96 protein-coding genes, 1 tRNA gene and 3 pseudogenes (1 of these 100 running past the window's edge) are annotated in these 115,343 nt (G+C 38.1%); 37 read left to right on the forward strand and 63 right to left on the reverse strand.

What is annotated here, in order from left to right:
* Positions 1 to 310 precede the first annotated feature (310 nt).
* The 6 genes and pseudogenes from ACFIKR_RS00005 (at position 311) to ACFIKR_RS00030 (ending at position 6,124) form a co-directional block, all read left to right on the forward strand.
* The gene (locus ACFIKR_RS00005; RefSeq protein ID WP_375658340.1) at positions 311 to 454 is read left to right on the forward strand and encodes a TrwH protein; all 144 of its coding nucleotides are present in this window, start codon (positions 311 to 313) and stop codon (positions 452 to 454) included.
* Entirely contained in the window at positions 451 to 1,152 is a 702-nt protein-coding gene (locus ACFIKR_RS00010; protein WP_375658341.1) for a virB8 family protein, read from the forward strand. Before ACFIKR_RS00005 ends, ACFIKR_RS00010 begins: the two co-directional genes overlap by 4 nt.
* A gap of 13 nt (positions 1,153 to 1,165) precedes the next feature.
* Positions 1,166 to 1,972 (forward strand): P-type conjugative transfer protein VirB9, encoded by an 807-nt coding sequence (virB9, locus tag ACFIKR_RS00015; protein ID WP_375658342.1) that lies wholly within the window; start codon positions 1,166 to 1,168, stop codon positions 1,970 to 1,972.
* Positions 1,972 to 3,129: a type IV secretion system protein VirB10 gene (virB10, locus tag ACFIKR_RS00020; RefSeq protein ID WP_375658503.1), complete on the forward strand. Its 1,158-nt coding sequence runs from the start codon at positions 1,972 to 1,974 to the stop codon at positions 3,127 to 3,129. The genes virB9 and virB10 overlap by 1 nt, the downstream gene beginning before the upstream one ends.
* On the forward strand, positions 3,104 to 4,165 hold the full coding sequence (gene virB11 / locus ACFIKR_RS00025) for a P-type DNA transfer ATPase VirB11 (protein ID WP_375652517.1): 1,062 nt from the start codon (positions 3,104 to 3,106) through the stop codon (positions 4,163 to 4,165). Before virB10 ends, virB11 begins: the two co-directional genes overlap by 26 nt.
* 1,034 nt (positions 4,166 to 5,199) lie before the next feature.
* Positions 5,200 to 6,124: pseudogene (locus ACFIKR_RS00030) on the forward strand (integrase).
* Between the two features lie 1,350 nt (positions 6,125 to 7,474).
* Here ACFIKR_RS00030 and ACFIKR_RS00035 read toward each other — a convergent pair.
* The 7 genes from ACFIKR_RS00035 to rimM all read right to left on the reverse strand — a co-directional run bounded on the left by ACFIKR_RS00035 (position 7,475) and on the right by rimM (position 13,590).
* The gene (locus tag ACFIKR_RS00035) at positions 7,475 to 8,254 is read right to left on the reverse strand and encodes a succinate dehydrogenase iron-sulfur subunit (RefSeq protein WP_375658343.1); all 780 of its coding nucleotides are present in this window, start codon (positions 8,252 to 8,254) and stop codon (positions 7,475 to 7,477) included.
* Between the two features lie 15 nt (positions 8,255 to 8,269).
* Positions 8,270 to 10,114, reverse strand: a complete 1,845-nt coding sequence (gene sdhA, locus ACFIKR_RS00040; protein ID WP_375658344.1) for a succinate dehydrogenase flavoprotein subunit — start codon at positions 10,112 to 10,114, stop codon at positions 8,270 to 8,272.
* Between the two features lie 6 nt (positions 10,115 to 10,120).
* Positions 10,121 to 10,507, reverse strand: coding sequence for a succinate dehydrogenase, hydrophobic membrane anchor protein (sdhD, locus tag ACFIKR_RS00045; protein WP_375658345.1), 387 nt, complete (start codon positions 10,505 to 10,507; stop codon positions 10,121 to 10,123).
* Between the two features lie 18 nt (positions 10,508 to 10,525).
* Positions 10,526 to 10,927: a succinate dehydrogenase, cytochrome b556 subunit gene (sdhC, locus tag ACFIKR_RS00050; protein WP_375658346.1), complete on the reverse strand. Its 402-nt coding sequence runs from the start codon at positions 10,925 to 10,927 to the stop codon at positions 10,526 to 10,528.
* 472 nt (positions 10,928 to 11,399) lie between these two features.
* Positions 11,400 to 11,840, reverse strand: coding sequence for a 50S ribosomal protein L19 (gene rplS, locus ACFIKR_RS00055; RefSeq protein ID WP_375658347.1), 441 nt, complete (start codon positions 11,838 to 11,840; stop codon positions 11,400 to 11,402).
* A 209-nt stretch (positions 11,841 to 12,049) separates the two neighbouring features.
* Positions 12,050 to 12,748, reverse strand: coding sequence for a tRNA (guanosine(37)-N1)-methyltransferase TrmD (trmD, locus tag ACFIKR_RS00060; protein WP_015857039.1), 699 nt, complete (start codon positions 12,746 to 12,748; stop codon positions 12,050 to 12,052).
* A 284-nt stretch (positions 12,749 to 13,032) separates the two neighbouring features.
* A complete protein-coding gene (rimM, locus tag ACFIKR_RS00065; RefSeq protein WP_375658348.1) occupies positions 13,033 to 13,590 on the reverse strand; it encodes a ribosome maturation factor RimM in 558 nt (185 codons plus the stop codon).
* A gap of 132 nt (positions 13,591 to 13,722) precedes the next feature.
* Between rimM and ACFIKR_RS00070 the strand changes: the two genes are divergently transcribed.
* Both ACFIKR_RS00070 and ACFIKR_RS00075 read left to right on the forward strand, forming a co-directional pair.
* Positions 13,723 to 14,544: a SapC family protein gene (locus ACFIKR_RS00070; protein ID WP_375658349.1), complete on the forward strand. Its 822-nt coding sequence runs from the start codon at positions 13,723 to 13,725 to the stop codon at positions 14,542 to 14,544.
* A gap of 3 nt (positions 14,545 to 14,547) precedes the next feature.
* Complete coding sequence (locus ACFIKR_RS00075) at positions 14,548 to 15,516, forward strand: tyrosine recombinase XerC (protein ID WP_375658350.1); 969 nt, start codon at positions 14,548 to 14,550, stop codon at positions 15,514 to 15,516.
* A 19-nt stretch (positions 15,517 to 15,535) separates the two neighbouring features.
* Here ACFIKR_RS00075 and ACFIKR_RS00080 read toward each other — a convergent pair whose 3' ends face one another.
* Positions 15,536 to 15,808: a BolA family protein gene (locus ACFIKR_RS00080; RefSeq protein WP_375658351.1), complete on the reverse strand. Its 273-nt coding sequence runs from the start codon at positions 15,806 to 15,808 to the stop codon at positions 15,536 to 15,538.
* A 124-nt stretch (positions 15,809 to 15,932) separates the two neighbouring features.
* Between ACFIKR_RS00080 and ACFIKR_RS00085 the strand changes: the two genes are divergently transcribed.
* From ACFIKR_RS00085 to cobT, 3 genes are all read left to right on the forward strand, one after another.
* A complete protein-coding gene (locus ACFIKR_RS00085) occupies positions 15,933 to 16,553 on the forward strand; it encodes a J domain-containing protein (RefSeq protein ID WP_375658352.1) in 621 nt (206 codons plus the stop codon).
* Between the two features lie 181 nt (positions 16,554 to 16,734).
* Complete coding sequence (gene cobS, locus ACFIKR_RS00090) at positions 16,735 to 17,715, forward strand: cobaltochelatase subunit CobS (protein WP_375658353.1); 981 nt, start codon at positions 16,735 to 16,737, stop codon at positions 17,713 to 17,715.
* 14 nt (positions 17,716 to 17,729) lie between these two features.
* On the forward strand, positions 17,730 to 19,625 hold the full coding sequence (gene cobT, locus ACFIKR_RS00095) for a cobaltochelatase subunit CobT (protein ID WP_375658354.1): 1,896 nt from the start codon (positions 17,730 to 17,732) through the stop codon (positions 19,623 to 19,625).
* Between the two features lie 50 nt (positions 19,626 to 19,675).
* On the opposite strand, the gene ACFIKR_RS00100 is transcribed toward cobT, so the two are convergent.
* The 6 genes and pseudogenes from ACFIKR_RS00100 to rpmB all read right to left on the reverse strand — a co-directional run bounded on the left by ACFIKR_RS00100 (position 19,676) and on the right by rpmB (position 23,109).
* Positions 19,676 to 20,212, reverse strand: a complete 537-nt coding sequence (locus ACFIKR_RS00100; protein ID WP_375628116.1) for a HaeIII family restriction endonuclease — start codon at positions 20,210 to 20,212, stop codon at positions 19,676 to 19,678.
* Positions 20,181 to 20,528: a HaeIII family restriction endonuclease gene (locus ACFIKR_RS00105; protein WP_375658355.1), complete on the reverse strand. Its 348-nt coding sequence runs from the start codon at positions 20,526 to 20,528 to the stop codon at positions 20,181 to 20,183. The genes ACFIKR_RS00100 and ACFIKR_RS00105 overlap by 32 nt, the downstream gene beginning before the upstream one ends.
* A 53-nt stretch (positions 20,529 to 20,581) precedes the next feature.
* A pseudogene (locus ACFIKR_RS00110) lies at positions 20,582 to 21,282 on the reverse strand (DNA adenine methylase).
* A gap of 190 nt (positions 21,283 to 21,472) precedes the next feature.
* Positions 21,473 to 21,652, reverse strand: a complete 180-nt coding sequence (locus ACFIKR_RS00115; RefSeq protein ID WP_375658504.1) for a transposase — start codon at positions 21,650 to 21,652, stop codon at positions 21,473 to 21,475.
* A 337-nt stretch (positions 21,653 to 21,989) separates the two neighbouring features.
* Positions 21,990 to 22,673 carry a VUT family protein gene (locus ACFIKR_RS00120; RefSeq protein WP_375658356.1) on the reverse strand — a complete coding sequence of 228 codons (684 nt, stop codon included), beginning with the start codon at positions 22,671 to 22,673 and terminating at the stop codon, positions 21,990 to 21,992.
* A 118-nt stretch (positions 22,674 to 22,791) separates the two neighbouring features.
* Complete coding sequence (gene rpmB, locus ACFIKR_RS00125) at positions 22,792 to 23,109, reverse strand: 50S ribosomal protein L28 (protein WP_015857048.1); 318 nt, start codon at positions 23,107 to 23,109, stop codon at positions 22,792 to 22,794.
* A gap of 297 nt (positions 23,110 to 23,406) precedes the next feature.
* On the opposite strand from rpmB, the gene ACFIKR_RS00130 reads away from it, so the two are divergent.
* From ACFIKR_RS00130 to ACFIKR_RS00140, 3 genes are all read left to right on the forward strand, one after another.
* A complete protein-coding gene (locus ACFIKR_RS00130; protein ID WP_375658357.1) occupies positions 23,407 to 24,189 on the forward strand; it encodes an SURF1 family protein in 783 nt (260 codons plus the stop codon).
* A 731-nt stretch (positions 24,190 to 24,920) separates the two neighbouring features.
* Positions 24,921 to 26,540: a bifunctional phosphoribosylaminoimidazolecarboxamide formyltransferase/IMP cyclohydrolase gene (gene purH, locus ACFIKR_RS00135; protein ID WP_375658358.1), complete on the forward strand. Its 1,620-nt coding sequence runs from the start codon at positions 24,921 to 24,923 to the stop codon at positions 26,538 to 26,540.
* A gap of 349 nt (positions 26,541 to 26,889) precedes the next feature.
* Positions 26,890 to 27,042 carry a DUF1127 domain-containing protein gene (locus tag ACFIKR_RS00140; protein WP_375635308.1) on the forward strand — a complete coding sequence of 51 codons (153 nt, stop codon included), beginning with the start codon at positions 26,890 to 26,892 and terminating at the stop codon, positions 27,040 to 27,042.
* A gap of 911 nt (positions 27,043 to 27,953) precedes the next feature.
* On the opposite strand, the gene ACFIKR_RS00145 is transcribed toward ACFIKR_RS00140, so the two are convergent.
* The 3 genes from ACFIKR_RS00145 to htpX all read right to left on the reverse strand — a co-directional run bounded on the left by ACFIKR_RS00145 (position 27,954) and on the right by htpX (position 32,222).
* Positions 27,954 to 29,699 carry a heparinase II/III family protein gene (locus ACFIKR_RS00145; RefSeq protein WP_375658359.1) on the reverse strand — a complete coding sequence of 582 codons (1,746 nt, stop codon included), beginning with the start codon at positions 29,697 to 29,699 and terminating at the stop codon, positions 27,954 to 27,956.
* Positions 29,700 to 29,763: 64 nt separating this feature from the next.
* Positions 29,764 to 31,128: an RsmB/NOP family class I SAM-dependent RNA methyltransferase gene (locus ACFIKR_RS00150; RefSeq protein WP_375658360.1), complete on the reverse strand. Its 1,365-nt coding sequence runs from the start codon at positions 31,126 to 31,128 to the stop codon at positions 29,764 to 29,766.
* A 47-nt stretch (positions 31,129 to 31,175) separates the two neighbouring features.
* Complete coding sequence (htpX, locus tag ACFIKR_RS00155; RefSeq protein ID WP_375658361.1) at positions 31,176 to 32,222, reverse strand: zinc metalloprotease HtpX; 1,047 nt, start codon at positions 32,220 to 32,222, stop codon at positions 31,176 to 31,178.
* An 83-nt stretch (positions 32,223 to 32,305) separates the two neighbouring features.
* Between htpX and ACFIKR_RS00160 the strand changes: the two genes are divergently transcribed.
* Positions 32,306 to 32,521, forward strand: a complete 216-nt coding sequence (locus ACFIKR_RS00160; protein WP_375658362.1) for a DUF1674 domain-containing protein — start codon at positions 32,306 to 32,308, stop codon at positions 32,519 to 32,521.
* Between the two features lie 137 nt (positions 32,522 to 32,658).
* Here the strand turns inward: ACFIKR_RS00160 and rpsP are convergent, their stop codons facing one another.
* The 4 genes and pseudogenes from rpsP to ACFIKR_RS00180 all read right to left on the reverse strand — a co-directional run bounded on the left by rpsP (position 32,659) and on the right by ACFIKR_RS00180 (position 35,857).
* A complete protein-coding gene (rpsP, locus tag ACFIKR_RS00165) occupies positions 32,659 to 33,033 on the reverse strand; it encodes a 30S ribosomal protein S16 (protein WP_273787601.1) in 375 nt (124 codons plus the stop codon).
* Positions 33,034 to 33,049: 16 nt separating this feature from the next.
* A pseudogene (locus ACFIKR_RS00170) lies at positions 33,050 to 33,378 on the reverse strand (chorismate mutase).
* A 23-nt stretch (positions 33,379 to 33,401) separates the two neighbouring features.
* The gene (gene ffh / locus ACFIKR_RS00175; RefSeq protein WP_375658505.1) at positions 33,402 to 34,970 is read right to left on the reverse strand and encodes a signal recognition particle protein; all 1,569 of its coding nucleotides are present in this window, start codon (positions 34,968 to 34,970) and stop codon (positions 33,402 to 33,404) included.
* Positions 34,971 to 35,200: 230 nt separating this feature from the next.
* A complete protein-coding gene (locus ACFIKR_RS00180; protein WP_375658363.1) occupies positions 35,201 to 35,857 on the reverse strand; it encodes a carbonic anhydrase in 657 nt (218 codons plus the stop codon).
* 272 nt (positions 35,858 to 36,129) lie between these two features.
* Between ACFIKR_RS00180 and ACFIKR_RS00185 the strand changes: the two genes are divergently transcribed.
* Positions 36,130 to 40,839, forward strand: a complete 4,710-nt coding sequence (locus ACFIKR_RS00185; RefSeq protein ID WP_375658364.1) for an NAD-glutamate dehydrogenase — start codon at positions 36,130 to 36,132, stop codon at positions 40,837 to 40,839.
* A 976-nt stretch (positions 40,840 to 41,815) separates the two neighbouring features.
* Here ACFIKR_RS00185 and ACFIKR_RS00190 read toward each other — a convergent pair.
* The 4 genes from ACFIKR_RS00190 to ACFIKR_RS00205 form a co-directional block, all read right to left on the reverse strand.
* Positions 41,816 to 42,871, reverse strand: coding sequence for a DUF2125 domain-containing protein (locus tag ACFIKR_RS00190; protein ID WP_375658506.1), 1,056 nt, complete (start codon positions 42,869 to 42,871; stop codon positions 41,816 to 41,818).
* Positions 42,872 to 43,294: 423 nt separating this feature from the next.
* A complete protein-coding gene (locus ACFIKR_RS00195; RefSeq protein WP_375658365.1) occupies positions 43,295 to 44,041 on the reverse strand; it encodes a glutamine amidotransferase in 747 nt (248 codons plus the stop codon).
* A gap of 145 nt (positions 44,042 to 44,186) precedes the next feature.
* The gene (locus ACFIKR_RS00200) at positions 44,187 to 45,746 is read right to left on the reverse strand and encodes a heme biosynthesis protein HemY (RefSeq protein ID WP_375658366.1); all 1,560 of its coding nucleotides are present in this window, start codon (positions 45,744 to 45,746) and stop codon (positions 44,187 to 44,189) included.
* A gap of 11 nt (positions 45,747 to 45,757) precedes the next feature.
* Complete coding sequence (locus tag ACFIKR_RS00205) at positions 45,758 to 46,942, reverse strand: mitofilin family membrane protein (protein ID WP_375635313.1); 1,185 nt, start codon at positions 46,940 to 46,942, stop codon at positions 45,758 to 45,760.
* 385 nt (positions 46,943 to 47,327) lie between these two features.
* Here ACFIKR_RS00205 and tsaD point away from each other — a divergent pair, with 385 nt between their 5' ends.
* From tsaD to ACFIKR_RS00220, 3 genes are all read left to right on the forward strand, one after another.
* A complete protein-coding gene (gene tsaD, locus ACFIKR_RS00210; RefSeq protein ID WP_375646903.1) occupies positions 47,328 to 48,422 on the forward strand; it encodes a tRNA (adenosine(37)-N6)-threonylcarbamoyltransferase complex transferase subunit TsaD in 1,095 nt (364 codons plus the stop codon).
* 609 nt (positions 48,423 to 49,031) lie between these two features.
* Positions 49,032 to 49,466: an EVE domain-containing protein gene (locus ACFIKR_RS00215; RefSeq protein WP_375635314.1), complete on the forward strand. Its 435-nt coding sequence runs from the start codon at positions 49,032 to 49,034 to the stop codon at positions 49,464 to 49,466.
* A 784-nt stretch (positions 49,467 to 50,250) separates the two neighbouring features.
* Entirely contained in the window at positions 50,251 to 50,931 is a 681-nt protein-coding gene (locus ACFIKR_RS00220) for a response regulator transcription factor (protein WP_375644326.1), read from the forward strand.
* A gap of 144 nt (positions 50,932 to 51,075) precedes the next feature.
* Here ACFIKR_RS00220 and ACFIKR_RS00225 read toward each other — a convergent pair whose 3' ends face one another.
* The 5 genes from ACFIKR_RS00225 to argH all read right to left on the reverse strand — a co-directional run bounded on the left by ACFIKR_RS00225 (position 51,076) and on the right by argH (position 57,530).
* Positions 51,076 to 51,846, reverse strand: coding sequence for a class I SAM-dependent methyltransferase (locus ACFIKR_RS00225; protein ID WP_375658367.1), 771 nt, complete (start codon positions 51,844 to 51,846; stop codon positions 51,076 to 51,078).
* A 222-nt stretch (positions 51,847 to 52,068) separates the two neighbouring features.
* Positions 52,069 to 54,498, reverse strand: a complete 2,430-nt coding sequence (locus tag ACFIKR_RS00230; RefSeq protein ID WP_375658368.1) for a TIGR02302 family protein — start codon at positions 54,496 to 54,498, stop codon at positions 52,069 to 52,071.
* A gap of 116 nt (positions 54,499 to 54,614) precedes the next feature.
* On the reverse strand, positions 54,615 to 55,889 hold the full coding sequence (lysA, locus tag ACFIKR_RS00235) for a diaminopimelate decarboxylase (protein WP_375658369.1): 1,275 nt from the start codon (positions 55,887 to 55,889) through the stop codon (positions 54,615 to 54,617).
* Between the two features lie 9 nt (positions 55,890 to 55,898).
* Complete coding sequence (locus ACFIKR_RS00240) at positions 55,899 to 56,078, reverse strand: LPS translocon maturation chaperone LptM (protein WP_375658370.1); 180 nt, start codon at positions 56,076 to 56,078, stop codon at positions 55,899 to 55,901.
* 51 nt (positions 56,079 to 56,129) lie between these two features.
* Positions 56,130 to 57,530 carry an argininosuccinate lyase gene (gene argH, locus ACFIKR_RS00245; protein WP_375658371.1) on the reverse strand — a complete coding sequence of 467 codons (1,401 nt, stop codon included), beginning with the start codon at positions 57,528 to 57,530 and terminating at the stop codon, positions 56,130 to 56,132.
* A 32-nt stretch (positions 57,531 to 57,562) separates the two neighbouring features.
* Between argH and ACFIKR_RS00250 the strand changes: the two genes are divergently transcribed.
* Positions 57,563 to 58,258, forward strand: coding sequence for a TlpA disulfide reductase family protein (locus ACFIKR_RS00250; RefSeq protein ID WP_375658372.1), 696 nt, complete (start codon positions 57,563 to 57,565; stop codon positions 58,256 to 58,258).
* 1 nt (position 58,259) lies between these two features.
* Here the strand turns inward: ACFIKR_RS00250 and ACFIKR_RS00255 are convergent, their stop codons facing one another.
* The 7 genes from ACFIKR_RS00255 to ACFIKR_RS00285 all read right to left on the reverse strand — a co-directional run bounded on the left by ACFIKR_RS00255 (position 58,260) and on the right by ACFIKR_RS00285 (position 66,276).
* The gene (locus tag ACFIKR_RS00255; RefSeq protein ID WP_375658507.1) at positions 58,260 to 58,736 is read right to left on the reverse strand and encodes a YaiI/YqxD family protein; all 477 of its coding nucleotides are present in this window, start codon (positions 58,734 to 58,736) and stop codon (positions 58,260 to 58,262) included.
* 31 nt (positions 58,737 to 58,767) lie between these two features.
* Positions 58,768 to 59,622 (reverse strand): YihY/virulence factor BrkB family protein, encoded by an 855-nt coding sequence (locus ACFIKR_RS00260; protein WP_375658373.1) that lies wholly within the window; start codon positions 59,620 to 59,622, stop codon positions 58,768 to 58,770.
* 410 nt (positions 59,623 to 60,032) lie between these two features.
* Positions 60,033 to 60,962: a prephenate/arogenate dehydrogenase family protein gene (locus ACFIKR_RS00265; protein ID WP_375658374.1), complete on the reverse strand. Its 930-nt coding sequence runs from the start codon at positions 60,960 to 60,962 to the stop codon at positions 60,033 to 60,035.
* Between the two features lie 1,545 nt (positions 60,963 to 62,507).
* Positions 62,508 to 63,548 carry a DNA polymerase III subunit delta gene (gene holA / locus ACFIKR_RS00270; RefSeq protein ID WP_375658375.1) on the reverse strand — a complete coding sequence of 347 codons (1,041 nt, stop codon included), beginning with the start codon at positions 63,546 to 63,548 and terminating at the stop codon, positions 62,508 to 62,510.
* A gap of 4 nt (positions 63,549 to 63,552) precedes the next feature.
* Positions 63,553 to 64,347: an ABC transporter ATP-binding protein gene (locus ACFIKR_RS00275; protein WP_375658376.1), complete on the reverse strand. Its 795-nt coding sequence runs from the start codon at positions 64,345 to 64,347 to the stop codon at positions 63,553 to 63,555.
* A complete protein-coding gene (locus tag ACFIKR_RS00280; protein WP_375653472.1) occupies positions 64,340 to 65,236 on the reverse strand; it encodes an ABC transporter permease in 897 nt (298 codons plus the stop codon). Before ACFIKR_RS00280 ends, ACFIKR_RS00275 begins: the two co-directional genes overlap by 8 nt.
* Positions 65,237 to 65,298: 62 nt before the next feature.
* Entirely contained in the window at positions 65,299 to 66,276 is a 978-nt protein-coding gene (locus tag ACFIKR_RS00285) for an ABC transporter substrate-binding protein (protein WP_375658377.1), read from the reverse strand.
* A 185-nt stretch (positions 66,277 to 66,461) separates the two neighbouring features.
* Here ACFIKR_RS00285 and ACFIKR_RS00290 point away from each other — a divergent pair.
* Both ACFIKR_RS00290 and ACFIKR_RS00295 read left to right on the forward strand, forming a co-directional pair.
* Positions 66,462 to 66,536, forward strand: a tRNA-Gly gene (locus tag ACFIKR_RS00290).
* A 565-nt stretch (positions 66,537 to 67,101) separates the two neighbouring features.
* Positions 67,102 to 67,815, forward strand: coding sequence for a GNAT family N-acetyltransferase (locus ACFIKR_RS00295; RefSeq protein WP_375658378.1), 714 nt, complete (start codon positions 67,102 to 67,104; stop codon positions 67,813 to 67,815).
* Between the two features lie 808 nt (positions 67,816 to 68,623).
* Here ACFIKR_RS00295 and ACFIKR_RS00300 read toward each other — a convergent pair.
* Both ACFIKR_RS00300 and thiD read right to left on the reverse strand, forming a co-directional pair.
* Positions 68,624 to 68,821: a hypothetical protein gene (locus tag ACFIKR_RS00300; protein WP_375644333.1), complete on the reverse strand. Its 198-nt coding sequence runs from the start codon at positions 68,819 to 68,821 to the stop codon at positions 68,624 to 68,626.
* A 394-nt stretch (positions 68,822 to 69,215) separates the two neighbouring features.
* A complete protein-coding gene (gene thiD / locus ACFIKR_RS00305) occupies positions 69,216 to 70,070 on the reverse strand; it encodes a bifunctional hydroxymethylpyrimidine kinase/phosphomethylpyrimidine kinase (RefSeq protein ID WP_375635329.1) in 855 nt (284 codons plus the stop codon).
* Between the two features lie 129 nt (positions 70,071 to 70,199).
* Here thiD and ACFIKR_RS00310 point away from each other — a divergent pair, with 129 nt between their 5' ends.
* From ACFIKR_RS00310 to ACFIKR_RS00320, 3 genes are all read left to right on the forward strand, one after another.
* Positions 70,200 to 70,997 (forward strand): 1-acyl-sn-glycerol-3-phosphate acyltransferase, encoded by a 798-nt coding sequence (locus ACFIKR_RS00310; RefSeq protein ID WP_015857082.1) that lies wholly within the window; start codon positions 70,200 to 70,202, stop codon positions 70,995 to 70,997.
* A gap of 708 nt (positions 70,998 to 71,705) precedes the next feature.
* Positions 71,706 to 72,797: a D-alanyl-D-alanine carboxypeptidase family protein gene (locus ACFIKR_RS00315; RefSeq protein WP_375658379.1), complete on the forward strand. Its 1,092-nt coding sequence runs from the start codon at positions 71,706 to 71,708 to the stop codon at positions 72,795 to 72,797.
* Positions 72,798 to 73,213: 416 nt separating this feature from the next.
* On the forward strand, positions 73,214 to 74,275 hold the full coding sequence (locus tag ACFIKR_RS00320; RefSeq protein WP_375658380.1) for a CobW family GTP-binding protein: 1,062 nt from the start codon (positions 73,214 to 73,216) through the stop codon (positions 74,273 to 74,275).
* Positions 74,276 to 75,717: 1,442 nt separating this feature from the next.
* On the opposite strand, the gene ACFIKR_RS00325 is transcribed toward ACFIKR_RS00320, so the two are convergent.
* The 3 genes from ACFIKR_RS00325 to ACFIKR_RS00335 form a co-directional block, all read right to left on the reverse strand.
* Entirely contained in the window at positions 75,718 to 76,467 is a 750-nt protein-coding gene (locus ACFIKR_RS00325) for a L,D-transpeptidase family protein (RefSeq protein ID WP_375658381.1), read from the reverse strand.
* 40 nt (positions 76,468 to 76,507) lie between these two features.
* Positions 76,508 to 77,464, reverse strand: coding sequence for an acetyl-CoA carboxylase carboxyltransferase subunit alpha (locus tag ACFIKR_RS00330; protein WP_375658382.1), 957 nt, complete (start codon positions 77,462 to 77,464; stop codon positions 76,508 to 76,510).
* 78 nt (positions 77,465 to 77,542) lie between these two features.
* On the reverse strand, positions 77,543 to 78,481 hold the full coding sequence (locus ACFIKR_RS00335) for a site-specific tyrosine recombinase XerD (RefSeq protein ID WP_375658383.1): 939 nt from the start codon (positions 78,479 to 78,481) through the stop codon (positions 77,543 to 77,545).
* Between the two features lie 259 nt (positions 78,482 to 78,740).
* Between ACFIKR_RS00335 and ACFIKR_RS00340 the strand changes: the two genes are divergently transcribed.
* The 4 genes from ACFIKR_RS00340 to ACFIKR_RS00355 all read left to right on the forward strand — a co-directional run bounded on the left by ACFIKR_RS00340 (position 78,741) and on the right by ACFIKR_RS00355 (position 81,708).
* The gene (locus tag ACFIKR_RS00340) at positions 78,741 to 79,373 is read left to right on the forward strand and encodes a shikimate kinase (protein WP_375658508.1); all 633 of its coding nucleotides are present in this window, start codon (positions 78,741 to 78,743) and stop codon (positions 79,371 to 79,373) included.
* A complete protein-coding gene (aroB, locus tag ACFIKR_RS00345) occupies positions 79,348 to 80,481 on the forward strand; it encodes a 3-dehydroquinate synthase (RefSeq protein WP_375658384.1) in 1,134 nt (377 codons plus the stop codon). The genes ACFIKR_RS00340 and aroB overlap by 26 nt, the downstream gene beginning before the upstream one ends.
* Before the next feature lie 424 nt (positions 80,482 to 80,905).
* A complete protein-coding gene (locus ACFIKR_RS00350) occupies positions 80,906 to 81,301 on the forward strand; it encodes an MliC family protein (RefSeq protein WP_375658385.1) in 396 nt (131 codons plus the stop codon).
* 17 nt (positions 81,302 to 81,318) lie between these two features.
* Positions 81,319 to 81,708 (forward strand): MliC family protein, encoded by a 390-nt coding sequence (locus tag ACFIKR_RS00355; RefSeq protein ID WP_015857091.1) that lies wholly within the window; start codon positions 81,319 to 81,321, stop codon positions 81,706 to 81,708.
* Between the two features lie 16 nt (positions 81,709 to 81,724).
* Here ACFIKR_RS00355 and mnhG read toward each other — a convergent pair whose 3' ends face one another.
* The 7 genes from mnhG to ACFIKR_RS00390 all read right to left on the reverse strand — a co-directional run bounded on the left by mnhG (position 81,725) and on the right by ACFIKR_RS00390 (position 88,506).
* Positions 81,725 to 82,135 (reverse strand): monovalent cation/H(+) antiporter subunit G, encoded by a 411-nt coding sequence (mnhG, locus tag ACFIKR_RS00360; protein ID WP_015857092.1) that lies wholly within the window; start codon positions 82,133 to 82,135, stop codon positions 81,725 to 81,727.
* Positions 82,132 to 82,413, reverse strand: coding sequence for a K+/H+ antiporter subunit F (locus ACFIKR_RS00365; protein WP_375635337.1), 282 nt, complete (start codon positions 82,411 to 82,413; stop codon positions 82,132 to 82,134). The genes mnhG and ACFIKR_RS00365 overlap by 4 nt, the downstream gene beginning before the upstream one ends.
* On the reverse strand, positions 82,410 to 82,895 hold the full coding sequence (locus tag ACFIKR_RS00370) for a Na+/H+ antiporter subunit E (RefSeq protein ID WP_375658386.1): 486 nt from the start codon (positions 82,893 to 82,895) through the stop codon (positions 82,410 to 82,412). The genes ACFIKR_RS00365 and ACFIKR_RS00370 overlap by 4 nt, the downstream gene beginning before the upstream one ends.
* Complete coding sequence (locus tag ACFIKR_RS00375) at positions 82,892 to 84,514, reverse strand: monovalent cation/H+ antiporter subunit D (protein ID WP_375658387.1); 1,623 nt, start codon at positions 84,512 to 84,514, stop codon at positions 82,892 to 82,894. Before ACFIKR_RS00375 ends, ACFIKR_RS00370 begins: the two co-directional genes overlap by 4 nt.
* A complete protein-coding gene (locus tag ACFIKR_RS00380) occupies positions 84,514 to 84,855 on the reverse strand; it encodes a Na+/H+ antiporter subunit C (RefSeq protein WP_015857096.1) in 342 nt (113 codons plus the stop codon). The genes ACFIKR_RS00375 and ACFIKR_RS00380 overlap by 1 nt, the downstream gene beginning before the upstream one ends.
* Positions 84,855 to 87,776: a monovalent cation/H+ antiporter subunit A gene (locus tag ACFIKR_RS00385; RefSeq protein WP_375658388.1), complete on the reverse strand. Its 2,922-nt coding sequence runs from the start codon at positions 87,774 to 87,776 to the stop codon at positions 84,855 to 84,857. Before ACFIKR_RS00385 ends, ACFIKR_RS00380 begins: the two co-directional genes overlap by 1 nt.
* A 232-nt stretch (positions 87,777 to 88,008) precedes the next feature.
* The gene (locus ACFIKR_RS00390) at positions 88,009 to 88,506 is read right to left on the reverse strand and encodes a BA14K family protein (RefSeq protein WP_375658389.1); all 498 of its coding nucleotides are present in this window, start codon (positions 88,504 to 88,506) and stop codon (positions 88,009 to 88,011) included.
* A 167-nt stretch (positions 88,507 to 88,673) separates the two neighbouring features.
* Between ACFIKR_RS00390 and ACFIKR_RS00395 the strand changes: the two genes are divergently transcribed.
* Together ACFIKR_RS00395 and ACFIKR_RS00400 are read left to right on the forward strand one after the other, a co-directional pair.
* Positions 88,674 to 89,771, forward strand: a complete 1,098-nt coding sequence (locus ACFIKR_RS00395) for a carboxynorspermidine decarboxylase (RefSeq protein ID WP_375658509.1) — start codon at positions 88,674 to 88,676, stop codon at positions 89,769 to 89,771.
* A gap of 53 nt (positions 89,772 to 89,824) precedes the next feature.
* Positions 89,825 to 91,063 carry a saccharopine dehydrogenase NADP-binding domain-containing protein gene (locus ACFIKR_RS00400; protein ID WP_375658390.1) on the forward strand — a complete coding sequence of 413 codons (1,239 nt, stop codon included), beginning with the start codon at positions 89,825 to 89,827 and terminating at the stop codon, positions 91,061 to 91,063.
* Positions 91,064 to 92,180: 1,117 nt separating this feature from the next.
* Here ACFIKR_RS00400 and lpdA read toward each other — a convergent pair.
* From lpdA to ACFIKR_RS00440, 8 genes are all read right to left on the reverse strand, one after another.
* The gene (lpdA, locus tag ACFIKR_RS00405; RefSeq protein ID WP_015857101.1) at positions 92,181 to 93,587 is read right to left on the reverse strand and encodes a dihydrolipoyl dehydrogenase; all 1,407 of its coding nucleotides are present in this window, start codon (positions 93,585 to 93,587) and stop codon (positions 92,181 to 92,183) included.
* A 31-nt stretch (positions 93,588 to 93,618) separates the two neighbouring features.
* Positions 93,619 to 94,830 (reverse strand): 2-oxoglutarate dehydrogenase complex dihydrolipoyllysine-residue succinyltransferase, encoded by a 1,212-nt coding sequence (odhB, locus tag ACFIKR_RS00410; RefSeq protein ID WP_375658391.1) that lies wholly within the window; start codon positions 94,828 to 94,830, stop codon positions 93,619 to 93,621.
* A gap of 32 nt (positions 94,831 to 94,862) precedes the next feature.
* A complete protein-coding gene (locus ACFIKR_RS00415) occupies positions 94,863 to 97,862 on the reverse strand; it encodes a 2-oxoglutarate dehydrogenase E1 component (RefSeq protein ID WP_375658392.1) in 3,000 nt (999 codons plus the stop codon).
* Between the two features lie 164 nt (positions 97,863 to 98,026).
* Positions 98,027 to 98,929, reverse strand: coding sequence for a succinate--CoA ligase subunit alpha (gene sucD / locus ACFIKR_RS00420; RefSeq protein ID WP_375658393.1), 903 nt, complete (start codon positions 98,927 to 98,929; stop codon positions 98,027 to 98,029).
* Between the two features lie 3 nt (positions 98,930 to 98,932).
* Positions 98,933 to 100,129 (reverse strand): ADP-forming succinate--CoA ligase subunit beta, encoded by a 1,197-nt coding sequence (sucC, locus tag ACFIKR_RS00425; protein ID WP_375635346.1) that lies wholly within the window; start codon positions 100,127 to 100,129, stop codon positions 98,933 to 98,935.
* 90 nt (positions 100,130 to 100,219) lie between these two features.
* On the reverse strand, positions 100,220 to 101,182 hold the full coding sequence (gene mdh / locus ACFIKR_RS00430; RefSeq protein ID WP_375635347.1) for a malate dehydrogenase: 963 nt from the start codon (positions 101,180 to 101,182) through the stop codon (positions 100,220 to 100,222).
* A gap of 288 nt (positions 101,183 to 101,470) precedes the next feature.
* Positions 101,471 to 102,670, reverse strand: a complete 1,200-nt coding sequence (gene zapE / locus ACFIKR_RS00435) for a cell division protein ZapE (RefSeq protein WP_375658394.1) — start codon at positions 102,668 to 102,670, stop codon at positions 101,471 to 101,473.
* A 96-nt stretch (positions 102,671 to 102,766) separates the two neighbouring features.
* Positions 102,767 to 103,312 carry an AprI/Inh family metalloprotease inhibitor gene (locus ACFIKR_RS00440; protein WP_273787556.1) on the reverse strand — a complete coding sequence of 182 codons (546 nt, stop codon included), beginning with the start codon at positions 103,310 to 103,312 and terminating at the stop codon, positions 102,767 to 102,769.
* A gap of 226 nt (positions 103,313 to 103,538) precedes the next feature.
* On the opposite strand from ACFIKR_RS00440, the gene dapF reads away from it, so the two are divergent.
* The 6 genes from dapF (at position 103,539) to ACFIKR_RS00470 (ending at position 108,724) form a co-directional block, all read left to right on the forward strand.
* Positions 103,539 to 104,393: a diaminopimelate epimerase gene (gene dapF / locus ACFIKR_RS00445; protein ID WP_375658395.1), complete on the forward strand. Its 855-nt coding sequence runs from the start codon at positions 103,539 to 103,541 to the stop codon at positions 104,391 to 104,393.
* Positions 104,393 to 105,676, forward strand: a complete 1,284-nt coding sequence (gene mtaB, locus ACFIKR_RS00450; RefSeq protein WP_375658396.1) for a tRNA (N(6)-L-threonylcarbamoyladenosine(37)-C(2))-methylthiotransferase MtaB — start codon at positions 104,393 to 104,395, stop codon at positions 105,674 to 105,676. Before dapF ends, mtaB begins: the two co-directional genes overlap by 1 nt.
* A gap of 14 nt (positions 105,677 to 105,690) precedes the next feature.
* Positions 105,691 to 106,944 (forward strand): signal recognition particle-docking protein FtsY, encoded by a 1,254-nt coding sequence (ftsY, locus tag ACFIKR_RS00455; protein WP_375658397.1) that lies wholly within the window; start codon positions 105,691 to 105,693, stop codon positions 106,942 to 106,944.
* Positions 106,941 to 107,627 (forward strand): septation protein A, encoded by a 687-nt coding sequence (locus ACFIKR_RS00460; protein ID WP_375635351.1) that lies wholly within the window; start codon positions 106,941 to 106,943, stop codon positions 107,625 to 107,627. The genes ftsY and ACFIKR_RS00460 overlap by 4 nt, the downstream gene beginning before the upstream one ends.
* A 62-nt stretch (positions 107,628 to 107,689) precedes the next feature.
* On the forward strand, positions 107,690 to 108,451 hold the full coding sequence (gloB, locus tag ACFIKR_RS00465; protein ID WP_375658398.1) for a hydroxyacylglutathione hydrolase: 762 nt from the start codon (positions 107,690 to 107,692) through the stop codon (positions 108,449 to 108,451).
* A gap of 63 nt (positions 108,452 to 108,514) precedes the next feature.
* Positions 108,515 to 108,724 carry a hypothetical protein gene (locus ACFIKR_RS00470; RefSeq protein ID WP_375658399.1) on the forward strand — a complete coding sequence of 70 codons (210 nt, stop codon included), beginning with the start codon at positions 108,515 to 108,517 and terminating at the stop codon, positions 108,722 to 108,724.
* Positions 108,725 to 109,464: 740 nt separating this feature from the next.
* On the opposite strand, the gene ACFIKR_RS00475 is transcribed toward ACFIKR_RS00470, so the two are convergent.
* From ACFIKR_RS00475 to rho, 6 genes are all read right to left on the reverse strand, one after another.
* Positions 109,465 to 110,370, reverse strand: a complete 906-nt coding sequence (locus ACFIKR_RS00475; RefSeq protein WP_375658400.1) for a ParB/RepB/Spo0J family partition protein — start codon at positions 110,368 to 110,370, stop codon at positions 109,465 to 109,467.
* Positions 110,371 to 110,402: 32 nt separating this feature from the next.
* Entirely contained in the window at positions 110,403 to 111,200 is a 798-nt protein-coding gene (locus ACFIKR_RS00480) for a ParA family protein (RefSeq protein WP_375619185.1), read from the reverse strand.
* Between the two features lie 6 nt (positions 111,201 to 111,206).
* A complete protein-coding gene (rsmG, locus tag ACFIKR_RS00485) occupies positions 111,207 to 111,854 on the reverse strand; it encodes a 16S rRNA (guanine(527)-N(7))-methyltransferase RsmG (protein WP_375658401.1) in 648 nt (215 codons plus the stop codon).
* Positions 111,854 to 113,722, reverse strand: a complete 1,869-nt coding sequence (gene mnmG, locus ACFIKR_RS00490) for a tRNA uridine-5-carboxymethylaminomethyl(34) synthesis enzyme MnmG (protein WP_375658402.1) — start codon at positions 113,720 to 113,722, stop codon at positions 111,854 to 111,856. The genes rsmG and mnmG overlap by 1 nt, the downstream gene beginning before the upstream one ends.
* Positions 113,723 to 113,828: 106 nt before the next feature.
* On the reverse strand, positions 113,829 to 115,136 hold the full coding sequence (gene mnmE / locus ACFIKR_RS00495) for a tRNA uridine-5-carboxymethylaminomethyl(34) synthesis GTPase MnmE (protein WP_375658403.1): 1,308 nt from the start codon (positions 115,134 to 115,136) through the stop codon (positions 113,829 to 113,831).
* A 31-nt stretch (positions 115,137 to 115,167) separates the two neighbouring features.
* Positions 115,168 to 115,343, reverse strand: the 3' end of a protein-coding gene (rho, locus tag ACFIKR_RS00500) for a transcription termination factor Rho (RefSeq protein ID WP_015857121.1). The gene runs 1,090 nt beyond the window's last position; the window shows 176 of its 1,266 coding nt (coding positions 1,091-1,266); the start codon falls outside the window, past its right edge; its stop codon occupies positions 115,168 to 115,170.

Here is a 115,343-nt window from a genome sequence, read left to right on the forward strand (position 1 = left end):
ATCAAGCGTTGCCAATTCTCTCGCAAAAGGCATTACATTTGGACATCTATGGAGACATAGAAACTAGATGAGATAAAGAGCAATGCTGCTCGTAACAGATGCCCTTAATATCCATATGACAAAATAACGAGGATATCCAATCCTAAAGTAAAAAATATTCGCACTAAAATTGAGCTATTTTCATAAATTAAAAAATGAAATTAAGAAAAGATCAATTATCGCAAACTATACACTTTACTTTAGTGTCAAAATTATAATAATGACAAAAAATATTAAGATGCATATAACAGTAAAAAAGAGTCATATTAAAATGAAGTCGATCATTCTTATAATTTTGATTGTAAACCTTTTATCGGCTTGTGCATTAGCACCAAAGCTAAAACAGCCCAATGATAGGAACCGTGTGCCTATTAATAAAACAATCCCTGCCGAAATTAAGCGAGGAGACAAATGAAAACAAAACAAGTAAAACCAGTGAAAGCCGAACAACTTAGCAGTTATTATGAAGAAAGCCGTGGCTTAGAACGTGATCTTATTAATGAATTTATAAGATCGCGCAGAACGGCATGGCGTGTAGCGAGTACTGTTGGTCTTTTCGGCTTATTCGGTATGATATGTGGAGTCGTTGGGTTTTCTCAACCAGCTCCAACTCCCTTAGTATTGCGCGTTGATAACACGACGGGTGCAGTTGATGTTATCTCAGTCATGCATGAACACGAAGAAAGCTATGGTGAAGTTGTAGATAGATATTGGCTAAACCAATATGTGCTTAACCGCGAAAATTACGACTACGATACCATTCAACTGAACTATGACACAACAGCACTTTTAAGTGCAGCATCTGTTCAACAAGAATATTATAAAATCTATGATGGAGAAAATGCACGGGACAAAGTGCTTTCCAATAAAGCACGTATCACAGTCAAAGTACGATCAATCCAGCTTAATGGACTCGGTCAAGCAACTGTACGTTTTACGACTCAGCAACTTGACAGCAGCGGTGCTACTACCGGACCAAAACAGCACCAGATTGCAACAATTGGTTACACCTATGTCGGTGCACCCATGAAATCATCTGATCGATTGCTTAACCCCCTTGGTTTTCAAATAACAAGTTACCGTTCTGACCCAGAAATACTGTTAAATGATTAAGGAATTGATTGTTATGAAAAAACTTGCGTTCGTTGTTCTATTGTCTTCGTTTTCTTCTCTTTATACGGTACCTGTGCAGGCGCTCAAAAGTCCATCAAATTCACAATATGATCACCGCATTCGCTATATAACATATAACGAAGCCGATGTGGTTCAAATTGAAACAGTTCTTGGTGTGGCAACGCATATTATTCTTGAAGAAGGTGAACAGTATATCACTCATGCCTTTGGCGATTCAGAAGCCTATGCCTTTGCTCATAAAGGGCGGCATATTTTTATTAAACCAAAAGCAGAACTTGCCAATACCAATCTCATCGTTGTAACTGACAAACGGAGTTACAAATTCCGACTACAATTTCGAAATGATCGTGCGGGATCAACATATGAATTAGCTTTCCATTATCCCGATTCAAATGATGAAAAGTCAGAAGAAAACAGCCGACGCCTTGCGATTGAACATGGTTTTCACCAAAGTGTCAAAGGCTATAATCTCAGTTATACCATGAGCGGTCACCAAGATATTGCTCCGATAAATGCTTGGGACAATGGGCGTATTACTTACTTCAAATTTCCCGCTAACATGGATATGCCATCGATTTATGTCGTAGATGCTGAAGGAAATGAAAGCTTAATACCACGCACCGTTATCGGCAGTTCTAATGATATTATCGCCGTCCATAAGGTCAACCCTAAATGGCTCATACGGCTTGGTAAACGCGCTCTAGCTGTTTTTAATGAAGCCTATGACCCCAATGGCGTACCAAACACAACAGGGACAGTATCTTCGGTGGTTTATCGTATCAATAAAGGAGGAAAATGATGTTTGACAATAAGGAAGGAGAGGGAAAAGGTACAAAACTGGACAACGTCGAGCAAAAACATATTGAAGGTACTTATGGAGGGTCGGAACTAGGTTCTGAACGTCGTCCGACAATTCCAGGTACCCGTGCATTGTTAGTGGTAGGACTTATTGTCATAGTAACGATACCGATTGCCTTGACTTGGAAAGCTTTTAAAATGCGTAATACCGTGGAAGTTGAGGAAGAAAAACCACAACAAATAGTACAGCAAATTATACCAAACTATGTCCCTCGGATTATAGAAGAGCCGAAGATTGTAGAAGAAGCAGAAAAATCAGCACAAACAGAAGATTCAAACCTAGATATTCCACCGGCTTTGAGTAAGCTTCTTCAAACAGCCATTCCTCCACATATGCTCCAAGATTCTGAAGAATTAGCACGCAAACGTATGCTCAGTTCTAGCCTTAACAGCGGTGGTAGCGAAGGATCTACAGATGCAAATAATAAAGCATCGAATAATGATAGAGGTGGTGGCGTATTATTTGATAACCTTCAGCCCGTGCGTTTAGGTCAATCACATGCGGTGCAACTTCGTAACCGTGACTTTTTGATTACGCAAGGAACACAAATAGATTGCACGTTAGAAACAAAGATCATTACATCACAACCCGGAATGACGACCTGTCATTTAACACGCGATATTTATTCCACAAGTGGTCGTGTTGTTTTGCTTGACCGTGGTTCTAAAGTGGTTGGTTTTTACCAAAGTGGCGTACAACAAGGACAAACACGTGTGTTTGTGCAATGGTTACGCATCGAAACGCCTTCTGGTGTTGTTGTCAATCTTGACTCACCTGGCACAGGTCCTTTGGGTGAAGCGGGTATTGGTGGCTGGGTTGACAGACACTTTTGGGAGAGATTTGGTGGTGCAATTATGGTAAGCATTATTGGTGATTTAGGAGAATGGGTAAAAGGAAAAGTTAGCAAAATCAGCAAAGAAAATAAAGAGAACTCACAAAATAAAGGTGCTCAGAATGCTGAATCTATAGCAATCGATGTTCTTCAAAATTCCATCAATATCACACCAACACTTTACAAAAACCAAGGCGAACGAGTAAATATTTTTGTTGCTCGTGATCTGGATTTCAGCGATGTCTACAGTCTTGTCACACGTTAACCCGATACAGAAAGATCAAGCAGTTTTTCAGCTTCTACAACCGCTTGATTGTTTCTTAGAAGATCCCTCGATCACTGAATTATCGATTTGCCGCCCCTGTGAAGTATGGACGAAAAGCTTTAAGGGTTGGCAAGTACATAGCGTACCAGAGCTAACAACCACTTTTTTGCAAACGCTCATTACAGCTATTATCGTTTATAACGGTATGGCTCCCAAAAGTATTAATTATGTGCTATTGCCTGGTGGACAACGTGGTACAATTATACAAACACCAGCTGTCGTTGATGGTGCTCTTTCCTTTGTAATTCGTAAACATTCTCTTATAGTTAAGACGTTAGAAGAACTCAAAGAAGAAGGTGCATTTGATGATTTCTCCGACGTAAGTTTTAACAAACCTTCGCAAAAAGAAGCAAATAACTTGTTATCGAAGCAGGACTTCACACGGTTGGAGCCATTTGAAGTTCAACTTTTGCAACATAAACGTGATGGAAAAATTCTTGAATTTTTACAAGAATGCGTCTTTCACAAACGCAACATTATTATTGCAGGTAAGACAGGATCTGGTAAAACAACATTTGCTCGCTCTTTAATTGAAAAGGTCCCTGTAGAGGAGCGTATTATCACAATTGAAGATGTTCATGAGCTTTTTCTACCCAATCATCCCAATCATGTACATATGATTTATGGTAACAATGTAGGCCGTGTTTCAGCTGAAGAATGCCTAGATGCGTGTATGCGTCAGTCGCCCGACCGAATTTTTCTCGCTGAATTGCGAGGTAATGAAGCATGGGAATATCTCAATTCACTCAACACTGGTCATCCCGGATCAATTACAACAACGCATGCCAACAGCGCTTTGCAGACATTTGAACGATGTGCCACCTTGATTAAAAGATCAGAAGTTGGCCGGCAACTCGAGTTAGAAATGATAAAAATCGTTCTCTATACAACAGTTGACGTAGTGTTGTTCTTTAGAGATAGAAAACTCTCTGAAGTCTTTTACGACCCGATTTTTGCTAAATCAAAAATTGCTTAAGGAGAGCTTCCTCTCTCGGTAATATGATGCAAACAAAAAATAGCCGTAACTAATTGTTACGGCTATTTTTTAACTTTTCCTATTCTCTTTGCTTCTCCAATGCATTTTCTACGCTCTTCATGAATAAAAGAAGAAAAAAGTTAATAGACAACAACTTTATGAGAAAACCAAATTATACATAAGGCTCTCTCTATTTTCTTACCTTTGATCATTTTTTCCATTTATCTTTTGAAAAGATATGTTTGATGCAAAAAGAAATAGCTATTTCAACAAAAGAAAAGAATAAATTTTGATTCACCTATCAATAAAAGCTTCATAAAATGGGTACTTTCGATCATCACAAATAATTATCGTCATCAAGACCAAAACTTATCGTTTAAAATTCTAAGTGCTATTTTCAAGTGATTAATAAATATGTTTTTTAATCAAATAATCTCCAGATACGGAAAACCTCATACGAAATAAACTATCATTTCGATTTAGCATCTATAAACCACATTCTATTTGGTAATAAAAAGTATAGTGGCATATCAACGTCTTCTTCGGACGAAGAAAGATTCTTAACCTCCGGCTGTTCGTAAACAACCAAATTTCTCTTAAGCAAGCTTTGCTAACCATATCACGTGTCTTATGTCCCCATCCTAAAGACGATATCCATAGATTATACAGGTAAGCTCTACTCTAAATATTCCTACTCTCTTCTCTGCGCCTCAAAAAACGAAAATTCCTAAAAGCACAGATCTAAAATCCCACTTCTTAAGATGCATCACATTGATTTATAAAGAGTGTTCATTATTTTGCATGTTGGATAAAAGATCTTAGTACCGTAGAATTCTCTCATTTCAAAGCTGTTTATTAACCAAAACCATGTCTCTTGCACATTACAAGCGAATAAAGCCGTGTAGAATGAAACTGTATAAAAAAGCACTAAAGATACCTCTTATAAACCGTCCCAAATGCCAAAAACTGTCGCAACATTGGGAGTTGGAAAAGTGTCTAATGGCACCCAGCTTGCTCTTTTATGAAGTGTAAAGATGGAGATGCTCTATAAATTTTATATTATTCATCGGGACTTTACCATTATACCATACCATTATACCATCCACGAGCACTGTCGCGAAATGAGCTTGGGAAGCTTAAAGAAAGGTTTCTTTAAAACAAGCGCGTAAATTGACAAGCCAAGTGTATTTGGTTTGAGGCGTTCTGTTTTGCATAAGGGCTGTGATCTTATTAAAGAACGAGAGAAACAAAAGCGTGAGGCAATGCGTAATCTTTATTATTTAAAAGACATTACTCTAGACGCTTTTGAAAATCATAAAACTGAACTAAAAATGACGACAAAAATGGAAACTGGTTTGCACCTTTACAGCTTCATATTCCCCCCAAATTAGCAGGCTGTATACCGGTTTCAGAGATTACGCCAACACAGAGATACGTAATACTCTTAACTCTCATCTGGTAGGTAAAAGCTGCAACAGCAAAAGCTCTTTTAGAAAAACAACGCCATAAAGTCATTAATAAACCGGCAATGAATTGGAAAATATTCCAGATTTTTATCAAACACTCTGCAAAGCAACAATAATGATACAACTGGCTTTGCGTCTGCTTATTCTTACAGATGTTCGTACCCATCTCTTGCATCAATTCGTGAAGATCAGATTGAAGGAGATATATGGACAATTCTTGGCTCGAGAATATGAAAGGTCTGCGTGATACTACAGGAGATTTTCGCGTGCTCTTATGATCAGAAGCTTTAAAAATTTTAAAACAAGCACGCTTGTTTTTTCGTAATGATTTCTTTTTTCTACAACCGGTCGTGGTCCTTATTAATGTGAATTTCCTATCACAATATATAAAAGAGAGATTAAACTAAAAACCTGTCCACGTAGATTTCACTCTAGTTTACGTAATTGGCTAACAGACTCTACCTATCACACCTCAAAGGACGAAGCTTCTTAACACGCAACTAATCTGCAAACAACCCGCCCCCCTCGCCTAGCAGATTTCACCTTCTAACCACTTTAATTACCACATACTAAACACGATAGTGTTTTACGGCACAACAGAATAAATACCAAAACAATGACTGATTATACCGTTAATACTTGGAAACCTCTCTTTCATGTTAAGAAATATCTTTTATGCTGAAAAATAAAAAACACTTTTACTGCTTAAACAATTTTCTTAAGCATACATACAAGAAAAAACGAAATACCCTAACATAATAAATAAGACCTAAACCTAGAAATCTCTATTTTTATAGATAAAAACATATAAAATCAAAACCTACAAAACTCATCAAAATACAACATGTTTTCTTTGATGATTGAATTCATTCAACTCAAACGAACCTATAAACATCGCTTATTCCACATTCGCAACATGTATTCTTAGAATTCTTACTACCGTTTTCTAAATTTTTAGAGAAAGCTATAAATTTGCTATTTTTTCAAACGTCTTATCTGCTCTTTAATGAATTTAAATCTATGACGTTACAATAATTTTAAATTACTTCCCCCTTAACTGTATGATCTATCTCTACAAGAGATAGGGATTTTACGTTCTCCATTTTTTGAGAACTATAAATTTTGTTTTTTAATGCGATTAACAATCCAATCTTTAAAATAAAAAATATAACCTTTAAATATATATAATGATATTATCAAAAATTCCTAATCCCTGAATATTAGCAATGTTTTCGATATTATAATAAACGTATCGTAAAATGACGAGCTGTCATAATGATCACTCCTTTGTATTTCATATGAATAATTTATATGCGTTATAATATTTGTATCAGCATTTATTTTTTGTGCTATGTTTATGCAGAGTTATCTTTTTTATAAAAAATAATTAATTGAATCTGTATTAAAGTGCAAATTCTGATACGAATTTAAAAAATAAAAACACATGGCATATTGATTTTATTGTTTTTACATAGAACACTATTTAAAGTATAATTTACCCAGACAACTAATGCCTTTTTAAAGGCAAGAATGACTATGGTAACCGCCTCATAGAAGCCAATAATTTTTTAGAGATTAAACCTCAATAGGCGCAAAAAACACGTACAATTTTCTGTTTTTCTTTTTACTATTCGTTAATCTGTCAATTTTCAAAGTAATATTCAACTATGAGTTTTCTGCTCAGCCATTGCAAGGATTGCTTAATTTTTAGGGATTACTTCGCTTTTAGAATGATTATAGCTACTACGTCTTCATAAGCAGCCGCCCCTCTTTTGGAGATTTAATTGCTAAAAGGAGATACAATTTTCTACCTTGCTCTTTATTTTCATCAATCAGTAAATTTTCAAATGCGGCGTTCAACCATGAGTTTTTTAATTTCAGCAATCGCTTTCGCTGGATTTAATCCCTTTGGACAAGTTTGCGCACAATTCATAATCGTATGGCAACGATAAAGGCGGAAAGGATCTTCTAAATTATCAAGACGTTCACCACACATCTCATCACGTGAATCCGCAATCCAGCGATAAGCTTGAAGCAAAACAGCGGGGCCCAAATAACGATCACCGTTCCACCAATAACTTGGACATGAAGTCTGACAACACGCACACAAAATACACTCATAAAGGCCATCGATTTTTTGGCGATCGGAGTGACTTTGTAACCATTCTTTCGCAGGTTCAGGAGAAACTGTTTGCAACCAAGGCTCAATGACTCGATGTTGCGCATAAAAGCGCTTCAAGTCAGGAACCAAATCTTTAACAACCGGCATGGAAGGCAAAGGATAGACTTTAATGGGGTGTTTTACATCATCCATCCCTTTGGTACAAGCCAATGTATTGGTTCCATCAATATTCATCGCACATGAACCACAGATGCCTTCACGACAAGATCGACGAAGTGTCAAAGTTGGATCAATATGGTTTTTAATAAACAAAAGCCCATCAAGAATCATTGGACCACAAGCAGAACGATCTACGTAATAAGTATCCAGACGAGGATTATTCTCATCATCAGGCGACCAACGGTAAACATGAAATTCTGTCAGCTTTGTCGCACCTTCAGGTTTAGGCCAGACCTTCCCCGGTTTTACTTGAGAGTTTTTGGGAAGCTTAATTTGTACCATAATTCGTGTCTCCCCTTAATAAACCCGTTTTTTAGGTGCAATGCGCTTTAAATCGATCCCACCATCAGCTTCAGATGTTAACGGGTCCACATGGACAGGTCGATATGATAACGTCACCTTACCCTCTTTTGACAAATGTGAAAGCGTATGTTTACGCCAGTTTTTATCATCACGCTCTGGATAATCTTCACGAGCATGAGCGCCACGGCTTTCTAAACGAGCTTGTGCAGAATGAACAGTCATGATTGCATTCGCCATGAGATTTTCAAGCTCTAATGTTTCAACCAAATCAGAATTCCATATCAGAGAACGATCTGTGACTTTGAGGTCAGATAATTCCCCCCAGATTTTATTCATCCGCTGACATCCTTGTTGCAAAGAATCTTCTGTACGGAATACAGCCGCGTCTTCTTGCATTGTGCGTTGCATTTTTTCACGCAATAAAGCTGTTGGTATCGCCCCTTGTGCAAAACGTAAACGATCAAAACGCGCTATAATTTCGTCAACAGCTTCTTCATTGATGGGTGGAATTTCTGCATTCCGATCAATAACTTCGCCCGCGCGAATGGCAGCAGCACGACCAAACACCACAAGATCAATTAATGAATTTGACCCCAAGCGATTAGCCCCATGAACAGAAGCACATCCTGCTTCTCCTACCGCCATCAGCCCTGGTTGAATACGATCAGGCGAATCAGCCGTCGGATTGAGAACTTCTCCGTAATAATTGGTAGGAATCCCACCCATATTATAATGAACCGTTGGCAAGATGGGGATAGGCTCTTTTGTTACATCCACACCTGCAAAAATCCGTGCTGATTCCGAAATTCCCGGTAAACGCTCGTGCAAAATTGCAGGATCGATATGGTTGAGAACCAAATGAATATGGTCCTTCTTAGGTCCAACGCCACGTCCTTCACGAATTTCAAGTGTGATACAACGCGAAACCAAATCACGTGAAGCCAAATCCTTAAAGGAAGGTGCATAGCGCTCCATAAAGCGTTCACCTTCAGAATTGATTAAATAGCCTCCTTCACCACGAGCTCCTTCTGTAATTAAGCAGCCAGAACCGTAAATCCCTGTAGGATGGAATTGCACAAATTCCATATCCTGAAGTGGCAATCCAGCGCGTGCGACCATTCCACCACCATCACCCGTACAGGTATGCGCCGATGTCGCGGAAAAATAAGCTCGTCCATAACCACCGGTTGCAAGAACAACCATTTTGGCAGAAAAACGATGTATTGTACCATCATCGAGATCCCATGCCACAACCCCCGTACAAACCCCATCCGTCATGATAAGATCGAGAGCAAAATATTCAATAAAAAATTGCGCATCATGCTTTAAGCTTTGTCCATAAAGCGTATGCAAAATGGCATGGCCTGTACGATCAGCTGCTGCACAAGTACGCTGAACAGGTGGACCTTCACCAAATTGTGTCGTATGTCCACCAAAAGGACGTTGATAAATTTTGCCTTCTTGCGTCCGCGAAAAAGGAACGCCATAATGTTCTAATTCGTAGACAGCAGCAGGTGCATTACGCACCAAATACTCCATTGCATCGGTATCACCCAACCAATCAGAACCTTTCACGGTATCATATAAATGCCACTGCCAATTGTCAGGTCCCATATTTGAAAGCGATGCAGCAATCCCCCCTTGTGCTGCAACCGTGTGTGAGCGAGTTGGAAAAACCTTCGTAATACAAGCTGTCTTTAATCCTTGTTCCGCCATACCAAGTGTTGCACGTAATCCTGCACCACCTGCCCCAACAACAACAACATCAAATTTATGATCTACAGTGCGATAAGGGGCGTTACCTGCTCTAGCGCCCAGAGATGATCCTGTACCCGCCATACTTGTTTAACCCCCTAATGCAATTTTGAAAAGAGAAAAAATAATGACACCACCTATAAGAAAACAAAATGAAATATTTAACGTCAAAAAGAATATCCGGAAACCTTCACGTGGAATATAGTCTTCAATCACCACTTGCATACCAAGTTTCATATGATAAAGGACTGAAAAAGTCATCAATCCCATCAAAATAGCCACAACAGGATGTGCAAGCCGTGCACGCACAATACTATAATCCTTGCCTACAAGCGAAAGAATAAGAACAATAAAAAATATCAAAAGCGGCAGATTGACAAGCCCAGTCAAACGCTGTAGCCAAAAGTGCTCTGTTCCTTCATGAGCACTCCCATGCCCCCGTACTTTTCCAAGTTCCGTTCGAAAGTCTTTTTTCATATCTCTTTTCACCCCCAGCTAAACAACGCTATATCCAATAATCCAAATTACAAAAGTAACAATAAGAGAAATAAACACTGTCGCCCAAGCAGTGACTGTTGCCTTTTCTTTTGCCAAAAGGCAAGGCATCATATCCCAAACAATGTGGCGAATACCACCAACCATGTGATGAACCCCTGCCAAAGTATAAAGAAACAAGATACACAATCCAAACCAAGAACTATAAATCTCGTGAACCGTTCTGAATGCCTCCTCCCCACACGCAATAGCAATTAACCAAACAGCAAGAAAGACCATTCCAACATAAAGTGCTATACCCGTAACGCGATGCGCAATGGACATAGCCATAGTAATTGTCCAACGATAAATACTTATATGAGGGGAACGAGGGCGCTCTTTTATCCTAGTTGTTTCTGTCATAAAATATCCTGACCTGGTTTTTACTGCAACCGCAATGAACGAGAAAATCCGCATAAAACGACTAAATATATTATCTCGTTTTTACTTGTTTGGCATCTCAAGATACCAATATTACAGGTCGGTTGTCTCAAATAACGGATTAAAGGTCACGCATAAAAAAACCGATTACTCCACGGATATAATCCGCAATACTCGCCTTAATCTAATACAATTTTATCTTCACGTCAAAGGTCTAACATCTTTTCTCAAATATAAATAGGCATTTTTTCAGATTAAACTTATCTTTTTGAGTATCCACGATATATGCAATGATATCTAAATTCACCCGTTATTAAGAATAAAAAGAGGCAAAAATTGATAGATTAAACATTTTTATGTCCCCTCCAAGCCTTTTAAAAGACAAAACGAATCATAAAAGACACAAAAAGCGGCTTTTATGCCGCTTTTGCATAAAGTTTAGCCGATATAATCTTTACTCAGCAACTTGCTTTTCAACATCTGTGCTTACAGCTGCTGCTTCTACTTTCTCAACAACCTTTTCAGCTTTTTTCCGATAATCTCTCTTTTCAGCGATACGCGCAGCTTTACCTCTCAAACCACGAAGATAATAGAGTTTTGCACGGCGCACTTTACCACGGCGCACCAGCTCAACACCTTCAATCAACGGAGAATAAACAGGAAACACCCGTTCCACCCCTTCACCATAAGAAATCTTGCGTACTGTAAAGGTCTCATTCAACCCACCGCCTGAACGTGCAATACAAACACCTTCGTAAGCCTGAACACGCGTCCGCGTACCTTCCGTCACACGCACCATGACACGGACTGTATCTCCTGGCTGAAAGGCTGGAAATTGGCGCTTTTTTTCAATTTTTGCACATTGTTCAGCTTCAAGTTGTGCGATAATATTCATTTCTTTTATCCTTCATGTTCTTTATCGAACAGTCAGAGCGCTCAACTCTTACCAAAAAAGCCTTTATTAAGAATAAGGAGCTCTTTAGGCTATGCCTTACACAGGAGCGAATACACCATTCCTTCATTTAATTTTGGAACTACAGAAAACCTTTTATAAAAAAACTCTCTAAAAAGAGAGCCATGCAATACACCACCTTATCATATGAATCAAGTTTTCTGATGATTTTTATCATAACGCGCATAAAGATCAGGACGACGTTGACGTGTTAACAATTCGGCTTGACTTTGACGCCAATCTGCGATCGCTTTGTGATGACCTGAGAGCAACACAGGCGGAATACCCCGCCCTTCGAAAAGGGAAGGACGTGTATATTGCGGATGTTCCAGCAAGCCATTTTCAAAACTTTCACTCTTCGCAGAAGCTGCATTCCCCATCACTCCAGGCAAAAGCCGTATAATAGCATCTAAGATAACCAATGCAGCTGTTTCACCCCCTGAAAGAATATAATCACCTATAGAGACTTCTTCTAATTCTCGTGCTTCTATGACTCGCTCATCAACCCCTTCAAAACGTCCACAAACTAACGTTACACCCGTATCACGAGCCAAGCTATGCGCATAAGCTTGGTCAAAAGGGCGCCCACGTGGACTCATCAACAATCTTGGCGAATCCTGTGGACAAAAATCAAGAGCAGCCGCCAATACATCCGCCCGCATTACCATACCAGCCCCCCCACCAGCAGGTGTATCATCAACGCTATGGTGTTTGTCCAAAGCAAAATCCCTAATCTGTACCGTCTCCAGTGACCAAATTCCGCGCTCCAAAGCTTGCCCTGCTAAAGAATACCCTAAAAAACCAGGAAACATTTCAGGATAAAGGGTTAAAACGCGCGCCTGAAACTTCATTTTATTTCTCATCCTTATTTTCTTAAACAGACTCTTAATAGCAAAAATAGCACAAACAAGACTTTTAACGCTATAGCGTTAATCTGAATCTCCTTGATCTGCATCATATTCAATACGATCCTTCTAAATACTTGCACTAAAAAAAGACTCTAAAAACTCAGAACTATCTCAAGATAAAGTGTTTACAATATCTACTCAAAAGTGCATTTTTAATATTTTCACACTCTCCACTTTTCATTGACGAAATTCATCGGTTATTTTTACCTTCATCTTTATTTTTAGATTCAAGCTATTTCCTTTTTATCATTGTCTCCCCCATCACTTAAACCAGCTGCCATGGGATCAACAACAAGAAAACCAGAATCCATACAAATTTCTGGTACCGCCACCTTACTAAAGGGAATAAGAACTCTTTTACCCGTATTCAAACGTATTTCAAGCAAATCACCAGCCCCGAAATTAAAGAAACCACACACTTCACCCACGACTTTTCCCCCACAATCTTGAACACGCAAGCCTATTAAATCAACTTGATAAAACTCATCCTCATCCAGATCATCAATTAATTGATCACGCATCACATAAAGACGAATACCTTTTAAAGACTCAGCAACATTACGATTTTCTACCCCTTTAAAACGTACAATCGCCTTATTTTTTTGTATACGAAGAGTTACAATTTCATAAGAACGCCCCATATCATCATAAAGAGTGCTGTAGGACTTGAAACGCTGTGGCTCAGCACTTAGAATTTTAACAAAAACATCTCCTTTTATACCATGAGGCATACCAATAATGGCAAGATAGACTTTATTTTTAAGCTTTTCTTTATTATACTTCATGCAAAAATATTATCTCTCAAAAATGAACCCTTCAATCTTATAGTTTTCTATTCAATCTTGTTGCCATATGAGACAATCTTCTAAAAGAACTTTCTTGGTAACAAAAAACAAATTAATAAAGGAGAAAGTCTTATGGCAAATATTATGCTATTTTACAAAGATATCACACCAATCAACAAAGTTTCCCATAAAAATCTAAAATTTGCTCCTCCAAGTGATATGTCTTTTGCCAAGGATACTCACTGGGTTCCTTTAGCAAGTACTGAATATTTCCAAGCAGCACTAGACTATCCTATTTTATTTATGTGCGCCGAAGATGAACAAAAAAAACGGCACTACACATCCGCGGCTCTTGTCGGTCTTTCTAATGACGAAAATGACTATATCGCTTCTGATAAAAGTTGGAAAACCAATACTTATGTCCCTGCTTTTGTCCGTCGCTATCCTTTTGTTCTAGCACAAATTAGCAATGAAAAAGAACTTTCTGTTTGCTTTGATCAACAGTCAGGTATGTTTAATGAAGTTGCAGGAACAGAACTTTTTAATTCCGACGGCTCTATTTCTCCTTTTATGGAAGAACGTATTCGTTTTCTTGAAAGTTTTAAAATCGCTATGGAGAAAACCTCTGAATTTATTGATGCTCTTGTGGAAATGGATCTTCTAAGCCAGAAATCTATCAATGTGAAAAACGATAAAGGACTCTCAGCGCAATTGGAACATTTTTGGGTTGTTGATGAAGAAAAATTGAATAAATTATCAGCAAGCCAACTTGCCAAACTTCATAAAAATGGCTTTTTAGGATTAATTTTTGCGCATTTGATGTCAACGCACAATCTCTTAAAAATACTCTCTCTCAAAGGTGAAAAGCAACTTATCAATCATGAAGAGCAACCCCAAAACAAGAATGGTCATTCTAACGATGAAAAATCTAAAAAGAAAGAGACTCTCAACTAGATAATGCCTATCAAAAACGACAAGAGAAAAGATAAAAATATTCCTCTCATTCCAGCAGACCATGCAATTTTAAACGCAAGGAAAAATTGGTTAGAGTGTCTCGTCCAAACACGTCGTATGTCAGCACAAACAGTGCAAGCCTATGAACGTGATACGCGGCAATTTTTGTCTTTTCTCTGTCAACACTTAAGCCATACACCAACCCTTACAGATCTTGCTCTTTTACGCATCAGTGACTTGCGTGCTTATCTTGCTTATCGGCGTACAAACAATGTAAGTGCTCGCTCTTTAAGCCGCGGAGTGGCAGGCATACGTTCTTTTTTCAAGTACCTATCACGTGAAGGAATCGTCAATGTTCCCGCGGCTCAACTTATCCGAAGCCCCAAACACCCAAAATCACTCCCAAAACCTTTAGCGATCAAATCAGCACTTCACATAGTCAAACAAGAAAACCAGCTAGAAAATGAACCTTGGATTAACGCTCGGAATGCGGCTGTCCTCATGCTTCTCTATGGTTGTGGAATGCGAATATCAGAAGCCTTAAGCCTCACACCAGAACAATTTTCTGATCCTGAAAAAACAAGTTTATTTATAACAGGAAAAGGCGGCAAAACACGCCTTGTTCCTCTCATCAAAATTGTTTATGAAGCTGTACAAAATTATCTCAAATGTTGCCCATATCCTTTAGTGGATAACCAACCCATATTTCGCGGGGCACGAGGCGGCCCCCTACAGCCCGCCATTATTCAGAAAACTGTACGCAACTTACGAGCAAGCCTTGGTTTACCAGAAACTGCAACGCCTCACACACTGCGCCATTCTTTTGCCACCCATCTTTTATCACGGGGAGGAGATTTACGCACGATTCAAGAACTTCTTGGGCACGCTAGCCTTTCCACCACACAAATCTATACCCATGTCGATACAGACCATTTGTTAAAAATTTATCAAAAGGCCCATCCCCGTTCCTAAAAAACGTCTCATTAAAAAATTAAAAAGTTTCAACCTCAAGTGCCAAAGCATGGACACAAGTAGCTAACTCTTCTTGTAAAACTTTATAAATCGCGCGATGTATTTCTACGCGTGTCATATTGGAGAAAGAAGAAGATAAAATTTTCACTCGAAAATGTGTTTCTCCTTTACCATCAAAAGCATGTTCATTGTGAGGATGCCCCTCATGAAGATGACTTTCGTTAATCACTTCAAGCTTTTGCGGATGAAAAGCATCCTGAAGCTTTCTCTTGATTATTGTTTCTATAAACATTTTTCATTCCTCAAACAAAATGAACGTGCAAAAATACACCTTTTTCATAATAAAATAAGTGTGAAAACAAATTTTTCAAAAGTCAATTCTTGTAAAATTAATCAATTTTGCATAAACCAAGAGTATGACAATAACATCTAAATTATTCGATTCAATTCGTATAAGCTCAAATAAAAAACAAAAAGCTGAGCCAGAAGCGCAACAGTGTCAGTGGGAAGGTTGTGAAAAAACAGGGTCCCATAAAGCACCAGCAGGTCGAAATCACGAAGGACAATATCTATATTTTTGTATTGAACACGTACGCGCCTATAATAAAAATTTTAATTACTTCTCTGGTCTTAGCAATAAAGATATCGCAAAATTTCAAAAGGATGCTCTCACAGGGCATCGTCCGACATGGCCTACAGATCTGAGCAATGGTACATCGAAAAAAACAGCCGCTAATTATGCAAAGATTCGCTCTGGAACAGCTGCCTATCAAAATCGCATGCGCGATCCCTTCACGCTTTTTACTGAGCGGCATTCAAGCAATAATTTCTCACGAAAATTAAAGCCCTTAGAAGCAAAAGCTTTTGATACCCTGGGTCTACAGGCAAACGCTTCAGCAGAAGACATCAAAATGAAATATAAAGAGTTGGTAAAAAAGCACCATCCTGATTCCAATGGTGGTAATCGTGCTTCAGAAGAACGCTTTCGTGATGTTTTACATGCTTATAATTTGCTAAAAAAGTCTGGTTTGTGCTAAAAACACGCGCTTATATGAACCTATTTTTCATTTAGACTATCATTATTTACGCAAAATATTATAGAATACGTAAAAAACTTCCTTCATATCTAAGGCTCTCATTATAGAGCGTTGCATAAATACTCTAACTCTTGTATCGTTTTCTAATGAATAAATAGCGTCCCTCCCTTCCAAAAACACAATGACAAATTTTACCGTTGAAAATTTACCCGATATTACACTTTGTGCTCGCGATCTATTTCATATTGAAACAGATATGGAAATCCCTGCTTTTAGCACAAAAAGTTCCCATGTTCCTGATATCGATCCTGATTATCTTTTTGATCAGCAAACAACTTTAGCGATTCTCGCAGGTTTTACCTTTAACCGTCGTGTGATGGTTTCTGGCTATCACGGTACAGGGAAATCAACGCATATTGAACAAGTTGCTGCACGTCTCAACTGGCCTTGTCTTCGCATTAATCTCGATAGTCATGTAAGTCGTATCGATCTTGTAGGAAAAGACGCTATCGTTTTAAAAGATGGTTTACAAATCACTGAATTTAAAGAAGGCATTTTGCCATGGGCTTATCAAAATAATATTGCTCTTGTTTTCGACGAATATGACGCTGGGCGTCCCGATGTTATGTTTGTCATACAACGCGTTCTTGAAACTTCTGGGAAACTAAGCTTACTTGATCAAAGCCGTGTCATCTCTCCACATCCAGCCTTTCGTCTTTTTGCAACAGCAAACACCATTGGTCTTGGTGATACAACCGGTCTCTATCATGGTACCCAACAGATCAATCAAGCTCAAATGGACCGCTGGTCTATTGTTACGATACTCAATTATTTACCCCATGATAAAGAGGTTGATATCATTTGTTCAAAGGTCAAATCTTTTCAAACGGCTGAGGGAAAAAAGACAATTTCACAAATGGTTTATGTTGCTGATATGGTACGCCAATCTTTTATCAATGGAGATCTTTCAACTGTCATGAGTCCACGTACCGTTATTACTTGGGCAGAAAATACAACAATTTTTCAAGATGTCGGCTTTGCCTTCCGATTAACCTTTCTCAATAAATGTGATGAACTCGAACGTGCCACTGTTGCAGAATTTTATCAACGCGCCTTTGGACAAGAGCTTCCCGAATCACTCATTCATGGTGTTTCGCCTTAAGGAATTTGTCACTCATGGCTACCAATATTGGCGACAACAAAAATCCGGTAAAGGACTCTTCCAACAACACTCTTAATGCTGAAGCTTTTAAAAAAGCACTTTCCACCTGTATGCGTGCAATTGCAGGCACAAACAACCTTGAAGTTTCCTTCAGTCATAACCGACCATCTTTAAGCGAAAGTTGTGCACGTTTACCAGAATTACCTCAATACGCAACGAATAAAGACATCACCATTACTCGCGGATTAGGTGATTCCATGGCTCTACGCAAAGCATGGCATGATAACCGTATTCACATGCAATTTGCTCCACTAGAATCAGAAGCACGTGCTGTCTTTGATGCCCTCGAACAAACACGTGTTGAAGCAATTGGCACTTTAGCCATGGAGGGACTTGCAAAAAATCTTGATATCATGCTCGCCGATAAATACAAAAGAGCCCATTATCATAAAATTAGCAACCAAAGTGAAGCCCCCATCCAAGAAGCGATTGCACTTTTATTGCGTGAAAAAGTAACAAAGCGCACAGCTCCAAGAGAAGCAGGTCCTGTCTTAGAATTGTGGCGTCAAGAACTCGAACAAAAAGCAGCGGCAGAACTCAATGAGCTCCCACATCATATTTACAACCAACAAGCTTTTGCACAGATTGTTCGCCAAATGCTTGTTACACTCAAAATGACAGTGCAACAAGCTGAAGCTTCTAACAGTAAAAACAATAAAAAATTAAAAAACGAATGTGCACCTCAAGACCAAGCAGAAGAAGAGAGTAAAAACAAAAAACACGCTCAAAGTGAAGAACAAACCAGCACTGAACAAGAAAGTGATGTGCAAGACGACGGAAAAACACAAGCGACACAATCAAACAACAATGATCAAGCTGACGGCGAGCAAAAAAATGGACCTTGGCAAGAAAAGCCGAGCAGACCCAAACACCTTTTTTCTGATTCGGAACAAATGGAAAGACTTGGCAATTATAAAATCTTCACCCATCAATTTGATGAAATTTTGGAAGCAACAGATTTTTGTTCTGAAAACGAGTTAGATCACTTACGCCGTTATCTTGATAAGCAAATCAATCATCTCCAAAACATCGTTGGCCGTTTAGCAAACCGTCTCCAGCGCCGCTTGATGGCGCAACAAAATCGCAACTGGAACTTTGACCTTGAAGAAGGGTATCTTGATACAGCACGGCTTCCACGTCTAATTATTGACCCCATGCAACCCCTTTCTTTTAAAATGGAAAGCAATACCCAATTTCGGGACACGGTTGTTTCACTCCTCATTGATAATTCGGGCTCAATGCGCGGACGCCCCATTAGCGTTGCCGCAAGTTGTGCTGATATTTTGGCACAAACTCTTGAACGTTGTGGTGTCAAAGTTGAAATTTTAGGTTTTACCACTAAAACTTGGAAAGGAGGAAAATCGCGCGAACAATGGCTTACCCAAAACAAACTCCATAATCCTGGACGCCTTAATGATTTATGCCATATCATCTATAAAAGTGCTGATACCCCATGGCGTCGCGCACGACGCAATTTAGGTTTAATGATGCAAGAAGGATTATTAAAAGAAAATATCGACGGAGAAGCTTTAATTTGGGCTCATCAACGCCTTTTATCACGGCGTGAACAACGTCGCATCCTCATGGTCATTTCTGATGGTGCTCCTGTCGACGATTCAACACTATCGGTCAATGCCAGCAATTATTTAGAAAAACACTTACGCGCAGTGATTCAAGAAATTCAAACACATTCCCCCATCGAACTCATTGCCATTGGAATTGGTCATGATGTCACACGTTATTATCAGCGTGCTGTAACAATTATGAATGCTGAAGAACTCGCCGACGCCATAACAAAACAATTAGAAATACTTTTTAGTGATAAAATGCCTCATATTCATAAGAAATAAACCTGCCTTGAAACAGCCAACAATTACATTTTAAAAAATTATCTCTATCATTAAACCATCGGAATTTGATGACTAACAACCTGAGAAGATAATCCCACAAATTGAATATCGAACTTTAAGGAAGCTTCTACTTTACTGGATGCATTATGAATCCTAAAAGAAATGCTCCAACCATCTTCAAAAATTATAATGAGTTTGTTTTTACTTTCTGGTTTTATTGCAACTGATAAAATTTTGCTTGGAATTTTCCATTTACGACCATATCCCAGAGTGCCATTCAAATTAAAAGACTGAATAATAACCCGTTTTTGTTTAGATCTTGTATCTATCATAATCTTATAAAAATCATAAGAACCTATAACATACTGAAACAATAGCTTCACAAATTTATCTTGATAATCTAAACAAAGCCTTTGAAGTTCTTTAGAAAAAGCTTCTAAGATTGGAAGATAAACTCTGCTGTCTTTATCCTCTATATCTCTAAAGAACATTTTCTTGTCTCTGAGCTCTGCTAAATAATCAAAAATAGGTCTAACTTCATTGAAATAAAGGCTGCTACAGGGGGTAACCTGTCCATTCTTTACCAAAATCTATTTTACCAGAAAGGCGAGGATGTTTGATAGCACTATGATTATGTTTTGCAGAAATACCAATAGGATTTTCAGGAACTTTTAAAATAATATCACGAACATCTCCTTTGATCCCAACAGAATCTTCCTGAAGAACAATAGTTTTCGTGTTTCTAATATTTTTATCATGTAACTGTAAGAAAACAGCTGCTTCAATAGAAGCAAGATTTAAAAGCCTTTTTTCAGTATCATTAAATAAATTATAAAAAGACTCCGCTATTTGAAAGGACGAATTAAACTCTATAGAAGCTTTTGTTGCTTTTTTAAACCCCATGGCCAAAGCATATTCAAAGGCTTTTCCATTTTCTACCTGATTTATACAATTTCCTAAAGATCCTTACTCAAAATTACGAGTTCATTTGATTTTTTATTGTTTCCCATACCGTAAGTCCATTCAGGATTAAGTATTGTATGTCCTTTATAAAGTTCTCTAACTTCCACACAATCATTATAAGATAAAACCCATCCTTGACGCTTTCTCAAAAGTTCAGCAAGAGCTTGATGATCAAAAGAATTATGTTTATCGCCTTTGTGACCATAAAGTTTTTGATTAATAAGATATAGAGGATCACAATAAAGAAAATCGTTAAAGTGTTTAGGAATACTTTTTGTAAAATCTCTGTATTCCACTTTGGAATTTTCAATCTTAAAATCTTTAAGCCGTTCAATAGAACAATACTTGAATCGAGGATGTCCTAGAGACATACCGCCAGAAAGTGTTGTTCCGGAAAAAGAAGAGCGATTAAGAACAAAAAAACGACAGCAATCTCTAATTGATTTTTAATATTCCCAAAAGTTTTTTGGAGATTGTAAAACATTACGGGAGTCATATCTTCATATTCTCTCACTTTTTCTGCAAGAGCTGAAGCATCTTTCAAAAGCATCTGCCAAAAAATAACAAGCGGCTTAAAAGCATCATAAGCATAAACCTTTGTTCCTCTTTTTGCTAAGGTTAATTCAATTGACCCCCCTCCTACAAAAGGAGAACATAAAGTTTTTTGCTTCCTTATATAGTTATTAATAATCATAGGAACAGCACGACTTTTCCCTCCCAGATAACGAAGAGATAATTTTACAACAGGCAACTCCCTAGTCTCTCTCTGTTTTTTCGAGGAAGTTAAGACCAAATTATCCAATAAAGCTTTGTATGATCTCTTTGATTTATCATTTTGTTCATATTATCAGCTCCAAGTATCACATTTTCTAACCTACAATTATCTAAAATAAATACTCGAAGCGTTTGCCAAATTCTACAGAGATCGCATTATAACAAATTGTAAGTTCATTAACATATCTGCACAAACATTTGTTACTAAAATAATGATAAATACCAGTATAACCAAATTTTAAAACTGTCAAAAAGGACTTGATACCATTGGTATTTATTTTTCTATTTATATACTACCCAAATGTATATCGAAATATTTTTTCCTTTATAAGAACCAAGTTTCTTATAGCTCAAATAATCATAAGTAAGACATCACAATTCTTAACAAGACATTTTTTGGCCTTCATAAGAGCTTTATTACCTGTTTTTAATACTGATAAGATGCTCTTATCTCATACTGAATCAGTCAAAACCATTTCCTTACACAGCATAAGCATAGATGATGTATGAGTAAATACAACTTGAGAAAAGAATAAAAATCCCTTTTTTGAATCCACTCAAATTCTGTTCTTAGAAGACATAACGCACAACCTTCTTTTCTTTAGCAAAACAAAAGAACAAAGATCATTATTTGTTACAAACAAAAGAAGAATCACCCTTTGAATGACTTTGGTAAAGAGGAAGTTTTACAATATTAAGAATTGTTCCATAGGGAATCAACATAAACAGGCTCATAACAATTTTTACCGAAAAATCACCAAAAGCAAGCGAGAGCCAAACTGGCATGCCTATCCCTCCCAAAATAGTACTCTCCACCAGTGAACTATCAGCATAGCCTGTTATCTTATCAAGAACAGCAAAAGAGCTAGAAAAAGCAACAGCAAAAAACAGCACTGTATCCAAAGCCGAACCAACCAACGCTGCTGCTAAAGGTGCTTTCCACCATGTTTTACGTCGCAAAGGAGTAAAAACAACAATATCAAGGAGTTGCCCAAATAAAAATGCAAAACTAGAAGCAAGTGCAAGCCGTGGTGTCGCCAATATCCAAGAAACAAAGACACCCGCAAAAAAACCAGCGTAAACCACACGCCGCGCAGCAGATGGACCATAAAAACGATTGGTCAAATCATTGATCAGAAAAGCAAATGGATAGGTAAAAGCCCCATAAGTCAACAGCTCATTTAAATCAAACCAGTAGACAGGATATTGAACAAAAATATTAGAAGCAGTAACAGCAAGGCACATTGCTAAAATAGAAAAAACAATGTACCTCTTCTTTTGCTGTTCTCGTAAAGGACTGCTTGAGGGCATTTTTTTAACCTATGATACGGAACCAATAAAATAAAACAATCAACCTGAAAAAACTTAACTTCTAGAACAGAAAACCGGAATAAAAGCGTCAATAAACCAAAAAGAATGGCGCTAACAATTACGCTGCTTGTTCAGCCTTTTGCTCACCTTCTTGCTCAGCTTTTTTCTTAATGATTTGTCGTTTTAGCAAACGCGCACGTTGCGACAACTCTTTATCATCTGCTTTGACCAAAAAAGCATCAAGGCCACCACGATGCTCAACAGAACGCAATGCACTTGCTGAAATGCGCAAGCGATAACTTTGCTGTAACACTTCTGAAATCAATGTCACATTGCAAAGATTTGGTAAAAAACGACGCCGAGTCTTATTATTCGCATGGCTAACATTATTACCATACAGAACCGTTTTCCCTGTCAATTCACATGCACGAGACATAAACTTCACCCTTAAACTCTAAGAAACTTTCAAATCCCCGTACCCAAAGGACACAATGAACGCAAAACACGCACAATGCAACCTTAAACGGGCATCATTGGGAAGTCTCTTTCTAATAGGGGGTAGACAACAAAAGGTCAAGTCTTTTATAAAACCTTTTTCATATCTTACTAGCTCATTCTTCATCTTTTTCCTCAACAAGGCGTGCAAATTCCACCAAAAAGCGTACAAAATGTTTTTTTTAAATACATACCATGTTAGAATGAAAACTTATTGTCCCGAAAGGAAGCATAAATCATGAGCAAAAAAGAGCCCCCCATGACAAAGCTTCAAGAAGATTCTTGCCGTTTTTCTTCTTTTTTGTTTGGGACTTTATGTATTTGTTTTTTTCTTCTCTTCAGTGCATTAGGTATATGGCAAGTACAACGGTTAAACTGGAAAACAAATCTCATCACCAGTGCCAATCAGCGCATTCATTTGCCCCCCATAAAAGCCCCCCCAAAAAATCAATGGTCAGATGTTACTTTTGAAAAAAATGAATATCAACCTGTTGTTACCACAGGAAAATTTTTAACAGATAAAAATATTTTAGTCACTGCTGCCGCTCAAAATACTACAGGCTATTGGGTTTTGACTCCTTTACAAACTGCTGATAATACACTGATCTTTATCAACCGTGGCTTTATCCCTATGGATGAACGTAACAATTTTCAAAACTCAGAGCAATGGCATACCAATGCCTCATCTCAGCAAAATTCTACCACGGACACAGAACAAACAACGATTATAGGTTTATTACGCATGAGTGAAAAAAATGGATTTTTCCCGCGTAAAAATAATCCTGATAAAAATTTATGGTATACGCGGGATCTCCCCGCTATGGCACAAAAACTTGGTTTGTCCACTGTTGCCCCTTATTTCATTGATGCCAGCAAAACATCTCCACAAGCAAACCTTCCTGTCGTTGGTCTTACGATTATCCATTTTCGAAATAATCATCTCGTTTATGCAATCACGTGGTTTATTTTAGCTGCTAGTGTATTAGGAGCTTTTCTTTTTCTGCTACGGCAAAAAAACTAAAAAAAGACCTCTTCCATCTCAAGTAACAAAAATTTTTAGAATCTTGAAAACTGATAAGAAGAATGAAAGCTACCAACTTGCACCTTTGTTAAATAAAGATCATAGGCATACAATGGGCTTTATACCATCCACAAAGGATTTACGCGATACTCTTCAAAAAAACCATCATAAAACGAGGGCTTTAACAGGTTAATTCATTAAAAATTGTAATGCACAAAAATGTGAAGCAATGCATTATCTCCACTCTATAAAAAAAATTCACTCTAAAACATTATCATAAACGCTTTTGAAAAACATACAGCCAAATTTAAAAATGATAGGAAAGATGAGCACTCATTTTTGCCTTTATAATTTTATATTCTTGCTTCGTTAGGTTGTTTCCCACTTCAGAGATTACTCCAATTGATATACGCAATACTTTCGCCTTCATCTAGCATAAAAGCTAATATAGCAGAGAACATACTGATGCGTTTTTTGTTTCAAAACTGCTATGAAGATGAAATATTGAGTTATAAGCAACAAAAAAACATTTAATGTCTCAATGAGACTTTATACACCCACCACCACACCCCAAATGAGAGTGTTTTTACAGGATAATAAAAAAAGGTGAGGCATCCCATATTCTAAAAAGACAGTTTATCCTTTCAGTGTATTTTGCTAAAGGCTTATGCTATAAATCTATAAGCGTGTTTTACTAGAATTTTAACTCTTTCATTTTTAAGGCTTCTGTTATGGGTGTTGTTGCCAAAAATTTTCCCATACCTGATCTTCATCGGGTTCGTCGTGTTCTCTTTTCTGTGTCTGATAAAACGGGGGTGGTTGCTTTTGCACAAGCCCTTCATGCTACTTACAATGTTGAATTGATTTCAACAGGGGGAACAGCCAAAACCCTCATAGCAGCTGGTTTACCCGTAAAAGATGTTGCTGAAGTTACCGGATTTCCTGAGATAATGGATGGGCGTGTAAAAACACTCCATCCTTTGATTCATGGTGCTTTGTTAGGGGTAAGAGAAGATCCTAGCCATAGGGAAGCTATGGAAAAGAACAGCATTCATGGAATTGATCTTTTGGTGGTGAATCTTTATCCGTTTGAAGAGACGATCTTATCGGGAGCCGATGGGCAAACGATTCTTGAAAATATTGATATTGGTGGACCTGCGATGATTCGCGCCGCGGCAAAAAATTATGCTTATACTGGTGTTGTAACAGCGATAAAAGATTATGATTCGATTCTAGCTGAATTAAAACAGCATAATGGATGTTTAAGCTTATCTATGCGTCATCAGCTAGCAATGCGCGCTTATGCACACACCGCCGCTTATGATACGGCAATAGCATCGTGGTTTGCACGGGATTTAAAAATTGAAATTCCATCGTGGCAGAGTTTTTCTGGTCATCTTGAGAATGTTATGCGCTATGGGGAAAATCCACATCAACAGGCAGCATTTTATCGCAATAATGAAAAACGTTTTGGTATTGCAACAGCAAAACTTTTACAAGGCAAAGCGCTTTCTTATAACAATCTGAATGATACAGATGCAGCCTTTGAGCTTGTGGCAGAATTTGATCCGCAAAAAACCGCTGCTGTCGCTCTTATTAAACATGCCAATCCTTGTGGTGTTGCGGAAGGAGAAAATTTGAAAGAAGCTTATTTGAAAGCTCTTATGTGTGATAATGTATCGGCATTTGGTGGAATTGTTGCTTTAAATCAAACCCTTGATGAGGAATGTGCTAAAGAGATTGTTAAAATTTTCACAGAAGTGATTATTGCTCCTGATGCCACAATGGCGGCACGTGAAATTATTGCCAAGAAAAAAAATCTTCGTTTGCTCATTACAGGTGGAGTTCCTGATCCACGCTGTGGAGGACTTCTTGCGAAAACACTTGCAGGAGGCATTTTAGTGCAATCGCGTGATAACGTAGTGGTTGATGATCTTAAATTGCAAGTAGTGACAAAGCGGGCACCAACTCAAGATGAAATGCGTGATCTTCAGTTTGCTTTTCGTGTAGCAAAACACGTTAAATCAAATGCTATTGTGTACGCGAAAAATAGCGCAACAGTTGGAATTGGAGCCGGACAAATGAGCCGCATCGATTCAGCAAAAATTGCTGCAAGTAAAGCAGCAGAAAGTGCGCAAAGAGCAGGCTTAACAGAAACTCTCACAAAAGGATCGGTTGTTGCATCAGATGCATTTTTTCCTTTTGCAGATGGTTTATTAGCAGCAGCTGAAGCAGGAGCAACAGCAGTTATTCAACCAGGAGGCTCCATGCGTGATGAAGAAGTTATCACGGCTGCTGATGCACAAGGTTTAGCGATGGTTTTCACAGGAACACGACACTTCCGCCATTAATAATTTTGCTGATTCTCTCTATTATATGAGACAAATGTTTCAAGGAATTTTTCATAATCATCGTATGACTATTGATCACTATTGAAATGGAAGCAGTTATTCAATCCAAAGAATCTAATCGTGAAGACGTTTATCACCACAGAAAATGCACATAATTTAACCATTATTTAGGGATAAGATATTGTTGTTGTTAATACTTTAATGGCTTCCCTTTCACATGAGCAAAATGTTAAAGGGATATTATCTTATATGTAGATGCATACCTGTTATGATATTATAACACAACTCTTTTTAGTAATATGCTCTATTCTTAAACCAAAGAGTGAAATGAAAAGTTTGAGTAGAAGATATGAATATTCTACGTTTTTATAGTAATTGGCGCCGTTATCGTCGAACCGTTAATGCATTAAGGTGTCTTTCAACATATGAACTCAGCGATCTTGGAATTTGTCGCGGTGATATTAATTTGATTGCACGACGTTATTCGCGTAAATCTTTATAAACGTTGTTTGAAGCATTTGAGAGAGTGCTTTGCTGTGAAAAAACGTCCATTTTGTGGCTTGTTATTATGACTTCATTTATAATAACAAAGAGCAGAAGGGTTGTTTTTCTCAGGCGTTGCTATGTTTTGTTTCTTGAATTCTCAGTGCTTCTATGATGTAAAACATTTGATTTATAATGATAATTTAGCGTTATTCATATTGAATTAGAACCCCAAATACCGTAAGATTCTCCCATTTAAAATCTATGTATGTTGAATACAAAAACCATTCGCTTGCACGTTACAAGCGGGGGATCCTGTGTGGATAAAAACTATTAAGAAAAGGCTAACAATGCCTCTTATGAATCATCTCTAGTGCCAAGAGCTGTTCAAAACATTGGGCACTAATAAATAGTGTGATGGTGCTAAATTGCTCCTTGCGTAAAGATGGGGTGCTTCATGGATTTACCGTTATACCCATCACAGACATCATCACGAAATAGGCTTGAAAGTATTAAGGGATTTTTCTTTAATATACGTCCGTGAATACGCAATAAATAGCGCTCTGTTTTTCGTGAGGGAGCGTAACCCTATTAATGCAACTCTCTCAGAGAGAAATATTGATCCCAACAGCACACTTAAGAACTTATCGAAGATAAGCAACAGCTTTATTTTCTCTCCACATCTTTAAAGAATGAAGATTCTTAACCAGTACTCATCTGTCAACAGTGGTCTGTCAAAAACTCTTTTTTCGGGAGCCAATCCCTCTTAGCATCACCTCATGAGATTCTATGAGCAAACCTTGCCTAAAAACATCCAACCTATACTCTAATAAAATGCTTCATGTATAAAATTTATATGATCTTCAAATTTTGAGAATATTACCACAATAAACGATGATGTTTTGCGACACGAAGATAAAACGCAATATACTATGGGTTGGAATAATGTTCTGATTTTTTATCAAACGCTTTACGGATAAAACGCCAACGCACTTTTTCCTGAAATGCAGGACGAAAATATAAAACAATCTGTTGTGTCCGCTGTGGACCTGTTAATTCTGCAAAATCAATCGAATCTTCAAGACAAATATCTGCGTCAGGCGATATAAAATACCATACTTGTTCGCTCTTCACGTTCTCGTTCTTTACAGCTAAACACACACGTTTGCCATCATAGTTAACTTCAACTTGTGGATGAAGATGAAACCGAACAGCAACATGATCTTGTTCATTTTGCACACTCTTGTGTTTCTTTCCCCCTTTATTTGGCATAAAAAAGCGATCAAAACCTTCGATCATATCTCCATTTGTTGCCAAAATAAGACCACGCTCATGAATAAAATTAAAGGGTCGCACATAACCATTATGACTCGCAATAAAACCCGTCTTCTCTGAATCCTCTATACGGCGCACTTGAACATCCGTTGGTCCATCAAACAAAAATGGCGCGCCATTTTTCTTTTTCTGATAAAAAGCACCCACTGAACAATCATTAAGCGTAGCTGTTGAATGTGCTGCAGTAACACGCCCTAAATGTCGATAATCTTCCCGCCCATCAGGATTAACACCGGTATTGATAATAAAACGGTGCCCTTGTGAAGACATTTCAAAAGACAAACACCCCGAACAAGCCTGCTGTGCTACAAAGCGGGGTGGAAACTTTCCTGTATCTGCAAGCACTGTTGTTTGATTGGCTTTTAAGCGCTGAAATCCTGAATAACGGGCATAACTAAAAGGATGCCCTCCTGTTTCATCAAGCTCCAAAAGGGACGATAACCGTTCCGACACAAGGGGACCAACCCCATTAAAATGAGCCAACGTTTGATCCTCATGGATAAAGAATCGTAAAGCCGGCAACATACGCTCAACAGAATCAATCAAAATACGTGGTGCTGTTTCATTGCTACGCATAAAAAGATGCCGTAACGACAATAAATCCGATAACAAATTCAGCAAAATAACAGGACTACGAGAAATATGCCCACCATCAACTAGGATTTGACGGGAAAGCTCTTTTATAAGTGTGGTTTGTACCTTTTTTTTCACTGCCGCAGAAACAGGCAAAGCAAGAGATGCGAACGTCAAAGCCGCTGCTGCTTGTAAACGTCGGTCATCATGCTCCATACTGCAAATTGTTACGCGCAAATAACGAAATTGCAAACCAAGCGCACGTAAAAAGCGTTTTTCAAACCGCTCACTTGCTCCTTCTAACAACATTTTCGAATGACAAATCCATGAAATCAAGCGCCGCGCCACAACAGGACCACTCCAAGCAAGCCCTTTTACCTTCTTGCCAGCATGGCCAAACCAATCTTCTAAAAGAGAGCGTGCGTGTGCAGAAGCCAAATCACTTCCTGCTGCCTCCATATGGCGCAACCAATGAAAATCATGTAGAGCTGCTTCCCATTCTAGCGTTGGCGGAACCAATGCAAACGGCGAAACAGCACCAGAATGAACAATGTGACCAGCAAAAGCAAAACGACCATGATAAAATTCATGCGCCATCATAGGATCAGCCACATGCAAATCCATGGGATGCGCTAAAATTTTATGAGGACGAAACCCTGAAAACCGCCAACGAAACAATGGTCCAACCCATAAACGCCGCATAACATTCTGTATCGTATCGATACAGGCTGCCACTTTTACCTGAGGAGCTTTTACCGCAACCGCCAAAATTTCATCTCCATTTATGCTGAATCAAACACAATTTCGACCATTTTTGTAAATGAAGCGTTAATTAAGCAATTTTTCGTAAGCGCGCAGCGAAAAAACCATCCATTCCTAAAAATGCGGTTTTCTCAGCATCAAAATTTTTATGACAAAAATCCGCAGGCGTTGTACGTAACATCCCCCCACAAAGCAAATGTGCCAGTGCTCCCATTTCCTCTGGATAAATAGGTTCTAAAACAATGTCATTGCGTGTCGATAAAATTTTTTCAATAAGATCTTCACCTTCTTCTCTAGCCAATGAACAATTGGAAAAAACAATCCGTCCCCCCACCTTTACCAAAGAAATTGCTGCGACAAGCAAATCATGTTGCAACGCCGCTAACTTGACGATATCATCCCTCGATTTCGTCCATAAAATATCTGGATGACGACGGATCGTTCCAGTAGAAGAACAAGGAGCATCGAGAAGAACCGCATCAAAAAGCTGTGTGGGATGGAAATTTCTCACATCGCCCTGCCAAATGTGAACTGAAAAATGAAGCCGTTCCATATTTTCTTTTAAACGCTTTACGCGGTTAGCAGAAAGCTCAATTGCTGTCACCTGCGCTCCTTGCAAAGCCAATTGTGCTGTTTTTCCCCCAGGGCTTGCACAAAGATCAGCAACTCGTTTACCCCGAAGTGTTCCTAGTAAACAAGCAGGCAACGATGCAGCAAAATCTTGAACCCACCAAGTTCCTTCACTATAGCCTGGTAAATCAGAAACAGAACACTCCAGACGATTCAATCGAACAGAACCATTGGGCAACACCAAACCGCCAAGCCTTTCAGCCCATCCAACACTATCAGATTTCACTGTCAAATCAAAAGGGGGTTCTACACTTTGAATTGCTATAATCTGATGCGCCTTTTCTGTTCCATAAGCTGACATTAAAAGCTGTCCAAACCACGCTGGCACACTTTCAATGGAAGGAATTTGTTGGCGTAAAGACACCGCCTCACGTGCAATATTGCGTAAAAGAGCATTCACCACCCCTGAAAAACGGCGCATTCGAGGGTCAAGTTTCGCCACACGCACAGCTAAATCAATAGCCGCATGATCTGGAATATCAAGATAAAGAATTTGTGCAACACTGATATGCAAAAGATGCTGGAGTGAAAGTGCTTGTGAAGGCAAAGGACGCGCCAAAAGGCGTGAGAGAGCTGCCGTAATCGGCCCTCGATGACGCAATGAAGCTGTTAAAATAGCCCGACATAACAAACGATCTCGTTGTGAAAGCTGTAAATATTGTGGATGTCCGTATTCATTATCCGTCAAACCAGACAGCGGCGTGTGCTTATCAACTACCGCCCCCAAAAGACGCACACACACCTGTCGAACAGCTAATCCTGGAACATTTTTTTCAGACACATGCCCCGCTTTTTTGTGTTTCAAAACACCACCTTTATATCACTTTTTCCTTAAAAACTCCCTCAGTAACTCTATGAACGAGATCTTTTTGAATTTTCATAACGAAGCCAAGAAGGACGTTTTGTAACACGCTGAAAAGAACTGTTTTCTTGCTCACCTAATGCACGAGCCCGACCACTATGAAAATCTCCATAGTTCATCCCGTTGCTTTTTTCATGTATAGTGTCTTCTTTACTCCATCCCACACTTTTGGCAAGAGCCCTTTTCATCTCTTCTGCTTGCTGATAAAGAGCAGCAATACGGTTTGCAGTTGCTGGATGTGTAGAAAAAAGACTATCCGCTCCCTCACCGCTCAAAGGATTAATAATAAACAGATGCGCGGTTGCTGGATTATGTTCTGCTTCTTCATTATATACCCCACGTCCCCCATCAGCAATCTTACGCAATGCCGAAGCCAACCATAAAGGATTACCACATATTTCAGCCCCTCTCCGATCCGCAGCATATTCACGTGTACGACTAATCGCCATTTGCACCAGCATTGCTGCAAAAGGTGCCACGAGCAGTGCAATAAATCCTCCAATTGCCCCAGCGCCATGAGAATCTTCTGAAGAGTTACGCGGTCCTCCCATAAAGAAAGCAAAATTACCAAGCATTGAAATTGCCCCTGCAATCGTTGCGGTTAGAGTCATTGTTAAGGTATCACGATGCTCAATGTGTGCGAGCTCATGCGCCATAACACCGGCAATTTCCTCTGAACTCAACCGCTCTAACAACCCAGTACTTGCAGCAACAGCAGCATTTTGGGGATTACGTCCCGTCGCAAAAGCATTTGGCTGTGCATTCTCAATAACATAAACCTTTGGTTGAGGAAGAGAAGCTTTTTGCGCTAAATCGCTTACAATCTTATAATAAACTGGTGCTGAATGCTGATCAACTTCACGCGCCCCGTACATGCGTAAAACAATTTTATCCGAATTCCAATAAGAAAAAAAGTTTAAACCACTTGCCATCAAAAGAGCAATGACCATGCCACCGCCCCCTCCAACAAGATAACCAACTCCCATAAAGAGAGCAGTTAAAAAAGCCAAAAGCATGGCTGTACGCATTATATTCATTACTCAAAAAACTCCATGATAAAAGTTAATTAATACTATATGATGGTGTTTTCTTTCTGCTTCTTCAATGGAATAGGTGTAAAATGAATAAAAAAGTTGAGAAAACAAGCAAAAAAAATGCAACTGTCGTTAAACAGCAATCTCTTTCTCCCGCAGCACAACGCGCCCTTAAAGAAGCTGAAGAAAGGCGAAAAAGCGCAGCACAAAAAGAACAACCTTTAGAAAACGGCGGACGCGGCGGCAAAGACCCTTCCCGCTATGGAGACTGGGAAATTAAAGGCCGCGCTATTGACTTTTAAAACCATTGATTTTTAAAAAACCAGCGCTGTTTAAACAAGAAGCTTTTTAAACAAAATCCGTTTTTATCTATCAAAAACGGATAATAATTTATTTTTCTAAAGCTTTTAAAAACACGTTGATTAAACAATCATGCTTCTCATGCTGAAGCAGATTCTGCTTCAGCCGCTGCCGCTGCTTCTTCTGCCGCTTGCTTTGCTGCTGCTATACGTTCTTGTGCTTTTTTACCCGGTTCACCTTTATGTGGATTATTACGGGTTGGACGCTTTTTCAAGCCAGCTGCATCTAAAAACCGTAAAACGCGATCTGTTGGTTGAGCCCCTTGCCCAAGCCAATATTGGATACGTTCTTCATTAAGTTTTACCCTCGGTCCATCTTTAGGCAACATTGGATCCCATGCACCAACACGTTCAAGAAACCGCCCATCGCGCGGACTACGAACATCTGCAACGACGATATGATAGTAAGGACGTTTTTTTGAACCTCCACGGGACAAACGAATTTTCAATGCCATATTTTATCTCCTATTGTCAGCTCTGACTTTCGTTTAAATTAATTTTTTTGTTTTTTGCTCTTCAGCAATAACTTCATGATGACGCACAACTTCTTTAATAATAAATTTTAAAAATCTTTCAGCAAAATCAGGATCAAGATGACTATCTATAGCCAATTGCCGCAAACGCGCTACCTGATATTGCTCACGCAGAGGATCTACTTTAGGCAAATCATAACGCGCCTTTAAGCGCCCAACAGCTTTCGTACAACGAAAACGCTCTGCTAAGATATGAATCAAAGTTGCATCAAAATTATCAATAGATGCTCGTAAATGTGCCAATTCGTTTAATACTGTTTCCTGCATCATATTCCTTTCCTCTTTACATCTTATTTTTTCTTAGGATGCTGAGAAAATTTTCCCCTATCAGCAATGTCATTGGAAAGACCAGGAAATGTAGGTCCACGCTTGGGAAGTCCGGGCAAGAGCTTCCCTCCATTACCATTTTCAATTTGCTTTTGAAGTGTTGAGAATTGCTTTGGATCCAATCCCGACAAATCAGGCATAGCTGAAGAATTCCCCCCCAAATTTCCCATACCACCAAAAGCCATTTTGGAACCAAGTCCTCCCAACACTTTTCCCATCAAACCACTTTTTCCTTTACCACCCATAGCTTTCATCATATCAGCCATTTGGCGATACATTTTCAAAAGTTTATTAATATCAGCTGCCGTTGTACCAGATCCCTTAGCAATTCGTTGTTTGCGGCTATGTTTTAAAAGCTCTGGATTTGCCCGCTCTTGCGGTGTCATAGATGAAATAATGGCCAATTGACGATCAAACAAACGATCATCAAGCCCCGCAGCCGCAATCTGCTCTTTGACCTTCCCCATTCCTGGTAACATGCCCATAATACCGCCCATTCCACCCAGTTTTTTCATTTTCTGCAACTGTTCTGCAAGATCATTCAGATCAAATTTTCCGGCTTGCATTTTTTTTGCAAAAGCAGCAGCTTTCTCCTGATCTATTGTTTCAGCAGCTTTTTCAACCAAAGAAACAATATCCCCCATTCCGAGAATACGATCAGCAATACGACTGGGATGAAACTCTTCTAAAGCATCTATTTTTTCACCAGTTCCAATTGCTTTAATTGGTTTTCCTGTAACAGCACGCATAGAAAGAGCAGCGCCACCACGCCCATCACTATCCATTCGTGTTAAAATAATCCCTGTAATCCCTACACGCTCATCAAAAGAACGAGCAAGATGAACGGCATCTTGCCCTGTCAAACTATCAGCCACCAACATAATTTCATGAGGAAGGGAACATGCTTTAATTTCAGCCAATTCGAGCATCAAAGCTTCATCAATATGATTACGTCCTGCTGTGTCAAGAAGAAGCACGTCATAACCACCCAATTTAGCAGCCTGCACGGCACGTGATGCAATATCAACGGGCAGCTGTCCCGCAATAATAGGCAAGCTTGCAAGTTTCGCCTGTTCTCCCAATTGGCGCAACTGCTCCTGTGCAGCGGGACGACGTGTATCTAATGACGCCATAAGAACTTTTTTATGGTGCTTATCAGTGAACCGTTTCGCAAGCTTTGCTGTTGTAGTTGTTTTTCCGGAACCTTGCAAACCAATCATCATGATAACAACTGGAGCTGGTGCATTTAAATCACTCAGAACGCTTTCATTTCCAAGAATATGAACCAATTCATCATGAACAATTTTAACCACCATCTGGCCTGGTTTAATTGATTTAACGATTTCGGCCCCAACGGCTTTTTCCCGAACCCTATCGGTAAAAGAGCGTACAACATCAAGAGCAACATCAGCTTCCAATAAAGCGCGACGAATTTCACGCAGCGCCTCTACAACATCCTGATCCGATAAAGCGCCACGTCCCGTCAAATGAGACAGGATAGAACCAAGTCGCTCTTGCAAGGATTCAAACATCATTTACCTCATTGTTGCATAACAAACAAACCAAAATAGCATCCGAGAACGCATCGCGCCGTCGGATGTTGACCTCTGAGATCTCTTTATACCCTTAAACTGGGGTCTCAGTCGGTGGCTCCAAGTTAATTTTGTCACTGAAAGCTTGCTCCTTCAAACAATAAAACCCCAGCTTTGTCAAGTTTTATCATAAAATGTCTTTTTATACGAAGAAATAAAAACAGCAAATACTATACTTCAAAACTTTCAACTTCAACACGCATAAAACAACCTGTTTCCTGTTCCATACTCCATAATTTCCCGCTAGAGATATCAAACCAAACCCCATGCAATGTCAAAAAACCTTGATCTTTGCGAAGCTTTATCCACGGAAACGTCTCTAAATTTCTCAACGAATGGCGAATAGAAAGCTGCTCTAATGCCGTCTGTTTTTCTGGCCAAGACAGCGACTTATTATTCAAAACGATTTCTGCTGCTGGTGCTAAGAGACTTATCCATTGACCAATAAAATCATTTGATGATAAAGCTTTACACGTCTCCTTAAGAGCAGTACGAATGCCTCCACAATGGGCATGACCAAAAACGACAATATGTTTCACCTCGAGTAATTGCACAGCATATTCAAGAGCTGCTGATGTTGCATGATATTGGTCATCAGGAGAAAAAGGAGGAACCACATTTGCCACGTTGCGCAAAGTGAAGATTTCCCCTGGCTTAGCATCAAAAATCATTTCTGGCACTGCACGCGAATCACAACAAGCAATGACCAGAACTTCAGGTTTCTGCCCTTCAATCGCCAATTGCTTATAATGTGCTATTTTATATAAAAAATGATTGTTTATAAAATTTTGGTAACCACTTAAAAGTCTTGCTGGTAAACGCGCCATTCTCTCTTTACTTCTGCTTCTTTTTTTACTTTCATTTTGTATATTTAAAAAAACAAACTATTAACATACAAAAATACTAAAAATGCCCTTTCCTTGACGCAAAATATTTCTTTAAAGTACAAACTATTACTAAAAAATAGCAAAAACAAACTCATTCTTTCCAAATAAAGAGTATTTTCTTCAGGAAGAAGGTGTTACAGTACACAAAAATATGATGGTCTGCTTTTAAAAAAAGAAGAGAAGACCCTTAAGAGCAAAAAGGGAGAGTGGATGTGTTGCAACCAAAAAAAACAGAAACAAAAAACACCCAAGATAAAATAGAACAAATCCTTTTTTCTCAAATCGATGAAGAAGACATTGTTTATTACGAAAATAAAGAGCTTCAAAAAGCCGCAGCTGTCGCAGTAAAAGCTTTTAATCTCCATCAGACGGGAAAAAATACTATCTACTTTGAACAAAATTTGACCCGTAATAACAAGCCTATAACCGCTATCACGCTTGTCAATGATAACAAACCCTTCCTTCTCGATTCCATTTTAAATGTTTTCAATCAACACAAAAACCATATCTATTTGATTGCGCACCCTATTCTTGATTGTGCTTCTGGAAAACGCATCAGTCTGATGCAAATTCACATCGAGTCATTAAACAAACAGCAAATACAAAAACTTGAAAATGAACTCACCTTAGTTCTTGAACAGGTTAATGCTGCTGTACAAGACTGGAAGCCTATGCTTGAAGAAGTTAAAAAGCATATTCATGCCTACCAAATAAGTCTTCCCCCGCACTACAAACAAGAAGGCGAAAAAGCTATTGAATTTCTTCACTGGCTAATGGACGATAATTTCATTTTCCTTGGTATGCGCACCTACAACTTCATCAAAGACCAAAAACCCCTAAAATCCTTTACAGCAAGTAATATTGAACTTGGTATACTCACGGATGCTTCTATTCATATTGTTGACGATGAAAGTATGAAAGAACCTCCCCAAGAAATTTTATCCTTTATGGAAAGCGATAACCTACTGATTGTGACGAAAGCCAATAGCCGTTCAAAAATTCACCGTCCTGTTTGGCTCGATTATATTGGTCTTAAAATCTTTGATAAAGAAGGCAAGCTGTGTGGAGAATTACGCATTGTAGGATTGTTTACTTCCTCAGCTTATACACGCTCTATCTCACAAATCCCGTTCTTAAAAGAAAAAGCCAAAACCATTATTCAACGTCTTGGATACAATCGCGCTGACTATTCTGGAAAAGCGCTCGTCAGTGTTTTAGAAACTTACCCTAGAGATGAAATGTTTCGCTCTGACATTGATACATTGACAGAAAATGCCAAACTTATTATGCAATTAGACGAACGTCCACGTCTACGGGTACTCGCCCATATTGATTCTTTTGGACGCTTTGTTTCTATCCTCGTTTATGTACCTCGTGACCAATATAGCAGTAATATTCGCGAAAAAATTGGCGAATATTTTGTCGAACTCTATCAAGGTGATTTTTTTGAATCCTATCCACTCTTCTTAGAAAGCACACTCATCCGCGTTCATTATATCATCCATCGCAAAGGGAACGAAAGCGCTCCTGTTGTTGAGCGCACAGTACTCGAACAAAATGTTCGTTCCATAGTACGAAGTTGGGAAGACAGTGTCCAAACCATAGCTCTTAACCGCAAAGCAACAGACCAACAAATGCGTTTAGCTAGCCAATTTCCCAATAGCTATCGCGACTTATTCTCGGCGAACGATGCAATTGAAGATGCAGGTCATATTCTCAGTCTTAACGATAAAAAACCTCTTTTCGTTACTTTTTATCACACACACAACAAAGAAAAACGAAGCATTTCTCTCCGGCTCTTTCATCACCATGAAGCACTAGCCCTTTCCAAGCGCGTACCACTGCTTGAAAATATGGGATTTCGGGTCATTGCTGAGCAAACTCTCGAATTACCAGATGGTAACGGACACTCTGTATATCTTCATGACATGCAACTAGAAAGCGCCTTCCAACTCTGTATTGATTTCGACAAAAATGGTCAAAAGCATGCCGAAACATTCGAAGCAATTTGGTCCCAAGATGCTGATAATGATGCCTTTAATGCTTTAACTCAAACAGCTGAACTTAATTGGCGTGAAATTGTTATTTTACGCCACTATGGACGCTATCTCCAACAAACTGGAATTCCATATTCACAAGAACGCGTTGCCCAAACTTTAAACGCCTATCCTGATATTACCCAAGATCTTTATGCTTTGTTTTATTTGAAATTCCATCAAAGCCATACAGAAAAAGAACGAGAAAAAAACCAACAGGTCATTCAAAAGCGCATTGAAGAAAAATTGCAGAAAGTATCAGGTTTAGATGATGATCTCATCTTACGGCGTTATCGTAATCTTATCAATGCGAGTTTACGAACCAATGCCTTTACGCCTCTTGACGATGGTAGTCCACGACGTATTTTAGCAACCAAGTTAGATCCACGCCAAATTGAAGGGTTACCTGAGCCGCGCCCTTATCGAGAAATTTTTGTTTATGGACCAGAAGTTGAAGGCGTTCATTTGCGCTTTGGTCCTATTGCACGTGGTGGAATCCGTTGGTCTGACCGTGCATTGGATTATCGCACTGAAGTGCTTAGCTTAGTTAAAGCCCAACAGGTTAAAAACGCGGTTATCGTCCCTGTCGGTGCAAAAGGTGGATTTTATCCTCATCGCCTTCCCCAAACCAATGACCGTGCTGTAATCATAGAAGCCGCACGACAAGCCTATATTGACTTTATCACAGCTTTACTTTCCATTACTGATAATCTGATCAACGATAAAATAAGTGCTCCGCATAACATCATCTGCCATGATGCCCCTGACCCTTATTTTGTTGTTGCCGCAGACAAAGGCACAGCAACTTTTTCTGATACTGCCAACGCCATCAGCCAAGCAAATCACTTTTGGCTCGATGATGCTTTTGCTTCTGGAGGATCAGCAGGCTATGACCATAAAGCCATTGGAATTACCGCCAAAGGTGCATGGGAAGCTGTCAAAAGACATTTTAGAGAATCTTTCAATCACGATATTCAAACAACCCCTTTCACCTGTATCGGTGTTGGTGATATGTCTGGTGATGTCTTTGGCAATGGAATGCTTCTTTCCAAACAAACAAAACTTATTGCCGCTTTTGATCACCGCGATATCTTTATTGATCCAGATCCAAGCATAGATGAAAGCTATGCAGAGCGGATGCGCCTTTTTAAACTTCCTCGCTCCAGCTGGCAAGATTACGATCAAAGCAAATTATCAAAGGGCGGTGGTATCTTCTCACGAAAAGAAAAAACCATTACTCTCTCACCTGAAGCAGCACAAGCCATTGGTTTCGAAAAACAAACAGGAACACCCTTTGAAATTATCTCTGCTCTTCTCAAAGCCCCTGTTGATCTTTTATGGTTCGGCGGCATTGGTACTTATATCCGTGCTGCAACAGAAAGTGATGCCCAAGTAGGTGATCGTGCAAATGATGCAATACGCATTACCGGAGAGCAAGTGCGTGCAAAAATTATTGGCGAAGGGGCTAATCTTGGCGTTACACAACGTGGACGGATTGAATATGTCTTAAATGGTGGTCGATGCAATACGGATGCCATTGACAATTCTGCTGGTGTGAATTGTTCTGATATTGAGGTCAATCTCAAAATTGTTCTTGCATCAGCATTACGTGCCAAAACGTTAACCCGCGAAGAACGCAATAAACTCTTGAAAACAATGACACCCCAAGTCGAGCAACTCGTCTTGCGTAATAATTATCTACAACCCCTTGCCCTTTCTTTGGCGGAAAACCAAAGCACTACTGATTTGCCCTATCAAATACGCTTTATGCACGATTTGGAACAAAAAAAGCTTCTAGATCGTAGAGTTGAAATACTCCCTGATGAGCAAATTTTACGACAAAGAACAACCCAAGGCAAAGGTCTTCTCCGTCCAGAGCTCGCCGTTATTTTTGCATATGCTAAATTAACCTTAAAAGAAGAAATTGCTAATAGCCCCATTGTTGATGATCACTATTTCAATACAACCTTGCTGAACTATTTTCCAACACAAATTCAAGAAAATTTTAAGAAGGAAGTCATTAACCATCAATTGCGTCGTAATATTATAGCAACACTGATTGCCAACGATATTGTAAATCGTGGAGGCCCTACTTTTGTTAATAGACTACACGACGCAACAGAACAAAAAGCTGAAAATATTATTCGCGTTTTCATTGCCATTCGCGATGGTTTTGAAATTCCTCAATTGTCTGAGCAAATTGATAAGCTTGATAATAAAATACCCGGTCTTGTCCAAAACAAATTCTACGCAGCAATGACCCCAATGCTCTTTGAAACAACCAATTGGGGTTTACACAACATAGATCCCTCACGTCCGTTAGAAGAAATTGTAAAAACAATAAAGCAAGCCCGTAGCGTTATTGAAAAAGAGCTTATGCATTCTCACGACAACGATATTAAGCAAAAGATTGAAGAAAAAGCAGTACAATACAGCGAAGAGGGAGCACCAAAAGCTTTAGCGGAACAATTAGCTCTCTTGGAAGCTGCTTCAACAATCTGTGATATTTCTTTAATTGCAAAAAAAAGCAACAGTGATCTTATTAAAACCGCAGAGATCTATTTTTCACTTGCGCAAATCATTCGTATAAACCGCATTAACGAAGCAAGTCGTATAATTCCTGTAGTAGATTATTATGATAGTATGGCTTTAAGCCAAGCCAAAGAAAATGTTTCTGAAAGCTTACGGCAAATCGTTATGAAAATCCTCAAAAATTATGGAAAGAAAAAAGATTCTTTTGACACTTGGAAAAAAACAGAAGAAGATCATATTCACAGCATTACAAACCGCATTAGTGCCCTTATTGAAAATGATCTTAATATTTCTCGTTTTACTTTTGCAGCAGGATTGATTTCTCAACTACAAAATACTGGCTTTAAAACCTAAAGCAAATACAAAACGACCCATTCAATCTCCCTTTCTATCTATCCATGACTAATCAGTAAGGGAAAAACGGAAGCGCTATCTCGCATTTTTAGACAAAGCACTTAAAATAAAAAATAAATTCAAATTTTACTGTCAAATATCCTTCAACATAAAAATATAATATATTGATTTACAATCATAATTTTATTATTTTTATGTTGAAGGAGAAGTTGATATTCTAAGTTTGTCTCATTTCAAATCTGTTTATATTCAATCAATTAAACGCATTTCCCCTTGCATATTGCAAATAGGAAAACCGTATAGATAAAAAACCTTAAAGAAAGAACTAAATGCCCCTCATAAACCACCTCAAGTGCCAAAAGCTGTAGAAACATTAGGAGTGGGCAAATATAAATATGATAGCGCCCCCCTTCTGGTTTCTTACTCCATAAGCGAAAAGATAGTGGTGCTTAATGGCTTTATCATTATACCATTCATAGGCAACATCATGAAATAGGAAACACTGAGAAATATTTTTTTAACAAATGCGTAAAATCAAATAAAAAATGACAGTAAAGACGGACATCTATTTTCCCCTTTACAACTTCATATTCTCATCTAACTAGGCTGTTTACCTATTTCAAAGGTTACCCTAAACAGATATATGCAATATGCTCATTCCATACATAAAGAAAAAAGTTTCTAACACAGCACCACACCACCTGTATAAAAAGGCAATTCAGCATACTTTAAAATGCCACTTTTTCCACACAAACACTGTTGCTATATGTCGTTTGACATAAGATTTTGTACTAAGTGAAAAGAGGTGGGATTAGGTAGGAGTAGGTAGTAATTTTTTATTTTTATAGCTATTTTTTACCATTAAATACGCGGTTTGTTAAAATAGATTTTGACACTCTAAAATTGCCAAAAAGTGTGAAAATCAGAAAAAATAGAAATTTGGTGGTAAAAATGAAAAAAGGCTTGGGTATAAAACCTAAAGTGGAGCGAGACGACCAAGTTTTAAAAAACCTAATTTTACCCACCCATTGTTAATGAGCAAGGGGAGAACGGGAGCGCCATCGGCATTTTTAGGCAGTGCACCCAAAATAAAAAATAACGCTTGAAGATTATTGTCCTGCGCGGGAAATAAGCGCTGCAAAGTGTTAAGAAGCTTCATGGGCTGAATATGGACAAGTTCGAATTCTGCTGTCAAATATCCTTCTTCATCAAAAGAAAAAGGTCCACTAATACGTAACCCACCGCCTGTATGAAAAGTCAATTCACCTTGCTTTAAAAGCCCACTTTTTCCATACAGTCGCTGTTGCCAATTTTTTCCTTCATCTTCAGACAAAAAAGAGATGTCATTTAAAATCACTTTCAAGTTACCATCAATTTTTGGGACATCAACAAAAGAAGATGTAAAAACCAGAGAAACATCAAAACCGTCAAAAGTTATATTTCCCAATAAATCATTATTTTCATGTTTCAGATCAAAGCGCAAAAATTCTGCCGTTATTTTTTGAGGCGTATCTTTTGTCTCTAACGGCTGAGTAATCATGTCATGCGTATTTTGCAAAGATGCCTGATCTTCTACATTTTCCTGTGTCGTTTTTTTATCTGTTGTTTGTGCTCCTAATGCTTCTTGAGGTTTTTTATCTTCAAGGGAAGAGGAAAGTGGTGAAATTTCAAGCCCTTCAGCTATAAACTTCAATGTTTTACCCGTTTTCCAATAAGGTCCTGTTTCAATAACCAAATTGCGCCAACGCGATACTATAGAAGTTTGTCCGGAAAAAACAATGGATGCAGGAGAATGAACATTAAACTCGACCAAATGAGGTGCATAAATTGGTGCACCAGCCGTCAAACGCCCCGTCGATAAAGAAACCCCATGTAAAGGCCAAGAAAATTGAAAATTGTCGCAAACAACACCGATACGTAAAGGATAACCATCCTTGCGCACATTCTCACATACCGCCGCCATATTATAGGAAGACGCTTTTGCAAATATATCAGAAACTTGCTCTTCTATTTTACGTGAAAAAAAAACCAGAGTGCGCTATAAATAAATATCAGAGCAAGACAAACGAGCCCACAAATTAAATAGCTCAAAGAAAATCTCTTTTGTGATGACGGTATTTGAAAGGATTTAGACAACATTAAAACTTTCTTTATCTCTTAACTTCCTCCCCACCCTAAAAAGGACAAAGATTCTTAACCACAGTCAGTTTATAAACAATCCAACTTCTTAATCGACCGGATTTTATCTACTGATCACTTCAAGTGAGTTCCTATACATCGTTCTAAAGTACAGTATCTCATAAGTCCACCCACCAAGATCTTTTTAAGAAAATCCGTTACACTTTCTAACAAAAAATACCTCATGTGTAAAGTTTTACATGAGTTTTCTATCTCTCCCTTAAACGATACTGTTTTACAGCACAACAAGAACGATAATGAATAGTGTTTCTAACACTCACACAAATGCGGGCGGTACACAAAAAATCTGTCGTAATGCACCTTCAAACCATTGGCTTAAAGCTTGATCATAAATTAAACGACCTTTCAAATGTGCACAAGCAGGTTGAGCACCTTTTTCAGTCAATTTATGTGCCGAACGCACGACCAAACGCCGCATCATAGCACGTGTAAACTCAGCATGAAATTGCAAACCCCATGCATTGTTTCCATAACGAAAAGCTTGTGTAGGATATGTATGCCCTGTTGCCAAAAGCATTGCCTCTTTCGGTAAATCATAAATACCTTCCTCATGGAAATGGTAGACCATTTCTGGCCAATTCATCAATTCCTTCCCTTGAGAGGTTGCTTCTAGTGGATACCAGCCGACTTCTACAGTCCCATCACTTCTTGTACCAACGCGCCCCCCTAGATTTCGCGCTAACATTTGTGCTCCAAGACAAATACCCAAAAAAGGCTTATTTTCCTTTAGTGATAACGAAATCCAATCAATTTCCTCACCAATATAGGCTTCGCTGTCATTCACACTCATCGGTCCCCCTAAAATAACAACACCGGCATAATGCTCTAATGTATCAGGGAGTTTTTGTCCAAAAATAGGACGATAAATATCAAGAACAAAACCATTTTGTTGTAAAAATTTTCCTAAACGACCAGTATAGGTAGACCGCCGATGAATAACAACAGCAATCCTTGGTTTGTTATTTTTTTGTTTTTTATCAAGACATCTCTGATTTAAAAACATTTTTTAACCAATCACCTCTGCAACTAAGCAAAACTTCATTTTTAAAGCATAAGAGAATAATTTTATTGGACAAGACTAATGATGTTTTTTCTTCTAGGTTAATTATTTCTTCTTAGAAAACACTCATATATCACATTGGCGCAATTTAAAATAAACGAAATTTTTTCCTCGATAAAGATGTTTCTTCTTCTGTTTTCACCCCTGGATCATCAACATTTAAGTGAGTTTGACTGAACATTTTTACATCTTGTTCTTTTATATCTTGTTTCTCCACCTGCACATTATGCAAAAGAGAATCGTCTATAGGTGTTAATCTTTCAAGCTTCTTATCTTCAACACCATCACTTTTTCCCATAACATACTCTTTGCCTTGCTTTTTCGGCACAATATTGTCCGCCTCTAATGTGAGAGAAGGCATACAGGGAGGCGCCTTCCATTCAAAACCGCCCAAACGTCCACTGATTGGAGAAACCGCTGACCAAGAAGAAAAAATGGACCCATCACACATCCATACTGGATCACGTTCAGCACGAAGTGCTAAAGAAAGCCATTGACGCACAGCACCTTGATTGTTTCCCTGTGCCTCTTCAATATCTGCCAACAATAAATAAACACTTTCCCGTGGATGACATTGTAATGCTTTTTTTGCCTGCTCTCTCGCTAATGCTGTTTCACCAGCATCTAAAGCTGCTTTAGCAATAAGGAAAGCCGATTCAAATGCATCTTTATTATAAGAAGCAAGTGTCCTAGCCCTTTTCAATCGCCCAATAGCTCCTTCTTCTCTTTCGAGATAAAGCGCCGCCAAATCAGGATGAGGATCCTTTTGCCAAGCCGCTATAATCATTTTATCCGCTTTACGCGTTTCATTTAACTTATAAAGAATATCAGCAGCAATAACTATTATTGGAACAAAATCAGGTGCCAATTTATGGGCTTTCAAAATGGCTTCACGTGCGTGTACAGGATGTGTATCAAACAAAGAAAGTGCCTGCCCACTTAATAGTAAAACCTGTATATGCTGCCGCTCTGGAGTCGCGCGAACAGAACGCGGAAGAGCTTTTTGCGCTCTTTCAAAAATAGTAAGTGCCTTATCCCATTTACCCTCAGTACTTAACCGATCAAGCACCGCCTGATGCGCCCATAAAAGTGCTGGCGATAAAGTCAGCGCCTCTTCGGCATATTGTTGCGCTGCCTCATAAGCTTTACTCTTCATCGCTTCACGAAACAAACCATAAAGTCCAACCAATTTTGTCGAATCTTCCTTTCTCATCCCCTCATAAAGACCGATGGCGCGAACAGAGTTATTTTGTAAAGACAAGGTTTGCGCTTGTAAGAGTTTTACCAATGGCTCTTGTTTTCCTGCAAGATATTTAGCAACCTGTGCTTCCATTTTTTGCGCAACCATACTATCACCAGCAAAAGTTGCAAGAATCCCCTTTGAAAGAGCTTCATAACCGCGCTTTTGATTGCGTTTATACAAATAATTGGAAAGAGCACGCGGTAAGGAAAAAAAGAAAGACAATAACCACCATAAAAGCACCAGCGTTACAAAAAGCAAAATAAGCACACTTAACACTGTAAGCAATGAAGCAGAAAATCTGAAATGCAAAAATGTAAGAACAAAAATACCATTGTGATTAGCAACCCACGCGAAAGCTAAACCGAGGATACAAACAACAAAAATATAAATAAAAACACGTATCATCTTGGGCCTATTTACATCTTTGTTGCCTTAAAAGATCCTTGTTGCACAGACAATAACAATTGCTGCAACAACTGTTGAATAGCAATATGTCTTTCAAGCTGCTTAACAAAATCCATTGAAACATCTTTTGCACTTTGAGGCAATGATTGCCATTCGCTCAAAGCCTTTTCGTAATCACCAGCTTGAATGGCAACTTCCATGCGTGCCGCAATAGCCCCCAGCGTCGTCCCTTCAACATTGCCAATCGGTCGCGAAACAATGAGCCCTTTTATCCACGCTAAAATTCGGTCAAAAAAACCAGCATCTGACGCAACAATATTTTGCGTACCAACAATTGCATCGGCAACATGAGAAAAATCAACAGAAAGTTGTGCTGAACTTGGAAGACCCACAGTAGCTGTTTTTTGCAACACATCAAGTCTATCAATCGAAGGCGATAATTGCTGTAACAGCTTTAATTCATTATTATAAGATCCACCACGCTCTATAGCATTTTTTAATGAACTAATTGCAGTAAAGAGCGCGGTATCTATTTCTTTTTTCTCACTATTTTTAACAGCAGTTTCTTCCTGTATAGCTTCTAACTGTTGTTTTAACGCAGCAAGATCATTTGCATTGCTCTGCCCAACAGACAAAGCCGTCTCTATCTCTTTCGACTCTCTAACAAAAGTTTGTATAGTTTCTTCAAGAGCTTTTACTTTTTCCTCTAAAATCGCAAAAGCTTTTTTGATTTCTTCTTTCGATAGTTCATCGTTTTTCGTTGTTTTAAACTGTTGTGATGAAAAAGAAGAAAACTCTGTTTTTAACGCATCGATTTCTTGAAACACCCGTCTCAATTGTTCCTTTGTGTCTTCACCTTGACTTTTTGCGGCTTCAGCAATCTGCAAAGCTTTTTCCCCTCCAGCAGAATTTTCCACAAAAGAAGAAGGAAAAAAACCAGCCCATTGAAGCCCCATAAAAATTCCCAAAGCAATGAATCCCCCCAAAATCCCAGAAAAGGACAAGAAAAACCAAGTTGTACGAGAGCTACTTTTATCCTGACCTTGCATATTCTGTTTTTCTCGCGCATGAGACTCTACAGAATCGTGGATTTTTTCCTCTGAATCATGGGGAACAGCTTCATGTTCAATAACTGGTTTCTTACGGCGCGTACCAGCATAATGTGGTTTAACTTTTGGTTTTGAAGAATCGACCATCTCTGTCACTTTTTGTGCACACTTTTTTTAATGATAAAATAATAAAATGAAAAAAGTTTTAAAAATGAAGCTTTTCTCAAATATCTTCGTTTGTTTTACATTCTTTTTATAAAGAGTATAACTTTATAGAGATTTTCCAAATCTCATTTTTTTCAATAATATTTACAATTATAGACTTTAATAGACAAGTTTTAAAAAACACATTTGCATTTTATACTCAAAAATACAGCTTTATTTTTTAATCAACAATATCATGAAATTCAAAGAAAATGCCAAAACACATATTTTTTCATAGAAAAATCAATTCTGAGAGAAATACTTTGCATCTTTTTCTGTTCATGGTACGCACGCAGGAAAGAAGCTTCAATATAAGGTTTTGTTTAAAATGCGTCTGCTGGGAATAGAAACAAGTTGTGATGAAACGGCAGCGGCTGTCATTGAATATAACAATGAATCAAACAGCCGAATTCTTTCCAATGTTGTTTGGAGCCAAATTGATCACCATGCACCTTACGGCGGTGTTGTTCCTGAAATTGCTGCTCGTGCCCATGTTGAAGTTCTTGATCATTTAATTCTGCAAGCACTAACAGAAGCAAACACAAAATTAAAAGATATTGATGGCATTGCAGCCACCAGTGGACCAGGCTTGATAGGAGGATTGTTGGTAGGCGTTATGAGCGCAAAAGCACTCTCTCTTGCCACTGGCAAACCATTTATTGCGGTAAATCACTTAGAGGGACATGCTTTAACAGCTGTGTTAACGCACAACGTTAGCTTTCCTTATTTATTACTTTTAGTTTCAGGGGGTCATACACAAACAATCATTGTTCATGGAGTAGGTAACTACCAACGTTTAGGAACCACCATTGATGATGCATTAGGAGAAGCCTTTGATAAAACTGCAAAACTTTTAGGTCTTCCTTATCCTGGTGGACCAGCACTTGAAAAAGCAGCTTTATTTGGTGATAAAAATCGCATCCCCCTTCCACGCCCTTTAAAAGGTGAAAAACGGTTAGATTTTTCTTTTTCAGGACTCAAAACTGCTGTTCGACAAGCCGCAACAGCCATAGCTCCTCTTACAGAAAATGATATTGCTGACATTGCCGCAAGTTTTCAAGCCGCCGTGACCGATACAGTACATGATCGTATTCACCTAGCCCTACAACACTTTACCCACCAATATCCTCTCTCTCATAATCAAGGAAAGCGTTCTCCTGCTTTGGTTGTCGCAGGCGGTGTTGCCGCAAACCAAGCCATTCGTTCTACGTTGCAAGAACTTGCTCATCAACATGGTTTTGAATTTATAGCTCCTCCTCTTTCCTTGTGTACCGATAATGCTGCAATGATTGCTTTTGCCGGTGCACAAAAACTCGCACGAGGAGAAACAAGCTCTCTTGACATTGCACCCCGTTCACGCTGGCCATTAGATGAAAAAGCCACGCCCTTGATCGGGATGGGGCGCCGTGGAACAAAAGCATAATAACACTGACGCCCCACACACATCTTAAAGAACGAAGATTTCTACTCAATCCGGTCTGTAGATAGTCCGAATTCCCTATCGAGCGGATTCCACCTGCTTCCCACTCACACAATTCACTTAATCCAAAGCTCGACACGCAAACCTAAATATGCACCACACATTCTAAAAAATTTCATGTTTCAAAAAACTGCCTTATATCATTACACTTCAAATGACGGTATTTTACGGCATAATAAGATCTATTCTCTCCCACGAAGTATAGATATGAAAACCATTCTTTGACCTCATCATCTTTGATCATCTATTCATTTCATTGCCGTTGTAATCTTGAAGCTTTTTAGAATCAATTTTCTTAATTTTCTCCAAAAAACTCTTATAGTGACCGCATTTCAAACCATAGCTGAAAAGATAAGCAAAGAGCAAAATACCCTTATACAACATGAAATATCAATGAATCGCGTTTCTCTGCTACACGTTATTTTGAAACAAGAAAAAACAAATAATGCCCGTTCTTTACCCCATTTTAAAAATCATCGTTGATGGTGTTACAAAGATGCTTATAAAAATGCACATGATGAATGCATAACAGTCTATGAAAAAGGAGAACTCATGGCTTATTGGCTTTTTAAATCTGAACCCCATAAATGGTCATGGGAGATGCAAAAGAAAAAAGGAGCTGATGGCGAACAATGGGATGGTGTACGCAATTATCAAGCCCGTAATAATATGCGCGCCATGAAATATGGCGATAAAGGTTTTTTTTATCACTCAAATAAAGGTTTAGAAATTGTAGGCATTGTAGAAATATGTGCTGAAGCACACCCTGATTCTACAAGCTCTGATCCACGCTGGGAATGTGTGGATATCCGTGCACTTTGTGACATGCCAACACCTGTTTCATTAAAACAAATTAAAGCCAATCCCAAGCTAGCAAATATGGTACTGGTTAATGCCAGCCGCTTATCAGTGCAACCCGTGACAGAAGATGAATGGAAAGAAGTTTGTTTGATGGGCAACCTTAAGATGGAAATGCTTTTATCTTAAAACAATAATTTTTATTCATTAGCTCATATAAAAAGATGCTTCATAGCATTGCATAAAAAACCTCTTTATGATGCATCTTTTCGGCATTGCTAAAGGCAAAGCTTACTCAACGATTATAATAAGCAACACCACAAACATCACACACAGACCCCTTCGCACACAAATGCAACGAAAAAACAAAACTGAACGTGGATAAAAAACAATAAAAATAACCGTGAAGTTCTCCTAAACAGTGCATATGTGTAAGGTGTTGCACAGTTATCTTCACGCTTAAAAAACGCATCATATTGAGTGTTCATTGTTTTACATGTTGGATGAGAGCCCCTCATACCGCAGGATTCTCTCATTCCCAACCTGTTTATATTAAATCAATCAAAAGCTATTTTCTTGCACATTACAAGCAGGAAAAGTCCCGTATGGATAAAAAACGTGAAAGAAAGGACTAAAAATTCCTCTTATGAAGAGTCTCAAGTGCCAAGGACTATCCGCAATACCCACGAACTGGCAAAGTGTATGATAGTACCGGCTTTATTTCTCCATAAGCGTAAAGATGATGACACTCAATGGCTAAAACACGTTCTAGAGCATAAACAAACGCTTCCAACCAATACGTAAAATACTCTGCAGACGAAAATACCTTCTTTTCGGCAAGTAATTATAGAAGTGTATTTTTTAGAAACGCTCTTTTTTAATTTTCCTCTTTTAATTTTTCTTGCATGAAATCTCATTTTTCACGAAACTACTCTTTACCAATCAGTGCCTCAACATGCCTATAAGGAAAAACATGAACCACTATACTCTTTTAATTGTTGAAGACGATAATCTACGCCCCATTTTAGTAGAACAATTGCAAATGCATCAAGAGTTTGAAATTTTCCAAGCAAAAACAGCAGAAGAGGGAATGAAAATAATCCAAGAAGAAAATATTGATCTCGCTATTTTGGGACTTGAACTTCCTGATCTTGATGGTTTCAAAGCCGTGAAAAAATTACGCATCCAAGGATTTCGTGCCCCCATTATCATGATAACAAATCATGATACAGACTGCGATAATATTTTAGATCTTGAAACAGGCGCCAATGATTATGTGACAAAACCCTTTCGCTTTGCAGTGTTATTAGCGAGAATTCGAGCACAGTTGCGCCAATATGAACAAAATGAAGACGCAACCTTTCATATTGGCCCCTATACTTTTAAACTGAGACAGAAACTTCTTCTTGATCAATGCAACAATAAAATCTGTCTCACAGAAAAAGAAGCAGCAATTCTTAAATGTCTCTATTATGCTAATGATAAAATTGTCAGCCGTGAAACATTGTTAGAACAAGTTTGGGGTTATAATGAAAATATTGTTACCCATACTTTAGAAACCCATATCTATCGTTTGCGACAAAAAATCGAAAAAGATCCCTCCAATGCACAAATTCTCATGACAGATCAAAATGGTTATCGTTTAAATCTTTAATTCGAGATTTACTATTTCAAAAACAATTTTAATATCTTAAATGAAAACAAAAACGAGATGAAAAAACCTTCACATATAATGTGCAAAAAATTGAAATAAGAAAATCTTTCTATATTTGCGGTTCTTATGCCAATGGCAAAATGATTAATTATCTTTATAAATTAAAATATTTCGCACTTGTGGTGATAAAGCAGGAATAAAAACACGTCGCGATTGACGACGCTGTACCAGCAAACCTTGATAAACACGCTTTTGTGCCTGACACATTAAGAGTCCACCAAAATAAGGCAAAAGATAGCGTGCAAATGGCTCATAAAAAAATGAGAACAACCGCGAAACATAACCCGTAGAGGGCATATAATGTACAATTTCTTGTATTGGCCCAGAAACAAAATTTGTTTTTTCGAACAAACGAGTAACTTGTTGCCGACTATAAGGCTCGCCATAACCAAAGGGCGTAGTAATATTGCGCGCCCAAAAGCCAGAGCGATTAGGTACAATAACGATCAAGTGGCCATTGGGTGCTAAAACACGCCATATTTCATTCAACGTTTCAAATGAATTTTCTGTATATTCTAATGCATGTACCAATAAAATACAATCAACTGACGCATCAGGAAGCGGCAAATCTTCTTCAAAAACAAGCGCTGTAGCAACTTGCTCAGCACAAGGCCAAGGCGAAGCACCCTGGGAAGCTGGCATAAAAGCAAAACATTGTTGGGCACGTTCACGCAATGTAGAAAGATAAGGAAGTGCATAACCCAACCCCATAATCCGTTTATCCGTAAGATTAGGCCACCATAAATTCAATTGGTCACACAGCGTCTTTTGCACACGCAGCCCAAGTGCAGAAGCATAAAAATCTTTCAGCGTAACGATATCCAATTCAACATACCATGTAGAAACAAATTCCAAACATTACAGATTTTCATATACCCAAATTATATGGACTTCTGCTCTTTTTCCGCAATAGCGAATATTTCAATATTTCATATTTTAAACTTAAATGATTAAAAAATCAGTACAGCAGGATGATTATTGCGTTACAAGCGCTTTAATCATTTTCTTGGAGATGAACCCCATAGAGGTTCTTCATACACTGTTTCTGACATCAATTAAGAAAAAAGCCAACACTGGTTAATTAAAATGAAGCAATCTTTCAAGATAGTTTTTTTCTTCTTCTGGAATATGCTCTTTACCAAGACGCTTGCGAATTTCATCCAAAATCTGCCGCGTACGCATTTGATCACTTTTTTGTGGTAGTGCCTCACCTTCTTGTCCCTCATCTGTTTTTGAAGAAAGTGGACGTCCTAACGGATCTTTAGGACCAGAATCAGCATTTTGATCATTTCCCGTTTCTTTGAGTGTCTCGCGCATTTTTTTTAAAACATTTTGTGCACCTTGCCTCAAAGATTCCAAAGCGTCAGACTGATTTTGTATAGATACCTGATGATTTCCATTATCAAGAGCATTTTCCGCAGAATTCATTTTTTCTTCTGCCCTTTTCAATGCGCCTCCTGTTTCAAATCCTTGTTCTGATAATTCTTTTTCTAATGTTGATAATTCAGACTGCAATTCAGCTTGACGTTTTTTTAAAGATTTTTTCTGTGTTTCCGGCACATTTTCTCCGCGTTTTTGTTCCATCTCTAACTGATGTGTTTCATTGAGAATTTCTTGCTGACGACGCATTAAATCTCCAAGCTGGTCCATCTTTTCTTTCATTTGTGCAGATTGGCTTTTTTCTCCCTCATTTTGATCGCCTTTTTGCACATGCAAATGATCAAGCGTCTGTTCAACTTCCGCCAAGAGTTGTTCAGCTGCTAAAGAAGAGCCCGTTTTAGCCATTTCCTCAATTAAATTTAGCTTTTCTTGTAATGTAGTTTCAGAAAGATTAGGACTTTTTGAGCTTTTAGAATTTTTAGAAACTTGAGTATCTGGTGCTTTTTCAGCCAATGCACGAATATACTCATCCATAGCTTGACGTAAATCTGCCATAAGGCGTTCAATTTCTGCCGCTGAAGCACCGTAACGCAATGCATCACGTAAAGCAGCTTGTGCTTGTTTTAAATTTTTTTGCACGGATTCAAGCTGATTATCTTCAATACCCAAAGCAATTTGCCATAAATAATCCACCACACCACGCAAATCCTCTTCTGTTTGTGCTAAAGAAAGTCTTGTCCACGCACTTTGTAGAACAAGAAAATGCATTACATTTTGCAAACCCTTTTCTGGACGTACAAGCAAAGCAGAAAGCATATCCAATACACGCTCTCTCGCAGAAGCATCAAGCGCTAATAAACGACGCAATTCACTCACCGCACGCGCGACAGGATTTGAAAAAACGTGTTGCGGTAATGTCATAACAAAAGTTTTGCTACGCCCTTTCTGCCCCGCACCATCTTCTGCCACCAAAGTAATTTTGACTTGCGAACCCGCCCATGGATGCGCTGATATATCTTGCACCATCCGCATTTTCCCCTTTCCACCACGCGGAAGAAGAAGCTCTATTTCCGGAGCATTATAAAGAGAAGAAGCACTTTTATTCTGAGGAAGAAAAGGCTCTATTTCAACAAAAGCCTTTGTCACACCATAATCATCATCCACCACATATCGTAACTCTAACGATCCCGTTAAAATCCGCCCTGGTTTTTCCAGCCAATGAATTGTCGGAAGCGTGTCCTTGATCATCTGCAAATACCACTGCTGTTTTTTACGACGTGATGATACAAATAAATTCATTGAATGATTTAAATGTGTTTCAAAATGAGCGATTGGATCATTCAAAGCTGCTTGTTCCGTTTTCTCTGAAAACGAAATTTCCCTCCCATCTTCTACAGACTTTGCTTTTACTGTAACGCCAGCCCCATTGACAACACGCACAACAACATTACTCCCTTCAGGGATTTCTAGTTGTGTTTTCTCATCTTTTGTCAAATAAATCGGTGCCACACCGGTATAAGCAGGTGGTGTTACCCAAGCATCAATTCGCATGAATTTTTCATCAACAACAGGACGAAAATCAAAGGCATCAGCCAAACGCCCCCCTTGTGAACCAAAAGAAAAACTAAAAGCGCAAACAAAAAGAAGAACACACAAAGCCCTCAAAGCCAAAGGATCATAATCCGCACTATTAAGAGAGATAAATCCAGTTTTTAAATGGTATAATTGTTTTGCCATTCGGCGTTGATGTTCACGCCAAATAACAGCACTAAAATCTTCATCATTTTCAGAACATAAACGATCTGTCTGAATATTCAAAGGCTGGTGTCTAAGATCATTGACGCGTTCAAGACGGCAATTCACTTCCCGTATTGTGGGAAACCGAAAACGAATAAGAAAAAATAAACTCGCCCCAGCACAAACAAGTATAACCCCAAGTAAGAGCAAATGTGACCAATAGCCCAAAATACCAAAAAGTCCCAACCAGCTAAACGAACAAAAGAGACTAACAACGAGGAAAAATGGCAACAACCGTATCCACATCCGTTCAAATGAAAGGATCCCCCACATCAAAATGCGCACACACAAAAGCTTCATTGCAAAGCCTTTGATGTTTTTATTTTTCATAAACAAGCATTTATCCCCTTTTATCGTGGTGCATTAAGATCATAAACCCCATACAAGACAATTTCTAGAAAATAAATTGTTTCATCAAAGTTTAGTAAAAATAAGACCAAAAACACTTAAGAATTCTCAACCCAATCAGGAATATGATCACATCCCATCAATTGAGCATAATCAAGACGTGGACGAATAACCGCATAACACGTATCTTGAACGAGAACTTCTGGGACCAAAAGTCGGCTATTATAAGTACTCGCCATCACAGCACCATAAGCTCCAGCTTGCGTAATTGCTAAAAGATCACCGGGTGCCAAAATCGGCAAGTAACGATCTAATGCTAAATAATCGCCAGTCTCACAAACAGAACCAACAATATCTGCACGAATAAGGGGAGCGTCTTTTGCTGCTTTTTTCACAAGGACGACATTTTGCCAAGCATCATAAAGCGTTGGACGCATCAGATCATTCATCGCCGCATCTACAATAACAAAATTCCGCCCTTGTCCCCTTTTTAAATAGAGAACAGATGTCATCAGTACACCAGCTTGACCCACAATGCTCCGCCCCGGCTCCACAACAATATTAATCCCTAAAGGAGCAATATATTTCTTTACCAGCGCAGCATAATCAAAAGGAGAAGGTACAGTATGTTGTTCACAACCATAGGCAATACCAAGCCCACCACCGATATCTATATGCGTTATTGCATAGCCATCGCTCCACAATTGACGCACACAATCTGCAATAAGAAGGAATGCCTCTTCAAATGGCTTTAAGTCACAAATCTGACTGCCAATATGCATATCAATACCGCAAACCTGCAATCCAGGTAAAGAGTCCGCTTTTTTATAAGCCTCTCTTGCCAACAACAATGGAATACCAAATTTATTTTCAGATTTTCCTGTTGTAATTTTCTTATGGGTCTTCGCATCAACATCTGGATTAATGCGCAATGAAACACGTGCTATCTTTGAAAGCGCAACAGCACGTTGAGATAACTGTTCAAGTTCCGGCTCTGATTCAACGTTAAAACAATAAATATCCTGAGCAAGAGCAAAATCTATCTCTCTCATGGTTTTACCAACACCAGAATAAACAATACGATGTGCCGGAATACCAACAGCAAGGGCGCGCCGTAATTCCCCTTCTGAGACCACATCAGCTCCCGCTCCATTGTTCGCTAAAAGCCGTAAAACTGCTTGATTAGAATTGGCTTTAACCGCATAAGCAAGCAGACTAGGCATCCCTTGAAATGCCTTTTTATAGTCTTTAAAACGTGTCACCAATGCATTGGTAGAATAACAATAAAAAGGAGTCCCCACCTCCTGCGCAAGAACAGCAAGTGAACAACCCTCAGCATGAAGCATACCTTGATGGTAAGAGAAAAAATCCACACTTTCCTCCTACTTTATCAAACGATCAAGAATAAAAGGTTTATCACCTTCACTTTGAGCAACAGATGTTCCTTGCACAGACTTTTCCACACTTGTAAGAGGCATTTCCAATGACCCTTTACGCCCACACCCAGCGACACAAACGCCTCCTAAAAGGACAATCATTAACCCCTTTAATATAATTTTCATCTGTCCTCTTTCCTCATCTCGATCTCTTTTTTACCTTTAAAATACAATCACTCAAGCGCTCACAAGACGCTTTTTCCAATACGTAATTTGCCGAAGAACCTCTGAAGGTGCTGTTCCCCCAAAGCTTTTGCGACTTTCAACAGATTTTTCAACGGTCAAAACATCAAAAAGTGTCGCATTGATATTAGGACAAATTGCTTGAAGTTCATCCAATGATAAATCCTGAAGGCGACACTGTTTTTTTTCTGCTAATGCCACAGCACGCCCTGTAATATGATGTGCTTCGCGAAACGGAATCCCTAATTCCCGTACAAGCCAATCAGCAAAATCTGTAGCTGTTGCATAGCCAGAATCAGCGGCTTGTTTCATAGCTTCTTTATTAACTTGTAAATCACCAATAATCCCTGTCATTGCTGCTAGTGATAATTCCAAACTCATAGCCCCATCAAAGACATATTCCTTATCTTCTTGCATATCCTTCGAATAAGCAAGGGGTAACCCTTTCATCACCGTTAACAGCCCTATTAATGCGCCATTCAACCGTCCCACTTTAGCCCGCACAAGTTCGGCAGCATCAGGATTTCGCTTTTGCGGCATAATAGAAGAACCCGTTGAAAAAGCATCTGATAAGCGAATAAAATAAAACTGTTCACTTGACCAAAGAATTATTTCTTCTGCTAAACGTGAAAGATGTGTTGCACAAAGAGCGCCAGCGCTTAAAAATTCTAATGCAAAATCACGATCCGAAACACTATCAATCGAATTGCGTGTTGGTTCTCGAAAGCCTAGCGCTTTTGCTGTCATAAAACGGTCAATTGGAAAGCCTGTCCCCGCTAAAGCAACCGCCCCTAAAGGCGATTCATTCATTCGCTCAAGAGCATCACGCATCCGCGATAAATCTCGACCAAACATTTCAACATAAGCCATCATATAATGGCCAAATGTTACCGGTTGTGCTGATTGTAAATGCGTAAAGCCTGGCATAAAGGTATCAACATGCTGTTCTGCTCGAATAAGCAATTGCTCTATCAATCCTTTTAAAGCTTGTGCTATCTTTTGCGTTGCTTCACGCACCCACAAGCGAAAATCAACAGCAACTTGATCATTGCGTGAGCGAGCCGTATGCAAACGCCCCGCTACAGGACCAATCAATTCGCTCAGCCGCGCTTCAATATTCATATGAATATCTTCAAGCTTTCGTGAAAAAACAAAATTACCATCTTCAATTTCTTGGCGAATAACTTTCAAACCATAAACAATTTTTTCATAATCTGATTGTGAAATGATTTTCGTTTGCGCTAACATAGCCACATGAGAAAGGGAACCTTCAATATCTTGTCGATAAAGTTTTTGATCAAAATCAATTGAGGCATTAATTTCTTCCATAATTGCAGAAGGACCTGCCGAAAACCGACTACCCCACATTTGGTTCTTTAACTTCTCATCTGTCATATTCTGAAAACACCCATACAAAGGACAAAATTATGATTTCTCAAATTTTCACCAGCGAAAAAAACAATAAAAAAAGGCAATTCTCCCTTGCATTCTTTATCATTGCATTGAGTTTATACGCAACCATAAACTACGATAACAAAAGAGAGTCTTTCCTTTTCAATTTCATTTCAGCAGCAAAAGCACAAAAAATAAACATTGATAAAACACGAGAAGAAAAAATGATGGCAATCCGAAAAGCAGCTAAAGGCTTTTTTAGCCACATACGATTTGCTGATACGCCCTCAGATATGAAGAAACTCTCTTTCAAGGATATTCAAGGAAAAGAACACACACTCAGCGAATTTATTGGAAAACCGATGCTGATCAATCTATGGGCTATTTGGTGTGCACCTTGCCGCACAGAAATGCCCGAACTTGCGCAATTAAAACACGAATTAGGTGGAGAAAACTTTGATGTCATAGCTATTAATATCGATAAAGCTGCTTCTCCTGAAAAAATTCAACAATTTTTACAGAATATTCATGCGGATAATTTGCTTTACTATCGCGATGAAACAATGGATATTTTCAACAATGTTAGAAAACAGGGGCTTGCTTTAGGACTCCCCATTACATTTCTCATCGATAAAGAGGGATATCTCATTGCTTCCTTCAATGGTGCAGCTCCATGGGCCAATGACGATGCCAAAGCACTGATAAAAGCTGTTATAAAAGAAGCCCTATAACCTAATAACCGCGTCTTTTTAAACGTTGTATAACGAGATCCAGTGCTGATAAAAAAGCAGAACGGTCTTTACGACAAAAAGGACGGGGACCACCCGTTATACTGCCCTGTCCCCGCAAATCTTCCATCAAATTGCGCATCGCCAAAGCTTGACCAATTGAATTTACATCAAAAATACGCCCCGTTGGCGAAAGACAAAACCCCCCAGCTTGCACAACCCGTGCTGCTAAAGGAATATCACTGGTAATAACAATACTTGCCTCATGCACATGTTCTACGATCCAATCATCAGCACAATTGAATTCACCAGCAACGACCACTCTTTCAATGAGTGCTTCATCCGGAAGGGACAAAAAACGATTTGCCACAATAAATGTCTTAAGCTGATAACGATTCATCACACGATAAACTTCATCTTTTACAGGACAAGCATCCGCATCAATCAACAAAGTGATAGCAGGCTTTATTGAGATATTCATACCTTGGCTTTCACGCAATAGTTAAGTTCTTTCATTCATCTGAATGTTGCAAATGCTTGCGATAAAACATTATCGCCGCGTTTATTTCTCCTCCCAAAATAAAAATTGCACTCAATATGTAAAGAAAAATAATAGCAACCATAATAGATGCTAACCCTGCATAGGTAGAAATATAATCAAACATTGTTAAATATTGAGCAAAAGCAATTGAAGCCATAAACCATACAAACATTGTCAGTACAATTCCTGGTAAAATATCTATAAACTTCCGTTGCTCTGCTGGTAGCCATTTATGAACAATCAAAAGGCTTACAAAGAGAACAACCGCTGCGATTATGTAACGCCATAGACGAATGACACCGATATATTCTGTAATGAAAAAAGGATGATTTTGCATAATCTTGATCAGCAGAGGTGTTAAAATCAACAAAACGCTGATCACAATAAGACCTACAGCTCCAAGAATCACAAAAAACAAACTTTGAAAACGACAAAACAACAAGCTACGCCGATCAACAACACGATAAGCTCTATTTAAAGCTGTACGTAACGCTTCTATCCCATTAGAGGCAAAATAAGCCGCCCCAATGACAGAAACTGTCAACACTCCTCCCCGCTGTATGGTTAAAACATTGATAATTTCCTGAGATAAAGGCTCTGCAATGACATCTGGTAATAACTGCACCAAAGCTTTGATTTTTTGCGGTGTATATGTAAAAGCACCAAGAAAACTGGCAAGAGAAGTTCCAAAAATAAAAAAAGGAAAAAATGCTAAAAGCCCAGAGAGCGCGACATGGCTTGCAAAAGCACTCCCATTATCACGCCAATAATGGCTTACTGCGTCAACAAGGATACGATAGCTATACCAAAAGATATTTCTTAACAAATCTCAATACTTTCTGGTGAAACTCTTCCTCTGTCTATTTCAAGCTTTATAAAAATCATCAAAACTCTGCAAACAAACATTTTCCGATGTTGCAATATAAAGGGCAATAATCAATACGGTCAAGCCTGACTTTATACTAAAACAACAACAACAACCCACTATATGAAATTCTACAACGACTTCATTTTTTTGTCTCTTCTATAGATCAGTAACCTCTTCTGTACATCATATGTCCTATAGAGAGTTAAGCACGATAATCTTGCACACATAAAACCTTTTGAAGTCATGGTTATCTGTATCGAAGCAATCGCCACTCTTTTTTATTGCAATCTATGACTGAATAGAGAAAAAACTTCTTATCGATTTCTAGAAAAAACCAATGAAATTCAACAAAAAAACCTTGCTTTTATTCACCCTTTTTTAGAAACACTCTGACGTCCAAAATCAGGAGCATCAATTTCCTGTCCAGCATCAATAATATTGCGACGCACAGCACGCGTACGTGTAAAAAAGTTAAACAATGTCTCACCATCTCCTAAACGAATTGCCTGCTCTAAAAAAGCAAGCCCCTCACTAAAACGGCTCAACATTTCTAAAATAGCATCCTTATTATGCAAACAAATATCGCGCCACATGACAGGATCAGAAGATGCTAAACGCGTAAAATCACGAAAACCGGAAGCAGAATAAGCAATGACTTCTGAATTTGTCACCTTTTCTAAATCACTAGCCGTCCCGACAGTATTATAAGCAATCAAATGCGGCAAATGCGAAACAATAGCCAAAACAAGATCATGATGTTTAGGATCCATCTTTTCAACACGTGCACCACAGGCTTCCCAAAACGCTGTTAATTGTGCGACAGCAGCAGCATCACTCTCAGAAAAAGGCGTTAAAATACACCAACGATTCATAAATAAATCAGCGAAACCAGCATCCGGTCCTGAATATTCCGTTCCAGCAATTGGATGCCCTGGAATAAAATGAACTGTTTTTGGCAATAAAGGTGCCATTTCCGCAATAACCAACGCTTTCGTAGAACCAACATCACTCACAATCGCTCCAGGTTTTAAATGATCATGAATATTTTTTGCCACTTCTGCACCCGCCCCAACGGGAACAGAAACAATAACCAAATCCGCTCCTTCAACAGCTTTTGCATTATCTGTCGTATAAAAATTCCCAAGCTCCAATTCACGCGCTCTTTTCAGGGTTTCTGAACGACGCGTTGCAATAGAAATCTGAGCCGCAAGATTTTTCTTTTTAATAACTCTTGCTAAAGAAGACCCAATCAGACCGATTCCAATGAGTGCTATTTTTTCAAATTGAATATGGGGCATCTTTCACCTTCAAAAATTCTTTGCAAATGGCAATAAAAACAATTGTAAAATCATAATTTTCCTGTCTGTTTGTTCAAGAGTTATGCGTAAAACATTAAAAAACGACAACTATGCAATAAAGAATAACGCAGTTTACCAATCATCACCTGCGCAAGCTGACAACAGATCATTTTACCTAGAAAACACATCAAAAGCGTAAGCAGGCACCAACTCTTTCCCAATTATCCCGATACATTTATTAATTTGTACATTAGACCTATATAAGAACGTATTACGCCTCCACCTATAACATCAACACAAGTTTTGTGAATATTGAAAACACCGTAAAACAACGCATACAAAAAATACCATTAAAACATTTTCCTCTCCCAATTCCTGATACCGTAAATCAAACAAATACGAGAAAAACACCCCCTCTCAATAAAGAAAAAGTTTGATAACAAAAACACCAAACATCCCTTTAATGGAATCACAACCCTCACGTAAAATAGAACGCCCCAAACAGAATAGATTTGGATTACAAATTCATGCATTTGTTTTAAAAAGACATCTCGCTCCCCAGCCTATCTCACGACAGTGTTCGTAAATGTTATAACTATAAATCCATTAAGTACGAGCCTCTTTACACTTAATAAAACACTATCATTATATTCGCCTACCCCCAATATTGCAAAAACCCTTGGAATTTGAGAGCATTCCTAAGAGGCATTGTTAGTGCTTTCTTGTACAGTTTTTATCCACACGCCCCCCACTTATGACGTGTAAAAGATATCGTTTTGATTGATTCAATATGAAAAATAATGAATTACTAATAATAAACAATGGCTTGTTCTGTTTATGAGACACATTCATTGCTAAGATAATCATCTCTGTATCAAACATAAAAGTCCCCCCATAGGTACTGTCGTTTTCATCATAATCTATCTTGACTTTCTCCTCATCCCACGAAGATTCTTAATTCATATCGATCTGCAAACAATTCATTTTCTTGTCTAAAAGATTCCATTGGTTCACTATTTTAAGTGGTTCAATTAATCTATAATATATTGATTTATAAATATAATAATTGTTTTTCAATTTGAATCATAACTTCAAATACGGTAAAATTCTTCCATCACAAATCCTCTTATCAATTAAAATCTCTTGTCTGCACGTCACAAGAAAGCATGTGAATTTATCATACAAGCGTCTTCTGTTGTTTGAAATGCTCTGTTTGCATGAGGGGTGTTACCCCATTAAGGCGCTATGAACCAGCCTAATATTCATCACATAGTCACACAGAAACACCGAATACGTAAAATTTTACCTGAGCCCTATATCACGAACCAACAGTGTTTTACGACACAACAAGATAATAAAACCCTGTAAAAACTGCCTTTCGAAGATAAATAATTTTTCTGAAGAAAAGTTTCTATAAAACTTTCAAGCTCTTCAAGCGCATCCTCAAAACCACAACTAACCTCTACTTGTTAACACAAAAGTTTTAATTGCTGAAAATACCTCTGTGGCGTACTAAAAATAAAAAATCATCATATTTTTAAACTGTTAAGCTGCCATCTGGCGTCGTGCAATAATTGTGAGCCCTAACAAAACTTGACGAATGATAGCTTCACCCAAAAGTGGATTTTTACGACTGTCTAAAACAGCACCCTGAATTCTTTCCATTGCGTAGGAAATCTGTTCTAACTTCCAATATTTTAAAGCTTGTTCAACTGTCTTTTTCCGTTGAAAAAAAATGGGAGGCCGTGCTTGAGAAACCACCGTAAAAGGCGATTTTCCTTCAACTTCTACCTGATAACGCAATAGCTGTAATTGCTGAAAATGCCTTTGTGCTGCACTCAAAATGAAAAAAAGCGCCCCATGCAATGCTGCATGTCGGTTAAAATGCGCTTCAAAGCCTGCTATATCGCCCAATAAAAGAGCATCAATAACTTCATCTTGAGAAAGAGCACTGACATCGCTTACAATAGCTTTCACATCTTCAAGAGTAATATGAACATTTGCAGCGTAAAGACAAAGCTTTTCTAACTCACTTCGTGATATAAGGCGATCCGCCCCTAAACTTTCATGCAACCATCTACGTGCATCCAAAGAAAGAGTCTTTTTAAACTGCCCTAAAACCTCATCAATCAAACCGTCAAGAGAACGCATATCATCCGCAAAACAGGGCAAAGCCATTGCTTTTGATGACGTTTCAACAGCATTGCGCAACCCTGTTCCTTTTTTTAAGTCCCCTGATTCAATGAGAATAAAACAGGCTTCTGGTGGTTTCTCAATTAAAATTTTCAAGGCAGCAAGAAAACCTTTTTGGTTAGCAGCATTAGAGATCCATATCAAACGATCTCCCCCAAAAAGTGATAACGTACGCGCTTCATTTTCCAAACGTGCAGGATCTCTATCAATTTCAGCAGCATCCAAACGAATTGTCGAAAATGGATCTTCTATTGCTACCTGTGTAAGTTTTGCAAAACATTGTGCACGCTCACAAATAAGACCACGATCTGGCCCATAAATGAGAACAATAGGAAAAGCACGTGAAAAACGCGTTAAAAACTGATCAACTTCATGTGCTTTTTTCTGAGCCACATTATTAATCCATTAACAGTTCATCATCATCAAGAACTTCCCCGCGAACTTTCTGAAACATGCCAATTAAATCATTGACATCCAAGCCCTTACGCTCTTCATGACAGACATCCAAAATCACTTTTCCACCATGCAACATCAAGGTGCGATCGCCATAATCAAGAGCCTGACGCATAGAATGAGTCACCATGATAGTCGTTAATTTTTTCTCTTCAACGATTTTTTCAGTCAACCGCATCACAAAATCAGCCATTCCAGGATCAAGCGCTGAGGTATGTTCATCAAGCAATAAAACATCCGCATGGGCTAATGTTGCCATCACAAGGCAAACAGCTTGGCGTTGCCCACCTGATAAACTGTCCATAGGATTATGAATATATGCTTCAAGACCAATGCCTAATTGAGAAATTTTCTCTCGAAAAAATTGCCGTTTCTCATGGTTTAAAGCCGAACGCAAACCACGACGACTTCCTCGAAGAGCAGCAAGAGCCAAATTTTCTTCAATTGTTAAAGAACCACAACTGCCTATTAAAGAATCTTGAAAAACACAAGCAACCTTTCCAGCGCGTTCACTGACTGATTGCCTAGAAACATTTTGCCCATTGATAACCACTTTCCCTGTTGAGGGAAGCATTGCACCCGCTAAAACACTGAGCAAGGTTGATTTACCAGCGCCATTTGAACCGATAACCGTAACAAAACTACCCTGATCAATTTTAAGGTTAATATCAATCAAAGCCTGTTTTTCCAAAGGTGTTTGCGGTTTAAATGTAACCCCAACATGAGAAAACTCAATCACGTTTACGCCTCCTCCAATAGCGTGGCACAATAAGGGTTAAAATAACCAACAGTGAAGTAATCAACTGAAGATCTGTCGACGTATCAATACCAATTCCATTTGCCTCAAATGCAAATTGCACCGCCACACGATAAAGCACAGACCCCACAATACAGCTGATTATAATCCAAAAAATATTACGCGTACGAAACAAAGTTTCACCGATAATCACAGCTGCCAATCCAAAAACAATTGTTCCAATTCCACCGGTAATATCCGTTGCAATCGCAGTTTGAATATAAAGAGAACCACCAAGTGCAACACAGGCATTTGAAAGCCCCATACCAAAATAAATTAGCGCCGACGTATGAACCCCTTGAGCTGTAGCCATCCGTGGATTAGCTCCCATTGCGCGCATAGCAAGACCTATTTCACTTTCCAAAAAACGCCAAATCAAAAACGCCACAACCAGCAATACAGTACCAATGAAAAGAGGACGCACAAAAATATCGGACAAACCAAACAGATTATAAAAGGGTGTTAACGCCGTATCAGCAAGCGCTAAATTAACATTAGATCCTCCCATAATTCCCATAATACGAAGATTAACCGTATAGAGTGCTGACATTGTTAAAATGGAAGCCAAAAGATTCAAAATACCAAAACGCAAATTCAACATAGCTGTTAATAAACCAGCTACCATGCCTGCACAAAAAGCACATGCCATAGCTGCCCATGCATTAAAACCTAAAAGAATTAAGACACCACAGACACAAGACCCAAGAAGAAATGAACCATCAACTGTTAAATCAGGAAAGTCCAAAACGCGAAAAGAGAGATAAACCCCTATAGCCACAAACGCATAAATAAGACCCAATTCCACAGCGCCAGAAAACGCAAATATATTCATGTAAAGACAATCCCCATGAAAACTTAACGTATTTTATTGTATCAACGTCCTATCAATGAAAGTTATTGAATCACTTTTGTCGCACGATCAATAACTGTCTGCGGAATAACAATCCCCACTTTTTCTGCTGCTTTCATATCAATTCGAATGTCATTACTAGCCGCCTGCACAACGTCAATATCACCAGGCTTTTCACCCTTTAGAATACGCACAACCAATTTCCCAGCATCAACCCCTACATCATAGAAATTCACACCTTGCGTCATAAAAGGACCGCGTCCAATAGAATTAGCATCAACAGTAAATATAGGAACATTTGCTTCCTGTGTGACCTTTACCGCACCCTCTAAAACAGAAAGAACCGTATTATCAGCAGGAATAAAAATGATATCCACTTTACCAATTAAAGCCCGTGTTGCCGCCTGAACATCAGAAGGTTTTGGTGCCGATGAAGGAATGACTTCAATTCCAACTTTTTTTGCCACATCCTTTAACACCTTAAGAGTTGAAACAGAGTTTGCTTCAGAAGCATTATAAAGATAACCAATTTTTTTCAAATCTGGTTTTACTTCTTGTAAAAGTTTAACACTTTCTGCAACATCTATACGATCAGAACTTCCCGTCATATTACCGCCAGGTTTGGTAAGCGAAGAAACGATTTTAGCTCCAATAGGATCAGAAATCGCCGCAAAGACGATAGGAATTGTTTTCGTTGCCGCAAGCATTGTTTGTGCTGAAGGCGTGGTAATCGCTACAATAACATCAGGTTTATCACCAACAAATTTACGTGCAATTTGCGTTGCTGTTGAAATATTGCCTTGCGCTGATAAAAAGGTAAGTTGAAAATTTTCACCTTGCTTATAACCATTTTCTGCAAGAACATCTTCCACACCTTTACGAACAGCATCCGCAGCAGGATGGACCATAATTTGTGTTAGGGCAACTTTAACGCGTTTAACTTGGTCATCCGCTTTTGCAACACTGTTCATCATAAAAACAGCTGCAATGATAATCCCTAATATTTTTATTCTCTTCAACATTATACTCCACCCCTCTCTATGCAAAATTAAAAAAGGAATAATCTATTACTGAAGAATCTTCTAAAATCAATCTTTATTTCAATTTATTAAAACATGGACAAAATAAATCAAACTAAAATGATATTTTTTTGTTGCAATTCGTAGAAGCCTACGCCATACAGGCAAGATATATATCGAATCGGTCAGCGGGTGTAGCTCAGGGGTAGAGCACAACCTTGCCAAGGTTGGGGTCGTGGGTTCGAATCCCATCGCCCGCTCCATTGGATTTTGTATTTATTCCTTCTTGCGTGCAGCTGTAGCTTGCCAGCAGATTTTGTATATTTTGACACTAGGTTTTGTGCCAATTTATTTTTTTCAAAGTTTTTTTAAGATTCGTAATTTCTTGTGAAGCATCTATTGGTTTGGAGTCTTAGATCATAAGATAACAATTTTTAACTTAGACGGATTTTTTCTGGAAGGTTGTTGTTGTCTATTAAGTCGTTAAAGCCGTGCAAAATAAGCTTGAAAAACGAGAGGGACAATTCCCATTGGTTCATGACGTTATTTGGCAACAATAACTTTATTTCTTGCAATCTCGAGAGTAATTTTTCAGTATTCGCGGCAGATCTTTTACGACCTTGCCAGGTTATAGAGGCGTATTTAAAAGAGTTTGGGATTACTTTTGAGCTAACGGATTTTCTTACAGCCCCAATATTAAAAGATTAATTAGAAATGATGAGCAATGACAAGAAAAACAAATGTTAAACAAATCAAAAATCGACTTATCGTTAGAGAATAAATAATTTTTGTTCAAAGGTACGTTTTTTACCGAAATTATGCCCTAAAATGAAGGTTGTTGATTTTCCAAATGGAGTATCTTCTGTTAATTCAACATTTGCTTCAGATACATTCAATATTGTCTCTGCTAAAAATTTACAAGAAACTATACCTGCAGACCAAGCAAAATCCATAATCGATTCCTTTAATGCACAAAAACTGCCTTTAGCTTGGTGGGTTGGACCTCATTCATCTCATTATAAAGTTGATGAAGTTCTCTTATCTATTGGTTTAAAGCATGTTGAAACAGAGGTAGGAATGGCAGCTTTAGCACAAGATATAGACTCATATGTTACTTCTATGCCAGATAACTTCAAAATCAAGGAAGTTGAATCACTTCAAGATTTTAGAGATTACGGAAATGTTATGGCATCAATCTTCGAGCCTTTTGATGAAGAAGCGGTTATATTTTATGAAACAATAGGCCGTTGTTATAAAAAAGGCCCCGATGTAGAGATGTTCGTTGGTTACATAAATAATAATCCTGTAGCAATATGTTTTTGTATTAAAGCAGATGGAGTTGGTAGAGTGTATGATATTGTCACCAATCCAGATTTTCAGAAAAGAGGTGTTGGGACATTCATGACAAAAATTGCTATTGAGCATTTAAAAAGAAAGAAATATCATGTCATTAGTATGCAAGCATCTCACGAGGGAATTGGCATTTATAAAAAATTGGGTTTTATAAACTTTGGTGAATTTAAAGTTTATAAAACCCAATAAACACATGATCATTGAACGATGAATTCTTTTCATCGATAAGCGAATTTATTATTTTCAGCAAAACTCAAGTATAGAAAACCAATCTATACAACCAAGAAAGTTTAGCCAATCTCTTTTAATACTGATAGTGAAAAGCTAAGAAAGTTATTACAAATATAATTGTTTCAAATGACTCACTCAAATTTTCTTACTTTTATAATTTTCAGGATCATTGTCTTAAAAAAGATATCTATCACAGATCTAAGTTGAATAAGTGAAAATTTTATTTGATATGATTGATAATTTACTGTCTGTTACTGATAATTATAAAAAACTCGAAAAAGCAAATATTTAAAACTACAGTTGCCTCATAGTTTGTTAGATGATTAGTCTGTTAGTCAATTAATAGAAAAAATCGTTGCTTTATACAATAACCAAAGGAGCTCAAAAACCCTTTTAAAGGTCCTTTATGTATATTGTTTCTTTTTTTTAGATTACAGTTGATGATGAGAAATCTCTTTAAAATAAACATGTTAATTAATAATATAAGTGCACTCTACTTGAAGCATACTATTTTATATGAGGAACAAAACTTCAATCAACGTAAAATAAGGTGTTGAACAGTCATAGTGCACAATAAAATCAAATCATTTTAAATACTTAATGGTGAAATCCATTAAATGACAGAATAAAAATTCAAGTTTGAAAAGATTAAACCATACGCTACAAGTCTATTGAAACTCCGATTGTGCGATCGACTACCTTCTCGCTAAAACTTAATCACTATAAATATAAAAACCTTAAAGCCGCTCTAAATCCATAAAAGTTTCTAGATCTGCTGTATTAAATGTTGAAACTCCTCACGGCTGCTCATCTGAAACGCCAACAATTCCATAAAGCAGTTCCATAAAAAGAGGATAATGACGTTGTAATATCCGAAAAAATTCACCACATCACCTGAAAGATCATTGATAATTCCATCAGGACGTATCAATTGCCATTTAGAAAACCCTACCCATGCCGACAAAAAATTCTGTAAATATTAGATATATTCAATAATTTTTATAACGACTTCGGCTCATCCTGTTTTGCCACCAATGTAAGAAACAGCAAATATGGCGGGATCATCCAGCTTTAATATCGCCTTGTAAAAGGTCTTTCCCTCTACTCTTTTTGCTATCAAATCCTGATTTTACAATTCCTTGCTCTCTTTTTATACTCAAAATTGCCTCTGAAACAGGATAGATTAATCGTAAAAAATATATAAAAGAAATAGATTATAACATTTTTTTCTCATTCTTCTTAATACAAAATAACTGTTAATCTACAATGCGCTAACACTTATCAGTCATAAGTCCAAAACAGCATATAATGACGAAACAAATTCATAGAGTGAAGATTTTTCACAATCAATTATTGTATTAATCTTTCCATAATGCATAAAAATGATGAAGCGGCCCTCGCCCTTTCCCTACTTTTAAAGCATTTGAGGCAGTTAAAGCGCCATGCAAATAATCTTTTGCTTGTTTAACAGCGCAATCCAAAGGTTGGGTAGGTAACAGAGCTGCAATGGCGGCAGAAATGGTACACCCTGTCCCATGATCATGAGTGGTTGAAAGACGAGAAGCCTCAAGTATAACAAGGTTTTCACAATCACAATAAAGATCTGGACTAGAATAATCGTAATTTTCTGTACTATTCTTGGTAAGCGTATTCAAATGTCCCCCTTTTAACAAAACTGCATGACACCCTAGCGCCAAGAGTCGTGGAGCATATTGATACATAGTCTCTAAAGACCATTGCACTTCACCTCCCAATAACAGTGCAGCTTCAGGCAAATTTGGCGTGATCAAAGTTGACATCGGCACAAGAACATCACGCATAATTTCAATTGCATCAGACTTTAAAAGAACATCACCACTTTTTGCAACCATAACCGGATCAAAAACAATAAAACGTGCTTTATGATAAGCAAGACGTTCTGCAATAACCTGTGCAATCTGAGCATTTGCAACCATACCAATTTTAACGGCATCAACATGGATATCCTCAAAAACAGAATCAATTTGATCTGCAACAAAAGAAGCATCTAATGCCTGAAAAGAACGCACACCCTGAGTATTTTGTGCAACAACAGCTGTAACCACACTCATACCATAAGTTTTCATAGCTGAAAAAACCTTCAAATCCGCCTGCATTCCAGCGCCACCAGAAGGATCTGTTCCCGCAATAGATAAAATCCGTGGAATAAAAAGTTTATCTTTTTGTAATTCCATCAACCTCTTTCCTTCTGTTTTTAAATATCGGAAAATGAGTTACCGAAAAAATAGATGCTTGAAAAAACATAAAGAAGATGTTTTCTCATGTGAATTATATTATATACGAAGTCTTCTTATAGATATAAAATGGAAAATGTAGTGCTTATCCTTCGTTCTATTCTTTTTACGTTCGCTTTTTATACAACAACTTTCATACAAATGATTCTTTACGCTCCCGTTTATTTTTTAATGCCCCGCAAAAAGGCATGGATTGTCCCTAAAACATGGGCGCGCGTTACACTCTTTTTGCAAAAATACATCGCTGGTACAAGTTATGAGATTGAAGGTTTAGAAAATCTTCCCAAAGGAGCCTATATCATTGCTCCAAAGCATCAATCGGCTTGGGAAACTTTCAGTCTTGTTCCCTATTTAGATGATCCTACTCTCATTTTAAAACGCGAATTGATGTGGATTCCATTGTTTGGCTGGTATATGGCAAAAACACAAATTATCCCCATTAACCGTACAACGCCCATCAAAGCCTTAAAAATGGTTATACAAAAAGCAAAAGAGAAAGTAAAACAAGGGCGCCAAATCTTGATTTTTCCCGAAGGAACACGCCGACAACCCGGTCAAGAACCAGATTATAAATCAGGTATTGTCGCGCTCTATAATGAATTAGGGCTTCAAGTTGTGCCTATTGCACACAATGCGGGTTTATATTGGCCACGCAATAATTTTCGCCGCTATCCCGGAACAATTCGTGTCCGTATTCTTCCCCCAATAGAAGCTGGTTTAAGCAAACGTGATTTTCTAGATCAACTTGTCCAAAAAACTGAAAAAGCATGTGATGAACTGCTTCTCTTAGCAGCTCAAGATCCTACCCCTCCTCCTATGCCACCATACGCTGTTCAGAAACTTCAAAAACTAAATCATTCATCATGAAACAATGTATTGATTGATCAGAATAATGCATCACTTTGTATATTGAGCAGAGTATATGGAACAAAAATATAAGAAAGATACTTCAAACTTTCTAATTCAAAATTATAAAACACATGTACATTATAAGAAATGACCAATGTATGATTTTTTTTTGAGAAAGAATTCTTCCTCTCTTTAAAATCATTTAAATAACATAAATCATATTAATTTATAAGGATATTTTATTGTTATCCAACTTGAATGAAAACCCAGAATACCGTAAGATTCTCTCATTTCAAATCTATTCCATGTTGAATCAATTAGAATCTTTTGCTTGCACATTACAAGCAAGGATACCTGTGTGAATAAAACGATACAAGAAAAGATTAAAATGCTTTTTACGACCCCTCTCAAGTGCCAAGGGCTGTCCTAACAGGAGGACAAGAAAAATGTATGATTATGCCGATTCGTTCCTTCCTGAGAAATATCAATCCCCCCAAGAACCTGAAGTCTTGTACAATCTTCATTATTTAAAAAGTATTTCTTGAGATACTGTAAGTCATCAAACTAAATTCAAGGGGAAAATAAAAATGAGTATTGGTTTTTATCTCCGAGACACAACGGATACAGCAATTAACCATCTTTCCTTCCTAACCTAGACTTAAAAGCTTTGTGTGCTACATTAAAACAATTCTAAATAACGAATAAGAAGGAACTCGATTTAAATTAATGCAACGTCTCTTCTATAATTTATTTTTTTCTGTGATTTTGAGTTTATTCAGCGCTGTTGCTCTAGCGCAGCCTTTTATTTCTGTTGATGTTACAACGGGGCATATCTTAAAACATAATCAAGCTTTTGAGCGTTGGTACCCTGCTTCCTTGACAAAATTAATGACCGCTTATGTTATTTTTCGTGCCATGAGCCGAGGGGAAATTTCACCAGACAAACATATCACCATCAGCGAATACGCCGCAAAAGCTCCCTCATATCGTTCAGGCTATAAAGCTGGTTCTGTACTCACACTTGATACAGCCTTAAGTATCACCATGGTTAAATCTACCAATGATTTAGCCATTGCCATGAGTGAAGCTGTTGCAGGTTCACAGAAAAATTTTGTACGTAAAATGAATAGAGAAGCTAAACGTTTAGGCATGTTTGGAACGCATTTCGCAAACGCAAGTGGTTTACCAGACCCTCAAAACTACTCCACGGCACGCGACATTGCTCTTTTAGCCGTTCAAATACGTCGAGAATTTCCACAATATGCTCATTATTTTTCTATTCCAGCCATTGATTTTGGTAACAATCGAAAAGTCCAGCATAACTCAAACAACCTCATTGGCCGTTTTTATGGAATAGACGGTATGAAAACAGGCTTTATTTGTGCCTCGGGTTTTAATCTTGTTGCCTCAGCCACACGCAATAAACGTACAATTATTACTGTCATTCTAGGTGCTAACAACATAACTGAAAGAGAAGAAAAAGCTGCACAACTTCTTGAAACAGGATTTTTGCACCAAGGAAGACCCCAATTAACACTAGCAACATTAAAACCTTATGGGAGAAATATAACACACGCCAACAATATGAGACAACAAACATGCACACCTGAAGCCATAAAAATGCATGCAAATTCATATGATGATCAAGGAAATATTATTCTCACCTCACCTTTTATCACTGCTCCACCTCCTTTTTCTCATCCTTTACCAGTACACCTCATTCGTACGCCAAAAACACCTAAAATGACAGTAAAGCCACTAAGAAAGCCCTATAGTTCGTATAAAAGACGCGCAAACCATTCTATAAAAAAGCCATAAATCATAATCTACGATTAATTATAATACTTTGATTTATAATGATAATTAATTATTTTGTATCTTATGTTAGAACCACAAATGTTGTAAGATTCTCTCATTTCAAATCTGTATTTGTTGAATCAATAAAAACCTGTCTCTTGCACGTCACGAGGTAGAGGAACATGTAGATAAAATAATTAAAACAAGGAATAAAAATTCCTCCTATAAGTTCTTTCAAGAACCAAGAATTATCATAACATTGACGCTAAAAAAGTGTATGATATACCCTACATACACCTACCTTTATAAGCGTAAAGATAGTGGTACAATGGATTTCATAGGGTATTAACCATTATATCCCTCACGGACACCATTATAAATTGGTTAAACGTACTGAAATATGTTTTTTTAAAATAAAACCACGGTTGATGATTAACATGAAAATAAAGCGCATCCCTCTCACGCTTATTACTGGTTTTTTAGGCTCTGGCAAAACAACTTTGCTCAACCGTATACTACAAGACCCTCTTTTAACAGAATGTGCTGTTATCATCAATGAATTCGGCGAAATCAGTATTGACCACCTTCTAGTTGAAAAAACGACAGAGGGAATTATTGAGCTTGCCAATGGCTGCTTATGCTGCAATTTACGCAGTGATCTCATCGATACATTAATTGATTTAATAAATCGCGTTCAGACAGGACAGATCAAACAACTCCATCATATTATCATTGAAACCACAGGGATGGCTGATCCCGCCCCTATTTTACAAATACTTTTAAGCCACCCGTTATTTATTCAAACATTGTCCATAAATGCTGTTCTTGCAACATTTGATACATTAAGCACACTTTCCATATGTGAGCGCTATCCTGAAATATATAAACAATTAATATTTGCTGATAAAATTATTCTCACCAAAACAGACCTTATGGCCCAACAAACACCTTCAGATACGCTCCTTAACACACTTAAAACGATTAATCCTACAGCACAAATCATTGACGCCCATTCTGAAGATTTTTGTTCAAATCTGTTAATAAATAACACATTATGGGATGAAAAAGTAGAAAATACAAAACTTAAACAAAATCTTACGACTACCCCACATGATCATACCCCCCATAAAACCATTCGTACCTTTTCACTCAACTGTGAGGGTCCTGTTGATTCCGCCACAATTGAAGCTTTTTTAGATCTCCTACAAGAGCGTTATGGTACAAAACTATTACGTATTAAAGCAATTATCGCATTGCATGATGACCCTTGTCGCCCACTTGTATTACATGGCGTACAAACATTTTTTCATCCTCCCATAAAATTGCCAGCATGGCCCAAAGGAATAAAACAAACACGTTTTGTCATCATTGCCGATGGTGTTGAAAAGGAAGCAATACAAAAGCTCCTCAATGCTTTTTTTAATAAACCAGCAATAGATACTGCAGACAAAACAGCTCTCTTAGAAAATCCTCTGGTCATTCCAGGAATAAAATTTTAATTTTTTCTCCCCTTCAATGATATAACATTAAATTCATTGGTACTACCATCTTTATGCTTTTAAAGGAGCAAACTGGCATCATCACACACTTTGCTAATCCCCAATGTCGAACAGCTCTTGGCACTTTAGATGGTTCATAAAAAGCGTTTTAGTCTTTTCTTGCACAGCTTTACCCCCGCGGCTATCCCCGTTTGTAATGCGCAAGCAAATGGTTTTAATTGATTCAACATGGAGAAACTTTGAAACGGGAGAATCTTACGGTATCCAAGATACTAATTCAAGTTGAATAACGCTAAAATATCCTTATAAATCAATATGTTATAAATTTATAAAAACCTTTTATAAACATTCCTATTCAAGTTTATTCACATAATGGAATAAAAAATAAGAAAATACACATTTTTAACAATGCGTTCTAAACAATAATGCCTCCCATAAAATTATTCGTACCTTTTCACTGGACGACAAAATCCCCATAGACTACCACAGTTGAAACTTTTTAGCTCTCTTACAAAACCACATGACGCAAAATGACTACGTATTAAAACACTCCAGCGCTAACATATTACCCTTATCTGTAAAATAGTCGCCCTCACACAAAATAGAACATCATTTTATCGCGAATTCACGCGCTCGTTTAAAAACACCGTCTCTCAATACGCATCATCCCTATTTCAAGACGCTACCCATAAATAATATAATACAAAATTCTCCATGAAATGTATAAGCCCCATTCTCCATCTTTACTCTATAAATATGCAAACTGGTAGCCTCATACTCTTGCCAGTTAAAAATGTTTTAGAAAACTTGGCACTTTAGAGTACTCATGAGAACTATCTGTACTCCTTTCTTTAAGAGTTTTATTCACATGCTAATCCAATTTTATGGTGTGCAAAAAATGGTTTCGATTGATTCATTATAAACAGATTTTGAGATAAAAGGATATTATGATATTGAGTCCCTCAATTCAAACTGAAAATAATAAACTATCATTGTAAATCAAATTGTTATGATAAAAATTTTAATATCCATAAATCTGTAATCAGATTGTTTTCTCTCTAAATGTACTTCATCTGCGAACCACTTCATGTAACTCATTTCACAAACCGATTGGGCAAATTCTTGGTTCTAAAATGTTCTGCTCAACTCTATATTTACTCCAGCTAAGTGAAATAAAAAGAGAGGCGCATTTTATATTAACTTACTCTTCACTAAAAACGAAGATTGACACCAGTACCGATGTACAAATAATTCAACTTCTTTGAGAAAATTCCTCTTGGCTTCCCACTTCATCTGAAGTACTCACATAAGGCTCTATGAAAAAACTCTGCGCTTTAAAATATTGACTACTCACTTAAACACCTTATGCGTAAAGTTTTTGCATATCCTGTATCGCCATTTATAAGTGATAGTGTCTACGGTCCATCAGGATACAATAACACTCACTGCAATAGAGAAACTGAAGTTTTATCAATATCGCGATTAAAAACGTAACGTTTTCCATAAACTTCAACAGTTGGAGGCTGACGATTTTTTTCAAAAAAATCATAACCTTTCTTAAGCATAACCCAGAATTGATAATGAGGATCATTGCTATGACGTAACATATTATCCTCGGTCATGCGGAAAGGGAAAGCCTGCAACTGAAACTCTCTTTGTCCTCCTTTAAAAGCATCCCGTGCAAACGCATAAATCTGAGCCATGTTCTTATCACTCATAGAATAACAACCTGCGGAAAAGCAAGAACCATGCACCATAAGATTGCTTCCTGTACGACCATTTTCCTGATCATAAAGGTTAGGAAATCCTATATTAAAAGAAAGATAATATTTTGAATAAGGATTCATTTGGTTTGCGCTAATAGTATAAAAACCCTCTGGTGTCTGAAGATCCCCTTCTTTATATTTAGGTCCAAGCTTACCAGACCATTTGCAAATGCCATAGCGAGCAACCAAGATAAAAGGCCCTGAACGAGATTGCTTCCAAATTTCAGCAAGATTTTCTTCCTTGAAAAATCGCATTACAATTGGTGCATAAGGATCAATATCGTACAAAGCCATTCTATTCTGGATTTCTTGTGGCAACGGCTGCTCAACTTTGGCACGAATAGAAGCTGGCAATCTTCCCCCACATGCCGCCAATATTCCCATTACAAACAACACACACACAGCGAGGAATCTGCTAAATGTCATCGAATAAAACTCCAATCCAACACCCCTCACAAAAAATAACCTATGTTAGAGATCGACCAATTTGAAGGTATTTTTCCCTTCGCTCTTGTTTAAGAGCTTCACCATCTTTTCCAGCCATAGCTTTTAAAGCCTCTGAAATAACATCACCCGTTGCATCAATGACAATCTCTTTGCCACGATGCGCTCCTCCTAAAGGTTCCGAAATAATGCCATCAATAATCTTTAAGCGATACAAATCTTGAGCGGTAATACGCATATTCATTGCAGCATCTTTCGCACGAGCTGGATCACGCCATAAAATAGAAGCTGCTCCTTCTGGTGAAATAACAGAGTAAATTGCGTGCTCCAACATATAAACTTTGTTGGCAGCCGCGATTGCTATCGCCCCTCCAGAACCGCCTTCTCCAATAACAACGGAAACCACAGGAACTTTCAAACGCAAAGTTGCAGCTGTTGATTGAGCAATTGCTTCCGCTTGCCCACGTTCTTCAGCGCTTACCCCAGGATACGCACCTGCTGTATCAATAAAAGTGAGAAGTGGCAAACCAAAGCGGTCAGCCATTTCCATAATACGTACAGCTTTACGATAGCCTTCTGGACGTGCAGAACCAAAATTATAACGCAAACGTGTTTGCGTATCGTGACCTTTCTCTTGACCGATATAAGCAACTGCTTCTCCCCTAAAGCGTGCAAACCCAGCTTGAATAGCCTCATCTTCAGCAAACTTGCGATCTCCTGCCAAAGGCGTAACATCACTCAATAGGCGTTTAGAATAGTCCATAAAATGGGGACGATCAGGATGACGAGCGACTTGTGTTTTTTGCCACGGCGATAATTTTTTATAAATATCACGCAACGCTGTTTGGGAACGCGTTTCAAGACGAGCAATCTCGTCACTCATATCAAGACTGCCTTTTTCCTGAGAAATTTTTTTTAATTCAAGAATTTTCCCATCAAGATCAGCAACTGGTTTTTCAAAATCAAGATAATTATACATTTGTACCAACTCATTCAGTGTCACTTATACACTTATAATTTGCTTTATAAAGTCTTTTTCAAAAACATCACCTTTTCTTTAACGAGCCTTTTGCTCATCGGCAAGTGGATGATGCTCATTGACTAAACGATAAAGACCTTCTTCCAATACATGTGTGTAAATTTGAGTAGTAGCAATATCAGAATGACCTAACAAATGCTGAACTGCACGTAAATCAGCACCATTTTGCAAAAGATGACTAGCAAAAGCATGGCGCAACACATGGGGAGAAAAGTGTTTACTTTTTATTCCTGCTCTTGTGGCGAGATTTTTCAATTCCCGTGCAACAACTTGACGAGCAATATATCCCGTCTCGGAATTTGCAGGAAAAAGATAAGAACTTGCGGCATCCTTTCCCTGATCACGCAAATTTAACCACTGCAAAAGAACTTGATATGCTTTTTTTGATAACAGCACCATTCGTTCTTTTTTGCCCTTACCACGAACCAAAATGCTGTATGTTTTCCCCCGAACAGCCTGCACAGGCAGACTCACCAACTCACTAATGCGTAATCCTGTTGCATAAAGCATTTCACTCAATAGCTGAAGACGCAATGCACGCAGATAATCCTTAGATCCATAATGGGCTTGATTAACTTCTAACTGTGCTAAATCAAGCAATTTTATCACTGCATCTTCACTCATGATTTTGGGCAAAGGGCACCCTTGGCGAGGCGCGTCAATATCATGAGATGGATCATCTGCTCTCAACCCTTCAGCATAAAGGAATTGATAAAACTGACGCAAAGTCGATAAACGGCGCGCTTGCGACGATGCCGCAAAACCAAACGTATGCATAAGCGACAAAAGGGCAATTAAATCTTCTTTTTGTGCTGAAAAAAGCGAAACAGAGTGTGAAGACAATTCATCTTGTGCCCACTGCAAATCATGCTGATAAGCCGCAAGCGTATGAGGTGAAGCCCCCCTCTCCGCGCTCATCATCTCAAGAAAATGATCTATCACAGCACCACTTTTCATTTCATTGATTCGCTTCCGTAGAAAGATTCCATGAATCCAAAGGGACATCAATGTACATATCCACAGTTACTGGTTCAACCCAAACCACAAGAGCACCCATTATAATGAAAAGAACAGAAAGCAAAATGAAAAGAATCATCAAAAATCTGGTCAATGTTGGCATAAGATAATAACCTACCAAAAATATTCTATCTCGTATTATGCCTCACAAAGATTAACAGGAATTGACTTTAAGATGGATAAATGCCGAAATAAAGTTATGAAAAGCAATCGACCAAAACGCCTCCCCATAACACAAATAAAGAATCAGCTCTTATCGTCCCTTGATAAAAGAGCACTTGTCCTTGTAGGTCTTATGGGGGCAGGAAAATCAGTGATCGGAAAACGCGTCGCCACCATGCTCCGTTTACCCTTTTATGATTCTGACCAAGAAATTGAAAAAGCTGCGCAAATGACAATCACTGAACTCTTTGAAATTTATGGTGAATCAGAATTTCGTGCTCTTGAACAGCGTATTATTCTAAACCTCATAAAAAAAAGTCCTCTTGTTTTAGCAACAGGTGGTGGTGCCTACATAAATGAAAATATCCGAAAAGCCATTCACCAAAATGGTATATCCATATGGCTAAAAGTCGATCTTGATATCCTCATGCAACGTGTCTCAAAGCACCCAACACGCCCCCTGCTTCAAACAGCCAACCCTAAAGAAACCATGCAAAAACTCATGGAACAGCGTTACCCTATCTATGCAAAGGCAAACTTAACAATTAACAGTCATAAAGAAAGCCGTCATACCGTAGCACAAAATGTTATACGATCTGTACAGCACTACCTATACACAGAAATTAACAATAGGGACAACCAGCATGCAAACAAAGACCGTCACTGTTAAACTGGACAAACACTGTTACGATATCATCATTGGTCCGAATCTGATTGCACAAGCTGCTTCACAGATTAAACATGCTCTTAACAAAAAAGATCCTCATCCAACGCGCTTGGCACTTGTTACAGATACAAATGTTGCTTCTCTTCATTTGGAAATATTACAAGCAGAGTTAATAAAAAATAAAATTCATACTGTCCCTATTATTGTAGAAGCAGGAGAACAATCAAAATCATTTTCAACCCTGCAAATTGTCATCGGTCAAATTCTTGCTGCGCGTTTAGAAAGAGGCGATTGTGTTATTGCTTTTGGTGGTGGTGTCATTGGCGATCTAGCAGGATTTGCGGCAAGTATAATCCGCCGTGGTATGAACTTCATTCAAATGCCCACAACGCTTCTTGCACAAATTGATTCCTCCGTTGGTGGAAAAACTGGAATCAATAGCCAATATGGTAAAAATCTTATTGGTACTTTTTATCAACCGCAATGCGTTATTGCTGACACATGTCTTCTTGATACCCTACCACCGCGCGAATTTCGTGCTGGTTACGCAGAAATGGTCAAATATGGACTCATTAACCAGCCTGATTTTTTTGAGTGGCTTGAAAAAAATGGGAAAGAAATTTTTTCCAATGGCCCAATACGAACAGAAGCTATTGTCCGCTCATGCCAATTTAAAGCTGCCATTGTAGCACGTGACGAACACGAAGCAGGAGAGCGCGCGCTCTTAAATCTCGGCCATACATTTGGACACATGCTTGAAACAGCAACGGCTTATGAATCAAAGCGTTTAATTCACGGTGAAGCTGTAGCAATTGGAATGATTCTAGCGCATCAATTCTCTGCTCAACTAAATTTGATAAGCCCCACACTTACACAACGTATTGAAGCACACTTCAAATCTATAGGGTTGCCTACACAATTAAAGGATATCCCAGGGAAGTTACCAGATGCTGACACTTTAATGACTCTCATTGCCCAAGATAAAAAAGTTTCGCAAAACAATTTGACCTTCATCTTAACACGCGGACTTGGTCAATCATTTATTGCAAAAAATGTCTCTCCGGAAGCAGTTTTGACTTTTCTGGAACAAAAATTAGCAGAAATTCGTTAATTCATATTGAATATAATTGATTCGTTTTTATACTTCTATTAAAGGAATAAGTATGATGATGTCTGCGTAGCTCAGTAGGATAGAGCACAGGATTCCTAAAGAAATTGGGCGCTTTAAGGAGAAATCCTCAAAGTGGATCTGCTCAAATTCGGGGAAAGCTTCATGGGAGACTATATGCCAATGCCAATCCCGAGCCAAGTCTCTCCTCAAATGAGAGAAAGGTGTAGAGACTGAACGGGCAGCACCTAAAGAGCTAAAAGCTTCAAGGTGAAGAGACAGTCCAGACCACAAACAGCTGTGAAAAGCTGGCGGTGAAAATCGAAGTGGTATGAATCCTGGGGTCGCAGGTTCGAATCCTGCCGTAGACACCATCGTATCAATCAAATTATTCTTTGTGAACAATATAGGAATATAGGGAAGCATCATGAAAAAAACTTTACATATTTTAGGATTTTTCACCGCTTTAAGTTTATCAATCTTCAGCTCAAACAATAGTTTAGCTGGTTCTTTTATCATTGAGGTACCAGACAATCCAGAGCCAAAAACTGAGACCATTACCTACCAGTGCGATACTGGAACAAGTAAAGAGCGCGTTGAAGCAGTCTATCTTAATGCTGATAATATTTCGTTGGTTGATTTCAAATGGAAAGGCGATCGCGTCATTGCTGCAAATGTAATCGCAGACACAGGAGAAAAATACGAAGGAAGCTGGTATGTTTGGTGGAAAAAGAACAACGAAGTCACACTTTACGATCATCTTCGTGATCCAGAAAGAAAAACCCCCATCCACTGTCAAGATGAATCAACATTGTTGTTCTAAATAACGAAGGAATCATTATGAAAAAAACTCTTTTTAATTTACGGTTTTTAGCCGTTTTAAGTCTATCGCTTTTTAGCTCAACGAGTGCCTTTGCCGGCTCTTTAGTCATTGAGGTACCAGACGATTCAGAACCAAAAAAAGAAACCGCTGTCTATCAATGCAGCAATGAAACAAAAAAAGAACGTGTTGAAGCAACTTACTACACTACCAATGATATTGCATTAGTTGATCTCAAATGGAATGGAAAGCGCATCATCGCTTCCAATGTCGTTTCTGCTTCTGGAGCAAAATATGTAGGGGGTGAATATGTTTGGTGGACAAAAGGAAACGAGGCCTCATTCTACAATACCCTTACTGAAGACCACGCAACGTCCCTCACGTGTGTAGAAGAAAAAAGTACAGAATAAAGAAGCTTCTTGTATTTCAAGAACCGCGCTGGCTCTCATCGCTTGATGTTCCTTCTGACGTGGGTAACTTTTCCTCCGTCTGGTTTAATAAAAGAGCCAGCGGTTTTTCTGACTGTTCTTCTGAATGATGTCGATAAGCTGCTGTATGTGAGAGCAACATAGAAGCTACCGGTGCTGTTAAAAACAAAAAAAACATCAGCAACACTTCATGAAAAACAAAATAATGGTCCACAAATATTGAATAAAGAAATGAAGAAATAAGAATGCTACCAACACCCCAACTCGTACATACTGAAAGCATATGCAAACGCTCATAAAAACTGGAAAAGCGCACCAAACCTATCGTTGCAATCAGTGTCAATCCAGACCCTAATATTAAGAAAACCGTGATAGCAATAGCCACCACAAGCGATACGTCATCTTTCATTCAATAACCTCCCCCCGCATAAGAAACTTCGCTAAAGCGATGCTTGAGACAGACCCCAACAACCCAATAATGAGGGCAGCAACAAAATAAATGGTTGTTCCTGAACGGATATCGAATGTAAGAAACAAAAGAACAGTGGTTATATAAAGAGCATCCAAACCAACAATTCTATCCTGTGCCCGTGGACCACGAATCAACCGAAACAATGCGAAGACCACCGCCAAACTTAAAAAAAACTGTGAAAAAAAAAGCCCCCAATAAAGGATCACCATACTCATAAGAAAATCTCCAAAAGTAATTGCTCATACCGTTGTTTTATCAATCGTTGATAATTATATCCTTTTTTTAAATTTAAGACATGGAGCAAAAGCTCACCCTTTTTACTATTATAGGCAACCCAAGCCGTTCCAGGAGTTGCCGAAAGGATGCACGCTAAAATAGCCAAAGCAGTGCGATTATGAAGCAGAAGAGGCACTACAATAAAACCAGATCGCTGTTTTCGAGACCTTTTTGTTAAAACAAACCAAATCACCGAGATATTTGAGGATATAGAATCTATCAAGACTCGAAAAAAAAGACGAAAAACCGCACTCCAGCTGTTAATAGCAACCTTCTCGGGTTCAAGAAACCGCATCATCCAACCACAAAACAAAGCAGTTATAATACCTAAGAGCAATTGCCCTAAACTAAAACCATTTAAAATAAGCCACATAAGGACAATGACACCACTAAAAAAAGGAGAGGGACAAAAACGATTCATTTGTTCATCTCCCTCTTTTCGAGAGAAAAATCCGTTAAAACACTCCCAATATAATTCTGAGATTCATACAAAGTCTTAGCAGTTTCAGACATATAATGACCAACAGGACCGGCTAAAATTGTTATAAGAAAGCATAAAGCAAGAAGAACAGCAATAGGTGCAAATTCAATCACCTGCACACGAGGAACGCGACCTTCAAGAGACACCCAAAAAGTTCTAATACCCGTTCGTGTCAGTGCAATCAAAGCTGCAAAACCAGAGAAGGTGACAAAAATAATAAAAAGCCAATTCTGATACACCGGTAGAGAATTAGACAAATTCTCTTTACTGTGATTCAAGGCTGCCATGAACATCATAAGTTTAGCAACAAAACCAGAAAAAGGTGGCAATCCAATAATCAAAATGGCACAGATACCAAAACAAGCTCCAAGAATTGCCAAGGTTACTGGAAAATAGGTGCCAACTTCATCTTCTTCTTCCTCTTCATCGTCACCATAAACCTCCATTGTAACAGCCAGAACATTCGCAGCCACGTCTTGACAGCGTTCAACCAACTCTACCAAAAGAAAAAAAGCTCCCAGTGCTAAAGTTGAAGAAACAATATAAAAAAGTGCACCTGCTGTCAGTGCTGCATTGCCGATCCCTATTGCTGCCAACAATGTACCAGAAGAGACAAGAACACTATAAGCTACCAAACGCACCAAAACTTGACTCGCCAATACTCCAATAAAACCAAAAATTATAGTGGCAAGCCCCCCATAAAACAAAACCGTATGACAAAAATGGTTAAAATATTCACTTTCAGGACCAAACCACAGCAACGTTAAACGTAAAATAATATAAATACCCACCTTGCTCAAAAGTGCAAAAGAAGCTCCAACAGGCGCTACTGCTGCGCTGTAAGTTGGCACCAACCAAAAATTAAGCGGCCACATACCAGCCTTAAGCAAAAAAGCAATACCTAGAAGTGCAACACCTATTTCGAACAAAACAATATCTGTAGAAGATATATATTTTATTTTAACAGCCAAATCGGCCATATTAAGAGTACCAGCGACTCCATAAATAAGTGCTGTACCAACTAAAAAAAGTAATGAAGCAACAAGATTAACCACGACATAATGCAACCCTGCGCGCACGCGTGCCTGACCAGAACCATGCAAAGCAAGCCCATAGGAAGCTGTTAACATAACTTCAAAAAATACAAATAAATTAAATAAATCACCGGTCAAAAAAGCGCCATTTATCCCCACCATAAAAAATTGCATCAGTGACTGAAAATGAGAACCCGCTTTGTACCAATGAGCCCGCGCAAAAACCAGTACGCTAGTCACCAATAAGCTTGAAAGTAAAAGCATCATGGCGCTTAAACGATCAAGGACCAAAACAATTCCGAAGGGAGAGAGCCAATTGCCAAGCCGATAAACATCGCAAGCCGGCGCTATTTCAAGAGTATGTATAATCAGTAAAACAGCAATAACGACCGACAATCCCGCCGAAAAAAGACTAATCAATGATTTAAATTTCGAACGCCGTTCATCATAAAAAAGAAGAAGTGCTCCAGTGATTAACGGCAAAAGAATAGGCAAAATAAGGAGATGGTGCACTCCTACTTCCATCACTGCACCTCACGTCCATCAACGTGATCTGAACCCGTTAAACCGCGTGAAACCAAGAGAATAACTAAAAATAAAGCTGTCGTTGCAAAACCAATCACAATCGCAGTTAAAACCAAGGCTTGAGGAAGAGGATCGACATAATTAGCTGGATTAATAACAGTAGTAGGATCAACAATTGGAGCGGCATTACTACGCGGTCTACTCATTGAAAACATAAAAAGATTGACACCATAGGAAATCAAAGACAAACCAAGAATGACTTGAAAAGTGCGTGGACGTAAAATAAGCCAAATTCCTGATCCAACAAGAATACCAATACCTAAAGAAAGAACAATTTCCATTAATTTTCCTTCTCTTTCAAAACAGGTTTCTTACCGATTCGGTAACTCCGAATTGACTGGTGTGCAAGTGCAATTAAAATGAGAACAGTTGCTCCTAACACAAGAGAAAGCACACCAAAATCAAACAAAAAAGCAGATGCCATGGGAACTTTTCCAATTAACGGAAAATGAATATATCGAAAAAAGGATGTTAAAAAAGGATATCCAAAAAACCAAGAGCCCATCCCCGTTACGACTGACAACAATAAACCAAAGCCCATCCAACGCAAAGGTAAAACTCTCAAATGCGTTTCCACCCACCGAATATCGCGTGCAAGATATTGTAAAATAAATCCTATCGCCAAAGTAACACCACCGACAAATCCACCTCCTGGCAGATCATGCCCTCGCATAAATAAATAAATAGCAAAAGCGATAATAATCGGAAAGAGCCAACCCATAATAACAGCAGGAACAGCTAAATAATTCAGCACTGTATCTCCCACATTTCGATTAGGCTGTGCCATATCAAAGGCTTTCTGAACACGTTGTTGAAAAGGTGCATCAATACTTTCAGGGGCAGGACGAAACCGTCGTAAAAGAGCAAAAACAGTGAGAGAAACAACACCCAAAACGACAATTTCTCCCATAGTATCAAAACCACGGAAATCAACCAACAACACATTCACAACATTGCGACCACCAGCATCAGAGTAAGCCTTGGTGAGAAAAAAATCAGAAATCGTCGTATCTTGAGGGCGTGTCATCACTGCAAAAGAGAGCCATGCTACACCAGCACCTCCCACAAGGGCTATGATAAAATCACGGATACGACGCAAGCGCACGAAAAAACGAACAGGCGTTGGTGTAGGATTATGCAAACGTTTAGGCAACCACCGTAAACCAAGCAATAATAAGACGACTGTAACAACCTCAACAACTAATTGTGTTATTGCTAAATCAGGAGCAGAAAGCCATAAAAAGGTTGCACAAGTCATCAAACCAGCTCCCCCCGACAACATGAGTGATGCAAGACGATGAAACTTTGCTTGCCAAGCAACTAAAAGTGCACATAATCCGCCAACTAACCAAAGAGCGAGAAAGGGAATATCAACTGGGAAAAGCGGTAACGCCCCCGCTGAAATAAAACCATCGCACCAAAGTAAAAGACCAACAAACGCAAAACACACCCAAAAAATCCAGTGCAACTGTATCTGCAAACGACGTGTTGACAAAATAGATTCCACCGCACGTGCCCATTTCCAAGAAATAATCACGAGAATGCGTTCAAAAATACGCGGTCCATTTAAGTGACGAAAAAAAGGCGCTCCATCATCACAGGATAAAAAATAACGGTGCCCGACAGCGTAGAGTAATCCGCCTCCTAATAACGCAACAAAACTCATCACTAATGGAGTATTAAACCCATGCCAAACAGCTAAACTATAAGGGATTGTCATTGGTCCTAAAACAGACACGACCGCGTTATCTAAAATAGGTCCTATTGTTAAATTAGGAAAAATACCAACTGCTAAACAAATAAACACCAAAAGCTCCATTGGTAAACGCATGAAATGCGGTGGTTCATGGGGAGTTTTGGGTAAATTGACAGGTTTTGGTCCCAAAAAAACGCCATGAATAAAGCGTATAGAATAGGTTACACTAAACAGACTAGCCAGCGTTGCTACATAAGGTGCAATCCAATCGAGCCATGATTCCATATGCGTTTCAACAGCTTCAGCAAAAAACATCTCTTTCGATAAAAAACCATTCAACAAAGGAACTCCAGCCATCGCTGCGCTTGCAACTAAAGCGAGAGTTGCTGTAATAGGCATAGAGCGATAAAGCCCTGACAATTTACGCATATCACGTGTTCCCGTCTCGTGATCAATAATACCAGCAGCCATAAATAAAGAAGCTTTAAAAGTAGCATGATTAGCCATATGGAAGATCGCTGCAACACAAGCAAGTGGACTACCAAGGCTTAAAAGCGTGGTAATCAATCCAAGATGACTAATAGTTGAGTAAGCAAGCAGCCCTTTCAAGTCTTGCTGAAACATGGAAAAATAGGCACCAAGCAGCAATGTAGAGAGTCCTGAAAAGCCAACCAGCCAAAACCAAGATTCTGTCCCAGAAAGCACAGGCCATAAACGAACAAGCAAAAACAATCCCGCTTTTACCATGGTTGCTGAATGCAAATAAGCCGATACAGGGGTTGGAGCAGCCATCGCATTGGGCAGCCAAAAATGAAAGGGAAACTGCGCACTTTTTGTTAATCCCCCCAATAAAATACAAATAAGGACAGGACTATAAAGAGAACTTGACCGGATCATATCTCCAGACTGCAGCACTTTATCCAAATCAAAACTGCCAACAATATACCCGATCAATAAAACCCCAATAAAAAGGGCAAAACCGCCAAAACCTGTGATCGTTAGAGCCATACGCGCACCCTCACGCGCACTTGCATTATGATACCAATAGCCGATCAACAAAAAAGAAAAAATGCTGGTGAGTTCCCAAAAAATAACCAAAAAGACGAGATTGCCTGATAAGACTATTCCCGTCATTGATCCCATAAAGGCCAAAAAAAAGGAAAAAAATCGCGGTACAGAATCTGCTGGATCCATGTAATAACGTGAATAAATGACAACAAGCAACCCAATTCCTGTAACGAGCAAGCAAAAAAGCCACGACAAACCATCTATACGGAGAATCAAATCGCTCCCCCATTCTGGAAGCCAAGAAATATCTAAACGCACTACGTGGTTTCCGCGAACTTCCGGATAAAGCATTATTGTAAAAATAAGACAGAAAAGCGCAACAATCCCAGCAAACCATGCTTCATTATTTTTTGCTGTCGAGCGAAAAAAGCCAATGATAGCACTTCCACCAAAGGGAAGCAAAACGAGCAATATCAACATTGCTTCCCGTGTTGTCATTCTTTCAACTCCATCCTGTCCTTAATATTTTGTCATCGACAAAACAAAAACTTATATCCTCACCCCCCATTCCACACTTAATGATAATAAGATTTAATAAAACTTAAAAGCATTTAAATTTTTCAAAAAAAAACGCTTGCATAAAAACGCTGCGCACCACGCAAGTTTTCTCTTTATTGTAAGAACAATAACGCCCACGACAAGAAGCAATTAAAAATTTATTTAATAATTTCTATCCTTTAAAAAAGCGTGATAAACACTGTTTACGCCCCCCGTGAAAAGGCTGAAAACTATTATCATTTTTATTATAAGAGCGATAACGCGCACGGCAAGATTCAATATGTTGTTTAAGCATCCATGGCTCTTTTTTTTCTAATTTTTCCGAAGAAGACGTTAAAAACACTTTTTTAGCATCTGGTACAACTTTTAATGATGCGCCTTTTGTGCTTAAGTGCCGTGATGTAACAAATGCCACTTCAGGATACCACCAATTATCACTATATTTACGATAACCACGCCGATAATGACGATAACCTTTAAAACCATTAAGTTCTCTACGCCCCGTAAAAATCAAAGGCACCGAACTATCTTGGACAGAAGTCTGAGTAACCAGTTTGGCTTTAGCATAACTCCTATTTTGCCCCCAATTAACAAGAGTAGTTGTTATAATGAAAAAACTGCTAACCAATACAAAAGCTAAAGCATAATATAATTTTTTTTTCATACTCATAACGCAAAACTCAAAATAATAAACAACAGTAATTACAGAAAGCCTTTCTCTTGCTAGACAGAAACAGATTCTTTTCTTAAGACTCTTTTTTCTTGAGACATTCTGTTACTCTTTGTACTAAACGTTGATCTTGGTAATAAGATCCTTCAAAAAAGAATGAATAAATGATGATAAAAACCCCCTACTACCTTATAGACAAATCGAAACTCATCAAAAACATGCAAACAATTTCTCGTTTACGGGAAATGTCTGGAGCTAAAATTTTACTTGCTTTGAAATGTTTTGCTACATGGAGTGTTTTTGATTTAATGTCCGAGTTCATGGATGGAACCACATCATCATCCCTTTATGAGCTGCGTTTAGGAAGAGAAAAATTTGGCAAAGAAACCCATGCTTATTCGGTTGCTTGGGCCGATCATGAAATTGATGAAGCCTGTAGCTATGCAGACAAAATTATCTTTAACTCAATCCAACAACTTCAACGTTTTTCTAAAGCTAGCAAAACCATCCAACGGGGTTTGAGGTTAAATCCAGGAATCAGCGCATCCAATTTTGATCTTGCCAATCCCTCCCGCCCTTTTAGCCGCTTAGGCGAAACCAATCACAGCGCTATAAAAGAAGTTCTACCCCTCATAAATGGCCTAATGATCCACAACAATTGCGAAAATGCTGATTTTAATCTTTTTAACCAAATGCTGAATCACATGGAAGAAAAATTTGCAGAACTTTTCGCTGCGGTTGACTGGATAAGCCTTGGTGGCGGAATCCATTTTACAGCTGAAAATTATCCTTTAGAATCTTTCGCAAAACGTTTAAAACAATTTTCTAAAACCCATGGTGTTACTCTTTTTCTAGAACCAGGAGAAGCTGCTATCACCAAAAGCACCACATTAGAAGTCAGTGTTCTTGACACATTGTATAATGAAAAGAATCTTGCCATCGTTGACAGCTCAATTGAAGCACATATGCTTGATCTTCTCATTTATCGTGAAAATGCCAAATTAGAGCCCAATCAAGGACCACACGAAATTATGATTTGTGGAAAATCTTGTCTTGCCGGCGATATTTTTGGAACATTTCAATTTCAAAAACCTCTTAAAATAGGCGATCAGCTGTCTTTTCAGGATGCAGCAGGTTATACAATGGTCAAGAAAAACTGGTTTAATGGCGTTACAATGCCTGCTATTGTTCTCAAAGAGTGCGATGGTACATTAACACTTCAACGCCAATTCAGCTATAACGACTATCAGGAAAGTCTTTCATAAAGATCAACCATAAAAACGTCATACAACAGTATTAAAAAGGAGATGAACCTACAATGAAAAAAAATGTTCTCATTATTGGTGCTGGAGGTGTTGCACAAGTTGTTGCACACAAATGTGCTCAAAACAACGATATTCTTGGTGAAATTCATATTGCTTCACGAACACTCAAAAAATGTGAAGCCATCATTGCTTCTATTAAAGAAAAAAACACTATGAAAGAACAGGGTGTTCTCAAAAGCCATTCGCTCAATGCCATGAATGTAGAAGAAACTATAAAGCTCATCCAAAAGACCAAATGCGAAATTGTCATTAATGTTGGTTCTGCCTTTCTTAATATGTCTGTTCTTTCAGCTTGTATTGAAACAAAATGCGCTTATATCGATACAGCGATCCATGAAGACCCCTTGAAAATTTGTGAAACACCTCCTTGGTATGGCAATTATGAATGGCCTCGGCGTCAAGAATGTGAAAAAGCTGGTATAACCGCTATTTTAGGAGCAGGTTTTGACCCAGGTGTAGTGAATGCCTATGCAGCATTAGCGCGTGATAATTATTTTGATAAAATCACAGATATTGATATTATTGATATTAATGCCGGAAATCATGGGCGTTGGTTTGCTACAAATTTTGATCCAGAAATTAACTTCCGTGAATTTACAGGACAAGTATGGTCATGGCAAAATAAAAAATGGACTTCCAATAAAATGTTTGAAGTCAGCCATGAATGGGATCTTCCCGTTGTTGGAAAACAAAAAGCCTATATGACAGGACATGATGAAATTCATTCATTATCAAAAAATCTCGATGTGGAGAATGTCCGTTTCTGGATGGGATTTGGTGAACGTTATATCACTGTTTTTACGGTTCTAAAAAACCTCGGACTCTTATCCGAACAACCGATTAAAACGGCAGAAGGTCAAGAAGTCGTGCCCTTGAAAGTCGTGAAAGCCGTCTTACCCGACCCTTCCTCTCTCGCCCCAGACTACACAGGAAAAACCTGTATTGGAGATCTTATTAAAGGCGAAAAAGATGGAAACCTCCGAGAAATTTTTATCTATAATATAGCCGATCACAAACAAGCTTTTCATGAAACTGGAGCACAAAGCATTTCCTATACCGCTGGCGTACCAGCTGCTGCTACAGCCCTTCTCATTGCTACAGGCGAATGGGATGTTAAGACTATGGTCAATGTAGAGGAATTACCACCCCGCCCTTTCCTTAAATATCTTGATCGTATGGGGCTTCCCACTTTTATAAGAGAACAACAAGAGGATAAAAAATTAGAATTTTAAATTTATACCTATAGAAAGCATATGCTTGATTTTTTAAGTTATCAGAAAACTGCCCAATGAAAACAAACTTAATATTCTCATGTAATTATGGTTTTCAAAAAAATTTTAGCTATTCGTTATATTTTGGCAACATTACGATTTCCTAACAACCTTAAAGAAGAGACATATCATCCAAAAACTAATTTAATTACACTGTATAACTTGTCATTATCATCAAAAAGATAGTGTGATAAAGAAAAGATATAAAAATACCGCTCTTTTAAAAAAGAGTGGTATTTTGTAGAATATTCAATCCCTCCCCTCTTTATCTTAAATGACAAATATCCTTAACCCACACCAATCATTAAACAATTCAATTTCTTTGAGCGAATTCCTCTTAGCTTCTCTCTTCATATGATTCATTATCATATATAACACATTGATTTATAACAACAAATATCATTTTCAATTTGATTCATAACGCTGAATATTATAAGATTCTCCTATCACAAACTCTCTCACATTGAATCAATTAATATCTTTTTCCTGCACATCACAAACAGAGCGAGCGTGTGAGTAAAAATAAGAAAAGAATAAAAATTTCTCTTATAAAAACTCTCAAATAATAAAGAGCTTTAGCAATATTGAGAACTGAAAAAGTGCATTATAATGTCAGCGTATACTTTTACTAAACATAAAGATGATGATGCAAAAATAGATCTTATAACAATCTGAATGAATTTTATATATTTCAAGAGAAACTTTACAGCTATACCATTCACGAGCACCATCGTGAAGTAGGTTTGCGCATTTTGAGAGATGTGTTCTTAAAACAAAGCACGCAAATAGGCTCAGAACCCTATCCTAAATATTTTATAATAGTATAAAAACAACCCCATATGTAAAACTTTACATAAACCAAACAAACACCACCGCTCTAAACGATAATGCACAACAGGATAATCAATAAAAACTACACAACTGAATTTTAAAACAATAATTATAGAAAAGCATACAACAAACGGAATATTTCAATACAATTGGTTGTATTCCTTTTTAAAGTTTTAAAATGTTGTTGTATGCTTCACAAATATTTTCTGCCTCCTATAACTTTTAAAATGTACTTTTTAAAAGCTTTTTAAATATGAAGTGGTTTAGCAAATGTTGCCAAAGCTGCCTCACGCACGGCTTCTGATAAGGTAGGATGTGCATGGCAACAACGCCCCAGATCTTCTGATGAACCACCAAATTCCATTAAAACTGCAATTTCATGGATCATTTCACCAGCACCAAATCCAAGAATATGCCCCCCTAATACCCGATCTGTTTTTTTATCAGAAAGGATTTTAACGAACCCATCACTCTTTTGCATTGCACGAGCACGACCATTAGCCATAAAAGGAAATTTGCCAACATTATATTCAATACCAGCAGTTTTTAGCTCTTCTTCTGTCCTTCCTACACTAGCAATTTCCGGCTGTGTATAAACAACACTAGGAATAACATCAAAATTAACATGCCCTTTTTGACCTGCCAAAATTTCTGCCACAGCAACGCCTTCTTCCTCTGCTTTATGCGCTAACATTGGCCCTTTTACGACATCACCAATCGCATAAATTCCTGGAACATTCGTCTGCCAATGGGCATCAATTGCAATAAATCCGCGTTCATCTAACTGAACACCAGCCTCCCCTAAGCCAAGCCCCTCCGTATACGGAGAACGTCCAGTAGCAATAAGCACAACATCAGCCTCTAAAGTTTCAGCTGCACCACCTTTGACGGCTTCAAAAGTCACCTGAGCAGTTGAGCCAGATTGTGTAACAGCTGTCACCTTTGTTCCCGTCTTATATTCTATCCCCTGTTTTTCCATTAATTTCTGAAATTGCCGTGAAACTTCACCATCCATTGAGCCCAAAATTTTATTAAGATACTCAATAATGGTAACTTTAGCACCTAAACGGCTCCAAACTGATCCAAGTTCTGAACCAATAACACCAGCACCCACTACAATCATATGCTCTGGTACTTTTTCAAGTGAAAGGGCTCCCGTAGAAGAAACAATAGTCTTTTCATCAATTTCAACATTCACGCCTGGAATGCCTGAACTCTCTGAGCCCGTAGCAATAATAATATTTTTTGTTTCAATTGTTTGTTTATTACCATCTCTGGCAACAACTTCCACATGACCCGCACTCAAAATTTTAGCTGTCCCCAAAAAAGTATCAACTTTATTTTTTTTCATCAAAAAAGAAACGCCACTTGTATTGGCTGTCACCACAGCTTTCTTATGAACCATCATTTGTTCAAGATTAAGCTTAGATTTGCCAATAGAAATACCAAGTGTTTCAAAACCATGCTGGGTTTCAGAAAACACTTCTGAAGCATGCAACAACGCTTTAGAAGGAATACAACCAACGTTGAGACATGTTCCTCCTAATGTTGTACGCTTTTCAATAATCGCTACTTTAAGTCCCAGTTGTGCAGCCTTTATTGCTGCTACATAACCACCTGGACCCGCTCCGATCACAGCCACATCATAAGACATCCGTTTCTCCTTTCATCCTGAAAACTGTATTTTACAAATCAAGAACAAGGCGTTCCGGATCTTCTAAGCTTTCCTTAACACGCACAAGGAAAGTTACAGCTTCTTGCCCATCCACAATACGGTGATCATAAGAAAGCGCTAAATACATCATGGGGCGGATCACAACTTGGCCCTCAACAACCATTGCTCGCTCTTTAATCGCATGCATTCCCAAAATACCAGATTGTGGTGCATTCAAAATCGGTGTTGACATCAACGATCCATACACACCACCATTGGTAATGGTAAAAGTTCCCCCTTGCATATCAGAAACGGCTAATTTTCCATCACGCGCAAGACGCCCCAAACGACCAATCTCTTTTTCAATCTCTGCCAATGACATTTGATCTGCATCTCGCACTACTGGAACAACAAGCCCTTTATCCGTTCCAACAGCAATTCCAACATTGACATAGTTTTTGTAAACAATATCTGTCCCATCAATCTCGGCATTAACAGCAGGAAGTTCTTTTAATGCATGACAAACAGCTTTGGTAAAAAAGCCCATAAAACCAAGTTTAACACCATGTTTCTTTTCAAAAAGGTCCTTATAACGCTTGCGCAAATCCATCACCGCTGACATATCAACCTCATTAAATGTGGTTAACATTGCTGCTACATTTTGTGCATCTTTAAGACGGCGAGCAATTGTTTGACGCAATTTCGTCATACGAACCCGCTCTTCACGGGTTTCTTGGACAGGAGCTGCCGAAGAACTCGTCGCAGAAGAAGAGGGTGTAGAGGCATTTGTACTTTGTTTTAATCCACCAAGAACATCTTCTTTAAGAATTTGTCCACGTTTTCCAGAACCTGAAATATCGCTTTTTGCAACATTATTTTCAGCCATCAATTTTGCTGCTGAAGGAGAAGGAGGCATTGTACTGCTCGAAGCAGGCTTCTCTGATTCAGATGAAGCCGCTGGAACAAGTGTAGCAGAAGGTGAAGATGATTGGGAGACACCAGCTTCTCCAGCTTCCACCACTCCTAAAAGAGCATTTACTTCAACCGTATCGCCTTCTTTTGCAATGATTTCAGATAATTTTCCCGCAACAGGAGAAGGAACTTCAACGGTCACCTTATCAGTTTCTAATTCAACCAAAGGCTCATCCATAGCGACAGCTTCGCCAAGTTTTTTAAACCATTTGCCAATCGCTGCTTCGGTAACCGATTCGCCCAAAGTAGGAACACGAATTTCAGTAGTCATAATATTTTTCCATACATCAGAGTAGTAATAAATTAAGAACCTAACGCGTCTTTAAGAAACGCAGCCAGTTGTTCAAGGTGTTTCACCATTAACCCAGAGGCCGGTGACGCACTCGCAGGACGTCCTGCATAACGAGCACGTGAATATTGCGCATTAATATGCGTCAAAACCCATTCCAAATAAGGCTCAATAAATGACCAAGCCCCCATGTTTTTTGGTTCTTCTTGGCACCAAAAAACTTCCGCCTGCAAAAAGCGCGACAACACATTCACCAAAACTTTAGCAGGGAAAGGATAAAGTTGTTCAACACGAAGGAGGTAAACATCATCAATACCCTTTTTTTCACGTTCTTCATAAAGGTCGTAATAAACCTTACCAGTACAAAGAACGACACGGCGAATTTTATTATCTTTCTGCAACTTAATGACAGAATCTTTGAGACATTCTGCATCATCAAGCAACACACGACAGAAACTTGTTTCTGGCCCCATTTCATTGAGAAGAGAAACAGCTCGCTTATGACGTAAAAGTGATTTCGGTGTCATCAAAATCAATGGCTTACGGAAGTCACGCTTAATTTGTCGACGCAAAATATGAAAATAATTTGCAGGGGTTGTACAATTAGCAACCTGCATATTATCTTCCGCACAAAGTTGAAGAAACCGTTCTAAACGTGCAGAAGAATGCTCCGGCCCTTGCCCTTCAAAACCATGAGGCAATAAACACACAAGACCAGACATACGAAGCCACTTACGCTCTGCGGATGAAATAAATTGATCAAAAATGACCTGTGCACCATTAGAGAAATCACCAAATTGTGCTTCCCAAAGTGTTAATCCTCGTGGTTCAGCAAGAGAATATCCATATTCAAAACCAAGAACAGCTTCTTCAGAAAGCATAGAATTAACAACTTCATAAAGCGCTTGCCCCTTTTGTAAATGATTCAAAGGAATATAACGCGCCTCATTTTCTTGGTCATAAAGAACTGAATGACGTTGTGAAAAAGTTCCCCGTTCAACATCCTCACCGGAAAGACGAACCGGTGCTCCTTCCAAACAAAGAGAACCAAAAGCTAGAGCTTCAGCGGTTGCCCAGTCAACACCCTCACCGGTTTCAAAAATTTTAGCACGATTATTTAAAAAACGTTGAATGGTTTTGTGAACGTGAAAATCTGCCGGAATTTCGACAATTTTCTGACCAATTTCCTTTAAAATTTTTAATTCAACACCGGTTGTTCTAGAATGTTGTTCATCAGAACTACTAAAAGCTTTGAGTCCCGTCCAGCTTCCATCAAGCCAATCAGCTTTATTAGGCTTATAAGAAGCACTTGCTTCAAATTCACCTTCAAGCTTATCGCGCCATATTTTTTTTTGTTGCTCAATCTCTTCTAAAGAAATCACCCCTTCTGCTACCAATTGGTCACTATAAAGCTGAAGTGTTGTTTTATGATTACGAATTGCCTTATACATAAGCGGCTGCGTAAAGGAAGGCTCATCACCTTCATTATGCCCATAACGGCGATAACAAAACATATCAATAACCACTGGTTTATGGAAAATTTGGCGAAACTCTGTTGCTATTTTGGCAACAAAAACAACTGCCTCAGGATCATCACCATTCACATGGAAAATTGGTGCATCAATCATTTTTGCAACATCTGATGGATAAGGCGAAGAACGTGAAAAACGCGGAGATGTTGTAAAACCAATCTGATTATTGATAATAACATGAAGTGAGCCTGCAACACGATAACCTTTAAGACCTGAAAGACCAAAAGTTTCTTGGATAACGCCTTGTCCTGCAAAAGCAGCATCACCATGAATAAGCAGTGGCATCACTTTTGAACGCTCACTTAATGAGAGTAAATCAGTATGTGCAGGTCCCATAAGTTGATCTTGTTTAGCACGTGCTTTTCCTATAACAACCGGATCAACAATCTCAAGATGAGATGGATTGGCCAACAGCGATAAATGAACTTTTTTACCATCAAATTCAAGATCAGCTGAAGTTCCCAAATGATATTTGACATCACCGGATCCCTCTACATCATCAGGTTTATAGGATCCCCCTTTGAATTCATGAAAGATAGCCCTATGCGGCTTGGCAAGAACTTGTGAAAGAACATTTAAACGACCACGATGTGCCATTCCTAAAATAACTTCCTGCACCCCTAAAGCACTACCACATTTGATAATCTGTTCAAGAGCGGGAATCAGCGCTTCACCACCATCGAGTCCAAAACGCTTTGTACCTTTATATTTAGTGTCTAAAAACTGTTCGAAACCTTCCGCCTGAATAAGCTTATTCAGGATAGCTTTCTTGTCTTGTTGTGTGAAAGAAATTTTTTCATCTCGCCCTTCAATGCGTTCTTGAAGCCATGCTTTCTGAACCGGATCAGAAACATGCATATATTCCACACCGATTGTTGAGCAATAAGTACGGTTGAGAATTTCAAGCATTTGTGGAATAGTTGCATATTCCAACCCTAAAACATTATCAATAAAAATGGGACGCTCATAATCAGCTGGAGTAAAACCATAAGCTTCTGGAGAAAGTTCCTTATAATCTTCTTGTTTTTCGGCCAATTGAAGAGGGTCAAGCCGCGCACGAAGATGCCCCCGTGCTCGAAACGCACGAATCATCATAATTGCATGAACGGAATCACGTGTTGCACGAATAACATCTTGCTCACTGGAAGTTTTTCCCTTTTGTGCAGCACCTATTATTGCTTTTTCCTTTAATTTATCACCAAGATATTTTTCAAGAAAAGACCAATCACCATCAAGAGCAGAAACCAATTCTCCATTTGCCTTTACTGGCCAATGATCACTTTGCCATGTTGCCCCTTCAGCATTTCTGAGAACATCTTCTTTATTATCATGAAGTCCTTCAAAAAAAGCACGCCACTGTGAATCAACACTGGTAGGATCTTTTTCATATTGAGCATAAAGTTGATCTATATAATCCGCATTGCCACCATAAAGAAATGATGTTTGTGCAAAAAGGCTATTTATTTCGTCCTGCCTTGCCATATACCTCTCCGGAACATCTATTCCGTCTCCTTATATCTCTTTTCGACCTTTTAATGCTTACAAAACAAGCAATGATTCAAACATTCAAAAAAGTTTTACCTTTTTATACTCAAGTTTTTTCACCTGAATCTAAGAACTTTTTCTTATTCAGGTGAAATTTTCTTTTAGCCCTTCAAAACTGACATCAAAGTCTTACCTATCTGTGATGGTGAAGGAGACACTCGAATCCCTGCTGATTCCATTGCCGCAATTTTATCTTCTGCTCCACCTTTACCACCAGAAATAACAGCACCAGCATGTCCCATTGTACGTCCTGGAGGAGCTGTACGGCCAGCAATAAAGCCAACAACTGGTTTTTTACGACCTTTTTTTGCTTCATCTTGCAGAAACTGTGCTGCTTCTTCTTCAGCAGAACCACCAATCTCCCCAATCATAACAATAGACTGAGTTTCATCATCCGCTAAAAACATTTCCAACACATCAATAAATTCAGTGCCCTTAACAGGGTCGCCACCAATCCCTATCGCAGTTGTTTGCCCGAGACCTTCCTGACTCGTTTGAAAAACGGCTTCATAAGTTAAAGTTCCCGACCTCGAAACAACCCCAACAGAACCTTTTCTAAAAATAGAACCAGGCATAATACCAATTTTACATTCATTTGGTGTAAGAATACCAGGACAATTAGGACCAATAAGACGAGACTTTGAGTTTTCTAATCGCGCCTTCACTTTAACCATATCCATAACGGGAATACCTTCCGTAATACAGATAATTAAACGAACTTCAGCTTCAATAGCCTCTATAATAGCTGCCGCAGCCCCTGCAGGAGGAACATAAATAACAGAAGCATCCGCGCCTGTTTTTTCCTTTGCTTCTGCAACATTAGCAAAGATAGGAAGAGTTTCGCCTTTTGAACCTTCCCATGTTTCTCCACCCTTTTTAGGATTAACACCCCCAACCATTTGCGTACCATAATAAGCAAGCGCCTGTTCTGTATGAAATGTTCCTGTTTTTCCTGTAAGCCCTTGAACTAGAACTTTTGTCTCTTTATTCACAAGAATCGACATAGCTTAAGCTCCCTTCACGGCTGCAACAATTTTTTGGGCAGCATCATCTAAATCATCAGCAGGAATAACATTCAAACCACTTTCATTAATAATTGCTTTACCCTGCTCAACATTAGTGCCTTCAAGACGAACAACTAAGGGAACCTTTAAACCAACCTCACGAACAGCAGCAACCACACCTTCAGCAATGACATCACAACGCATAATACCACCAAAAATGTTAACCAAAATGCCCTTAACATTTGGATCGGCCGTAATAATTTTAAAAGCAGCTGTCACCTTTTCTTTTGACGCTCCACCACCAACGTCAAGAAAATTTGCAGGCTCAGCTCCATAGAGTTTGATAATATCCATTGTTGCCATAGCAAGACCCGCACCATTAACCATGCAACCAATCGTACCCTCGAGAGCAACATAAGCAAGATCATGCTTTGATGCTTCAATTTCTTTTGGATCCTCTTCTGAAAGATCGCGTAATTCTAAAATATCTGGATGACGAAACAGAGCATTATTATCAAAAGAAACTTTTGCATCAAGAACACGTAAACGACCATCTTTCATCACAATAAGCGGATTGATTTCTAAAAGGCTCATATCTTTTTTACAAAATGCCTTATAGAGAATCGGAAAAAGCTTTTCACCATCTTCTCGCGCACTACTTTGTAGTTTCAATGCATCACAAAGTCTTGCACAATCAACCGAAGTAACACCCTCTACAGCATCAATGGGAAGCGTGAATATTTTTTCTGGTGTCTCTTCAGCAACCGTTTCAATATCCATTCCACCTTCTGTTGAAACAACAAAAGCAATTCGACCAACGCTACGATCAACCAAAAGTGAAAGATAAAGCTCCCTTTCAATATCAGCACCATCCTCAATGTAAAGACGATTGACCTGCTTACCCTCTGGACCCGTTTGTTTGGTTACCAAAGTTTTACCAAGCATTTCTTGAACATTTGCAACAACTTCTTCAACAGATTTTGCAAGCCGAACACCACCCTTTGCATCAGGACCAAGTTCTTTAAACTTACCCTTACCACGACCACCAGCGTGTATCTGACTTTTAACCACATAGAGAGGTCCGGGCAATTTTTCCGCCCATTTTTCAGCTTGCTCAACAGAATAAACAGCAACACCATTTGCAATTGGTGCTCCATATTCATGAAGCAGACGTTTGGCCTGATACTCATGGATATTCATGCATTTGTCCTTTTCTTTTATGGATCATTATTAATCCTAAAGTTTTAATATTCTAAATACTTAGTTTTAATGAATTAAATCTTGTTCAATTTACTTGAGACTAGGCACAAGAGCAATACAAGCTTCACAAAGCTTTTTAACTGCATTTACTGAATGATCAAAAGCACCTCTTTCTTCTTTATCAAGATCAATTTCAATGACTCGTTCAACACCACCTGCACCAATTACAACAGGAACACCAACGTAGGTATCATTAACCCCATATTCTCCTGAAAGATAAGCTGCAACAGGCACAACACGCTTAGTGTCCTTTAAATAGGCCTCAGCCATAGAAACAGCAGAAGCTGCTGGTGCATAATAAGCAGAACCTGTTTTTAACAAACCAACAATTTCTGCACCGCCATCACGGGTACGCTGGATAATTTGATCAATTCTTTCCTGTGTTGTCCAGCCCATCTTTATAAGATCAGGCAAAGAAATACCACCAACTGTTGAATAACGCACGAGAGGAACCATTGTATCACCGTGCCCCCCTAAAACAAACGCTGTCACATCTTTAATAGAGACTTTAAACTCCTCAGATAAGAAATGACGAAAACGCGCTGAATCAAGAACACCAGCCATACCAACCACTTTATGTGTAGGGAGACCTGAAAATTTCTGCAATGCCCACACCATTGCATCAAGGGGATTGGTAATACAAATAACAAATGCTGAAGAAGCGTATTTTTTAATTCCAGCTCCAACTTGTTCCATAACCTTTAAATTAATGCCCAAAAGTTCATCACGGCTCATACCAGGTTTTCGCGCAACCCCTGCTGTTACAATAACAACATCAGCACCTTCAATTGCTTCATAAGCATTAGCACCTTTTAGACTGATATCAAAACCATCAACGGGAGAAGATTCGGCGATATCTAGAGCCTTACCTTGTGGCACACCTTCTGCAATATCAAATAAGACCACATCAGCAAGTTCTTTAAGCCCAATAATATGTGCTAAAGTACCACCAATCATACCTGAACCAATGAGAGCTATTTTTTTCCGTGCCATTTTATTTTTTCCTAACTTTTAGATAATTCAGCGCACACCCATCAGCGTCCCTATACTGAATATTTTTGACTTCAACCATATTCAAACAATATCATAAAAAGGAGTAAAGAAATGAAATTTACAAATTTTTCTCCTTACAGAAACAACAACCCTCCGCTGAAACAACTATTAGAAAATTATCACGATGTATCGATAAAGTGAATTTTAAAAAAATACAACAGAATTATTACACTTCTTTAATTTCAAAGAGTTATTGTTTTTACAGTTTACGTAAAGGTAAAAGTATAATCAATGCTTCTTCTTCAAAAGAAAATGTTCTTCCCAAAGTTTTAAATAATCGTGGCTTTGCATTTCAAAAAGACGTGACTGTGTTCTTTGAAATTCAAATGTTTCCGTAATCTGCGCATGCCCTTTATACAAATCCCCCACCTCTGCCGCAGCCGACATAAACAACCGTATGTGGCGCTCATAAAGAATATCAATAAGCAAAATAAACCGTTTTGTTTCATTGCGACATGTATCATCCATGACCGGTACATTATCAATAAAAATCGTATGATAACGCTCCCCTAATACCAAATACTCAGCCGCTGCCAAAGGCTTTGCACATAAATCTCTATAATCAAAGCGTGCACATCCTGCACCAACACGCGGAATAGGAATAAGGCGCCCTTTTATAGAAAGCTCATCAGATATCTCCTTATGTCCTTGCAATACAAGTGCCCATGCTTGATCCATGCATTCATCTGCTTTTTTCCCTAAAGGTGCTACATACACAGGCTGTAGATTTGATTTTTCAAGACGATAATCTGTTTTTGCATCAAGATTAACAACACGAACATATGCTTTCAAAACTTGAATAAAAGGCAAAAAGAGTTCACGATTTAAACCGTTATAATAAAGGTTATCCGGCGCCACATTTGAAGTCGCAATAAAGAAAATTCCTTTATCAAACAAAGCAGAAATAAGCCGCCCCAATACCATAGCATCAGCAATATCTGTTACACTAAACTCATCAAAACAAAGTACCTTTGCTTCTCGTGCAAGATCTTCAGCAACAGCTAAAATAGGATTATCTTGTTTAAACTTTTCACCCCCAGATGCTTGACGATAAAAATTAATACGCTCATGCACATCAGTCATAAAATCATTAAAATGAGCACGCTTTTTATGACCTTTAGGCAAACAAGAAAAGAACAAATCCATCAGCATGGTTTTGCCCCGTCCTACTTCACCAAAAACATACAACCCCTGAAAAGAACCTTTTTCATCCCCTTGTTTTACAACACAAGAAATATTTTGTTTTTTCCTTTTAAATATTTTATTAAAGAAAGAGCAAAATATCCAAGTCCAAGGACGAGAGATGTTTTGTTCCGCAATTTTTTTTAATAAATGGTCAAAATATTCTGTTATAGCTAATTGAGCGGGATCAAAACAAACCTCCCCTTTAGAGACAAGCTCTTTATAACGTGTTGAAACGAGAATCATCCAAATAACCTTTTCAAACCGTTCTCAATGAAAAATACAAATACTTTTCACGAATCTGCCCGTCTAGCTTAGTTTTTATAAACGATCAAAAATGATTTAACGACTTAAAACAACGGGATGATCATCAAGTGTACGTCCCTCAAAACGATCAACATTTGAAGAGTAGAGAGCAAGGATAACACGTCCAGAGTTATTATAAAAATATAATCTTTTTCCTTTAACAGCCCACGATCTCACTTGAGAAGCAATTCCTGGACAGTGTAAAGGACCAGCACGGTACCCTTGTCCAAACTTTGTTTGCGGCGTTGCGATCCGGCAAACTTTACCCCCTATAGAAAGATTCCATACACCAGCAACACTTGCAGGAAATAAATCAGTAGCATTACTTGGCAATTCGAGACTAGCCATTCGTCCATCACTCTGAGAATCTCCTTTTTCATACATCGAAGCGTTTGCTGCCTCAGATATCGACGAAGAAGTAGATGACAGATCAGACACTTCCAATGTTGTCATTTGTTGAGATGGATAAAAAACTTCTAATGCGTTACTACCGTCATTACTGTCAAACCGTGTTGTTGAACATCCCCCTAAAAGCATTACAGTTGATAGTGCAACGAAAAACGAAATTTTTGAAAACGACATATCTGTACTCTCTCCCACGACAATAAATAAGTTCACAAAAAAATTAAGTGAATATTTGTTATAGTTACAAAGATAAATTAACAAATTAAAAAAAACAGGTTAAAATCACTTATTTTTAAACGAAATAATTTATGTACCCAATTTTATCTTTATTAAAGACTAGAAATTTATAAGATTTTCAGTCATATATCTCTTTATAAATAATCATTAGAAATAGAGAAGTTTCATGAAAACGCCATTTAGCAAAATGGACGGTCTTGGAAATCAAATTATTGTTATTGATATGCGTGAAAGCACTCATGCTCTTACACCACAAGCAATCCTTGCTTTGTCAGCAGATCCCGAAATGCATTTTGATCAAATCATGGCTATCCACACATCAACTCAGAAAAAAAAAGCCGACTTCCGCATAGAAATATGGAATGCCGACGGATCAATGGCTAAAGCTTGTGGCAATGGTACCCGCTGTGTCGTTGCATGGCTTAAAGATCACAATTTTGGTGAAAATTTTCGTTTAGAAACTCCGGCTGGAATTATTGAAGGGAAATATCAAACCGATAATCTCATTGCTGTTGATATGGGATGCCCAAATTTCAATGCAAAAGAGATGCCTGTTTCACGTGAAATAGTTGATACCAATCACGTAGAAATTACGGCTGGTCCTCTAAAAGATGCTTGTCTCATATCCATTGGCAATCTCCATGCTATCTTTTTTGTTGAAAATGATATTCAACATATTCCATTAGAAAAATATGGACCAAAACTTGAACATGATCCCCTATTTCCCGAACAGTGCAATATTTCCATTGCTTGCATAACGTCAAAGAAAAGTCTAAATTTACGGACATGGGAGCGAGGAGCAGGATTAACACAAGCATGTGGAAGTGCTGCCTGTGCAAGTGCAGTGGCTGCTTATCGTCGTGGTCTTACACAACGCCATATTGATGTAAACTTACCAAAGGGAACACTTAATATTTTTTACCGAGAAGATGATCACGTTATTATGACAGGACCAATAAAATATCAATTTAGTGGTTTTTTAAGCCCTTTAACAGGGTGCTACAAAAAGGATCACTCCTGATGGCAATAGAAATTGTAACTTTTGGTTGTCGACTTAATAGCTACGAATCGGAAATCATTCGCAAAGAAAGTAGTTCTTCAGGGCTAGATCAGCTTAAAGATGGTGCTATTATCTTTAATACCTGTGCTGTCACTGCCGAAGCCGTACGACAAGCAAAACAAGCTATCCGCAAAGCACGACGTGAAAATCCTCACGCACGTATCATTGTAACAGGGTGTGCCGCCCAAACAGAAGCACAAAATTTTGCCTCAATGACAGAAGTGGATCTCGTTTTAGGAAACGAAGATAAACTTCACGCCCATTCTTATCGTCAACTTCCTGATTTTGGTATTAATCATTCTGAAAAGGTGCGTATCAATGACATTATGGAAGTACAAAAAATTGCTCCACATATGGTCAGTGCAATACAAGAGCGCACCCGCGCTTTTGTACAGGTACAAAATGGATGTGATCATCGCTGTACATTTTGCATTATTCCTTATGGACGAGGACCATCTCGCTCTGTTCCCATGGGTGCTGTCATAGAACAAATTAAAAAGCTGATAGGTGAGGGTATCCAAGAAGTGGTCCTTACAGGTGTTGACCTTACAAGTTATGGCCACGATCTTCCTGGAAAAGCTACTCTAGGAAAATTAACTTCAGCAATTTTGCATCATATCCCTGACTTAGCGCGATTACGCCTCTCATCTATTGACTCTATTGAAGCAGACGAAGAACTCATCAATCTTTTAGCTTATGAAACAAGGATCATGCCCCATTTGCATTTATCTTTGCAAGCAGGTGATAATATGATTTTAAAACGGATGAAACGGCGACACTTACGCGAACATGCCATTCAATTTTGCCAAGAATTGCGTGCCAAACGTCCTACAATGGTTTATGGTGCCGACTTAATTGCTGGTTTTCCTACAGAAACAGAAGAGATGTTTCAAAACAGTCTTGTTTTAATCAAAGATTGTAATTTAACCCATCTCCATGTCTTCCCCTTTAGTCCAAGAGAAGGAACACCTGCCGCACGTATGCCACAAATCAACCGTAAAATAATTAAGATGCGTGCTGAAAAATTACGTAAAGCAGGTGAAGAGGCTTACCAAAAGCATCTTGCTCATTTACAAAACAGTCTACAAATAATTCTCGTTGAAAAAGATGAAATCGGACGAACAGAGGATTATACTCTTGTACAAGTTAAAGGTGCAAAAGCAGGAACAATTGTTCAAGCCCTTATCGTTGATCATGATGGCGATAAATTGATTGGTGTCCTTCCAAAATTAAACGCTGCTTGAGCAGGAAAATTCTTATGACGAAATCTTTTATTAAAAAAATATTCTCTTTTAACAAATCTCAAGAGCAGGAAATGGAACAACAGACTTCTATTCCTGATAAAAGCGATATAATGGAAGAAAATAAAGACAAAAATGAAAGGACAAAAAATAACCAAATCTCTGTAGACGCAGAAAAAGAAGAACAAACAAAAAATCGAGAGTTAACACTTACAAAATATGATGAAAAGTCTCCATTTCTAGAATCCCATTCTGATAAAATTCCTCTTTCTGGTAAAATTATTGTCACAGACAACATCCGTGAAAAAAAGAATGAAGAAATTTTATCTGAACCTTCTGTTGAACAAAAAAAGATAGCGTGGTTTGGGCGCCTTAAAAAAAGTCTATCTCTTTCTTCACAACGCCTAAGCGGATCAATTGGCGACCTCTTTGTTAAAAGAAAACTTGATGAAGATACATTGCAAGAGCTCGAAGATATCCTTATCCAAGCTGATCTTGGAGTAGAAACGGCGACACGCATCACAAATACTTTAGCTTCCAGTCGTTACGGAAAAGATCTTTCCCCAGACGATATTCATACTATTGTAGCTGATGAGGTCAAAAAAGTTCTGGAACCTGTTGCAATTCCATTAGAACTTGATCTCAGCTATAAGCCTCATGTTATTTTGCTGGTAGGTGTAAATGGAACTGGAAAGACGACAACAATCGGAAAACTTGCAGCAAAATTAACAGCAGGGGGATTAAAAGTTATGCTTGCAGCTGGTGATACTTTCCGAGCCGCAGCTATTGAGCAATTGCATATTTGGGGTAAACGTACTGATTCTCCTGTTATTTCGACAAAATTGGGTGCAGATGCCGCCAGCTTAGCTTTTGATGCTTATGAAAAAGCAAAAAAAGCAAACAGCGATGTATTAATTATTGATACAGCAGGGCGTTTACAAAATAAATCTGAATTGATGGATGAGTTAGCAAAAATTATTCGTGTTTTAAAGAAACATACCCCCCAAGCACCCCATACAATCCTTCAAACGCTTGATGCAACTACCGGACAGAATGCACTCAATCAAGTGGAAATTTTCCGTGATATTGCTGGTGTTAATGGTTTAGTCATGACAAAGCTGGATGGAACCGCACGAGGAGGAATTCTTGTAGCTATAGCAGCAAAATATAAATTACCCGTTTATTTTATCGGTATAGGAGAAAATATTGAAGACCTTCAACCTTTTTCTGCTTCTGACTTTGCCGAAACTATCGCAGGAAAACATACATGAAACAGCCTTTATCTAACTCTAATTCACGCAATAATTCTGAAAAAAATATGAATAACAATAAGACCCCCCCTCTCTCACCAACCATAAAGTTTCTTTTAGAAATGGGTCCATTGGTTGCCTTCTTTTTTGCCAATTATAAGGGAGAATGGTTAATAAAAAACATTGGATTTTTTCAAAATTTTAGTAAACCTATTTTCCCTGCAACAGCTATTTTTATGATAGCGATTATTATTTCTCTAAGCTTATCATGGATCCTTGCAAGACAAATTCCTATTATGCCTCTTCTTTCAGGAATCTTTGTTCTAGTCTTTGGATTTTTAACTCTTTGGCTTCACAACGATACTTTCATCAAAATGAAACCAACAATTATTAATAGCTTATTTGCGCTCATCCTTTTTGGTGGTATGTGTTTTAAAAAACCACTTTTACGTTATGCTCTTGATTCTACATTAAAACTTGATGATTTAGGCTGGCAAAAACTTACCTATCGTTGGGCATTCTTTTTCGTTTTTCTTGCACTTTTGAATGAAATTATTTGGCGTAATTTTAGCGACAATTTTTGGACAAGTTTTAAAGTATTTGGCGTCATGCCCCTAACAGTCCTCTTTATGCTTACCCAAATGCCTATCATTATGAAACATTCAAAAGGACTTTTCACAGAAGAGGACAAATCTGATTCTTAAAAAAATTCACCACTATATATTATTCTATAGATTCATCACCAAACACTGTTCAGGAGAAAAACATGTTGATTGAACAGTTTATTTGTCGAAAAGATAACTTTGGTGTACTCATTCATGATGAAAAAAGTGGCTACACAGCTGCAATTGATGCTCCTGAAGGTGAAGCGATTCATGACGCCTTAAAACGCCGTAACTGGACACTTCAGACTATTTTTGTAACTCATCATCATCACGACCATGTAGAAGCATTGGAAGAATTAAAACAAGTATACAACGCTATGGTTATCGGACCAGAAGCAGAAAAAGAAAAGATTCATCATCTTGATCAAACACTTCAACCTGATGAAAAACTTCTCTTTGGTTCTCACCCACTTTTGGCTCTTTCAACACCTGGTCACACTTTGGGCGCATTATCTTATTATTTTCCTGAAGAAGGTTTACTCTTTGCTGGAGATACACTTTTCTCACTCGGTTGTGGACGCCTTTTCGAAGGAACACCTGCTCAAATGCTGAACTCTTTAAAAAAGCTTCGTCAACTTCCCGATAAGACACTTCTTTATTGTGGTCATGAATATACCAAAAACAATGCTCTTTTTGCGTTAACACTTGATCCACATAATCAGAAACTTCGTCAAAGAGTAGAAGAAGTTTTTTTGCTACATGCAAAAAATACTATGACTTTACCAGTAACCTTAGGGCAAGAAAAAGCTACCAATCCCTTTCTCCGCTGGAATGACAGTACACTGCGAAGAAGCCTTGCAATGGAAGAAGAAACAGATGAAAACGTCTTTGCTGAAATTCGAAGAAGAAAGGATAATTTTTAACCATGTTTAAGCTCGTGTTACATTTTTTTCCTTTTTCTTTTTGTAATACATACTCAACTAACAATGGCAAAGGAAATAGACAATCAATTTAATTTGCAGCATTTCATTGAAAATTACACCCTAACTGAAGACTTTCTTTTAAAAATGGAACAAATTGGAAAGGAATATGAAAATTTACTGCCAGAGTTTAAAACATCTAATACCCCATATAACAGTAGTATTAAAGAATTTACCGCTTATATTTTTGATCAACCAAAATTAATGAGTATTTAAAAAAACAATAACATCACACCTAAAGATTTTGCTGTTGGTTGCAATATGTTTGAAGGAATATTGATGGCGCTTAGCTGGGGTTTTGAATTTGATGAAAAAAAACTGTTTTTTTAAGCAATTTGGAATTTGGTAAAAAACATATGTATAGAATGCTTGTTATTTAAAAAAAGCGTTGTAAATAGAATTCATGCTACTTTGAACAAATGATTAACTTCGCAGACGGAAAAGTCTTCACTGAAATTTGGAAAAGAAAGGATAAATTTTGATCATGTTTAATTTGGCATTGTGTTTGTTTTTTCTTTTCTCTTTTTTAACATATATTCAAATAACAATGGCAAAGGGAACAAACAATCAATTTGTTCTCTCCCTAGCAGCCATCCAAATATCACTGTAAATTATCCTTTAACAGAATATTTCCTCTTAAAAATAGAATAACTAAAACAAAGAAATTGAGGATTTACCTCCAGAGCCAGAGGTATCCAATACCGGAAATGATAACAGCATTGAAAGACTCATTGCTTCTATTTTTTCTAGATCAAAACTAACAGATCTTTTAAGAAAACATAATCTCTCACCTGAAGATTACATTATTGGTCTCATGACTCTTCAAGCAACTTTGCTGCAATAATAGCCTTTGAAGATAAAGAAATCCTCTTCAATGAAAAAATACTATATCTTCAGATGATTTAAATTTCGATCAAAAATATATCGATAGAATTCGTACTATTTTAGACAATTAACTAGTTTTGCAAACGCCGGCAAATATCATCTAATTGTTCTAGTGAAGAGTAGCGTATTTTTAAATCACCACCTTTTTTGCCATGCCGGATAATCACTTTCATTCCGATAACATCTGCAAGTAATTTTTCTAAAGATTTTGTTTCTGTATCTTTCTCAACAGCAGTTCGTTTTTTGACTTTTGGATTTGCCTGTTCATACGCAAGTATTTCCGTTTGGCGCACAGAAAGCCCTTCGCGAATAATTTTTTCGGCTAAATCCTGTGGATTCTCAACAGTGATAAGACAGCGTGCATGACCAGCGGAAAGTTGTCCATCGGTTAAGAATTGTTGTACTTTTGGTGGAAGTTTTAACAAACGAAGCGTATTAGCAACATGACTGCGACTTTTTCCAATAACTTGCGCTAAATCTGCCTGCGTATATCCATGCTCATTCAGCAAAATTTCATATCCCATTGCTTCTTCGATAGGATTAAGATCGGCACGTTGAACATTTTCAATAATTGCCAATTCCAAAGCCGTTTTATCATCTACATCGCGAATAATAACCGGTAATTTATTTAAATTGGCTCGCTGTGCAGCACGCCAACGCCGTTCGCCAGCAATTAATTCAAACCTATGAGGATGATCACGTGATGGTCTTACAATAACAGGTTGAACAACACCGTGCTGGCGAATTGATTGTGCTAAATTATCAAGTTCTGAATCGGTAAAATGGCGTCGCGGATTATGTGGATTGCACGAAATAGATTCAAGTGGAACAAATCGTTCAGAAACAGGAGAAACTGTATTGGTCTCTGTAAATTTGTCAGCATTTGATGAACGTGTAAGATCGCTGTTTAAACTGATATCCCCAATTAATGCCGCTAATCCACGACCCAGTCTTTTTTTTGATTGATCATCATTCATAATTTTGCTCTTTAAATTTTTAGTTGATTTTTCTAAGCAGCAGCACGTGCTTGTTTTTCACGTTGAATCATTTCTGATGCTAGACGCAAATAAGCTTGGCTCCCAGCACATTTGAGATCATAAAGCAATACAGGTTTGCCAAAAGAGGGCGCTTCTGATACTCTTACATTTCGTGGAATAACAGTACGATAAACCTTATCTCCCATAAAAGAACGTACATCTTCAACAACTTGATTTGAAAGATTATTACGTCCATCATACATTGTTAGAACGATACCTTGGATTTCTAAAGATGGATTAAGTACGGATCGCACTTGTTTTACTGTTTCAAGTAATTGACTTAAACCTTCAAGTGCTAAAAATTCACACTGCATAGGCACTAAAACAGAATCCGCAGCCCCCATAGCATTAAGTGTTAAAAGATTAAGGGAAGGAGGACAATCAATTAAAATATAATTGAATTTTTTTTCCATTTCCGGATCATCATAGAGTGCTTTACGTAAACGTTGTATGCGATCTTGTGATGAAGAAATTTCCATTTCCACACCTAAAAGATCAAGTGTAGAGGGAACTATATAAAGATTAGGTACTGCTGTTTTTAAAGCCGCTTGTGTAATTGAAATTCCCGAAACTAAAACATCATAAGAAGATAAAGGACGGTTATTACGATCAATTCCTAAACCTGTACTAGCATTACCTTGTGGATCAACATCCATAATAAGGACATTTTCACCAATAGCCGCTAAAGCTGTTGCAAGATTAATTGCTGTGGTTGTTTTTCCGACTCCACCCTTTTGGTTTGCAATAGCGATAATTCGTGTTTCGCTCATTTTGCTCTACCCTCTATATGATCGAATATGAGAAATTTCTAAAATAACAGAATTTTCATCAACTTTACTTTTATGTTTTAACAGATCAAAGTGCCAATTGGCAGAGGCATTTTTTATTTCTGTAGCGTAATCCCGACCTTTTTGCAAAAGAGCGATTGTTTTTTCTGTTAATAAAGGAAAAATAAGTTGTAAAAGACTATTGAGCGGCGCTAATCCCCGTGCCGTTATAATATCAGATACGGGAATTTTTTGATATATATCTTCAATTCTAGCGTGATAAACCGTTGCTGGAAGATTAAGTTGAGCAATAACTGTTCGCAAAAAAGCAACTTTTTTCCCATTACTTTCAACAAGATTAATATGTCCTATTTTTTTTTCTTTCAAAAAGATAGCAATCACAATTGCAGGAAAACCTCCTCCTGATCCTAAATCACACCAATGTAATGAATGGGCATACAAAGGAAAAATTTGTGCTGAATCTAGAATATGCCGTATCCATAGATCTGGTATCGTTGTAGCAGATATCAAATTAATATGCGCATTCCATTGAAGTATTAAAGACTCAAACTGAATTAAATTTTCCATCGTTTCACGTGAAACAGAAGGAACAATATTTAATAATTGTTGATATTTTTTTTCTGTAGAAAAATCCATTAAGCTGTTTTAGCCTTTTCACGTCGTTGACGTTGAATATATGTAATAATAAGCGATAACGCGGCGGGTGTCATGCCATCAATTTTTTGTGCATCAGCAATTGAACGCGGCGACATTTCTTGAATTTTTGATTTAAGTTCATTTGAAAGACCTGAAATTGCCTGAATATCAAGAGAAGAAGGAATTTCTAAACGCTCATCCCTCTGAAGAGAAGCAATATCTTGTGCTTGTTTATCTAAATAAACCGCATATTGTGCTTCAATTTCTAAAGATTCTACTGTTTTAGAATCAATTGTTTGTAATTGTGGCCAAAAATCTGAAAGACGTTCTAAAGTCATATGAGGATAAGCAAGAAATTCATAAGCCGAACGCCGAATTCCATCATGATTAACGTGTAATCCATGAGCAGAAGCTTCATTAGGTGTTAAAAAAAGATTTTGACATATTAATCGTGCTTGATCAAGCCGTTGTTGTTTTTTTTGATAACATTTCCAACGTATTTTACTCACAATACCCCATTTTTGTGCCAAAGGTGTTAAACGCGTATCAGCATTATCAGATCGTAAAGATAAACGAAATTCAGCACGTGATGTAAACATTCTATAAGGTTCACAAACACCACGTGAAACCAAATCATCAACCATAACACCAATATAAGCGGTAGAACGACTTATAAGTATTTCATCTAATTTACCTACTTTACGTGCCGCATTTAATCCAGCTAAAAGTCCTTGTGCTGCTGCTTCCTCATATCCTGTTGTACCATTAATTTGGCCTGCTAAGAACAAACCCGGTAAAGAACGTAATTCTAAGCTTTTCGTTAATTGTTGTGGATTAACAAAATCATATTCAATAGCATAACCAGGTTGCAAAACTATAGCATTTTCCAACCCTTCAATGGTTTTCAATAGAGAAATTTGTACATCTTCAGGAAGAGAAGTAGAAAGACCATTTGGATAAACAGTATCATCATTTAATCCTTCTGGTTCCAGAAAGATTTGATGTCCATCACGTTCTCCAAATTTAACAATTTTATCTTCAACAGAAGGACAATAACGTGGTCCTAACCCTTCAATATTTCCAGAATACAAAGCAGAAAGATAAATATTCTCGCGAATAATTTGATGTGTTTTTTCATTTGTACGTGTTATTGCACATTCAATTTGTGGTTGTTCAATTTTCTCTGTTAAAAGAGAAAAGGGAATGGGATTTTCATCTGCTTGTTGTTTTGGAAGATGATCCCAAGCAATTGTTTTTTTACTCAAACGAGCAGGGGTTCCTGTTTTTAATCGACCAAGTTTTATATGATAATTTTTTAAACGTTTAGCAAGTTGCACACTTGACTGATCTCCCATACGCCCAGCAGCCCATGTTTTATCACCAATATGAATAAAGCCATTTAAAAATGTCCCTGTTGTTAAAACAACAGCACCAGATAAAATTGTTCCTTGTTTTTTTAAAATAACACCTGATACAAAATTATCTTTAACAATCAGATCAATAACTTCATCCTCAATAAGAGTAAGATTTTCTTGTTCTTTTAATAATTTTTGAATTTCTTTTTTATAAAGTTGTCGATCCGCCTGTGTCCGTGGTCCTCTTACTGCCGGTCCTTTACGTCTATTAAGTAGTCTAAACTGAATTCCAGCAGCATCTGCTGCTCTTCCCATGAGACCATCTAACGCATCTATTTCACGAACTAGATGCCCTTTTCCAAGTCCACCAATAGCAGGATTACACGACATTGTTCCCAGTGCTGATATTTTATGTGTAACAAGCACTGTTTTGGCTCCTACACGTGCTGAAGCTGAAGCCGCTTCACAGCCAGCATGACCACCACCAACAATAACAACATCATATGATTGCATTTTATTCATTCCGTAGAAAATATTCTAAGGTTTCACGTGAAACAGAATATAAATTACATAATCTTTATAATCTGTCTATGAAATAATCAATGTTTCACGTGAATCATTATTTACCAACACAAAATTCTGAAAAAATAATATCAAGCAAATCTTCAACATCAATATCTCCTGTAATTTTTCCAAGAAAATCACTTGCACAACGGAGATGTTCTGCACGTAAACTGAGATCAAGAGAATGATAATTAAGAGAATATTCAATCTCTTTAACAGCCTCCTTTAATAATTGAAGTTGTCTTTTACGGGCCGGAACAATATTTCCAATTTCAGAAGCACGATGATGACAAAATGATTCAAGTTCTTTGATAAAATAATCAAAATTCAAACCAGTTAATGCGGAAAATTGTATAGACCAATGTTGATCATTTTTTTCATAAAGATCAAGCTTATTGCCAACACACCATATTTCAGCCGATGTTTCTGGTAAATCAACTTGCTTAGGATTTCCTATATCATAAACCAAAATAACCAAATCAGCTTCCCTAACATGCTGTTTAGCAACTTCTATTCCCATTTGTTCTATTTTATTTTCTGTTTTTCTAAAACCAGCAGTATCCGTTAAAAAAATAGGTAAACCGCCCAGAATAATTCTCATTTCTAAAGCATCACGGGTTGTTCCTGCTTCTTCCGTTACAATAGCAACAGATCTTCCTGAAAGACGATTCATAATGCTTGATTTTCCAGAATTTGGAGCACCAGCAATAACAATTTTTAATCCATCACGTAAAATACTAGCACGCTCTCCTTCAGTAATATATTCACGAATAGAAGTACAAAGATTCTCAACATCTTTCCAAACTTTATCAGATATTGCGTTGGGAATATCTGCTTCATCAACAAAATCAAGTTCTGCCTCAATAAAAGCACGCGCCTTCATAAGCTTATGACGCCAATCACGATAAAGCGTCGTTAAATGTCCACTTGTACCCATAACAGCTAAACGCCGTTGGCTTTCCGTTTCTGCTTCTATTAAATCAGCAAGACCTTCTGCTTGAACAAGATCTAATTTTCCTTCCATAAAAGCACGACGTGAAAATTCACCTGCTTCTGCAATACGGCATCCAGAAAATGTCGACAATTCATCGAGAAAACGACTAACAACGGCTTTTCCTCCATGTAAATGGAATTCTGCACAATCTTCCCCAGTAAAACTACGAGGAGCAGGAAAAAAAACAGTTAAACCAGAATCTAAAAAGCTCCCATCATGAGCAGTAAGATTTCCATAATGCATAAAACGTGCTTTAGGTAAACGACCACAAAGCGTTTTAACTATATCCACAACATGAGGACCAGAAAGCCGAATGACTGCAACCCCTGAAGGTAACAATCCACTCGAAACAGCAAAGATTGTATCCACAGGTTTTATCCTAATAAAAACTTTAATGACTCTACGTATTCATTGAATCAAAAAATTCACTATTGTTTTTTGTTTGCTTTAATTTATCAATCAAAAATTCAATTGCATCTGTTACATTCATAGATGCTAAAATACGACGAAGAACAAAAATTTTGTGCAAATCTTGTCGTTCTACCAGAAGTTCTTCCTTACGCGTTCCTGACTTTA

The organism is Bartonella sp. MR30HLJHH (assembly GCF_042194195.1).
GTDB lineage: Bacteria > Pseudomonadota > Alphaproteobacteria > Rhizobiales > Rhizobiaceae > Bartonella > Bartonella grahamii.

Coding starts and splice junctions, on each gene's coding strand:
- ACFIKR_RS00310 (WP_015857082.1), top strand. CDS start 70,200: ATGGAAAATGTAGTGCTTATCCTTCGTTCTATTCTTTTTACGTTCGCT.
- ACFIKR_RS00340 (WP_375658508.1), top strand. CDS start 78,741: ATGAAAAGCAATCGACCAAAACGCCTCCCCATAACACAAATAAAGAAT.
- ACFIKR_RS00140 (WP_375635308.1), top strand. CDS start 26,890: ATGAATATTCTACGTTTTTATAGTAATTGGCGCCGTTATCGTCGAACC.
- ACFIKR_RS00400 (WP_375658390.1), top strand. CDS start 89,825: ATGAAAAAAAATGTTCTCATTATTGGTGCTGGAGGTGTTGCACAAGTT.
- sdhD (WP_375658345.1), bottom strand. CDS start 10,507: ATGAAAAAAGACTTTCGAACGGAACTTGGAAAAGTACGGGGGCATGGG.
- cobT (WP_375658354.1), top strand. CDS start 17,730: ATGGCTACCAATATTGGCGACAACAAAAATCCGGTAAAGGACTCTTCC.
- dapF (WP_375658395.1), top strand. CDS start 103,539: ATGAAAACGCCATTTAGCAAAATGGACGGTCTTGGAAATCAAATTATT.
- ACFIKR_RS00035 (WP_375658343.1), bottom strand. CDS start 8,254: ATGGTACAAATTAAGCTTCCCAAAAACTCTCAAGTAAAACCGGGGAAG.
- ftsY (WP_375658397.1), top strand. CDS start 105,691: ATGACGAAATCTTTTATTAAAAAAATATTCTCTTTTAACAAATCTCAA.
- lpdA (WP_015857101.1), bottom strand. CDS start 93,587: ATGTCTTATGATGTGGCTGTGATCGGAGCGGGTCCAGGTGGTTATGTA.
- odhB (WP_375658391.1), bottom strand. CDS start 94,830: ATGACTACTGAAATTCGTGTTCCTACTTTGGGCGAATCGGTTACCGAA.
- ACFIKR_RS00075 (WP_375658350.1), top strand. CDS start 14,548: ATGCCTATCAAAAACGACAAGAGAAAAGATAAAAATATTCCTCTCATT.
- ACFIKR_RS00070 (WP_375658349.1), top strand. CDS start 13,723: ATGGCAAATATTATGCTATTTTACAAAGATATCACACCAATCAACAAA.
- ACFIKR_RS00105 (WP_375658355.1), bottom strand. CDS start 20,528: ATGGGGTTTAAAAAAGCAACAAAAGCTTCTATAGAGTTTAATTCGTCC.
- htpX (WP_375658361.1), bottom strand. CDS start 32,222: ATGAATATAATGCGTACAGCCATGCTTTTGGCTTTTTTAACTGCTCTC.
- ACFIKR_RS00440 (WP_273787556.1), bottom strand. CDS start 103,312: ATGTCGTTTTCAAAAATTTCGTTTTTCGTTGCACTATCAACTGTAATG.
- ACFIKR_RS00240 (WP_375658370.1), bottom strand. CDS start 56,078: ATGAAAATTATATTAAAGGGGTTAATGATTGTCCTTTTAGGAGGCGTT.
- ACFIKR_RS00010 (WP_375658341.1), top strand. CDS start 451: ATGAAAACAAAACAAGTAAAACCAGTGAAAGCCGAACAACTTAGCAGT.
- ACFIKR_RS00460 (WP_375635351.1), top strand. CDS start 106,941: ATGAAACAGCCTTTATCTAACTCTAATTCACGCAATAATTCTGAAAAA.
- ACFIKR_RS00480 (WP_375619185.1), bottom strand. CDS start 111,200: ATGAGCGAAACACGAATTATCGCTATTGCAAACCAAAAGGGTGGAGTC.
- sucD (WP_375658393.1), bottom strand. CDS start 98,929: ATGTCGATTCTTGTGAATAAAGAGACAAAAGTTCTAGTTCAAGGGCTT.
- ACFIKR_RS00230 (WP_375658368.1), bottom strand. CDS start 54,498: ATGAAAAATAAAAACATCAAAGGCTTTGCAATGAAGCTTTTGTGTGTG.
- rpsP (WP_273787601.1), bottom strand. CDS start 33,033: ATGGCATTGAAAATTCGTTTGTCCCGTGGAGGTTCAAAAAAACGTCCT.
- rplS (WP_375658347.1), bottom strand. CDS start 11,840: ATGAATATTATCGCACAACTTGAAGCTGAACAATGTGCAAAAATTGAA.
- ACFIKR_RS00265 (WP_375658374.1), bottom strand. CDS start 60,962: ATGCCCCATATTCAATTTGAAAAAATAGCACTCATTGGAATCGGTCTG.
- virB9 (WP_375658342.1), top strand. CDS start 1,166: ATGAAAAAACTTGCGTTCGTTGTTCTATTGTCTTCGTTTTCTTCTCTT.
- gloB (WP_375658398.1), top strand. CDS start 107,690: ATGTTGATTGAACAGTTTATTTGTCGAAAAGATAACTTTGGTGTACTC.
- zapE (WP_375658394.1), bottom strand. CDS start 102,670: ATGATTCTCGTTTCAACACGTTATAAAGAGCTTGTCTCTAAAGGGGAG.
- ACFIKR_RS00330 (WP_375658382.1), bottom strand. CDS start 77,464: ATGTATAATTATCTTGATTTTGAAAAACCAGTTGCTGATCTTGATGGG.
- ACFIKR_RS00195 (WP_375658365.1), bottom strand. CDS start 44,041: ATGTTTTTAAATCAGAGATGTCTTGATAAAAAACAAAAAAATAACAAA.
- ACFIKR_RS00380 (WP_015857096.1), bottom strand. CDS start 84,855: ATGGAAATTGTTCTTTCTTTAGGTATTGGTATTCTTGTTGGATCAGGA.
- ACFIKR_RS00255 (WP_375658507.1), bottom strand. CDS start 58,736: ATGAATATCTCAATAAAGCCTGCTATCACTTTGTTGATTGATGCGGAT.
- rimM (WP_375658348.1), bottom strand. CDS start 13,590: ATGAAGTATAATAAAGAAAAGCTTAAAAATAAAGTCTATCTTGCCATT.
- ACFIKR_RS00180 (WP_375658363.1), bottom strand. CDS start 35,857: ATGGCGCGTTTACCAGCAAGACTTTTAAGTGGTTACCAAAATTTTATA.
- rpmB (WP_015857048.1), bottom strand. CDS start 23,109: ATGTCTCGTGCATGTGAATTGACAGGGAAAACGGTTCTGTATGGTAAT.
- ACFIKR_RS00320 (WP_375658380.1), top strand. CDS start 73,214: ATGAAAATAAAGCGCATCCCTCTCACGCTTATTACTGGTTTTTTAGGC.
- ACFIKR_RS00325 (WP_375658381.1), bottom strand. CDS start 76,467: ATGACATTTAGCAGATTCCTCGCTGTGTGTGTGTTGTTTGTAATGGGA.
- ACFIKR_RS00160 (WP_375658362.1), top strand. CDS start 32,306: ATGAATAAAAAAGTTGAGAAAACAAGCAAAAAAAATGCAACTGTCGTT.
- sdhA (WP_375658344.1), bottom strand. CDS start 10,114: ATGGCGGGTACAGGATCATCTCTGGGCGCTAGAGCAGGTAACGCCCCT.
- ACFIKR_RS00205 (WP_375635313.1), bottom strand. CDS start 46,942: ATGGTCGATTCTTCAAAACCAAAAGTTAAACCACATTATGCTGGTACG.
- aroB (WP_375658384.1), top strand. CDS start 79,348: ATGCAAACAAAGACCGTCACTGTTAAACTGGACAAACACTGTTACGAT.
- ACFIKR_RS00085 (WP_375658352.1), top strand. CDS start 15,933: ATGACAATAACATCTAAATTATTCGATTCAATTCGTATAAGCTCAAAT.
- ACFIKR_RS00220 (WP_375644326.1), top strand. CDS start 50,251: ATGAACCACTATACTCTTTTAATTGTTGAAGACGATAATCTACGCCCC.
- ACFIKR_RS00200 (WP_375658366.1), bottom strand. CDS start 45,746: ATGATACGTGTTTTTATTTATATTTTTGTTGTTTGTATCCTCGGTTTA.
- ACFIKR_RS00470 (WP_375658399.1), top strand. CDS start 108,515: ATGGCAAAGGAAATAGACAATCAATTTAATTTGCAGCATTTCATTGAA.
- ACFIKR_RS00280 (WP_375653472.1), bottom strand. CDS start 65,236: ATGAATATATTTGCGTTTTCTGGCGCTGTGGAATTGGGTCTTATTTAT.
- thiD (WP_375635329.1), bottom strand. CDS start 70,070: ATGGAATTACAAAAAGATAAACTTTTTATTCCACGGATTTTATCTATT.
- ACFIKR_RS00370 (WP_375658386.1), bottom strand. CDS start 82,895: ATGAATCGTTTTTGTCCCTCTCCTTTTTTTAGTGGTGTCATTGTCCTT.
- ACFIKR_RS00080 (WP_375658351.1), bottom strand. CDS start 15,808: ATGTTTATAGAAACAATAATCAAGAGAAAGCTTCAGGATGCTTTTCAT.
- ACFIKR_RS00475 (WP_375658400.1), bottom strand. CDS start 110,370: ATGAATGATGATCAATCAAAAAAAAGACTGGGTCGTGGATTAGCGGCA.
- mnmG (WP_375658402.1), bottom strand. CDS start 113,722: ATGCAATCATATGATGTTGTTATTGTTGGTGGTGGTCATGCTGGCTGT.
- ACFIKR_RS00335 (WP_375658383.1), bottom strand. CDS start 78,481: ATGAAAAGTGGTGCTGTGATAGATCATTTTCTTGAGATGATGAGCGCG.
- ACFIKR_RS00130 (WP_375658357.1), top strand. CDS start 23,407: ATGAGCAAAAAAGAGCCCCCCATGACAAAGCTTCAAGAAGATTCTTGC.
- purH (WP_375658358.1), top strand. CDS start 24,921: ATGGGTGTTGTTGCCAAAAATTTTCCCATACCTGATCTTCATCGGGTT.
- ACFIKR_RS00365 (WP_375635337.1), bottom strand. CDS start 82,413: ATGAGTATGGTGATCCTTTATTGGGGGCTTTTTTTTTCACAGTTTTTT.
- ffh (WP_375658505.1), bottom strand. CDS start 34,970: ATGTTTGAATCCTTGCAAGAGCGACTTGGTTCTATCCTGTCTCATTTG.
- cobS (WP_375658353.1), top strand. CDS start 16,735: ATGACAAATTTTACCGTTGAAAATTTACCCGATATTACACTTTGTGCT.
- argH (WP_375658371.1), bottom strand. CDS start 57,530: ATGACAGATGAGAAGTTAAAGAACCAAATGTGGGGTAGTCGGTTTTCG.
- tsaD (WP_375646903.1), top strand. CDS start 47,328: ATGCGTCTGCTGGGAATAGAAACAAGTTGTGATGAAACGGCAGCGGCT.
- mnhG (WP_015857092.1), bottom strand. CDS start 82,135: ATGAAAGATGACGTATCGCTTGTGGTGGCTATTGCTATCACGGTTTTC.
- sdhC (WP_375658346.1), bottom strand. CDS start 10,927: ATGACAGAAACAACTAGGATAAAAGAGCGCCCTCGTTCCCCTCATATA.
- ACFIKR_RS00385 (WP_375658388.1), bottom strand. CDS start 87,776: ATGACAACACGGGAAGCAATGTTGATATTGCTCGTTTTGCTTCCCTTT.
- ACFIKR_RS00375 (WP_375658387.1), bottom strand. CDS start 84,514: ATGGAAGTAGGAGTGCACCATCTCCTTATTTTGCCTATTCTTTTGCCG.
- ACFIKR_RS00120 (WP_375658356.1), bottom strand. CDS start 22,673: ATGCCCTCAAGCAGTCCTTTACGAGAACAGCAAAAGAAGAGGTACATT.
- rsmG (WP_375658401.1), bottom strand. CDS start 111,854: ATGGATTTTTCTACAGAAAAAAAATATCAACAATTATTAAATATTGTT.
- ACFIKR_RS00295 (WP_375658378.1), top strand. CDS start 67,102: ATGAAGGTTGTTGATTTTCCAAATGGAGTATCTTCTGTTAATTCAACA.
- trmD (WP_015857039.1), bottom strand. CDS start 12,748: ATGAAGTTTCAGGCGCGCGTTTTAACCCTTTATCCTGAAATGTTTCCT.
- ACFIKR_RS00315 (WP_375658379.1), top strand. CDS start 71,706: ATGCAACGTCTCTTCTATAATTTATTTTTTTCTGTGATTTTGAGTTTA.
- ACFIKR_RS00005 (WP_375658340.1), top strand. CDS start 311: ATGAAGTCGATCATTCTTATAATTTTGATTGTAAACCTTTTATCGGCT.
- virB10 (WP_375658503.1), top strand. CDS start 1,972: ATGTTTGACAATAAGGAAGGAGAGGGAAAAGGTACAAAACTGGACAAC.
- virB11 (WP_375652517.1), top strand. CDS start 3,104: ATGTCTACAGTCTTGTCACACGTTAACCCGATACAGAAAGATCAAGCA.
- sucC (WP_375635346.1), bottom strand. CDS start 100,129: ATGAATATCCATGAGTATCAGGCCAAACGTCTGCTTCATGAATATGGA.
- ACFIKR_RS00355 (WP_015857091.1), top strand. CDS start 81,319: ATGAAAAAAACTCTTTTTAATTTACGGTTTTTAGCCGTTTTAAGTCTA.
- ACFIKR_RS00215 (WP_375635314.1), top strand. CDS start 49,032: ATGGCTTATTGGCTTTTTAAATCTGAACCCCATAAATGGTCATGGGAG.
- ACFIKR_RS00415 (WP_375658392.1), bottom strand. CDS start 97,862: ATGGCAAGGCAGGACGAAATAAATAGCCTTTTTGCACAAACATCATTT.
- ACFIKR_RS00285 (WP_375658377.1), bottom strand. CDS start 66,276: ATGTTGAAGAGAATAAAAATATTAGGGATTATCATTGCAGCTGTTTTT.
- mdh (WP_375635347.1), bottom strand. CDS start 101,182: ATGGCACGGAAAAAAATAGCTCTCATTGGTTCAGGTATGATTGGTGGT.
- mtaB (WP_375658396.1), top strand. CDS start 104,393: ATGGCAATAGAAATTGTAACTTTTGGTTGTCGACTTAATAGCTACGAA.
- ACFIKR_RS00390 (WP_375658389.1), bottom strand. CDS start 88,506: ATGAGTATGAAAAAAAAATTATATTATGCTTTAGCTTTTGTATTGGTT.
- ACFIKR_RS00250 (WP_375658372.1), top strand. CDS start 57,563: ATGATTTCTCAAATTTTCACCAGCGAAAAAAACAATAAAAAAAGGCAA.
- ACFIKR_RS00350 (WP_375658385.1), top strand. CDS start 80,906: ATGAAAAAAACTTTACATATTTTAGGATTTTTCACCGCTTTAAGTTTA.
- ACFIKR_RS00395 (WP_375658509.1), top strand. CDS start 88,674: ATGATAAAAACCCCCTACTACCTTATAGACAAATCGAAACTCATCAAA.